The 115,343-nt window shown below is 67.5% G+C and carries 98 protein-coding genes, 2 tRNA genes and 1 rRNA gene (1 of these 101 running past the window's edge); 71 read left to right on the top strand and 30 right to left on the bottom strand.

The window, feature by feature from the left end; translation table 11 throughout:
• Positions 1 to 955, bottom strand: the 5' portion of a protein-coding gene (gene lat / locus ACFWPH_RS23770; protein WP_378754337.1) for an L-lysine 6-transaminase. It extends 398 nt beyond the left edge of the window; the window shows 955 of its 1,353 coding nt (coding positions 1-955); its start codon is at positions 953 to 955; its stop codon lies beyond the left edge, outside the window.
• Between the two features lie 86 nt (positions 956 to 1,041).
• The gene (locus ACFWPH_RS23765; RefSeq protein ID WP_378754336.1) at positions 1,042 to 1,494 is read right to left on the bottom strand and encodes an Lrp/AsnC family transcriptional regulator; all 453 of its coding nucleotides are present in this window, start codon (positions 1,492 to 1,494) and stop codon (positions 1,042 to 1,044) included.
• 113 nt (positions 1,495 to 1,607) lie between these two features.
• Between ACFWPH_RS23765 and ACFWPH_RS23760 the strand changes: the two genes are divergently transcribed.
• Entirely contained in the window at positions 1,608 to 3,143 is a 1,536-nt protein-coding gene (locus tag ACFWPH_RS23760; protein WP_378754335.1) for an aldehyde dehydrogenase family protein, read from the top strand.
• 369 nt (positions 3,144 to 3,512) lie between these two features.
• Here ACFWPH_RS23760 and ACFWPH_RS23755 read toward each other — a convergent pair whose 3' ends face one another.
• The 3 genes from ACFWPH_RS23755 to ACFWPH_RS23745 all read right to left on the bottom strand — a co-directional run bounded on the left by ACFWPH_RS23755 (position 3,513) and on the right by ACFWPH_RS23745 (position 8,007).
• The gene (locus tag ACFWPH_RS23755; RefSeq protein ID WP_378754334.1) at positions 3,513 to 4,457 is read right to left on the bottom strand and encodes a patatin family protein; all 945 of its coding nucleotides are present in this window, start codon (positions 4,455 to 4,457) and stop codon (positions 3,513 to 3,515) included.
• A 145-nt stretch (positions 4,458 to 4,602) separates the two neighbouring features.
• Positions 4,603 to 6,390 carry an acetyl/propionyl/methylcrotonyl-CoA carboxylase subunit alpha gene (locus ACFWPH_RS23750; protein ID WP_378754333.1) on the bottom strand — a complete coding sequence of 596 codons (1,788 nt, stop codon included), beginning with the start codon at positions 6,388 to 6,390 and terminating at the stop codon, positions 4,603 to 4,605.
• Between the two features lie 756 nt (positions 6,391 to 7,146).
• A complete protein-coding gene (locus ACFWPH_RS23745) occupies positions 7,147 to 8,007 on the bottom strand; it encodes a sulfurtransferase (protein ID WP_378754332.1) in 861 nt (286 codons plus the stop codon).
• Between the two features lie 168 nt (positions 8,008 to 8,175).
• Between ACFWPH_RS23745 and ACFWPH_RS23740 the strand changes: the two genes are divergently transcribed.
• Positions 8,176 to 9,144, top strand: coding sequence for a transcriptional regulator (locus ACFWPH_RS23740; protein WP_378754331.1), 969 nt, complete (start codon positions 8,176 to 8,178; stop codon positions 9,142 to 9,144).
• Here ACFWPH_RS23740 and ACFWPH_RS23735 read toward each other — a convergent pair.
• From ACFWPH_RS23735 to ACFWPH_RS23725, 3 genes are all read right to left on the bottom strand, one after another.
• Positions 9,070 to 9,708 carry a Maf family protein gene (locus tag ACFWPH_RS23735; protein WP_378754330.1) on the bottom strand — a complete coding sequence of 213 codons (639 nt, stop codon included), beginning with the start codon at positions 9,706 to 9,708 and terminating at the stop codon, positions 9,070 to 9,072. The genes ACFWPH_RS23740 and ACFWPH_RS23735 overlap by 75 nt on opposite strands.
• A gap of 25 nt (positions 9,709 to 9,733) precedes the next feature.
• Complete coding sequence (locus ACFWPH_RS23730; protein ID WP_378754329.1) at positions 9,734 to 10,063, bottom strand: acyl-CoA carboxylase subunit epsilon; 330 nt, start codon at positions 10,061 to 10,063, stop codon at positions 9,734 to 9,736.
• 112 nt (positions 10,064 to 10,175) lie between these two features.
• Entirely contained in the window at positions 10,176 to 11,816 is a 1,641-nt protein-coding gene (locus ACFWPH_RS23725) for an acyl-CoA carboxylase subunit beta (RefSeq protein ID WP_033244368.1), read from the bottom strand.
• 371 nt (positions 11,817 to 12,187) lie between these two features.
• On the opposite strand from ACFWPH_RS23725, the gene ACFWPH_RS23720 reads away from it, so the two are divergent.
• From ACFWPH_RS23720 to ACFWPH_RS23700, 5 genes are all read left to right on the top strand, one after another.
• Entirely contained in the window at positions 12,188 to 12,370 is a 183-nt protein-coding gene (locus ACFWPH_RS23720) for a hypothetical protein (protein WP_378754328.1), read from the top strand.
• 478 nt (positions 12,371 to 12,848) lie between these two features.
• Positions 12,849 to 13,646, top strand: a complete 798-nt coding sequence (locus ACFWPH_RS23715; protein ID WP_378754327.1) for a biotin--[acetyl-CoA-carboxylase] ligase — start codon at positions 12,849 to 12,851, stop codon at positions 13,644 to 13,646.
• Between the two features lie 66 nt (positions 13,647 to 13,712).
• On the top strand, positions 13,713 to 14,225 hold the full coding sequence (locus ACFWPH_RS23710; RefSeq protein ID WP_280417831.1) for a PH domain-containing protein: 513 nt from the start codon (positions 13,713 to 13,715) through the stop codon (positions 14,223 to 14,225).
• A 40-nt stretch (positions 14,226 to 14,265) separates the two neighbouring features.
• Positions 14,266 to 14,943 (top strand): response regulator transcription factor, encoded by a 678-nt coding sequence (locus tag ACFWPH_RS23705; RefSeq protein ID WP_068041400.1) that lies wholly within the window; start codon positions 14,266 to 14,268, stop codon positions 14,941 to 14,943.
• Between the two features lies 1 nt (position 14,944).
• Positions 14,945 to 16,255, top strand: coding sequence for a sensor histidine kinase (locus tag ACFWPH_RS23700; protein WP_378754326.1), 1,311 nt, complete (start codon positions 14,945 to 14,947; stop codon positions 16,253 to 16,255).
• Between the two features lie 70 nt (positions 16,256 to 16,325).
• Here the strand turns inward: ACFWPH_RS23700 and ACFWPH_RS23695 are convergent, their stop codons facing one another.
• Positions 16,326 to 16,877, bottom strand: coding sequence for a GtrA family protein (locus tag ACFWPH_RS23695; RefSeq protein ID WP_068041406.1), 552 nt, complete (start codon positions 16,875 to 16,877; stop codon positions 16,326 to 16,328).
• Between the two features lie 87 nt (positions 16,878 to 16,964).
• Between ACFWPH_RS23695 and ACFWPH_RS23690 the strand changes: the two genes are divergently transcribed.
• From ACFWPH_RS23690 to ACFWPH_RS23675, 4 genes are all read left to right on the top strand, one after another.
• Positions 16,965 to 18,137: a 5-(carboxyamino)imidazole ribonucleotide synthase gene (locus ACFWPH_RS23690; protein WP_378754491.1), complete on the top strand. Its 1,173-nt coding sequence runs from the start codon at positions 16,965 to 16,967 to the stop codon at positions 18,135 to 18,137.
• 46 nt (positions 18,138 to 18,183) lie between these two features.
• Positions 18,184 to 18,657: a 5-(carboxyamino)imidazole ribonucleotide mutase gene (purE, locus tag ACFWPH_RS23685; RefSeq protein ID WP_378754490.1), complete on the top strand. Its 474-nt coding sequence runs from the start codon at positions 18,184 to 18,186 to the stop codon at positions 18,655 to 18,657.
• A gap of 271 nt (positions 18,658 to 18,928) precedes the next feature.
• The gene (locus ACFWPH_RS23680) at positions 18,929 to 19,633 is read left to right on the top strand and encodes a TetR family transcriptional regulator (RefSeq protein WP_378754325.1); all 705 of its coding nucleotides are present in this window, start codon (positions 18,929 to 18,931) and stop codon (positions 19,631 to 19,633) included.
• A gap of 115 nt (positions 19,634 to 19,748) precedes the next feature.
• On the top strand, positions 19,749 to 20,909 hold the full coding sequence (locus ACFWPH_RS23675; RefSeq protein WP_378754324.1) for an acyl-CoA dehydrogenase: 1,161 nt from the start codon (positions 19,749 to 19,751) through the stop codon (positions 20,907 to 20,909).
• A 58-nt stretch (positions 20,910 to 20,967) separates the two neighbouring features.
• Here ACFWPH_RS23675 and ACFWPH_RS23670 read toward each other — a convergent pair whose 3' ends face one another.
• Together ACFWPH_RS23670 and ACFWPH_RS23665 are read right to left on the bottom strand one after the other, a co-directional pair.
• A complete protein-coding gene (locus ACFWPH_RS23670; RefSeq protein ID WP_378754323.1) occupies positions 20,968 to 21,285 on the bottom strand; it encodes a hypothetical protein in 318 nt (105 codons plus the stop codon).
• A gap of 103 nt (positions 21,286 to 21,388) precedes the next feature.
• Positions 21,389 to 21,853 (bottom strand): hypothetical protein, encoded by a 465-nt coding sequence (locus tag ACFWPH_RS23665; RefSeq protein ID WP_378754322.1) that lies wholly within the window; start codon positions 21,851 to 21,853, stop codon positions 21,389 to 21,391.
• A 369-nt stretch (positions 21,854 to 22,222) separates the two neighbouring features.
• On the opposite strand from ACFWPH_RS23665, the gene ACFWPH_RS23660 reads away from it, so the two are divergent.
• On the top strand, positions 22,223 to 23,041 hold the full coding sequence (locus ACFWPH_RS23660; RefSeq protein ID WP_378754321.1) for a sigma factor-like helix-turn-helix DNA-binding protein: 819 nt from the start codon (positions 22,223 to 22,225) through the stop codon (positions 23,039 to 23,041).
• Positions 23,042 to 23,550: 509 nt separating this feature from the next.
• A complete protein-coding gene (gene cutA, locus ACFWPH_RS23655; RefSeq protein ID WP_378754320.1) occupies positions 23,551 to 23,874 on the top strand; it encodes a divalent-cation tolerance protein CutA in 324 nt (107 codons plus the stop codon).
• 56 nt (positions 23,875 to 23,930) lie between these two features.
• On the opposite strand, the gene ACFWPH_RS23650 is transcribed toward cutA, so the two are convergent.
• From ACFWPH_RS23650 to ACFWPH_RS23640, 3 genes are all read right to left on the bottom strand, one after another.
• Positions 23,931 to 24,218 (bottom strand): GNAT family N-acetyltransferase, encoded by a 288-nt coding sequence (locus ACFWPH_RS23650; RefSeq protein WP_378754319.1) that lies wholly within the window; start codon positions 24,216 to 24,218, stop codon positions 23,931 to 23,933.
• 96 nt (positions 24,219 to 24,314) lie between these two features.
• Positions 24,315 to 25,673 carry an FAD-binding oxidoreductase gene (locus tag ACFWPH_RS23645; RefSeq protein WP_378754318.1) on the bottom strand — a complete coding sequence of 453 codons (1,359 nt, stop codon included), beginning with the start codon at positions 25,671 to 25,673 and terminating at the stop codon, positions 24,315 to 24,317.
• Positions 25,674 to 25,870: 197 nt separating this feature from the next.
• Positions 25,871 to 26,881 carry an NAD(P)/FAD-dependent oxidoreductase gene (locus ACFWPH_RS23640; RefSeq protein WP_378754489.1) on the bottom strand — a complete coding sequence of 337 codons (1,011 nt, stop codon included), beginning with the start codon at positions 26,879 to 26,881 and terminating at the stop codon, positions 25,871 to 25,873.
• A gap of 160 nt (positions 26,882 to 27,041) precedes the next feature.
• Between ACFWPH_RS23640 and ACFWPH_RS23635 the strand changes: the two genes are divergently transcribed.
• Positions 27,042 to 27,515 carry a GtrA family protein gene (locus ACFWPH_RS23635; protein WP_378754317.1) on the top strand — a complete coding sequence of 158 codons (474 nt, stop codon included), beginning with the start codon at positions 27,042 to 27,044 and terminating at the stop codon, positions 27,513 to 27,515.
• Positions 27,516 to 27,612: 97 nt separating this feature from the next.
• Here ACFWPH_RS23635 and ACFWPH_RS23630 read toward each other — a convergent pair whose 3' ends face one another.
• Genes ACFWPH_RS23630 through ACFWPH_RS23620 form a run of 3 tightly spaced genes read right to left on the bottom strand, consistent with a single transcriptional unit; the run spans position 27,613 to position 29,593 of the window.
• Positions 27,613 to 28,254, bottom strand: a complete 642-nt coding sequence (locus tag ACFWPH_RS23630; RefSeq protein ID WP_378754316.1) for a Type 1 glutamine amidotransferase-like domain-containing protein — start codon at positions 28,252 to 28,254, stop codon at positions 27,613 to 27,615.
• A gap of 1 nt (position 28,255) precedes the next feature.
• A complete protein-coding gene (locus tag ACFWPH_RS23625) occupies positions 28,256 to 29,092 on the bottom strand; it encodes a maleylpyruvate isomerase family mycothiol-dependent enzyme (protein ID WP_378754315.1) in 837 nt (278 codons plus the stop codon).
• 42 nt (positions 29,093 to 29,134) lie between these two features.
• The gene (locus ACFWPH_RS23620) at positions 29,135 to 29,593 is read right to left on the bottom strand and encodes an HIT family protein (RefSeq protein ID WP_378754314.1); all 459 of its coding nucleotides are present in this window, start codon (positions 29,591 to 29,593) and stop codon (positions 29,135 to 29,137) included.
• A 274-nt stretch (positions 29,594 to 29,867) separates the two neighbouring features.
• On the opposite strand from ACFWPH_RS23620, the gene ACFWPH_RS23615 reads away from it, so the two are divergent.
• The 7 genes from ACFWPH_RS23615 (at position 29,868) to ACFWPH_RS23585 (ending at position 36,428) form a co-directional block, all read left to right on the top strand.
• Positions 29,868 to 31,001, top strand: coding sequence for a Re/Si-specific NAD(P)(+) transhydrogenase subunit alpha (locus ACFWPH_RS23615; RefSeq protein WP_378754313.1), 1,134 nt, complete (start codon positions 29,868 to 29,870; stop codon positions 30,999 to 31,001).
• Positions 31,001 to 31,321, top strand: a complete 321-nt coding sequence (locus tag ACFWPH_RS23610) for an NAD(P) transhydrogenase subunit alpha (RefSeq protein ID WP_033244390.1) — start codon at positions 31,001 to 31,003, stop codon at positions 31,319 to 31,321. The genes ACFWPH_RS23615 and ACFWPH_RS23610 overlap by 1 nt, the downstream gene beginning before the upstream one ends.
• A gap of 3 nt (positions 31,322 to 31,324) precedes the next feature.
• Positions 31,325 to 32,743, top strand: coding sequence for an NAD(P)(+) transhydrogenase (Re/Si-specific) subunit beta (locus ACFWPH_RS23605; protein ID WP_378754312.1), 1,419 nt, complete (start codon positions 31,325 to 31,327; stop codon positions 32,741 to 32,743).
• An 81-nt stretch (positions 32,744 to 32,824) separates the two neighbouring features.
• On the top strand, positions 32,825 to 33,274 hold the full coding sequence (locus tag ACFWPH_RS23600; RefSeq protein WP_378754311.1) for a nitroreductase family deazaflavin-dependent oxidoreductase: 450 nt from the start codon (positions 32,825 to 32,827) through the stop codon (positions 33,272 to 33,274).
• 81 nt (positions 33,275 to 33,355) lie between these two features.
• Positions 33,356 to 34,495, top strand: a complete 1,140-nt coding sequence (locus ACFWPH_RS23595) for a DUF5925 domain-containing protein (protein WP_378754310.1) — start codon at positions 33,356 to 33,358, stop codon at positions 34,493 to 34,495.
• A 270-nt stretch (positions 34,496 to 34,765) separates the two neighbouring features.
• Positions 34,766 to 35,716, top strand: coding sequence for a cupin domain-containing protein (locus tag ACFWPH_RS23590; protein WP_378754309.1), 951 nt, complete (start codon positions 34,766 to 34,768; stop codon positions 35,714 to 35,716).
• 277 nt (positions 35,717 to 35,993) lie between these two features.
• Positions 35,994 to 36,428 carry an acyl-CoA thioesterase gene (locus tag ACFWPH_RS23585; RefSeq protein ID WP_378754308.1) on the top strand — a complete coding sequence of 145 codons (435 nt, stop codon included), beginning with the start codon at positions 35,994 to 35,996 and terminating at the stop codon, positions 36,426 to 36,428.
• 24 nt (positions 36,429 to 36,452) lie between these two features.
• Here ACFWPH_RS23585 and ACFWPH_RS23580 read toward each other — a convergent pair whose 3' ends face one another.
• Positions 36,453 to 36,893: a hypothetical protein gene (locus ACFWPH_RS23580; protein ID WP_378754307.1), complete on the bottom strand. Its 441-nt coding sequence runs from the start codon at positions 36,891 to 36,893 to the stop codon at positions 36,453 to 36,455.
• 207 nt (positions 36,894 to 37,100) lie between these two features.
• On the opposite strand from ACFWPH_RS23580, the gene ACFWPH_RS23575 reads away from it, so the two are divergent.
• The 3 genes from ACFWPH_RS23575 to ACFWPH_RS23565 are packed head-to-tail and all read left to right on the top strand — an operon-like array spanning position 37,101 to position 38,932.
• The gene (locus ACFWPH_RS23575; RefSeq protein ID WP_378754306.1) at positions 37,101 to 37,703 is read left to right on the top strand and encodes a YbaB/EbfC family nucleoid-associated protein; all 603 of its coding nucleotides are present in this window, start codon (positions 37,101 to 37,103) and stop codon (positions 37,701 to 37,703) included.
• A gap of 3 nt (positions 37,704 to 37,706) precedes the next feature.
• Positions 37,707 to 38,045, top strand: coding sequence for a type VII secretion target (locus tag ACFWPH_RS23570; protein WP_378754305.1), 339 nt, complete (start codon positions 37,707 to 37,709; stop codon positions 38,043 to 38,045).
• Positions 38,042 to 38,932 carry a hypothetical protein gene (locus tag ACFWPH_RS23565; RefSeq protein WP_378754304.1) on the top strand — a complete coding sequence of 297 codons (891 nt, stop codon included), beginning with the start codon at positions 38,042 to 38,044 and terminating at the stop codon, positions 38,930 to 38,932. Before ACFWPH_RS23570 ends, ACFWPH_RS23565 begins: the two co-directional genes overlap by 4 nt.
• A gap of 181 nt (positions 38,933 to 39,113) precedes the next feature.
• On the opposite strand, the gene ACFWPH_RS23560 is transcribed toward ACFWPH_RS23565, so the two are convergent.
• The 3 genes from ACFWPH_RS23560 to ACFWPH_RS23550 all read right to left on the bottom strand — a co-directional run bounded on the left by ACFWPH_RS23560 (position 39,114) and on the right by ACFWPH_RS23550 (position 41,031).
• Positions 39,114 to 39,596 (bottom strand): helicase associated domain-containing protein, encoded by a 483-nt coding sequence (locus tag ACFWPH_RS23560; RefSeq protein WP_378754303.1) that lies wholly within the window; start codon positions 39,594 to 39,596, stop codon positions 39,114 to 39,116.
• Between the two features lie 33 nt (positions 39,597 to 39,629).
• A complete protein-coding gene (locus ACFWPH_RS23555; protein WP_378754302.1) occupies positions 39,630 to 40,469 on the bottom strand; it encodes an SDR family oxidoreductase in 840 nt (279 codons plus the stop codon).
• Positions 40,470 to 40,536: 67 nt separating this feature from the next.
• Positions 40,537 to 41,031 carry an Lrp/AsnC family transcriptional regulator gene (locus tag ACFWPH_RS23550; RefSeq protein ID WP_378754301.1) on the bottom strand — a complete coding sequence of 165 codons (495 nt, stop codon included), beginning with the start codon at positions 41,029 to 41,031 and terminating at the stop codon, positions 40,537 to 40,539.
• A gap of 144 nt (positions 41,032 to 41,175) precedes the next feature.
• Between ACFWPH_RS23550 and pdhA the strand changes: the two genes are divergently transcribed.
• From pdhA to ACFWPH_RS23530, 4 genes are all read left to right on the top strand, one after another.
• Positions 41,176 to 42,303 (top strand): pyruvate dehydrogenase (acetyl-transferring) E1 component subunit alpha, encoded by a 1,128-nt coding sequence (gene pdhA / locus ACFWPH_RS23545; RefSeq protein WP_378754300.1) that lies wholly within the window; start codon positions 41,176 to 41,178, stop codon positions 42,301 to 42,303.
• Positions 42,300 to 43,274 (top strand): alpha-ketoacid dehydrogenase subunit beta, encoded by a 975-nt coding sequence (locus tag ACFWPH_RS23540; RefSeq protein ID WP_378754299.1) that lies wholly within the window; start codon positions 42,300 to 42,302, stop codon positions 43,272 to 43,274. Before pdhA ends, ACFWPH_RS23540 begins: the two co-directional genes overlap by 4 nt.
• A gap of 29 nt (positions 43,275 to 43,303) precedes the next feature.
• Positions 43,304 to 44,881 (top strand): dihydrolipoamide acetyltransferase family protein, encoded by a 1,578-nt coding sequence (locus tag ACFWPH_RS23535; RefSeq protein WP_378754298.1) that lies wholly within the window; start codon positions 43,304 to 43,306, stop codon positions 44,879 to 44,881.
• A 108-nt stretch (positions 44,882 to 44,989) separates the two neighbouring features.
• On the top strand, positions 44,990 to 45,805 hold the full coding sequence (locus tag ACFWPH_RS23530; RefSeq protein WP_378754297.1) for a sulfurtransferase: 816 nt from the start codon (positions 44,990 to 44,992) through the stop codon (positions 45,803 to 45,805).
• Between the two features lie 198 nt (positions 45,806 to 46,003).
• Here the strand turns inward: ACFWPH_RS23530 and ACFWPH_RS23525 are convergent, their stop codons facing one another.
• Together ACFWPH_RS23525 and ACFWPH_RS23520 are read right to left on the bottom strand one after the other, a co-directional pair.
• Positions 46,004 to 46,711, bottom strand: coding sequence for an HNH endonuclease family protein (locus tag ACFWPH_RS23525; RefSeq protein WP_378754488.1), 708 nt, complete (start codon positions 46,709 to 46,711; stop codon positions 46,004 to 46,006).
• A gap of 51 nt (positions 46,712 to 46,762) precedes the next feature.
• Positions 46,763 to 47,125: a hypothetical protein gene (locus ACFWPH_RS23520; protein ID WP_378754296.1), complete on the bottom strand. Its 363-nt coding sequence runs from the start codon at positions 47,123 to 47,125 to the stop codon at positions 46,763 to 46,765.
• 286 nt (positions 47,126 to 47,411) lie between these two features.
• Between ACFWPH_RS23520 and ACFWPH_RS23515 the strand changes: the two genes are divergently transcribed.
• Together ACFWPH_RS23515 and ACFWPH_RS23510 are read left to right on the top strand one after the other, a co-directional pair.
• On the top strand, positions 47,412 to 50,216 hold the full coding sequence (locus ACFWPH_RS23515; protein ID WP_378754295.1) for a DEAD/DEAH box helicase: 2,805 nt from the start codon (positions 47,412 to 47,414) through the stop codon (positions 50,214 to 50,216).
• The gene (locus tag ACFWPH_RS23510) at positions 50,216 to 50,980 is read left to right on the top strand and encodes an SWIM zinc finger family protein (RefSeq protein ID WP_378754294.1); all 765 of its coding nucleotides are present in this window, start codon (positions 50,216 to 50,218) and stop codon (positions 50,978 to 50,980) included. The genes ACFWPH_RS23515 and ACFWPH_RS23510 overlap by 1 nt, the downstream gene beginning before the upstream one ends.
• 208 nt (positions 50,981 to 51,188) lie before the next feature.
• Here the strand turns inward: ACFWPH_RS23510 and ACFWPH_RS23505 are convergent, their stop codons facing one another.
• Positions 51,189 to 52,247: an amidohydrolase family protein gene (locus ACFWPH_RS23505; protein ID WP_378754293.1), complete on the bottom strand. Its 1,059-nt coding sequence runs from the start codon at positions 52,245 to 52,247 to the stop codon at positions 51,189 to 51,191.
• A 410-nt stretch (positions 52,248 to 52,657) separates the two neighbouring features.
• Between ACFWPH_RS23505 and ACFWPH_RS23500 the strand changes: the two genes are divergently transcribed.
• The 15 genes from ACFWPH_RS23500 (at position 52,658) to ACFWPH_RS23430 (ending at position 82,849) form a co-directional block, all read left to right on the top strand.
• Positions 52,658 to 53,977, top strand: a complete 1,320-nt coding sequence (locus ACFWPH_RS23500) for a DUF2157 domain-containing protein (RefSeq protein WP_378754292.1) — start codon at positions 52,658 to 52,660, stop codon at positions 53,975 to 53,977.
• Between the two features lie 231 nt (positions 53,978 to 54,208).
• Entirely contained in the window at positions 54,209 to 55,708 is a 1,500-nt protein-coding gene (locus tag ACFWPH_RS23495; protein WP_378754291.1) for a CoA-acylating methylmalonate-semialdehyde dehydrogenase, read from the top strand.
• Between the two features lie 2 nt (positions 55,709 to 55,710).
• Complete coding sequence (locus ACFWPH_RS23490; protein WP_378754290.1) at positions 55,711 to 56,862, top strand: acyl-CoA dehydrogenase family protein; 1,152 nt, start codon at positions 55,711 to 55,713, stop codon at positions 56,860 to 56,862.
• 37 nt (positions 56,863 to 56,899) lie between these two features.
• Positions 56,900 to 57,988, top strand: coding sequence for an enoyl-CoA hydratase/isomerase family protein (locus ACFWPH_RS23485; protein WP_378754289.1), 1,089 nt, complete (start codon positions 56,900 to 56,902; stop codon positions 57,986 to 57,988).
• A complete protein-coding gene (mmsB, locus tag ACFWPH_RS23480; RefSeq protein WP_378754288.1) occupies positions 57,985 to 58,887 on the top strand; it encodes a 3-hydroxyisobutyrate dehydrogenase in 903 nt (300 codons plus the stop codon). Before ACFWPH_RS23485 ends, mmsB begins: the two co-directional genes overlap by 4 nt.
• Positions 58,888 to 59,111: 224 nt before the next feature.
• The gene (locus tag ACFWPH_RS23475; protein ID WP_378754287.1) at positions 59,112 to 71,183 is read left to right on the top strand and encodes a toxin glutamine deamidase domain-containing protein; all 12,072 of its coding nucleotides are present in this window, start codon (positions 59,112 to 59,114) and stop codon (positions 71,181 to 71,183) included.
• A 29-nt stretch (positions 71,184 to 71,212) separates the two neighbouring features.
• Positions 71,213 to 71,755 (top strand): hypothetical protein, encoded by a 543-nt coding sequence (locus ACFWPH_RS23470; protein ID WP_378754286.1) that lies wholly within the window; start codon positions 71,213 to 71,215, stop codon positions 71,753 to 71,755.
• 121 nt (positions 71,756 to 71,876) lie between these two features.
• Positions 71,877 to 72,716 (top strand): hypothetical protein, encoded by an 840-nt coding sequence (locus ACFWPH_RS23465; protein WP_378754285.1) that lies wholly within the window; start codon positions 71,877 to 71,879, stop codon positions 72,714 to 72,716.
• A 150-nt stretch (positions 72,717 to 72,866) separates the two neighbouring features.
• The gene (locus ACFWPH_RS23460) at positions 72,867 to 76,724 is read left to right on the top strand and encodes a hypothetical protein (RefSeq protein ID WP_378754284.1); all 3,858 of its coding nucleotides are present in this window, start codon (positions 72,867 to 72,869) and stop codon (positions 76,722 to 76,724) included.
• Positions 76,725 to 76,755: 31 nt separating this feature from the next.
• The gene (locus ACFWPH_RS23455) at positions 76,756 to 77,076 is read left to right on the top strand and encodes a hypothetical protein (RefSeq protein WP_378754283.1); all 321 of its coding nucleotides are present in this window, start codon (positions 76,756 to 76,758) and stop codon (positions 77,074 to 77,076) included.
• Positions 77,077 to 77,211: 135 nt separating this feature from the next.
• Positions 77,212 to 77,691, top strand: coding sequence for a YbaB/EbfC family nucleoid-associated protein (locus ACFWPH_RS23450; protein ID WP_378754282.1), 480 nt, complete (start codon positions 77,212 to 77,214; stop codon positions 77,689 to 77,691).
• A gap of 86 nt (positions 77,692 to 77,777) precedes the next feature.
• The gene (locus ACFWPH_RS23445) at positions 77,778 to 80,378 is read left to right on the top strand and encodes a hypothetical protein (RefSeq protein ID WP_378754281.1); all 2,601 of its coding nucleotides are present in this window, start codon (positions 77,778 to 77,780) and stop codon (positions 80,376 to 80,378) included.
• On the top strand, positions 80,375 to 81,181 hold the full coding sequence (locus tag ACFWPH_RS23440; protein ID WP_378754280.1) for an ESX secretion-associated protein EspG: 807 nt from the start codon (positions 80,375 to 80,377) through the stop codon (positions 81,179 to 81,181). Before ACFWPH_RS23445 ends, ACFWPH_RS23440 begins: the two co-directional genes overlap by 4 nt.
• Positions 81,178 to 81,969, top strand: a complete 792-nt coding sequence (locus ACFWPH_RS23435) for an ESX secretion-associated protein EspG (protein ID WP_378754279.1) — start codon at positions 81,178 to 81,180, stop codon at positions 81,967 to 81,969. The genes ACFWPH_RS23440 and ACFWPH_RS23435 overlap by 4 nt, the downstream gene beginning before the upstream one ends.
• A 103-nt stretch (positions 81,970 to 82,072) precedes the next feature.
• Positions 82,073 to 82,849 (top strand): enoyl-CoA hydratase, encoded by a 777-nt coding sequence (locus tag ACFWPH_RS23430; RefSeq protein ID WP_378754278.1) that lies wholly within the window; start codon positions 82,073 to 82,075, stop codon positions 82,847 to 82,849.
• Between the two features lie 21 nt (positions 82,850 to 82,870).
• On the opposite strand, the gene ACFWPH_RS23425 is transcribed toward ACFWPH_RS23430, so the two are convergent.
• Positions 82,871 to 83,917, bottom strand: a complete 1,047-nt coding sequence (locus ACFWPH_RS23425; RefSeq protein WP_378754277.1) for a hypothetical protein — start codon at positions 83,915 to 83,917, stop codon at positions 82,871 to 82,873.
• A gap of 164 nt (positions 83,918 to 84,081) precedes the next feature.
• Positions 84,082 to 84,624: a MarR family winged helix-turn-helix transcriptional regulator gene (locus ACFWPH_RS23420; protein ID WP_068041684.1), complete on the bottom strand. Its 543-nt coding sequence runs from the start codon at positions 84,622 to 84,624 to the stop codon at positions 84,082 to 84,084.
• A 336-nt stretch (positions 84,625 to 84,960) separates the two neighbouring features.
• On the opposite strand from ACFWPH_RS23420, the gene ACFWPH_RS23415 reads away from it, so the two are divergent.
• A tRNA-Cys gene (locus tag ACFWPH_RS23415) sits at positions 84,961 to 85,032 on the top strand.
• A 50-nt stretch (positions 85,033 to 85,082) separates the two neighbouring features.
• Here the strand turns inward: ACFWPH_RS23415 and ACFWPH_RS23410 are convergent.
• Complete coding sequence (locus tag ACFWPH_RS23410) at positions 85,083 to 86,492, bottom strand: metallophosphoesterase (RefSeq protein ID WP_378754276.1); 1,410 nt, start codon at positions 86,490 to 86,492, stop codon at positions 85,083 to 85,085.
• A gap of 224 nt (positions 86,493 to 86,716) precedes the next feature.
• Between ACFWPH_RS23410 and ACFWPH_RS23405 the strand changes: the two genes are divergently transcribed.
• Complete coding sequence (locus ACFWPH_RS23405; protein WP_378754275.1) at positions 86,717 to 87,178, top strand: nitroreductase family deazaflavin-dependent oxidoreductase; 462 nt, start codon at positions 86,717 to 86,719, stop codon at positions 87,176 to 87,178.
• A gap of 120 nt (positions 87,179 to 87,298) precedes the next feature.
• Here ACFWPH_RS23405 and ACFWPH_RS23400 read toward each other — a convergent pair.
• From ACFWPH_RS23400 to ACFWPH_RS23390, 3 genes are all read right to left on the bottom strand, one after another.
• Positions 87,299 to 87,371: transfer RNA gene (locus ACFWPH_RS23400), tRNA-Arg, on the bottom strand.
• Between the two features lie 93 nt (positions 87,372 to 87,464).
• Positions 87,465 to 88,172, bottom strand: coding sequence for a DUF305 domain-containing protein (locus tag ACFWPH_RS23395; protein WP_378754274.1), 708 nt, complete (start codon positions 88,170 to 88,172; stop codon positions 87,465 to 87,467).
• The gene (locus ACFWPH_RS23390; RefSeq protein ID WP_378754273.1) at positions 88,172 to 89,143 is read right to left on the bottom strand and encodes a DUF3105 domain-containing protein; all 972 of its coding nucleotides are present in this window, start codon (positions 89,141 to 89,143) and stop codon (positions 88,172 to 88,174) included. Before ACFWPH_RS23390 ends, ACFWPH_RS23395 begins: the two co-directional genes overlap by 1 nt.
• A 92-nt stretch (positions 89,144 to 89,235) precedes the next feature.
• On the opposite strand from ACFWPH_RS23390, the gene argS reads away from it, so the two are divergent.
• The 24 genes from argS to ACFWPH_RS23270 form a co-directional block, all read left to right on the top strand.
• A complete protein-coding gene (gene argS, locus ACFWPH_RS23385; protein WP_378754272.1) occupies positions 89,236 to 90,894 on the top strand; it encodes an arginine--tRNA ligase in 1,659 nt (552 codons plus the stop codon).
• Positions 90,895 to 90,952: 58 nt separating this feature from the next.
• Complete coding sequence (lysA, locus tag ACFWPH_RS23380) at positions 90,953 to 92,368, top strand: diaminopimelate decarboxylase (protein ID WP_378754271.1); 1,416 nt, start codon at positions 90,953 to 90,955, stop codon at positions 92,366 to 92,368.
• A gap of 23 nt (positions 92,369 to 92,391) precedes the next feature.
• On the top strand, positions 92,392 to 93,768 hold the full coding sequence (locus ACFWPH_RS23375; protein ID WP_378754487.1) for a homoserine dehydrogenase: 1,377 nt from the start codon (positions 92,392 to 92,394) through the stop codon (positions 93,766 to 93,768).
• Between the two features lie 59 nt (positions 93,769 to 93,827).
• Positions 93,828 to 94,889 carry a threonine synthase gene (gene thrC / locus ACFWPH_RS23370; RefSeq protein WP_378754486.1) on the top strand — a complete coding sequence of 354 codons (1,062 nt, stop codon included), beginning with the start codon at positions 93,828 to 93,830 and terminating at the stop codon, positions 94,887 to 94,889.
• A 2-nt stretch (positions 94,890 to 94,891) separates the two neighbouring features.
• Positions 94,892 to 95,869 carry a homoserine kinase gene (thrB, locus tag ACFWPH_RS23365; protein WP_378754270.1) on the top strand — a complete coding sequence of 326 codons (978 nt, stop codon included), beginning with the start codon at positions 94,892 to 94,894 and terminating at the stop codon, positions 95,867 to 95,869.
• Between the two features lie 406 nt (positions 95,870 to 96,275).
• Entirely contained in the window at positions 96,276 to 98,285 is a 2,010-nt protein-coding gene (rho, locus tag ACFWPH_RS23360) for a transcription termination factor Rho (protein ID WP_378754269.1), read from the top strand.
• A 351-nt stretch (positions 98,286 to 98,636) separates the two neighbouring features.
• Positions 98,637 to 98,870, top strand: a complete 234-nt coding sequence (gene rpmE / locus ACFWPH_RS23355; RefSeq protein WP_195055162.1) for a 50S ribosomal protein L31 — start codon at positions 98,637 to 98,639, stop codon at positions 98,868 to 98,870.
• 348 nt (positions 98,871 to 99,218) lie between these two features.
• Positions 99,219 to 100,298: a peptide chain release factor 1 gene (gene prfA / locus ACFWPH_RS23350; RefSeq protein WP_378754268.1), complete on the top strand. Its 1,080-nt coding sequence runs from the start codon at positions 99,219 to 99,221 to the stop codon at positions 100,296 to 100,298.
• A gap of 501 nt (positions 100,299 to 100,799) precedes the next feature.
• The gene (prmC, locus tag ACFWPH_RS23345; protein ID WP_378754267.1) at positions 100,800 to 101,684 is read left to right on the top strand and encodes a peptide chain release factor N(5)-glutamine methyltransferase; all 885 of its coding nucleotides are present in this window, start codon (positions 100,800 to 100,802) and stop codon (positions 101,682 to 101,684) included.
• Positions 101,685 to 102,083: 399 nt separating this feature from the next.
• On the top strand, positions 102,084 to 102,749 hold the full coding sequence (locus tag ACFWPH_RS23340) for an L-threonylcarbamoyladenylate synthase (protein ID WP_378754266.1): 666 nt from the start codon (positions 102,084 to 102,086) through the stop codon (positions 102,747 to 102,749).
• 52 nt (positions 102,750 to 102,801) lie between these two features.
• Entirely contained in the window at positions 102,802 to 103,968 is a 1,167-nt protein-coding gene (locus ACFWPH_RS23335; protein ID WP_378754265.1) for an MraY family glycosyltransferase, read from the top strand.
• Between the two features lie 10 nt (positions 103,969 to 103,978).
• Complete coding sequence (locus tag ACFWPH_RS23330; RefSeq protein ID WP_378754264.1) at positions 103,979 to 104,446, top strand: hypothetical protein; 468 nt, start codon at positions 103,979 to 103,981, stop codon at positions 104,444 to 104,446.
• A gap of 396 nt (positions 104,447 to 104,842) precedes the next feature.
• Positions 104,843 to 105,568 (top strand): F0F1 ATP synthase subunit A, encoded by a 726-nt coding sequence (gene atpB, locus ACFWPH_RS23325; protein ID WP_378754485.1) that lies wholly within the window; start codon positions 104,843 to 104,845, stop codon positions 105,566 to 105,568.
• A 77-nt stretch (positions 105,569 to 105,645) separates the two neighbouring features.
• Entirely contained in the window at positions 105,646 to 105,894 is a 249-nt protein-coding gene (locus ACFWPH_RS23320) for an ATP synthase F0 subunit C (RefSeq protein ID WP_068041553.1), read from the top strand.
• A gap of 5 nt (positions 105,895 to 105,899) precedes the next feature.
• Positions 105,900 to 106,460, top strand: a complete 561-nt coding sequence (locus tag ACFWPH_RS23315) for a F0F1 ATP synthase subunit B (RefSeq protein WP_378754263.1) — start codon at positions 105,900 to 105,902, stop codon at positions 106,458 to 106,460.
• Between the two features lie 19 nt (positions 106,461 to 106,479).
• Positions 106,480 to 107,289, top strand: a complete 810-nt coding sequence (locus ACFWPH_RS23310; protein ID WP_378754262.1) for a F0F1 ATP synthase subunit delta — start codon at positions 106,480 to 106,482, stop codon at positions 107,287 to 107,289.
• A gap of 84 nt (positions 107,290 to 107,373) precedes the next feature.
• Positions 107,374 to 109,011 (top strand): F0F1 ATP synthase subunit alpha, encoded by a 1,638-nt coding sequence (gene atpA / locus ACFWPH_RS23305; RefSeq protein WP_378754261.1) that lies wholly within the window; start codon positions 107,374 to 107,376, stop codon positions 109,009 to 109,011.
• A gap of 61 nt (positions 109,012 to 109,072) precedes the next feature.
• Positions 109,073 to 110,044: a F0F1 ATP synthase subunit gamma gene (locus tag ACFWPH_RS23300; protein ID WP_378754260.1), complete on the top strand. Its 972-nt coding sequence runs from the start codon at positions 109,073 to 109,075 to the stop codon at positions 110,042 to 110,044.
• Between the two features lie 22 nt (positions 110,045 to 110,066).
• Positions 110,067 to 111,515, top strand: a complete 1,449-nt coding sequence (gene atpD / locus ACFWPH_RS23295; protein ID WP_033247477.1) for a F0F1 ATP synthase subunit beta — start codon at positions 110,067 to 110,069, stop codon at positions 111,513 to 111,515.
• 6 nt (positions 111,516 to 111,521) lie between these two features.
• Positions 111,522 to 111,899 carry a F0F1 ATP synthase subunit epsilon gene (locus ACFWPH_RS23290; protein ID WP_378754259.1) on the top strand — a complete coding sequence of 126 codons (378 nt, stop codon included), beginning with the start codon at positions 111,522 to 111,524 and terminating at the stop codon, positions 111,897 to 111,899.
• A gap of 265 nt (positions 111,900 to 112,164) precedes the next feature.
• Positions 112,165 to 112,587: a DUF2550 domain-containing protein gene (locus ACFWPH_RS23285; protein ID WP_280414302.1), complete on the top strand. Its 423-nt coding sequence runs from the start codon at positions 112,165 to 112,167 to the stop codon at positions 112,585 to 112,587.
• Between the two features lie 92 nt (positions 112,588 to 112,679).
• Positions 112,680 to 113,342: a cob(I)yrinic acid a,c-diamide adenosyltransferase gene (locus ACFWPH_RS23280; protein WP_378754258.1), complete on the top strand. Its 663-nt coding sequence runs from the start codon at positions 112,680 to 112,682 to the stop codon at positions 113,340 to 113,342.
• Between the two features lie 154 nt (positions 113,343 to 113,496).
• Positions 113,497 to 114,756 (top strand): UDP-N-acetylglucosamine 1-carboxyvinyltransferase, encoded by a 1,260-nt coding sequence (gene murA / locus ACFWPH_RS23275; protein WP_280414300.1) that lies wholly within the window; start codon positions 113,497 to 113,499, stop codon positions 114,754 to 114,756.
• A gap of 510 nt (positions 114,757 to 115,266) precedes the next feature.
• Positions 115,267 to 115,343 (top strand): 16S ribosomal RNA (locus ACFWPH_RS23270); the annotation flags it as partial.

Genomic DNA, 115,343 nt, shown 5'->3' with positions numbered 1-115,343 from the left:
CGCTCACCTCGTCCACCCGGCCGCCCGCCATGATGCCGCATACCTGGGTTTTCTTCCCGAACGCGACCACGTCGGGCTGTAGTCCCAATTGCTGGTAGGCCCAGGCAGTTCCGGTCGCGCCCACTCCGGTTTGTACCTCGTCGAGGAGGAACAGCGCATCGTTGGCGTGGCACAACCGCTGCATGGCCTGCAGGAACTGCGGCCGCATATGCCGGTCGCCGCCTTCGCCCTGGATGGGTTCGGCCAGGAAACAGGCGATTCCGTTCGGGCGCTCGGCGAAGGCACGTGCGGCCTGTTCCAGCGCATGCTGTTCGGCGCGGTCGATATCGCCGGACCCACCGAGCCACGGGGTTTCGATCCGCGGCCAGTCGAAAACCGGGAAACGTTCGGTCTTCACCGGGTCTGTATTGGTGAGCGACAGCGTGTACCCGCTGCGGCCGTGGAACGCGCCGGTCAGGTGCAGAACGCCGGACTCGCGGCCGGGCAGTGCTGTGCGGCCGTGTAGTTCGTTGTGCCGGCTCTTCCAGTCGAACGCGGTTTTGAGCGCGTTCTCGACCGCCAGTGCTCCACCGTCGACGAAGAACAGATGCGGTAGCCGGGGGTCGCCGAGTACCCGGGCGAAGGTGTCCACGAACCGGGCCATCTCGACGGTGTAGATATCGGAGTTGCTCGGTTTGTTCACTGCGGCCGTGATCAGTTCGTTCCGGAAGGCGGCGTCCCCGGCGAGCGCCGGATGGTTCATTCCGAGCGCGCTGGAGGCGAAGAACCCGAACATATCGAGGTAGTCGGTGCCGTCGCGGGCGTCCACCAGGTGGCGGCCGTAGGAAGCGGGGAGGTCCAGTACCAGATCGAATCCGTCGGCGAGCATATGCGCCGACAGCGTCTCGTGGACGCGGGTCGCGGGGATGCGGTCGGTGTCACCGCCGGAGCCGGATCGTTCCAGTTCGATGGTCACAGTCCCGACGGTACGGGAGCCCGAATCGATATGCCGGGAAATTTTCCTGACGGATCCATAACAAGAAGGATTTGTTACGTTATCAACTACTTCTCGTAGAATGTCTGCAGGATGATGGTGCTTCGGGTGCGGACATTGGCCGTCGCCCGGATCTGCTGCAGCAACTGCTCCAGATGCCTGGGGGAGGCCACCCGGACCAAAAGTATGTAGCTCTCCTCGCCCGCCACCGAATGACAGGCCTCGATACCCGGCACATGCTGCAGCAGCGCGGGTGCGTCATCGGGCTGCGACGGATCGAGAGGAGTGATCGCGACGAATGCCGACAGCAACTGCCCCAGCGCCTCGGGATCCACATCGGCCGTGTAGCCCCGGATCACACCGCGCGCCTCGAGCCTGCGTACTCGCGACTGCACGGCGGATACCGAAAGGCTCGCCTTCTCGGCCAGATTGGACAGTGTCGCCCGGCCGTCGGCCATCAGTTCCCGGATCAGCAGGCGATCGATCTCATCCAGGGTCGGTTTTGCCGGTGTTTCCGCCATCAGCGAAGGCTAACGTAGCGGGCACACCGCCGGAACTGGAGTTGTGAACGTTCATTCTCCGGCCGTGCCATTCGCACAGCGTATTTCGTCCGGCCGAACCCGAGGAGTTCGCGATGACCGAGATCGACAGCGAGACCCGAACCGTCCGGCTTGCCCACCGGGTACCCGCCCTGCTGAATGCGCTGGGCATCGAACCGCCACCCACCGGTGAGATGGCGGTACACAGCCCGATCACCGGCGAGGTCCTCATCGAGCTGCGGCCCGCCGGCCCCGCCGAGATCGACACCGCGATCGAGGAGGCCGCCGCGACCTTCCGCGACTGGCGCACCGTTCCGGCGCCGCAGCGCGCGGCGGTGGTCCGGGAGCTGGCCGTTCTGCTGCGGCACCACCAGGACGAACTCGCCGAACTGGTCACCCTCGAGGTGGGGAAGATCCCCGCCGAGGCGCGGGGCGAGGTGCAGGAGATGATCGATATCTGCGAATTCGCGGTGGGGTTGTCCCGGCAGCTCTACGGCTACACGATGGCCTCGGAACGGCCCGGCCACCGGCTCATGGAGACCTGGCATCCGCTGGGCGTGGTCGGGGTGATCTCGGCGTTCAACTTCCCTGTCGCGGTCTGGTCGTGGAATACCGCGGTCGCCCTGGTCTGTGGCGACACCGTGGTGTGGAAACCTTCGGACCGGACACCGCTGACAGCATTGGCCTGTCATGCCCTGTTACGCCGGGCCGCCCGCGCCACGGGGGCCGACCCGCGAATCCATCAGCTCGTCCTCGGCACCGGCGCGGCCGGGGCGCAACTCGTCGACGACGAACGGGTAGCGCTGGTCAGTGCCACGGGTTCGGTCGCGATGGGCCGCCAGGTGGGGCCGCGGGTGGCGGCCCGCTTCGGCCGCTGCCTGCTGGAGCTGGGCGGAAACAACGCGGCCGTGGTCACCCCTTCGGCCGATCTGGACCTGGCGGTGCGCGGAATCGTTTTCGCGGCGGTCGGGACCGCGGGCCAGCGCTGTACGACCTTGCGCCGGCTGATCGTGCACACCGGTATCGCGGACGAACTCCTGAACCGCCTGGCCGGCGCCTATCGGCAACTGCGTATCGGAAACCCGCTGGAGGCCGGTGTCCAGGTAGGCCCGCTCAGCGGACCCGAAGCATGGGAGCGGATGCGCAACGCAATAGAGCTGGCCCGCCGCGACGGTGGCGAACTGGTCTGCGGTGGGCACGAGGTCACGGTCGACGGCGTCGGGCCCGCGGCCCGCTACGCCCATCCCGCGATCGTCCGGATGCCGGACCAGACCGAGATCGTGCGCGAGGAAACCTTCGCCCCGATCCTGTACGTGCTCACCTACGACGATTTCGACACCGCCCTGGCACTGCACAACGGCGTGCCGCAGGGACTGTCGTCGGCGATATTCACCACCGATCAGCGCGAAGCCGAACGCTTCCTGGCCGCGGACGGATCGGACTGCGGTATCGCCAACGTCAATATCGGCACCTCGGGCGCGGAAATCGGTGGTGCCTTCGGCGGCGAGAAGCACACCGGTGGCGGCCGCGAATCCGGTTCGGATGCGTGGAAGGCGTATATGCGCCGGGCCACCAACACGATCAACTACTCCAGTGACCTACCGCTCGCCCAGGGCATCCGCTTCGACTGACCGCGTACGTGGCGGACAGCGGACCGACAGCGGCCCGTGGGTCCGATCACGTCTGCCGGGCCGGCTGGGCACTCCCGGCCGCCGGTAGTCCGGGGACGATCACCGCGGTCGCACCGGTTCCCGGCGGGCGTAGACCGGGGCGTCCGGACGAGCGAAGGAATGGGCCTTGCAGGCCGGTCGGTGACAGCTCGGGACGGCGAGATCCGGCTGCGCGGCGCCGCCGCCGGGGAATCGCACGGTCGGCACGGCGGGCGGAGGTGCCAACACCGTGCCGGGGCATGATCGGTACACCGGGTGCGCCGGGTCGGGCAGTGGTTTCGAGGTACTCGGCGGCGACCGGGGGTCTGGCGGGTTCGGCGTCTACGAGGCTCAGCCGGATTCGGCGGCGACGAGGCTCAGCCGGGCGAAGAATTCGGTGACGGCGCGGTGGCCGATTGCCATACCGCGGGCCAGCATCCCCGGATCGGTTTCCATACTGCTGATATCCGGTGCACCCGCGGGCGGATGGACCTGCTGTGCCGCCGTGCCCATCCCGGAAATGACCTCGTCCTCCACTGCCTGCTGGCCGGGGCGTTCCTTCCACGCTCGGTAGGCGCCGGGGGCGTTCAGCCGCATGTAGGTACCGCCCACCAGGTTGTGCAGCCGTGGTGCGGGCGGGCGGCGTTCGTCGGCGCGGCGGGTCCGCAGAATGAGCGCGTGGGTCGCCCCGTTCTTCAGGGCGGTGCGTACCGGGACGGTCTCCGCCAGCCCGCCGTCGAAGTATCGGCGCCCACCCAATGCAACCGGTGGGCCGGCGAGCAGTGGCAGACCCGAGGAGGCACGCAGCGCCGTCTGCAAGGTCGTCTTGTCCACGATGTAGGGATGCAGATCCACCGGCAGACCGGTCCGGATATCGGTGGCGATGGGATGGAAGGTGGTCTCGTTCGCCAGGATCGCCGGGAAGTCCATCGGATGCAGGCCGTCGTAGACCTTGTGCACGAGATAGTTCAGATCGAAGGCGGGCCGGCCGCGCAGCATCCGGGCCGGATCGATCGCCCTGCGCATGATCGCAGCGTCGGTCCAGGCCTTCACCCCGCGACCCGCCCGCCCGCACAGCAGCCAGGCTGCGTTGATGGCACCCGCCGAGGTGCCGTAGACGGCATCGAATATCCGGGCGAGTCCGAGGTCCTCCAGGGCGTGCACCATCCCGCTGGAGTACACGCCGCGGCTGCCACCGCCCTCGACCACGAGCACCAGTCGATGGCCGTCGGATCGGCTCGAGGATGCGAAACGGTCGCGGATCACCTCCGCGACCGTCGGTACTGCTGCGCTCACCAGGTCACCATACGCCGGAGCGGGTGCGTGATCTCGACCACGCACCCGCTCCGCGACACTGTGCATTCAGTGTTGGCCCGGCTGTCGGCATACGGTCGCTCACCCGTTCGCGGTGAACCTGTGGGGGTACGCGACCGCGTCCGGACTACTTGATCTCGGCGAGCACCGTGCCCTGGGTGATCGCGGCGCCGGCCGCCACATTCAGTCCGGTGACCACACCGGCCTTGTGCGCGTTCACCGGGTTCTCCATCTTCATGGCCTCGAGTACCGCGATCAGATCCCCGGCCTCGACCGACTGGCCTTCCTCGACGGCGACCTTCACGACGGTGCCCTGCATCGGCGCGGTGACCGCGTCACCGGAAGCGGCACCGCCGCCCGCGCCGCCACGCTTACGCGGCTTCGGCTTCTTGCGCACCGCACCGCCGGCCGCGGGGGCGCCCGAACCGACCGAGAACTGACCCGGCAGCGAGACCTCGACGCGACGGCCACCGACCTCGACCACGACCTTCTGGCGCGGTTCGCCGTCCTCTTCGACGGGGGCGCCGCCGGTGAACGGCTCGACCGTGTTCTTCCACTCGGTCTCGATCCACTTGGTGTAGACGTCGAACGATTCGCCGTTACCGACGAACGCCGGGTCCTCCACGATCGCCCGGTGGAACGGGATCACCGTGGCCAGGCCCTCCACATGGAATTCGGCCAGCGCACGCCGCGCCCGCTCCAGCGCCTGGGTCCGGTTCTCACCGGTGACGATGAGCTTGGCCAGCATGGAATCGAACTGTCCGCCGATCACGCTGCCGGCCACCACACCGGAGTCCACGCGCACGCCCGGGCCGGTCGGCTCGGAGTACGCGGTCACCGGGCCGGGGGCGGGCAGGAAGCCGCGGCCGGCGTCCTCGCCGTTGATCCGGAACTCGAAGGAGTGCCCGCGCGGGGTCGGATCCTCGGTGAGCTCCAGTTTCTCGCCGTTGGCGATCCGGAACTGCTGACGGACCAGATCCAGGCCGGAGGTCTCCTCGGTGACCGGGTGCTCGACCTGCAGGCGAGTGTTGACCTCGAGGAACGACACGGTATCGCCCTGCACCAGGTATTCCACGGTGCCGGCGCCGTAGTAACCGGCCTCCTTGCAGATCCGCTTGGCGGAGGCGTGGATCGAGGCGCGCACCTCGTCGGTCAGGAACGGGGCCGGGGCCTCTTCGACCAGCTTCTGGAAGCGGCGCTGCAGCGAGCAGTCACGGGTACCGGCGACGATCACATTGCCGTGCTGATCGGCGATGACCTGCGCCTCGACATGGCGGGCCTTGTCCAGGTACTGCTCGACGAAGCATTCCCCGCGGCCGAACGCGGCGACCGCTTCACGGGTGGCCGACTCGAACAGTTCGGGGATCTCCTCGATGGTGTGCGCGACCTTCATACCGCGACCGCCACCACCGAACGCCGCCTTGATCGCGACCGGAACGCCGTACTTCTTCGCGAACTCCACGACCTCGTCGGCGTTCTTCACCGGGTCCTTGGTGCCGGCCGCCATCGGCGCCTGCGCGCGCTCGGCGATATGCCGGGCGGTGACCTTGTCGCCGAGGTCGCGGATGGACTGCGGGGAAGGCCCGATCCAGATCAGCCCGGCGTCGAGGACGGCCTGGGCGAAGTCGGCGTTCTCGGAAAGGAAGCCGTAACCGGGGTGGATGGCATCCGCGCCGGACTTGGCCGCGGCATCGAGGATCTTGTCGAAGACCAGATACGACTCGGCCGAGGTCTGCCCGCCCAGGGCGAACGCTTCGTCGGCGAGCTTGACGAAAGGCGCGTCGGCATCGGGTTCTGCGTAAACCGCGACACTGCCGAGACCGGCGTCCTTGGCTGCCCGGATAACGCGGACGGCAATCTCGCCTCGGTTAGCTACGAGTACCTTCGTGATCCGCGCGCTGGCATGGCTGGGCACTGAGCCTCCTGTTGCAATCTCTGTGGTCGCTGTGCGGGATGGCCGCGCCTCGGCTCCGCTCCCGCGGATCGGGGTCCGCCGGTCCGTAAAAGGGTCGGATCGCTTCGTGGGCTCCGCTTCCGTGGGTTCGGATCCGCTACGCGGGCTCCGCGCCCGGTCGACATGTATGTCTCCGGGCGAGTGTAGGCAGTCTGCCAACAATGCGGGAACTCGGATAGCCCTACTGAGTAGTAGGGGGGTAGATCACAGTATCTTTGGCGCGCCTTCGGCGCGCGGGTTTTGGCCCCCCTTGGTCCCTGCTGTCAGCACTCGACACTCGCGGCTGCGCCGCATCGTGTCGAGTGCTGACAGCAGGGACGGGCCAAAACCTTCCAGGGCCTCGTAAGACTCGGCGGCGCCGCTGGTTGCGTTGCGGTTGTTCGTGGGCCGAAACCGTTCAGGGCCTCGTAAGACTCGGTGGCGCCGCTGGTTGCGTTGCGGTTGTTCGTGGGCCGAAACCGTTCAGGGCCTCGTAAGACTCGGTGGCGTCGGTGGTTGCGTTGGGGGTGTTCGTGGGTCGGAACGTTTCGGGGTCTCGCTGGACTCGGTGGCGTCGGTGGTTGCGCCGGGGGTGTTCGTGGGTCGAAACCTAGGGGTCTCGCTGAACTCGGCTGTGCCTTCGGTTGCGCTGGTTCTGTTCGTGGGGCGAATCCGTCGAAGCCGGCCGGGCCGTCGAGGACCCGAGACCGGCCGCTGTCGGCTCGGCGTGGGATGGGGCTACGCACTGCCGGTGGCGATGGGCATCCGGACCGAGTTGCCCCATTCGGACCAGGAGCCGTCGTAGTTGCGGACCGGGTCGCAGCCGAGCAGGTACTTGAGCACGAACCAGGTGTGGCTGGAGCGTTCGCCGACTCCGCTGTAGACGGTGAGGGGGTCGGCGGTGGTGAGGTGGCCGTAGACCGCGTCGAGTTCGGCGCGGGACCGGAAGCGGCCGTCGGGGCCCAGGGTGCTGGTCCAGGGGATGTTGACGGCGGTCGGGATATGTCCGCCGCGCAGGGGGCCACCGGGGGCGGAATCGCCGGAGAAACCGGCGTATTCCTGTGGTGAGCGGACGTCGACCAGGGCGGTGCCCAGCTGTTCGAGGACGTCCTCGCGGAACGCGCGCACGGTGGTGTCGTCGCGGTGGACCCGGGGATAGTGGCTGCGAGCGGGCTCGGGGGTTTCGAAGACGGTATCGCGGCTCTCGGCGATCCAGGCGTCGCGGCCGCCGTCGAGCAGCCGGACATCGGAGTGGCCGAACATGGTGAAAACCCACAGCGCATGCGCGGCGTGGGAGTTACCGTCGTTGCCGTACAGCACGATGGTGTCGTCGTGTTCGATGCCCTGGGAGCACATGAGTTCGGTGAATCGCTCACCGTCGATATAGTCACGGGTCACGGGGTCGTCGAGATCGCTGCGCCAGTCGAGCTTGCCTGCGCCCGGAACATGGCCGATGCCGTACAGGAGGACGTCGGCATTACATTCGATGATCTTGAGACCGGGGGTGCCGAGGTTTGCCGACAACCATTGCGTGGTTACCAAACGGTGTGGGCAAGCGTACGAGCCGAAGGCGGGATATGGGTCCGGGGCGACGGGCACGTTCAAGGATCCTTCACAGGAGGCGGGCAGTGCTGACGACAGGTTCGAGCCGCACTGTGGATAGTAAGTGTGACTTGACGTGAACTTGTTGCAGAGCACAAAGTCGGTGCAATGGGCGAATTAGTCGCATACGGCTCCGATAAAGTCTCCCCGAAGGAGGGGTGAGCTATGTCTGATTCTTGGCCGCGGCGGCGCCTGCTTGCGATTCTCCGCAGCGCGACAGAACCCCTCGACGCCCAGCAACTGGCGCAGATCACCGGTCAGCATGTCACCACGGTGCGTTTCCACCTGGACATTCTCACCCGTGAGTCGCTGGTCCGGCAGTTCCAGCAGCCGCCACGCGGGCGGGGCCGCCCGCGCATCGGTTACCGTGCGGTCCAGCGCAGTATCGGTTATCAGGACCTGGCCCAAGCGCTCGCCGATCAGCTCGGCCCCGATCCCGACCGGCAGGCAGCGGCCGGGATGGCCGCGGGCCGGGCCTGGGGCGGCAAACTCGACCTGTCCGACGAACCGATCGAATCGGTGCAGGACGCGAAGGACCGGACCGTTTCGCTCATGTCGGAATTGGGTTTCGCCCCGGAACGCGACAGCGCGGGACGCGACGCCGAGGACACCGCGGTGGTCCGGCTGACGGCCTGCCCGCTGCGCGATCTGGCGCGTACCCACACCGATGTGGTGTGCGGGGTGCATCGCGGCCTGCTCGCGGAGCTGCTGGAGAGATCCGGCGCATCGGGCACGGTGGAAGCCGAACTCGTCCCGTTCGTGGCCGACGAGATCTGCGAAGTGCGATTGCGGCGGGTCGAGCCGTCGGAGCCTGCCGGCGGCTCGGAACAGAACCCGGTTTCCGCGCCGTCGCGTGGAACGGCCGAACCCGGCCGGATCGACGCGGCCGCCGGTCAAGCGGCGCGAGTGTCGAGAATGGCGGGACAGGCGGTACGGCCGGCGAGTCAGCTGCCACCGGCTTCGGCGGCACCGGGCACCGGCGTCCTACCGGCCTCGTCCGGTCCGCTCACACCCGCCGCGCGACAGCAGGGCGGGCGGGTCTTTCGTACCGCCGCGGGTTCAGGGCCGCCCGTCGGCCCACAACCGGTCGATACCGACGCCCACTTCCTGCAGCAGTCGGCGCAACAGTGGTAGCCCGATACCGACCACACTGGACGGATCGCCCTCGATCCGGTCGACGAACCAGCCGCCCAGGCCGTCCAGTGTGAAAGCGCCCGCCACCTGCAGTGGTTCGCCGGTGGCGATATAGGCGTCCAGTTCGGCCGGGTCCGGCTTTCCGAAGTGCACGGTGGTAGCGCTGCAGTCGAGGGCCTCCGCGGTCACCGCGCCGGAAACCAGCCGGAGTACGCAGTGCCCGGTCAGCAGGTCGGCGTTGTTTCCGGCCATGGCCTGCCAGCGGGCCTGGGCCACCTCTGCCGTATGCGGTTTGCCCTGGAGTTCGCCGTCGATCAGCAGCATCGAATCGCAACCGACGACGACGAGATCCGCGGACCCGTCCACGGCGAGGGTGGCGGCCACCGCGCGGGCCTTGGCCCGGGCCAATTCCACGACGATCTCGCGGGGCCCGGTACCGGCGGGCAGCGCGGCCGCTACGGCATCCTCGTCCACATCCGATACCCGGACGATCGGTTCGATACCGGCGGCACGTAGTACCGACCGGCGGGCCGGGGACGCGGAAGCGAGAACCAGGCGGGTCACGTCCGGCATTCTCCTGTGTTCGATATCAGAAACGCAGGTTCGACAGCTGCGGGTAGGAGTACGGCGAGAACGGCGAGCTACCGCGGTGCAGCAGGGTCGGCCGGCCCCACAGATCCTGTGGCCCGTTGTCGGCGGGCGTCGCGGCCGCGCCGGCGGCCGCAGTGAACACACAGACCAGTGCGGCGATATCGGCGTCGCTGGGTGCACCCTTTTCGATGACCAGGAACGGCTGCCGGCCGTCGGCCTCGGCAGCGGGGCTCGCATCGGCAACGCTTGCGGTATCGGCCGCCAGATCCTCGGTGGCGAGGTCCAGTTCGGCTGCGGCCAATACTTCTTCTTCTGCCACAATCGTCACAGTGCCAGATCCTCTCTCTTGCCTCGATCGGGCGCGCGTAGTTCGGCCCGATCACCTTCCACCGATCTTGTTTCCGTCGATCAGTGTGCGGCTTATTGAGCGTATCGCTGGATCACAGCGGGATGTTGCCGTGTTTCTTCGGCGGGAGGGTCACCATCTTGCGCTCGAGCAGCCGCAGGGCGGACACGATCTGGCCGCGCGTATGCGACGGCGGGATCACGGCGTCCACGTAACCGCGTTCGGCGGCGACGTAGGGATTGACCAACGTGTCCTCGTACTCGTTCTGCAGCTCCAGACGCAGTTTCTCCACGTCAGCACCCTCTTTGGCGGCCTCGGCGAGCCGTTTGCGGTACACGAATCCGACCGCGCCGGAGGCACCCATCACCGCGATCTGGGCGGTGGGCCAGGCCAGGTTCACATCGGCACCCATATGCTTGGAGCCCATGACGTCGTAGGCGCCGCCGTAGGCCTTGCGGGTGATGATCGTGATTTTGCCCACAGTGGCCTCGCCGTAGGCGTAGAGCAGCTTGGCGCCGCGCCGGATGATGCCGTTGTACTCCTGGTCGGTGCCGGGCAGGAAACCGGGCACGTCCACCAGGGTGATGATCGGGACGTTGAAGGCGTCGCAGGTGCGTACGAAGCGGGCGGCCTTCTCCGAGGCGTCGATATCGAGGCAGCCGGCGAACTGCGTGGGCTGGTTGGCGACGATGCCGACGCTGCGGCCGTCGACCCGGCCGAAGCCCACGATGATGTTCATGGCCCGCTCGGCCTGGATCTCCAGGAATTCGTCGTCGTCGAGCAGTCGGCGGATGACCTCGTGCATGTCATAGGGCTGGTTCGGCGAATCCGGGATCAGGGTGTCGAGTTCGAGATCCTCTTCGGTGAGCGAATCCTCGATCGCGCCGGTGATCGGGTCCGACGCCGGGAAGCGCGGGGCTTCGGCGCGGTTGTTGCTGGGCAGGTAGGACAGCAGATCCTTGACGTAGTCGAGGGCGTCCTGTTCGCCGGAGGCCACATAGTGCGCCGTTCCCGACTTGGCCATATGGGTGTGGGCGCCGCCCAGTTCCTCCATGGTGACCTCTTCACCGGTGACGGTCTTGATGACGTCGGGTCCGGTGATGAACATCTGGCTGGTCTGATCGACCATGACGACGAAATCGGTGAGCGCCGGGGAGTACACGTGCCCACCCGCGGCGGCACCCAGGATCAGCGAGATCTGCGGGATCACGCCCGAGGCCTGGATATTGCGGTGGAAGATCTCGCCGTAGAGGCCGAGCGAGACGACGCCCTCCTGGATGCGGGCACCGGCGCCGTCGTTGATACCGATCAGCGGGCGGCCGGTCTTGATCGCCAGGTCCATAACCTTGACGATCTTCTCGCCGTACACCTCGCCGAGGCTGCCGCCGAACACCGTGGAGTCCTGGCTGAACAGGCATACCTCGCGGCCGTCGATGGTGCCGTAACCGGTCACCACGCCGTCGCCGAGCGGGCGCTGCTTGTCGAGACCGAAATTGACGCTGCGGTGCCGGGCCAGGGCATCGAGTTCGACGAAGGAACCCTCGTCGACCAGGGCGAGAATACGTTCGCGGGCGGTCAACTTGCCCTTGGCGTGGACCTTGTCGACTGCGGCCTCACCCATCGGATGCTGGGCTTCTTCCAGCCGATTCCGCAGGTCAGCCAGTTTGCCGGCGGTGGTGTGGATATCGGGCGCACCTGCCGAATCCGGCGTGGGCTGCTGCTGGACACTCGTCATGGATCGGAGTGTAACCAGAGCCGTACCGCGCTGTTAACCCAGATCTCGCTACTCGCGAGTAGAGCGCGGTGATGAAAACCCCAGGTGGGTCGGTCGCCGCTGGTCGTTATGTGTACCGCAAATCGCCGCGAACAGTGGTGACGACACACGAGGGACTTCCCTGTGATCACCACGCCCCGGCCTGCCGCTCACGACACCCGCGAATAGGTGCGACGACCAAGCTCAGCGGGAACGGCTCGGCGTCGACCCCGGTGATCTCCCGGCGCCGTCGCAGGCCCGCGGAGGGGAGATTAAATCGCTTTCCCGGCACCTACCCGAGGCAATACCCTTGTAACAGGCCGATTTTCGACCTCGAGGGGAGGTGGACCGTTATGTGGCACTGGACAACTCGCACCGGGCAGTACCCCGAAGCCGTGGCGTTCACGCGGCGGGTGACCGAGCCGGAACCGACGTTCACCGAACAGGTTCCCGAACCCGAATCCGAACCAGAAGAAGCCGAACCAGAAGCGATTCGGCACCCGGCACCTGCCGAGGGCTTCGACCTCGCCGGATAACCCCCCGCTCCGTTCACACCATCCATGGGTGGGGCCCGCCCGGTTCTGGAGCGACGGAGCGGGGGAGCGAAGCGGAGGAGCGGAGAAGTGAAGAACCGGGCCCGCCAGGGCCCCACCCTCGAGACGCGGAGCGTCTCCAAAATTACAGAGCGGCTCCAAAATTACAGCCCGCCCCCTTCACCGATGGTTCACCCCGACAGCAGGGCGACGAGTTCCCGGCTTCGCCCACGGCACATGTCCGAATCACCTCCGCCCCCATTGCCCGATGGGTCACCCCGACAGCAGGGTGACCAGGTCCCCGGCTTCGCCCCCGGCACGTCTCCAAATCACACCCCGTCCCTCATGGAGCGCCCGCCCGAAAGCAGGTCAACAGGGCTCCCACCCCGTATCGCCATGACACACCTTGTGCTGTGAAGGACGAACCGGCCCTCGAGCCCGCGCGCGCCGGTGCACAAGCAGACCCAGTACCCTGCCCCTGGTGGACAGGCCTCCGTTGGATATCGAACGTTTGCGGCGCGCGCTCACCGAAACCCCGGAACTGAAGTTCTTCAGCGGGATAGACGTGGTCGAATCGACCGGCTCCACCAACGCGGATCTACTCGCGCGGGCCGAGGATCCGGAAGTCGATCGGGTGGTGCTGGTGGCAGAGGCCCAGGAGCAGGGCCGTGGCCGGCTGGCCCGGCCCTGGACCAGCCCGCCGCGCGCGCAGATCTCGCTGTCGCTGCTCGTCCGGACCGACGGGCTCGATCCCGAATTGCTCGGCTGGCTTCCGCTGCTCACCGGCACCGCGGTGGTCGACGCGCTGCGATCGACGACCGGTGTGCCGGCGGCGCTGAAATGGCCCAACGATGTCCTGATCGAGGGGCGCAAAATCGCGGGCATCCTCACCGAGGCCGCTGCCGGCGGTCCGCGACCGGCCGTGGTGATGGGGGTCGGTCTCAATGTGAGCCTCGGTGCCGACGAACTGCCGGTCCCGCACGCGACTTCGCTCACTCTCTGTGATGTGCCCGATCCGGACCGCACGGCGCTGGTTCTGGCGCTGCTGACGGAATTCGCGAATCGCTACACCGCCTGGCGCGACGCGGACTGGGATACCGCCGATCTCGCCGCCGCCTACAGGGAACGCTGTGCGACGCTCGGTACCCCGGTGCGTGCGGAACTCCCGGGTGGCGGGCTGCTCACCGGAATTGCCCGCGATATCGATTCTTCGGGCCGTTTGCTGATCGGCGAGGAAGCGGTCTCCGCCGGGGATATCACTCATCTGCGCCCGAGTTGAACGTGCGGTGCCCCGAAAACCCGCGTCGCCCGAAGCGACCCGGGATTTCGGCGGTAATGTGCGGTCATGGGATATCCGGAGGATGCGCTGGCGCCCGACGAGGAGCTGATCCTGCACACCCACCCCCATTGGAAGATGCTGTTGTGGCCCGTCACCACGCTCATCGTCGCGACCGCGCTGGCCGGCTTCCTGGGTGGTCTGGTGTCGCGTACCACCGAGGCGACGACGCGTTCGGTGTTGCTGCTGCTGATCCTGGCGATCTGGCTGGCGGTGCTGGCCTGGCGGAGTGTGGGGCCGATCCTGGACTGGCGATCGACGCATTTCATCGTCACCGACCGCCGAGTGCTGGTGCGCGAAGGGGTGCTCACGCACAGCGGTCTCGATATCCCGATGAGCCGTATTTCCAGTGTCCAGTTCCGGCACGGCCTGGTGGACCGGATGTTCCGGACCGGCGAGTTGATCATCGGTTCGTCTTCGGAGGAACCGCTGGCATATTCCGATATACCGAATGTGGAGCAGGTGCACGCGCTGCTGTACCACCAGGTTTTCGAGGCCGCCCCGCGGCACGGTGGCTACTGAGAACGCGGTCTCGGGATCGCCGGACCGTAACCTTGTGCGCATGACCGCCGTATTGCTGGGCGAAGACGACGAGGCGATTGCCGCGCCATTGTCGCGGGCGCTGGGCCGCGAAGGATATTCGGTGACCGTGGAGAGTTTCGGTCCCGCGGTGCTGGACCGGGCGCTGGAAGGGCACCATGACCTGCTGATTCTCGATCTCGGACTACCGGGGATGGACGGTCTGGAGGTGTGCCGGCAGGTCCGTGCCCGCGGCGCCGAAATGGCGGTGCTGATGCTCACCGCCCGCACCGACGAGGTCGATTTCGTGGTCGGTCTCGACGCCGGCGCCGACGATTACGTCGGTAAACCGTTCCGTCTGGCCGAACTGCTCGCCCGGGTGCGGGCTCTGTTACGGCGCAGCGGGATCGGCGACGACACGGTGGAGGTCGGCGGGATCCGGCTGGAACCGGCGGCTCGGCGGGTGCTGGTCAACGGGGTGGAAGTCGGGCTGGCGAACAAGGAGTACGAGCTGCTCAAGGTGCTGATCGACCGGGCCGGTCAGGTGGTGTCGCGCGAAACCATCCTGCGCGAGGTGTGGGGGGACGCCGAGCTCCGGGGTTCCAAAACCCTGGATATGCATATGTCCTGGCTGCGGCGCAAGATCGGGGACGAGGGCCCGATGGCGGAACGGCGGATCGTCACCGTGCGCGGTGTCGGTTTCCGGTTGAACACCGACTGACGTGCGGCGCCGGATCCTGCGGTCGATGCTGACCGTGCTGATGCTGACCACGGTGGTGCTCGGGATTCCGCTCACCTATACCGCCTGGCTGTGGGTCGAGGACATCACCCGCAACGATCTGCGCGGCCGGCTGGAACAGATCTCCACCGAGGTCATCGGGCAGGAACGCGGGACCGGTGTGGTGCGCGGCGGTTTGGACCTGCGCACCGTGCAGCCGCTCGTTCCGGAGGGCGGCCGCCTGACGATCGTGTATCCGTCGCCGGAGGACAACGCCGCGAAGGTGGAGATCGGTGCGGTCGCCGTCGACGACCCGCTGGTGGAATCGCTGTCGATGGCCACCGAGGGGTCGCTGCGACTCGAAGTTCCCGCCACGCCGATGAAGGCCCGGCAGCGGCAGGCCGTGGCCGGGGTGGGGCTGGCCGTGGCGCTGTCCCTCGGCGCGGCGATCACTGTTGCCATCGTCACCGCGCGGCGCGTCGCCGACCCGATCCGCGATGTGGCCGCCCGGGCCGCCCGGCTCACCATGGGCGATTTCCGTGCCGACCCGCGCCGGCACGGTATCGAGGAGTTGGACCGGGTCTCCGATGTGCTGGATTCGGCCACCGTGGAGATCGCCGGGCGGTTGCAGCGCGAGCATGCGCTGGTGGCCGATGTCTCGCATCAACTGCGCAGCCGGCTCACCGCGGTGCGGTTGCGGCTCGACGAACTGTCCGCGCATTCCGATCCGGCGGTGGTGCACGAGGCCGAGGAGGCCATGGCGCAGGTCGACCGGCTGACCGAGGCCATCGACGATCTGGTCCGGGCCTCCCGCCACGAGGATGCCACCGACCGCGACCCGGTCCCGGTGATGGACGAACTACGCGGCATCGTCGCCGAGTGGACCCATCCGTTCCGGGAGGCCGGGCGCACACTGTCGCTGACCGGCGACGAATCGCTGCGCGCCCCGATCACCGGTTCGCGGTTGCGGGAGGCGGTGACGGTATTGGTCGACAATGCGCTGATGCACGGCGGCGGGACCTGCATCGTCTCGGTGCGCACGGTCCGGCCGGGCCGGGATCGCGATCCGCTGGTATGTGTGCAGGTGGCCGACGAGGGGGACGGGGTCAGCGACGAATTGGCGCCGCATATCTTCGATCGCGGCTTCTCCGGCGCCGGGTCCACGGGCGTGGGGCTGGCGCTGGCGCGGGCGTTGATCGAGGCCGACGGGGGACGGCTGGAGTTGCAGCGACGCCGCCCCGCGCTGTTCGCGGTGTTCCTCGGTAAACCGCTGGCGGCGCGAATAGACGGCCGGCGGGTCGGTGAACCCCGCTGAGGGCGTTCGCGGGTACCGGTACACCACCGCGCTGACCGTGGGCCGGCGATCTCGTACAGCCGGCCTCAGGTCAGCGGCCGAGCGGCCGCCGGTGGTGTTCCTCTTCCACGTATTCCTCGAGATCTTCCAGCATCTGATCGACCTCGTCCGGGAAGACCCAGCGCCGCATCGCCCAGAACCGGAACGCCATCTGCAACAGGTTGCCGATGATGTAGGCGCTGACGAAATCGGCGATGTTCTCCACCATGAAGCTGACCGTGGGCTGGTGCAGCTGGAAGGCGTAGCGGGAGATATAGAGCGGGAGCATGCTGAGCACGACGCCCACGCCGCTGACCGCGAAGAACAGCAGTGCCTCGTGATGGCGTTCCCGCCCGCCGCGGTTCTTGAACGACCATTCGCGGTTGAGGATGTAGGAGGCGATCACCGCGATAACACCGGCGATGATCTTGGCCGTAACCGGCTTCTCCTCCAGAACCGTCCACTTCAGGGCGTAGAAGATCCCGCTGTCGATGACGAACGTGGTGGCGCCGACGATCGCGAATTTGATCAGCTCACGATTCCGGAACGCAATATCCTGCAGGGGCTGCGGAAGGACGCGGACCACGTCGTCGACGATTGACACAAGGCCAGAGCATACCGCTAGCCACTGTTCGCGCAGGACGTGACAGTATTTACCGACGTGAACGCTCGTAGATTCGATCCCGCGGCGATGCCGACCGTCACCATGGTGGGTGGCGGTCAGCTGGCGCGGATGACGCATCAGGCGGCCATCGCACTGGGGCAGCGGCTCCGGGTCCTCGCTGAGCGGCCCGACGATCCGGCCGCCCAGGTCAGCCCCGATGTCGTCCTGGGCAGCCATACCGATCTGGACGCCCTGCGCCGCGCCGCCACCGGTTCGCACGCCCTGACCTTCGACCACGAACACGTGCCCACCGAACATCTCGAGGCACTGGTCGCCGAGGGGGTCGCCGTGCTGCCGCCGCCGCAGGCGCTGCGCTACGCCCAGGACAAGCTGGCCATGCGCACCGAACTGTCCGCGCGGGGCCTGCCGGTCCCGCCGTTCACCGTGGTCGAATCCGAGGCCGACGCCGTCCGCTTCGGTGACGAACACGGCTGGCCCATCGTGCTCAAGGCGATCCGCGGCGGGTACGACGGGCGGGGCGTATGGATGCCTGCCGGCGCAGCGGAGGCGGCGAAGATCGCCGCCGAGCAGCTCGGTGCCGGAGTGGCATTGATGGCCGAGGTCCGGGTCGCGTTGAAACGGGAACTGTCGGCGATGGTGGCCCGCTCGCCCTACGGTCAGGCGGCGACCTGGCCCGTGGTGGAAACCGTGCAGCGGCACGGCCAATGTGCCGTGGTGATCGCGCCGGCCCCGGACCTTTCCGAGGAACTGGCCGCCGAGGCCGAAGAACTCGCGTTGCGGCTGGCCCGCGATCTGGGGGTGGTCGGGGCGATGGCGGTCGAACTGTTCGAGACCGAATCCGGTGAAATTCTGATCAACGAACTGGCCATGCGCCCGCACAACTCCGGGCACTGGGGCATGGACGGCGCCCGCACCGGACAGTTCGAACAGCATCTGCGCGCTGTACTGGACTATCCGCTCGGTGACACCAGCCCGCTGGCTCCGGTGACTGTGATGGCGAATATTCTCGGTGCGCCCGAGGCGCCGGACATGTCGATGGATGAGCGGTTGCACCATCTGTTCGCCCGGATGCCCGACGCGAAGGTGCATCTGTACGGCAAGGGCGAACGCCCGGACCGCAAGATCGGGCATGTGAACGTGCTGGGCGACGAGGTGGCCGCGGTGCGGGAACGAGCCGAGCGCGCGGCGCACTGGATGTCGCACGCGATATGGACCGACGGATGGGATCCGCATGAGTGACGTGGTGGCAGGCAGTATTCCGGGTTCTCCCGCGGTCGGGCTGATCATGGGCAGCGATTCGGACTGGCCCACCATGGAGGCCGCCGCCGAGGCGCTGGCGGAGTTCGGAATCCGGTTCGAGGTCGGCGTGGTCTCCGCGCACCGCACCCCGCAGCGCATGCTCGACTACGCGCGCGACGCCGTGGGCCGGGGCTTGAAGGTCCTCATCGCGGGTGCCGGCGGTGCCGCTCATCTGCCCGGCATGGTGGCGTCGGCGACTCCGCTGCCGGTAATCGGCGTGCCGGTCCCGCTGAAGTACCTCGACGGTATGGACTCGCTGCTGTCGATCGTCCAGATGCCGGCCGGGGTTCCGGTGGCCACCGTGTCGATCGGCGGTGCTCGGAACGCGGGCCTGCTCGCCGCGCGCATTCTCGGCGCCGCAGACCCCGCGCTGCGGGAACGGATGGAACAGTTCCAGGCCGGCCTCGAGACCATGGTGCTGGAAAAAGACGAAGCGCTGCGCAAGCGTTTGCTGGGCTGACGCCGAGAGCCGGGCCGCAACCCGCGCGGCTGCTTCCGCGGGGCCCTATCGGCCGGTTTCCCTTCCGATTCCCGGCCCGACTCGCAATGTCCGGTGCCGGCAGCGACGACGTCTTCGCCGACGGCCCGTCGCGGGGAAGTGTTCGGCCGTGGTGTCGGGCGGCGAGCACGAGCGGTACGGGGCATGACATGCAGCCCCGCGCCGGGCACGCTCGATGGTCGCAGACCGACAACTCCGCGGTCCTCTCGGCGGCGCTCGATACGGTTGGCGTATGGAAAACGAGGAAACCGTGCGCCGGTCCGGCGGTGGCGAGTTGGTACGTTTCCGGCTCGGCGTGGTCGACGAGGCGTTACGCCTGTTCGCGGACCAGGGTTACGAGGCGACCTCGGTCGACGAGATCGCCGAGGCGGCCGGTATCTCGCGGCGTACCTTCTTCCGCCAGTTCCGGTCCAAGGAGGACGTGATCTTCGCCGATCACGAAGCTCAGCTGGTCGCGGCGCATGAGTTCCTGCAGCAGGCCCAGGGCGATCCGTGGGAGGCGGTGTGTGAGGCGGTGGTGCAGGTTTTCGAGCGGTTCACCCGCTGGCGCGATATCGCCGAACGCCGCTACCACGTGGTGCGCCGGGTACCGGCGCTGCGTGACCGCGAGATCGTGACGGTGTTCCGCTACGAGCGGTTGTTCACCGACTATCTGCGGGAGCGGCTGCCCGATTCCCCGGATCTGGCGCGGGTGCAGTTCACGGCCGCGGTGACCGCGACCCACAACTATCTGCTGCGCCGGATGGTCCGCGGGGAGTCGGCCGCCGGACCCGCGGATCTGCGGGCCGAGCTGAGGACGATTCCGCGGGGTGACCGGCGCGGGTCCGGCGAGGAGGAACTGGTACTCGCGGTGTTCCGGCGCGATCTGCCGGCCCGGCATGTGGCCGAACTGTTGCATCAGCGGCTCGGTGGTTTGGCGGAAACGGCAAGCGATTGACACTGAGTGCCATGGCTTGCCCGGCAAGTAGTGTTTTGCAGGCGGTATAGTGGCGGAAGATATGACACCGAGTGCCGACGAGTGGCACCGCACCGGCAAACAGGAGTGAACCCCAATGGCGGGAAACCCGGATTTCGATCTGTTCAAGCTGGCGGATTTCCACGACGAGCTGCGGTCTGCCATCCGCGGCCTCTGCGAGAAGGAGATCGCCCCGTACGCCAAGGACGTCGACGAGCATGCGCGCTTCCCGGAAGAGGCGCTGACGGCACTCAATGCCGCGGGTTTCAACGCCGTCCACGTCCCGGAGGCCTACGGCGGCCAGGGTGCCGATTCCGTGGCGACCTGCATCGTCATCGAGGAAGTCGCCCGGGTCTGTGGTTCGTCGTCGCTGATCCCGGCCGTGAACAAACTCGGCACCATGGGCATGATCCTCAACGGTTCCGAGGAGCTCAAGCAGAAGGTGCTGCCCGATATCGTCAACGGCGAGATGGCCTCCTACGCCCTGTCCGAGCGGGAAGCCGGTTCGGATGCCGCCGGTATGCGCACTCGCGCCCGGCAGGAAGGTGACGATTGGATCCTCAACGGGTCCAAATGCTGGATCACGAACGGCGGCAAGTCGTCCTGGTACACCGTGATGGCCGTGACCGACCCGGACAAGGGCGCCAACGGTATCTCGGCGTTCCTGGTCCACAAGGACGACGAAGGTTTCGTGGTCGGCCCGCTCGAGCACAAACTCGGTATCAAGGGTTCTCCCACCGCCGAACTGTACTTCGAGAACTGCCGGATTCCCGGCGACCGCATCGTCGGTGAACCGGGCACCGGTTTCAAAACCGCCCTGCAGACCCTCGACCACACCCGCCCCACCATCGGCGCGCAGGCCGTCGGCCTGGCACAGGGCGCCCTGGACGCCGCCCTGGCCTACACCAAGGACCGCAAGCAGTTCGGCACCGCGATCGCCGACTTCCAGAACACCCAGTTCATGCTCGCCGATATGGCCATGAAGATCGAGGCCGCGCGGTTGATGGTCTACACCTCCGCCGCCCGCGCCGAACGCGGCGAGAAGAACCTGGGCTTCATCTCGGCGGCCGCCAAATGCTTCGCCTCGGATGTAGCGATGGAGGTCACCACCAACGCGGTGCAGCTGTTCGGCGGCGCCGGCTACACCACCGATTTCCCGGTGGAGCGGATGATGCGCGACGCCAAGATCACCCAGATCTACGAGGGCACCAACCAGATCCAGCGGGTCGTCATGTCCCGCGCCCTGCTCAAGGGGTAGATCGCCGGATCATGTGCCGGCCGGCGGCCCGGGGAATCTGTTCCGGGCCGCCGGTTGTTCAGACGCAGGCGCGGTTGAGTTGGTCCGTCGCGGGCGTCAGGTCGGTGACACTGTCGTCGACGAGGGCGCGGGCATAGCCGGCGATCGCGTCCTTTTCTGCGCCGACGGCCAGTTCGGCCACGCCCAGCAACCTGTCGGACAATGCTTGCGAAGTGGCGGCGTCCATAGTGCCGCCGCTCGTATCGACGGCGATATTGATCAACTCGATGGCTTTGGCGCAGCCGGGGGACATCGCATGGGCGGGCGCGGCGGGCAGGGCCTGCAAGGCGGCCGCCGCCGTTGCGGTCAGCAGGGCAGTGGAGAAGAGCTTGAACACGATGTCCTCGAGTATCTTTCGTCTTGGAGGCCTACGACTCACTTGCGGGCCTCTCGTTCGTGAACCGTACTCGCTCACACCGTCCGTACGGGGACTCGATGGTTCAGCGGGAGTGCGGATCGGAAACGAACAACGGTGGCGCGATGCCCACGGGGGCGATCCGGGTGCCCGACCACGGGCAGGGGGTGTGGTTGTCGCGTGGATGATCGCAGATGTGGTGATCGTGGACGGCGACCCGCGGTCCGGGGCACAGGCCTGGACAGGAGAGGGAAACCACCGGGCCGGTGAGGTTCTTGCGGGTGAACAGGCGTAGGTGGCGGAGTTTGATCCACGGGCCGCGGCCGCAGGAGCAGCGGGGGCTGTCGGTGACCAGCGTGGCGACCCATGGGCATTCGCCGGGAACGTTTCTCCAGTGGTCGGCTATCCGCCCGTTTTCGATGGTGAGGCCGTGCAGGCAGTGCCGCGTTTCCGGGCAGCGGAAGCGGCCGGAAGTGGCTGTCGTGCAGAGCATTCCGCGGTTGATCCAGGGCTCGTTCTCGCAGTGGCAGACCGGTTCCGGCGGGTTCATCGGTTGTCCTGCGCGGCGTCGCCGGACGAGGTGCGTTACGGATGGCAGGGTAGCGCGCGTAACCCGGCGGCTACGCGGATCAGGATTGCCGGGTCGGTGCATTCACCGAGGCGCCACAGCCGCAGCGTCGCTGCGATGGCGCGGTTGGCCGGGGCTCTCATGGGCAAGCGGGGACGATCATGGTTCATCGGGTGACCTCGTATGTTCGTCGGGCCCGCATACCGCGAATCGGTGTACGGGCGATCATGCCGTGATTTATGCTTCCTAAACCGGTGGATCAGGGTGGACCGCAGAACATTTAGGGGGGATAAACCGAGATGGTACGTCGACCCGCTGATGTGGTCAAGTCGGTATCTCTAGACTCAGGGCGTGGGTGGCACAGGCGAGTTCGAGCAAGTCCGTTCCGAGCCGGATCCGATACAGCGCGGGCGGCGGGCGACCGAACTGATCACGCTCTACCAGCAGCGAGCCGCCGAACTGGCGCGCCTGCGCAAAGAGGCCATCGAAGAGGCCCACCGAAAAGGACTGAACTACACCGAGATAGCTGAACTGCTCGGTATCACCAAAGGCCGGATCAGCCAGATCAAGTCGGGTGCGCCACCGGCCGAGCGTGCCTTCTTCGGTGTCGGGCCGGTGACGGTCGGGATCCCCCGGCGTGACGCCGGGGCGGACGAAACTGCCGTCGACGCGAGCGACCGAGCGGCCCGCCAAATCGTCGAAAAGATCCTGGCGCGACTGTCTCTCGCCTCGTCACGATTCGAGATCGACCCCGACACCGAGGACGTTCCGGCCGGGGACACGGTGGTGATCTGCGACCCCGGCTCCGCTCCGGTGGCGCAAGAACTACTCGCCGCCGACGAGGCGTTGAGCCTCGAAAAGACCGACGGCGAATGGTGTCTCGTCGACAAGGCCACCGGGCTCCGGTACACCGCCCCGGCGGAGGGCGAGTCGGGACCCGATATCGGTTTCCTCGGCCGCCGCGAGGAGGACGGTCGCGTTATCGTCCAGATCGCGGGCGTGACGAGCGGCGGATCGCACGGGGTCGCGCATTGGCTGGACAGCAATGTGTCCGGGCTCTACGAACCGGCAGCGCGATCGGTCAGCGCGATTGTCGAAAGTGATGTCGATACCGATCTTGCGGTCACCGACAGCCGGGCGGTCGCGGGGCCGTACACAACCCGAGGTTGACCAGTGTCAGCCGGGGCAGTTCGGACGACTGGCTTCGGGCTACCCCATCGTGTCGCGAGAATCTGGGGGTGGCATCACGGGAGGATGCACGGCGAGCCGTGTATTCTGGGGGAGTCACGTCAGTGATGCTGGCGGTGGGACGCCGCTGCTACGGCGCCCCACCTGGTGGGTTATTATCAGGCCCGCCACCAGCGGACCAGTACGAGCGCCCCGGCGATCACGGTAGCTATACCGAAGCAGATACCGTAGTCGACCGGGGCCTCACACTTTTTCCGGCGATGTTTCGCCATCCCCACCACCTCCTTCCTGGGCGCGGAGTGAGGACCTGGTCCTCCGCCCCTCGGAATGAGGTGGGCTCACAGTACATCAACGCCCCGGCGAGCTGTAACTCGCTGGTGCCGGGCCGTTTTCGCCGATGACGAGCTCGGGTCGGTAGCGTCGGCGGCACGCCGTCCGTTCAGAGTGGGCTCACCGCGCGGGACCCGCTGCGCTGGTGGATCATGGACGCCGTGAGCGATAGCGATCTTGTGGACGTCACCATCAGCGGACCCGACGAAGAATGGCTGGCGGAGTTCACCCGGCGGTTGGTAACCGACCGGTTGGCGGCGTGCGGCAACATCCACCCCGAGGTCAGGTCCATCTATCGGTGGGAGGGCGAGGTGGAGGATGCGTCCGAAGCCGTGGTGGTGCTGCACACCCGGGCATCGCATGTCGAGGCGATCATCGAGCGCGCCAATTCCGAGCACCCGGATGAGGTGCCGCAGGTTGTCGCGGTGCCGGTTACCGGGGTGAACCCTGCGTATGGGGAGTGGATTCTGGCCGAGACCAGCTGATCAGCTGTCGTCGCGCAGCCGGCTGTGGCGGAGCGGATCTGTCGGCCGGTGCCGCCTCAGCGGTGGACGAGATCGGCGTACTCCGGATGTTTGCCGATGTATTCGTCCACGTACCAGCAGGTGGCGGTGACCGAACAGCCTGCCGCCCGGCTCTCGTCGAGCGCGTACTTCACCACCTGCGCGGCCACCCCGTGCCCCCGGAACTCCGGGAAGGTGATCGTGTGATGGAAGTTGCGGACCCTCGGGCTCTCGGTTTCCGCGTAGTCGGCATAGCCGGCCAGGGAGCCGTCGAGATAGATCTCGAAACGGGTATCGGCCGCATTGTGTCGGAGTTCGGTGCTCACGTTTGTTGGAACGGCAGCCCGTATCGGGTTTGTTCCACACAGTGGCGATCCGGCCGCGTGCGCCGGCCTTGTGGCCGTGCGATCCGCGAGCATTTCTCAGAGGACAGCGCCCGGGTTGAGGATGCCGTGCGGGTCGAGCGCGTCCTTGATCCGGCGGGTCAGCGCCATCACATCGGGGCCGAGCTGATCGGGTAGCCAGTCCTTCTTCAACCGCCCGACTCCGTGCTCACCGGTGATGGTGCCGCCGAGGGTGATGGCCAGGTCCATGATCTCACCGAAGGCGCGATGCGCGCGTTCGGTTTCGTCGGGGTCGGCGGGGTCGTGGACGATCAGCGGGTGGGTATTGCCGTCGCCGGCGTGCGCGATCACCGAGACCATGACGTCGTTGCGCCGGGCGATCTCGGCGACACCGGTGACCAGGTCGCCGAGCCGGGGTAGCGGCACCCCGACATCCTCGAGCAGCAGCCGGCCGATCCGCTCGACCGCCGGGATCGCGAAGCGGCGGGCCGCGGTGAAAGCCTCGCCCTCCTCGGCGTCGGCGGTTTCGAAAACCTCGGTCGCGCCCGCGGCCCGGCAGGCCTCCAGCATCACCCGAGCCTCCTGGGCGGCGTGTTCGCCGGGGGCGTCGGACCGGGCGACCAGCAGCGCCGCGGCATTGCGGTCCAATCCCATCCGCATTTCGTCCTCCACCGCGTTGATCGCGACGGAATCCATGAATTCCAGCATGGCGGGCCGCAGGGCGCCGGTGATGGCGAGGATGGCCTCGGTGGCGGCGGTGAGTGTTGCGAACGAGGCGACCACGGTGCATTGCGCGGGTTGGGCGGGCAGCAGGCGCAGAGTGAGTTCGGTGATCACGCCGAGCGTGCCCTCGCTGCCGACGAACATCTTGGTCAGCGACAGTCCGGCCGAATCCTTCAACCGCGGCCCGCCCAGCCGAACCACGGTGCCGTCGGCCAGCGCGACTTCCATGCCGAGGATGTAGTCGGTGGTCACGCCGTATTTCACACAGCACAGTCCGCCCGCGTTGGTGGCGGCGTTACCGCCGATGGAACAGATCTCGAACGAAGAAGGGTCCGGCGGGTACCACAGGCCGTGCTCCGCCGCCGCCCGCTTCACCTCGGCGTTGAGGAGCCCGGGCTGGACCACAGCGGTCCGGGTGACCGGGTCGATCCGGATATCGCGCATCCGCTCGGTGCTCAGCACGATCCCGCCGTCGAGCGCGGTCGCCCCGCCGGAAAGTCCCGAACCGGCACCGCGCGGAACCACCGCAACCCGGTGCTCATCTGCCCAACGCAGGGTTTCGCGCACATCGGCGGTCCCGGTCGCCCGGACCACGGCGGCCGGTGTTCCGGCGCCGGGGTCCAGGGCCCGGTCCTGCCGATACCCGGCGACGATATCGGGGTCGGTGATCACGGCACCGGCGGGCAGCCGGTCGGTCAATGCGCGCAGGTCCACGCTGCCAACGGTAGCGCCCGAGCCCGGATCGCAGGGCCCACAGCCGTACCTTCGGGTCTTCGCCGCCGGGATCCAGGAAGGCGGCCGCCATCGGGGTCCACGCCGTTCGGGTAGCGCGGGGACGCCTGCGGCCGGTTCACGGGCTCAGGTGAAGGGAGCCGTGATTCACGGGGCCGGATTCAGCGGCCGGAACCTCCTTATGCGAGCCGGGCGTCAGCGGGCTCGTCGATCGCGGCACCGCGGGCGGCAACTGCCCTGCGGATCTCCTCTTCGACGAGGTCCGCATTTATCTGCGCTCCGGCCATCGCGCCCGCTGCGGCGGCCGCGCCGACCTGTGCGGAGATATCGGTGACATTGCCTGCCGCCCAAACTCCGGGTACTTCGGTGCGGCCGGTCGGGTCGGCCGGAACGTAGCGGCCGGCGCCGGTCGGGTGGTCGATCGCGGGCAAACCCAGATCGTCCAGGAAACCCGCCCTCGCGACCATCCGCGTTCCGACGGCGACCACATCCCGGGCGACGACCGTTCCATCGGCGAGCCGCAGTCCGGTGATCCCGTCGCTGCCCGCCTCGACGGCGGTGACCTTCCCGGTCACCACGCGGATACCGCGTGCCGCCAGCCGTTCGGCGTCTTCGGCGGTGGGCTCGGGACCGTCGTGGGTGAAGAAAACGATATCGTCGCTGAGCTGGCGGAACAGTTGCACCTGGTGCATCGCCATCGGGCCGGTGGCCAGCAGGCCGATCGCGCGGTCGCGGACCTCCCAGCCGTGGCAGTAGGGGCAGTGCACCACATCGCGACCCCAGCGTTCGCGCAGGCCGGCGATATCCGGGAGCTCGTCGGTGAGTCCCGTGGTGACCAGCAGTCGCCGGGCCCGGACGCTGCGCCCGTCGGCCAGGTCGATCGCGAATCCGTCGTCCGTTCGGGTGGCCCCGGTGATTTCTCCGGGCACCACGTGCCCGCCGTAGCTGCGTACTTCTGCCCGGCCGCGCGCCAGCAGTTCCGCGGGCGGCATCCCGTCGCGGGCCAGCAGTCCGTGCACTCCGTCGGCGGGGGCATTTCGGGGTTCGCCCGCATCGATCACCGCTACCGTGCGCCGGGAGCGCGCCAGCATCAGTGCTCCGTTCAGTCCGGCCGCGCCGCCGCCGGCCACCACCACGTCGTAGTCGTTGTCCAGCGAATCGTTCGCCAGTTGTTCGGTCACCTCGACCACCTCCTCCGCACCGACTATCCAGAACAGGGGCGATACCGGCAAGCGAATTTGCCGAAACGACAAACTGTCATGGTCGGGGCGGAGGGCACCCGAACGATCGTGAGCTCGTGGTTTGCCGAGTGCTCACCTCTCCGTCACCTGCCCCTGCGACGCTGGCCGCGTGCAGGAGGCGGCGACGAAAACGGAGACGTGGGCGAGCCGGTTCGCCCGGTGGTGTGCGGCGGTGGTCGCGCGGCTGCCCTGGGGTCTGGACCGGATCGTCGCGCCGACCTTCCTCGGCTTCGCGTTGATCAACAGCTTCACCTTCGGCGTCGATCTGCTGATCCTGACCGGTATGCGCAGCGGGCTCGGTCTCCCGGGCTGGTTGTCGGTGACGGTCGGCTATATCTGCGCTTTCGCACTGGCCTTCTACCTCAATCGCATCCTGAATTTCCGGTCCCACGCACCGGCCGGGCGGCAAGCGCTGGTCTACACCGTCGTGGTGGTGATCAACTACCTGGCGTTCATCCTGGGGGTGGGTGCGGGTCTCGCGGCGCTGGGTGTGCAGTACCACCTCTCGCGACTGCTGGCGGGTGCGTGCGAAGCCGTGTACATGTACTCGGCCATGCGCTGGGTCGTATTCCGCCGCGGCTGAATCGGCATGTGCACACCCATCCCATACCGATCTGTGGTGTTCAGGGTTCTGCTGCTGCGGAGCCACGTTACGCGTGCCGACGAAAGGTCCGATCGAATCAGCTTGTGTAGGACTGTATTTCGGTACCGTTCCGCACGACGACATCGGCATCGGTGAGCGCCCAGTGCGGGGTGCCGTCGGCGCGCAGGCGGGCGGCGAGGGCACGGCCCGTGCCGTCGGGGTCGGTGGGGGAGTCGAGGTGCGGGACGATCGGCCGGTCGATCAATCCGAGCCCCTCCCACACCGGGTCGATACCGCAGGTCGGCGCCACTTCCCCCGGGTCGTCGGAGGTTTCCAGCCCGCGCAGGTGCGGTCCCGGCAGGCAGGCGCCCGCGCTGTAACCCGCGTACAGGAACGCATCCGCCGCGAGTAATTCCGGGATCACGGTGTCCGCGCCGCTGCGCGCGAATTGGGCGCGGAGTACGAAGGTGTTACCGCCGCGCACCCACAGCACCGGGAACCGGGACAGAGTTCGGCGCAATTCGTCCGGGCGGCCGATGTATTCGCGCAGGTCCACCTCCTGTGGGGTGAAGCCCAGGTTCCGTAGCGGCACCAGTTCGCTGGTCACCGCCGCCGTGCGTGCAGCGGGCCAGGAATCGCAGGCGTTGGCGATCACGGCGATCGGCCCCGGGGTGCCGGCGAGTTCGGCGAACCGGTCGTAGTGTTCGCCGAACCGGTAACTGGCCAGGAAGAGTCGCATTTCAGATGGTGAATGCCAGGTTCCGGGCCAGTTGTCGGCCCAGTTCGGCGTCGCCGTGGAAAGTGATGCGGCCCAGCGCGGTTTCGGGGTCGACGCGCCCGCCGCCGAGCCGCACCAGCAGACCCGAATCCAGTTCCAATGTCACCGTGGCCTCCCGATCGGGAGCGGTCACGTAGGCGGCCCGGTCACCGACCTCGATATGCAGTGTCCGCGTGAGAGGTCCGGTCAACCGGAGGGCGATCAGTGAACCGACCGGTGCGCCACCGCGTTTCGCGAGTACCCGCGGCAGCGACTGCGCGAACTCCGTGAACGCCACCTCGCCACGCGCACCGCCCTCCTCGACGCGTTCGCCCAGCGCGTCGGCGATATCGAGTTCGTGCATCCAGCAGTCGAACAACCGGACCCGCATGAACCGCGCATAGGGCACCTCGCCGACCGGAGACTGCGAGGGTGCCAGCCATGCCTGATCATCCATGGCGGACAACGCTTTCCGGCGCCGGTCGGCCACCTCGTGGTACATCCGCAGCAGTTCCGCACCGGACAGCGGCCGTAACCGCTGCAACCAGATCTCGTTCAACGCCCCGATATCGTTGCGGACGTGCGGCAATGTCTTGACGTCGATATCGGGTGCCTGCGCGGCACGGGCCGGCGGCTTATCGCCGAGCAGTAGCGATTCGGTGCCGATGATATGGCCGATCACATCGAAAACCGTCCAGCCGGGCAGGGGTGAAGGTATCCGCCACCGGTCCTCGTCGAGGCCGCCGACCAGGTCGGCCAAGGCGTCGAACTGGTCGGACAGCAGCCGGACGAGTTCGGGGCGGTCGGGGAGATCGGACATGGGCGGTGCCTTCCGTGGGGCTGGGCGTTCGGCAGTTCCGGATCAGCCGGGATCGGTATCGGTTTCGGTGGCCGCGGTATCGAGGGCGGCCAAACCGGCGCGGAGCGCGGCCGCGACCCGCTCCGGTTCGTGCGAGCGGCGCAGTACCAGACCGGACGCGAACCGGAACTTGTCACCGTGTTTGCGGGGGAGGACATGCAAGTGCACGTGGCCGACGGTCTGGAATGCCGCCTTGCCGTCGTTGATCAGTAGGTTCGCGCCGTCGGCGGCGAATGCCGGACCCTGTACCGCGCGCGCGATCCGGTGCCCGACCCGGAACAGTTCGGCGCCGGTTTCCGCGGCGAGTTCGGACAGGTCGGTGGCGTGGCTCTTGGGGATCACCAGGGTGTGCCCGCGGGTGATCGGCCGGATATCGAGGAACGCGCAGACGGTGTCGTCCTCGTAGACCCGGTGGGCCGGCGCGGCACCCGCCACGATCCGGCAGAAAACGCATTCGCTCACAGGGCGACTCTACGGCGTACGGCCCGGCCGGGCCCGGTGGCCGGGTGGAATTAGCAAACTTTTCAGACCTGCCGGAACGGTTCCCTCGTTGACCGTTCTGAACAGCATTTACCGATGCGAAGGTAGTGGGCCCCGCAGTACGGATGTGACGGGCATCTCAGCTAATCTCACTTCCGTCGATGTACGGTGGCGAGGATTTCGGGCGGGGTGTTCACGAACACCCCGCCCGGCGCCGTAATCGGCGGCCGGAACAGTAGGAGAGGGAAACAGACAAGTGGAGACAACGCAGACCGTGAGCGATTCGTCGCCACGCGGGGCGCGTGTCGGTGTCGTTCGCGAAACCGCCGCGGGCGAGCGGCGGGTCGCCCTGGTGCCGAAGATCATTCCGGCCCTGGTGAAACAGGGCGTGGAGATCGTGGTCGAAGCCGGAGCCGGACAGGGCGCGCTCATTCCCGATACCGCCTACACCGAGGCCGGGGCCACCATCGGCGATGCCTGGTCGGCCGATGTGGTCGTGAAGGTCGCGCCGCCCACCGATGCCGAGGTCGCGAAACTGGCCGCGAACCAGACTCTCATCGGATTCCTGGCGCCGCGCAATGCCGACAACCAGATCGACGCGCTGAAGAACAAGCAGGTGCAGGCGTTCGCCGTCGAAGCGATCCCGCGCATCTCGCGTGCCCAGGTGATGGACGCGCTGTCCTCGCAGGCGAATGTCGCCGGATACAAGGCGGTCCTGCTGGCGGCCTCGGAATCGACCCGTTTCTTCCCCATGCTGACCACCGCGGCGGGAACCGTGAAACCCGCGACCGTGCTGGTGCTCGGCGTCGGTGTGGCGGGGTTGCAGGCGCTGGCCACGGCCAAGCGGCTCGGCGGGCGGACCACCGGTTACGATGTGCGGCCCGAGGTCGCCGATCAGGTCCGGTCGGTCGGTGCGCAGTGGCTCGATCTCGGTATCGACGCCGCCGGTGAGGGCGGCTATGCCCGGGAACTCACCGACGAGGAGAAGGACAAGCAGCAGCAGGCCCTCGAAGACGCGATCAAGGGTTTCGATGTGGTCATCACGACTGCGCTCGTCCCGGGCCGGCCCGCGCCGCGCCTGGTGACCGCCGCCGCTGTCGAGGGTATGAAGCCCGGCAGCGTGATCGTGGATCTGGCCGGCGAAACCGGCGGCAACTGCGAACTCACCGAACCCGGCGAAACCGTGGTCAAGCACGAGGTGACGATCTGTTCGCCGCTGAACCTGCCCGCGACCATGCCCGAGCACGCCAGCGAGCTGTATTCGAAGAATATTTCGGCGCTGCTGGATCTGATGCTCACCGACGGCGAACTGAAACCGGACTTCTCCGATCAGGTGCTGGCCGATTCCTGCGTCACCCGTGACGCCGAACCGACAACGAAAGCCGAATGATGTACAGCGAGCTACTGGCGAATATCGCCATTCTGGTGCTCTCCGGATTCGTGGGTTTCGCGGTGATCTCCAAGGTCCCCAATACCCTGCACACCCCGCTGATGTCGGGCACCAACGCCATCCACGGCATCGTCGTGCTGGGTGCGCTGGTCACCCTGGGCCGGATGGAGGACCCCTCGATCGGGGTGCAGATCATCCTGTTCGTGGCCCTGGTGTTCGGAACCCTGAACGTGATCGGCGGTTTCGTGGTGACCGACCGGATGCTGGGCATGTTCAAAGGTAAGAAGCCCGGCGCGGGTGCCGAGAAGGCAGGTCAGTGATCCATGGACAATCTGGTCGATATCCTCTACATCCTGTCCTTCGCCCTCTTCATCTACGGCTTGATGGGGCTGACCGGCCCGAAGACCGCGGTCCGGGGTAACTGGATCGCCGCGGGCGGTATGGCGCTCGCGGTGATCGCGACGCTCATCGCGGTACGCGATACGAGCAACTGGATACTCATCGTCGCGGGCCTGGTGGTCGGTGTGGCACTGGGTGTGCCGCCCGCCCTGCGCACCAAGATGACCGCCATGCCGCAGTTGGTGGCGGCGTTCAACGGTGTCGGCGGCGGTACGGTCGCGCTGATCGCGTGGGCCGAATTCATCGACACCACCGGGTTCTCCACCTTCCATCACGGCGAGGAACCGACGGTGCACATCATCGTCGGCTCGCTGTTCGCCGCGATCATCGGTTCCATTTCGTTCTGGGGTTCGCTCATCGCGTTCGGCAAACTGCAGGAGATCCTGCCCGGTAAACCGATCGGCCTGGGCAAACTGCAGCAGCCGGTGAACCTGCTGCTGCTGGTGGCCGCGGTCGCCGCGGCGGTGGTGATCGGTCTCGGTGCGTCCGATGGCGGTGTCACGCAGTGGTGGATGGTCGGTCTGCTGCTGGCCGCGGGTGTGCTGGGCCTCATGGTCGTGCTGCCCATCGGCGGCGCCGATATGCCGGTGGTCATCTCGCTGCTGAATGCCCTCACCGGGCTGTCGGCCGCGGCGGCCGGTCTCGCGCTGAACAACACCGCCATGATCGTGGCCGGCATGATCGTCGGCGCGTCCGGCACCATCCTCACCAATCTGATGGCCAAGGCCATGAACCGTTCCATCCCGGCCATCGTCGCCGGTGGATTCGGTGGCGGCGGCGCGGTCGCGGCCGCCGGTGATGGTGAGCAGAAGCAGGCCAAGGCGACCTCCGCCGCCGACGCCGCGATCCAGATGGCCTACGCCAACCAGGTGATCGTGGTCCCCGGCTACGGTATGGCCGTCGCCCAGGCACAGCACGCGGTGAAGGAGATGGCGGGACTGCTCGAAGCCAAGGGCGTAGAGGTCAAATATGCCATCCACCCGGTGGCCGGCCGGATGCCCGGGCATATGAACGTCCTGCTCGCCGAGGCCGAGGTGTCCTACGACGCCATGAAGGAAATGGACGATATCAACGGCGAATTCGGCCGCACCGATGTCGCCCTGGTGATCGGCGCCAACGATGTCACCAACCCCGCCGCGCGCGAGGATTCGGCCAGCCCGATCTACGGTATGCCGGTCCTCAATGTCGATCAGGCGAAATCGGTGATCGTGCTGAAACGTTCGATGAACAGCGGGTTCGCCGGTATCGACAATCCGCTCTTCTACGCCGACCACACCGCCATGCTCTTCGGTGACGCGAAGAAATCGGTGGGTGCGGTCACCGAGGAACTCAAAGCGCTGTAAGCGCGCGAATTCCAGCGGCCCCGGGCGCGTTCGGTCTCACCACCGAGCGTGTGCCGGGGCCATTGCTGTTAGCGTCGACGAATGGCGGATCTCGGTGTAAAACTGTTGCGTACTCGCTGGTTCGTACGGGCCCCGATCTGGGCGTTCCGTGCCCGGCTCGGCTTTCTCTTCGGGGGCCGGCTGCTCCTGCTGGAACACATCGGCCGCACCTCGGGGAAAGCGCGGTACGTCGCGCTCGAAACAGTGGACCGTCCCGGCACCGACACGGTGATCATCGCCTCCGGCTTCGGTGAGACTTCGCAGTGGTACCGGAACCTGCTGGCCGGCCCGCACTGCCGGGTGAGCATCGGCACCCGCTACCGGGTGACCGCGGTGGCCCGGCCGCTGGAGCCCCAGGAGACGGCCGTGGTACTGGCCGACTACCGGATCCGGCATCCGAAGGCCTACCGGAAATTGAGCGGCATCATCGAGCAGGCCACCGGCAGGGGGATCGATACGGTACCGATGGTCGAGTTGGCCCTCGGCTCCTGAATCCGTGAGCGTCGACGATGTGCCGTCGACAAGGGAAAATGTGTGGACGGTGTGGTAAGCGCGGGCGGATCATGGTCGGCGATGCCCGAACGCAACGAACCACTTCGCCTGATCGAATTCGATCCCACCACCGCCGACCCCGCCGAAGCCCTGCCCTGGTCGGCCGTCCTCGACTCGTACTCCACGCCCCGAGATCTGCTGGACATGCTGACCCTGAGCCTGTTCGGCCGGGGCGTGCAGCCGTACTACCGCAAGAAGCAGCTGGATCGGGTGCGACCTGACGCCCTGCTGCGTCCGACGGGTTCGCAGATCTCACGGTCGGTAGTCGAGGCCGACGCGCAGTCGACCCTGGTGCTCGGCGAGGGCTGGACCCTGCGCGCCGACCGGTGGGCCGATAAATCGGCGACGCTGGAAGTGGTCGCGGTGAGCGACGAGCTGGCCGAACGCATCATCACCGAATCGGCCCGCGACGCGGAACAGCCCGCCCCCACCGACCTGACCGCGGTGAAAATGGGCTTCTGGCATCAGGGCGACCGCGGAGCGACCCGGCGCGCCCTCGCCGTCACCACCCCCGAGTGGCCCGAGATCCGGGGTAACTACAGCGGGCCCGTCGCGGGTGCGCTGGATCGGTTGATGGCGATGCAACCGGCCGATATCCGCGGTCGGTTGCTGCTCCTGCACGGCCCGCCCGGCACCGGCAAGACCACGGCCCTGCGCTCACTCGCACGGGCTTGGTCATCCTGGTGCCAGGCCGACTGTGTACTCGACCCGGAGATGCTGTTCGCCAAACCCGGCTACCTGATGCGGGCCGCGATGGGCGCCGAAGGCGAGGACGACGAATCCGACCGCTGGCGGCTGCTGATCCTGGAGGACTGCGACGAGCTGATCCACGCCGAAGCCAAATCCTCTTCGGGGCAGGGGCTTTCCAGGTTGCTCAATCTCACCGACGGGATGCTCGGCCAGGGTCGTGACGTGCTGGTCGCCATCAGCACCAACGAGGACCTGTCCCGGCTGCACCCTGCTGTGACCCGCCCGGGGAGATGCCTGGCGCAGGTGGAAATCGGCAAGCTGACCGCCACCGAGGCGCGGACCTGGCTGGGCGACACCCCCGCCGATATTCCGGCTGCCGGAGCCACGCTCGCCGAACTCGTCGCACTCCGGGACCGGGCCGAAAGTATCGCGGTGCGCACAGAATATGCCGAGGGCGGAATGTACCTGTAGTGAGCTCCGGTATCGAATTCCCTTGTTGCGTTGCGGCATATCAGGCCGGTGTGGTGGAAGAGTCCGCTGATGGTGGTGGGGTTTCGCGCAGTGCGGGGTCCGACGCTCGTCGACGGGCCGGTTCCTCGTGGGCGGCCGTGACGGGTGCGCTCATCCTGCCGACGCGGGCTACCGCTACCTCCAGGGGTCGATGAGGTTCTGGCGCAACTGTCCGGGGCCCCAGGTGAGAGGTCGTAGCCCTGGGGTGCCCGGCCGATTAGGGTTGGCGAGGTGGATGCATTGGCGGCGCTGCTGGAAGGCCCGCGGGCCCGGGGCGCGTTCGTGCTGCGGTCGATGCTCAGCCCGCCGTGGTCGCTGCGGATCCAGGACGAATCGCCGCTGACCCTCGTCGCCGTGGTCCGGGGGTGGGCGTGGGCGCTCACCGCCGACGGCGAGCAGCGCCGGGTCGAGGCCGGGGACGTCGCGGTGTTCCGGGGGCCGCATCCCTATACCGTCGCCGACGATCCCGCGACCGACCCGCAGATCCTGATCAACCCGGGGCAGGTCACCACGACTCTGGACGGTGAAGTGCTCTGCGAGACGATGAGTCTCGGGGTACGGCAATGGGGTAACGATCCGGACGGGGAAACGGTGTTCGTCACCGGATCCTACGAATACGTGGGCGCGGTGAGCCGCCGCCTGCTGCGTGCACTACCGCCCATGCTGGTGCTGCCGCGCGGCCGCTCCGACGATCGGCTGCTCGACCTGCTGACCGACGAAACCGTCAAGGACCTACCCGCCCAAGGCGTAGTGCTGGACCGCCTACTGGACCTGCTGCTCATCTCGACCCTGCGCACCTGGTTCTCCGGCACCGAAGCCCCACCGTGGTACCACGCCTACAGCGACCCACTGGTGGGGAAGGCCCTGCGGCTACTCCAGCACAACCCCGCCCACCCGTGGACCGTGGCCGCCCTCGCCCAGGAAGTCGGGGCATCGCGGGCCGCGCTGGCCCGCCGGTTCACCGAACTGGTCGGCGAACCACCCATGGCATTCCTCACCGAATGGCGTCTCGACCTGGCCGCCGACCTGCTGCAGGGCACCGAGGACACGGTCGAGGCCATCGCCCGCCGCGTCGGGTACGGCAGCGCATTCGCCTTGAGCACAGCGTTCAAACGGCACTTCGGCATCAGCCCGCGGGAACACCGGGCCGGCGGCACGACCGCGGTCTCCTCGGCCAGTTGATTCGTATCCGGTGTAGCGGCCGGGGCCGCGGTCCGGCTGCGGCGCCGGCGTCGCGCCCGGCCGGGTCTCGGTTGGACCGAGGACCGCGCCGAGCGGCCGCAGTTCCTCGGCCGGAGCGTTCACAGAACCGGCTGCCCTTCACCGGAAGGCTCAACCAGGCGACAGCTACGTCATCGGAGGCGTTGGACTGTGGCCGTCGCCCCGGGGAGCCGATGTCCTCGACCGCAGCGTCGTCTCGGCGGCGCTGCCCGCCGACCCACCCGGTATCGTCGCCCGGGTGACGACGCAGTATCCGGTGCTCTGGCCGGTGCCCACCCGATGGGCCGATAACGACCACTACGGGCACGTGAACAACGTGACCTACTACGCGTACTTCGATACCGCGGTCAATGCGTGGCTGATCGACGCGACCGGCACCGATATCCGCGACCTCCCCGCGATCGGGATCGTCGCGGAGACGTCCTGCCGGTTCCACGCCTCACTCAGCTTCCCGGACAAACTGCAGGTCGGCCTGCGAATCGCCCGCCTCGGCCGCTCCAGCATCACCTACGACCTGGCGATCTTCCGCGAAGCCGGACAGGACCTGGAACTCGCTGCCACCGGCACTTTCGTCCATGTCTACGTGGACGAGCACACGCGCAAACCGGTCGAGATCCCCGAGGTCATCCGCACCGCTGCCCAGACACTGGTCACCGAGGGCCCGGGATCCTAGCGCGCGCCGTACGGTTTCGCGGGCTCAGGTGCGGCGGACATCGCAGCGACGTACGGCGACGATATTGGGCACACCGTCCCGACCCTGCCCGTGTCCGGACAGCAGATCACGCCAACCGGGCCATGCGCCGTCGCTACCGCGGATCTCCACCAGTCCGAAGATCAACTCGCCGATGCTCGAATGCACCGTTTTCGGCAGCAGAATCCGGTTACCTACGATGACGACAACGGGTATCAGCATCGCCGTCGAGCCGACGGCCGGTGAGAATCCCAACTTCGCCACTAGTATGAGCAGTACCGCGAGAGCTGCGAAGAAAGAGCCGAACTGCAGGACGAAGTCGACCAACGCGGCAAACGTACTGCGTAGATCCCGGGGCGACGGGTACCGCGTATCCCCGTCCGTCCCATGGTGTCTCGGCAGGAAATCCGGCGTACTGGTCAACCCGAAGGCATCCCCCAAACTCATCCATCGATGATGGCACAATTCGTCGCAATCGAGCACTTTTGCGACCACGGTAGGACCGTGGCCGGACCTCTCGCCGATCCGGATGCCACGAATGTGAACCGAAGTCAACAGAATTGACCGGTACTGCCGCCATGGATACGATTCGTATCCGCCTTTCTTCGAGGAAGGATCGGGCGACCGGGGACGTTATCTAAGGGGGAGACACCGATGGATGCCGAGATGGGCCTGGACCAGGCAATAGCCGGGTTTGCGCAGATGGCCGCGGACGCGGAACGTAGAAGTGAGCGGTTCGCCGAGTTGCAGGAGCGGATGACTGCTCTTACATCGACCGAGTCGGGAGCCGGGGGTCGGGTCAGCGTCACCGTGGACAGCAGCGGGATTCCAACATCTATCGACCTCGCACCGGGTGTGCGGGATATGGATTCGCGCGCGCTGTCGGCCGAGATCTTGTCGTGTATGCGGCGGGCCCAAGGAAAACTCCGGCCGAGTGTTGCCGGGCTGGTTCACGATATCGTCGGCGAGGATCCGGCCGGAGCCGCGCTCGTAGACGGATTCGATCGGCGCTTCCCGGAGCCCGAGGAGACTGCGGTGCCTGTGCAGGGCTTCGGTCCACCACAGATCGACCGCTTTCCGCCGCCGGCCGCCACCCCGGTTCCCCCTCAGCATCCTGCTGCTCCGCCGGTGTGGGGTTCGGCGACCCCGCCCGCGGAGCGGCCGCAGCCACGCAAATACGATCGCGATCGGGTGGTTACTCCGGACGAGCCCGACGAAGAGGACGAGTACTACCGCCGGAAATCGTGGCTGGTGTAACTGATGACCACCAACCCTGACGCTCTCTCGGTCGATCCCGATGAGGTCCGAAATCATGCACAGAAGGTCGAGGCGCTCATTGGCGGCTTGGACAAATGCCTCGAAGCGGCAAACTATCTCGAGTCGGCAGACGATGGCTTTGGTGCCTATCCGCGGCCGATAGTGGCTTGGCTTTTCGATGACAACCATCGATCGACCGTCGAGGTGATCCGCGCAGTTGCCGAGCGCGCCACGCAGGTGCCGGAGAAGCTGAAGTCGACGGCAGCATCCTTCGAAGATGCCGACGGATCACTGGCGACGACGCTCCAGGGGTTGCAGGCGACGATCGGGGAATCCGGATGAGTAGCTTCGATGACGCCGCCCCGCCCGAGAATACGCTGATCAACCAGAACTCCCACTACAGCAACACCTACTTCCAAGAGGATGTGTCCTGGCTGTCCAATGTGGGGCTCGAAGGGGACCAGAAGACGGGTGGTTTGGGCGTCCTGAAAGGGACTTTCGCGGGCGATGCGTGGGATATCTACGGAAACCTGCGTGCCGGCGACAATGTGGAGGCGATCTTCGGCGCGGTAGGGCTCTCCGTAAGCGTCGCCGACGCGATCAAGGATCCGTTCGCGTTTGCCGGAACCCAGGTCGCAAAATGGATGCTGGAGCATATCGAGCCACTCAAACAGGCCTACGAGGAGCTGTCCGGCAACCCGACGATCGTCGAAGGTTATTCGAAGTCGTGGCAGAGTATTTCGGATGAACTGTCCACTGTGAAGAACACGTGGCTGAGCACAATCGAGAAGGATATCGGCACCTGGTCCGGTAGTGCCGGCGATGCTTACCGCAAGCATGCCGAAGATATTCTCACCGCGATCGACACGGCCGCGGCCGCAGCGGCGTCGCTCGGCAAACTGATGGAGCTCGTAGGGAAGTGCATCGCCATCGTCCGAGATCTCGTACGCGATATCATCGCCTCGCTGCTCGGCGCGGCGATCGGATACACGATCGAACTTGCGGTCACCGCAGGCGCCGCGGCGGGGCATGTCATCGCCGCGTTCCTGGCGAAGTTCGCAAAGAGCAGCTTGGATACGATGACCTACCTGAAGAAGCTCAAAGACATAATCTGGACCTTCGATACGTATCGCGAGCCACTTGCCAAGGCCCTCGCTGCTGTGACGCCCGCGATCACTTCCTGGCTGAGCTCCGAGCCCCAGGGGAACACACAGGCTGCCACAGCGTAGTCAGCGCCGCCGCCGTCCGGCGCGGCGATTCGCTCGGCAGGTAGTCGACAGCCTGCGCCGGCAGGGCATTCCGTTCGATGAGCAGGCGATCGAGTACCACTACCCCGAGTGATCACATCGGCGGCAGCGGGCGTGAATTCGGTGGATGCAGGCCGAGTGTCACCGACCGGAGGGGGGTCGATCAGTCGAGTTCGACTCCGATCGACCGCAACTGCTGTGCTCGTTCGGCCGCATAGGCCTGCAGTGCGGTGATGCCGACATCCCAGCGCCGTCGTCCGGCCTGCGGGGTCCGTTTTCGCAGTGCATCACGCCGGGGCACGGCAACACCCAGCCGCCGGAGCTGCCTGCGCCGTTCGGTGGGCAATTTGCCCTGGCGGGCGGCGGTTTTGCAGCGGTGCAGCCAATTGCCGAGCTTCGCGCCGAACGGGGTCACGTAATCGGGCGGAACCTCCGGGGTTCCGTAGACGGTGCGGTACATCTCGAGCTCACTGATCCACCCGTTCCACGCCTGCTGCGGATTGCGGCCCACGTTCGGCGCGCGCCGGTCGAGGTCCATGCCCAGCCGGACCAGGTCGGCGACCTGTCCCGCGGCCAGCTCGCCCTTCCGGTACTTCGCGCGGCAGCCGGTCAACCAGCTGCCCAGCTTCCGACCCTCGGGTGTCACGTAGGCGACCGGTGGACGCCAGGGCGGCATGAATCAGTCGCCGGGGTTTTCCAGAGCGGCTTGGAAGCGGCGCATACCGCGGATCCAGCGGTCGTAGTCCGACCCCTTGTTGCGGTACATCTGCAGGACTTCCGGGTGCGGGAGGATCAGGAATTCCCCGGCCGCGACCCCGGCGAGGACCGTGTCGGCGACCTCTTCGGCGCTGAGTACGGCGCCCGCGGATTTCACGGCGGTGATCGCCAACCGGCCCGCTTCGGCGTTGTTCTCCGGGATCATCCCTTCCCGGAGCAGTGCCGTGTCCACGCCCATCGGGCAGATGCAGCTGACGCCGATTCCCTTGTCGCCGTAGGTGATCGACAGCCATTCGGCGAAGCCTACGGCGGCGTGCTTGGAGACCGAGTACGGTGCCGAGCCCAGTTGAGTGAGTAGGCCGGCGGCGGAGGCGGTGGAGATGAAGTAGCCGCTGCCGCGTTCCAGCCAGCCGGGGACGAGGAGGCGGGCGGCGCGGATATGGGCGAGGGTGTTGACCTCGAGGGCGGCCGACCATTGCGCGTCGGTGCTGTCCAGGCCTGCGCCGCCGCCGATACCGGCGTTGGCGAAGTAGAAGTCGACGGGGCCGAAGGAGGTTTCCGCGGCCGCGATCAGCTGCGCGATCACCTCGGGGTCGGCGGCGTCGCCGCCGGCGGAGATCGCGGCGTCGCCGATCTCGTCGGCGACCTTCGCCGCGGTGGTGGGATCGAGATCGGCGACGACGACCTTCGCGCCGTGGCCGGCGAGCCCGCGGGCCAGTGCCGCGCCGATACCGGAGCCGCCGCCGGTGACGATGGCGGTCCGGCCGGAGAAGGTGTCGGTTGCTGTGCCTGAGAGCTCCATATCGGCACCTTATCCCTTACTGCGACACAAGCCTAGGTATGTCGCTTAATAAGAGGTTCGTGGCGGTTCAGTCCGGCTCGGCCAGGCGCCGCAGCAGGGGTGCGGTGCGGGGGCCCACCAGCTCCTGCATCACGAGTGTCATATTGGTGCGGACCACGCCGGGGATCTTCAGGATCTGGCCGGCGATCCGATAGAGATCGTCGGCATCGCGGGCGACCACGCGGACCGTGAGATCGGTCGGGCCGGTCATACCGCAGGCCTCGGTCACCTCCGGTACCTCGGCCAGTTCGTCGACCACGGAGTCGAGGCGATGCTGGTCCACGACCACCGCGACGAATGCGGACAGCCGGTACCCCAGCGCGCGCGGCTGCACCCGGAGTTCGAAACTGCGCAGGACGCCGGCGGCTTCCCACCGCGCGAGCCGGGCCTGCACGGTATTGCGGGAGAGTCCGAGCCGCGCGGCCAGTTCGACGCCGGTGGCGCGGGGGCTGGCGGTCAGTTCGAGCAGTAGTCGTGCGTCGGTGGCGTCCAATACCGGGTCGGTGCTTTCCTGGCTGGTCATAAAGCGCAGTATGACAGCAAATGACCTCGCGAAACCGTGCGGAATGCTCAGTTGCCGGATCGAGACTTGCGCAGTTCGCCTAAGCGTGGATGCTGTGTGTTGTAGGCCACATCAGCGCGTGACCCGCGTGAGGAGGCGAGGCCGATGCCCGGCGCAACCGAGTATCCGGTGCAACTGATCCAGCCCGACGGCGCTCGGGTGCACAACCCCGAATATCAGGCCCTGATCGCCGATATCGGACCGGATGAACTGTGGCAGCTCTACGAAGATCTGGTGGTGAGCCGGCGGATCGATACCGAGGCCGTCGCCCTGGCCCGGCAGGGGCAGCTCGGTCTGTGGGCGCCGGGGGAGGGGCAGGAAGCCGCTCAGGTCGGTTCGGCACACGCGCTGCAGCCCGACGACTACGTCTTCAGCAGTTACCGCGAAGCGGCGGTCGCGTACTGCCGTGGTGTGGACCCGGGAGCTATCACCCCGATGTGGCGCGGGGTCGCGCATTCGTCGTGGGATCCGGCGGAGATCAATATGACCAACCCGGCGATCGTGGTGGGCGCGCAGGGCCTGCACGCCACGGGTTACGCGTATGCCGCCCACCTGGAAGGCGCGGAGATCGCCACCATCGCCTACTTCGGTGACGGCGCCACCAGCCAGGGCGATATCGCCGAGGCCCTGACCTTCGCCTCCACCTGGAGCGCCCCGGTCGTGTTCTTCTGCCAGAACAACCACTGGGCGATCAGCGAACCCGTGCATCTGCAGAGCGCGACCCCGATCGCGCAGCGAGCGGTGGGTCATGGGATCCCGGCGACCCGGGTGGACGGGAACGATGTGCTGGCCGTCCTGGCCGTCACCCGCCGGGCCGCCGCCCGCGCCCGCACCGGCGGTGGACCCTCCTTCATCGAGGCCATCACCTACCGCATGGGCCCGCACACCACCGCGGACGACCCGACCCGCTACCGCACCTCCGCGGAAACCGGGGACTGGGCCCGCCGCGATCCGATCCTGCGGATGCGGCGGCTGCTCGAACGCGAGGGCCTGTTCGATCCGGCCGGGCAGCGGCGGGTGGAGGAACGCGCGGACGAGGTGGCGCACCGGATCCGGTCGGCCACGCTCGCCATGCCCGATCCCGAACCGCTGGAACTGTTCGACCACGTCTATGCGACACCGCATCAGCTCGTCGCGGCCCAGCGCCGCGAATACGCCGAGTACCTGGCCGACGACCCGGCCGACGGCGAGAACGTCGCGCCCACCCTGCGCGAGGAAGGAGTCCGCTCATGATCACCACATTGGCCGCGGCGCTCAACGCCGGGTTGCGCACCGCCCTGGAGGACGACCCCAAGGTGGTGCTGATGGGTGAGGACATCGGACGGCTGGGTGGTGTGTTCCGGGTGACCGATACGCTGCAGAAGGATTTCGGCGACCGCCGCGTCATCGATACGCCGCTGGCCGAATCCGGCATCGTGGGCACGGCGTTCGGCATGGCACTGCGCGGTTATCGGCCGGTTTGCGAGATCCAGTTCGACGGTTTCGTCTACCCGGCCTTCGATCAGATCGTCTCGCAGGTGGCCAAAATCCATTACCGGACACGGGGCAAGGTGAGCGCTCCGCTCACGATCCGGATCCCTTTCGGTGGCGGGATCGGTTCCGTCGAACACCATTCCGAATCGCCGGAGGCCTACTTCGCGCATACCGCGGGCCTGCGCGTGGTTTCGCCGAGCAACCCGGCCGACGCTTATACGATGATCCGCCAGGCGATCGCGCTGGACGATCCGGTGATCTTCTTCGAACCCAAACGCCGCTACTGGGACAAGGCCGAACTCGACCCCGCCGCAACGGATTCGCTGCCACTGGAGCGGGCCCGGGTCTGCGTACCGGGTTCGGACGCCACCCTCGTCGCGTACGGGGGTACGGTCGCCACCGCGGTAACCGCGGCGAAAATCGCTACGGAAGAGGGGCTCTCGCTCGAGGTGATCGATCTGCGCAGCCTGGCGCCGCTGGATATCGACACCATCGCCGAATCGGTGGACCGGACCGGCCGGCTGATCGTGGTGCACGAAGCGCCCGTCACCGGCGGAATCGGCGCGGAGATCGCGGCCCGGATCACCGAACGCTGTTTCTATCGACTCGAAGCACCGGTCCGGCGGGTCGGCGGATTCGATATTCCCTACCCTCCGGCTAAGCTCGAAAAGCATCACCTGCCCGATCCGGACCGCATCCTGGCGGCGGTCGACAGCACACTTGCCGCCTGAGTGCCCCGCCACCCTGACGCCAGCCGGAGGTGCCCACCGTGGACGATGCCGCTACCGCCGAATCCGGCGAGATCCTGGAATTCCGGCTGCCGGACCTCGGCGAGGGGCTCACCGACGCCGAACTGCAGAACTGGACCGTCGCGGTGGGCGACGAGGTCGAGTTGAACCAGACCATCGCCGAGGTGGAAACCGCGAAGGCGGTGGTCGCGCTGCCCTCGCCGTTCGCGGGCACTGTGGTGGAACTGCTCGCCGAACCGGGGTCGACGATCGAGGTCGGGGCGCCGCTGCTGCGGATCCGTAGCAGTACGCCCGCGCCGGAAGGCAACGGTCGCACGTCGGTGCTCGTGGGGTATGGGCCGGAGACGGAGAATCAGCCGTCGCGCCGGCGCCGCATGCGTACCGCGGCGGCATCCGCTCCACCTGCGGAAACGACGGCCGCCGGGGTCGACTACGAGGGGGGTGTCATCGGCGCGGATACGGGTGTAGCGGACGAGGCGGCCACAGCGCCTGTGCACGGGGCCGGTGCCGCCGAGGAAACGTCGGCACCGGTGGGGAGGGCCGGCGCGGAGCATTCTGGCGGCACCCGCGCCGAGGCGGGTGTTCGTTCGCCGGCCGGGACGGCAGGGGGCGCTCGGCCCGATGCGGCGGCTGGGGGCCGCGGCGGTGCGCCACACGGCGGGGACACCCTCGGCTCGGGAGTCGGCGGCGGGCGGGTCTCCGCCACCCCCGGCGCGCGAAAGCTGGCGCGGGAGCTGGGAATCGACCTCTGGTACGTGGCCGGTTCCGGGCCGGAAGGCGCGGTCACCGTCGCCGATGTTCGCGGTGCGGTGCCGGTATCGGAACCCGCGCCGCGTGACCACACCGCCGAGGAGGTCGCGCGTATCGAGCAGCGGGCCGACGGGTCGGCCCGGGAGGAGCGCACGCCGATCTCCGGAATCCGGAAACGGACCGCGGCCGCCATGGTCGCCAGCGCCCGCACGATTCCGCAGGCGTCCACCTCCAGCACGGTCGATATCACGGCGTCGCTGGAACTGCTGGATCATCTGCGTGCCACCAAGACATTCGAGGGGCTGACCCCCACGCCGCTCGCCTTGGTCGCGAAATCGGTTCTTGCCGCGCTGGCCGAATACCCGGGGATCAACACCTACTGGGACGAGGCGAATTCGGAGATCGTCACCAGGTATTTCGTCAACCTGGGTATCGCGGTGGCCACCGAGCGGGGACTGCTTGTGCCCAACATCAAAGACGCGCAGACACTCAGCCTGCGGGAACTGTGCCGGGAGATCGGCTGGCTGGCGCAGACCGCCCGCGATGGCCGGGCCGGGCTGTCCGACCTGAGGGGCGGGACGTTCACGATCTCCAACGTCGGCGTTTTCGGGGTCGAATCGGGGACACCGCTGGTCAACCCGGGTGAGGCGGCGATTCTGTGTGTCGGTGCGGTGAACTCGCGGCCGTGGGTTTTCCGCGGTGAGCTGGCCGTACGGTCGGTGGTCACGCTGACGCTGAGTTTCGACCACCGCATGATCGACGGCGAACTCGCGGCGCGGTTCCTGGCCACGGTCGCCGGCGCGCTGGAGGATCCGCTGACTCTGCTCGCCCGCATCTGAGCAGGCCCGCCGGTAGGTGAATTCTGCGGTGGGCGCATGGACGTGGCAGACCAGGCGCGCGTACGGTGAAAAAACTGTTCCAGACAGACTCTTGGACGAGGAGCTGCGTTGAACGCGGTACTGATCTCGGCTGAAGAACTCCGGGAATCAACGGAAGAAAACCTGCGCCTGCTGGACGTCCGCTGGCAGCTGGGTGACCCGGAGGGGCCTCAGCAGTACCAGAACGGCCATATCCCGGGCGCGGTGTTCGTCGACCTCGACACCGAGCTCGCCGCATTACCCACCCCGGCCCAGGGCCGGCATCCGCTGCCGGACCCCGAGCAGCTCCAGAAATGCGCCCGCAGCTGGGGCCTGTGTGCGGGGGACCCGGTCGTGGTCTACGACGCGCTCGGCGGTATGTCGGCCGCGCGGGCGTGGTGGCTGCTGCGCTGGGCCGGGATCACCGATGTGCGCATCCTCGACGGCGGGCTGCCCGCATGGCTGCGCGGCGGCGGTGACCTGGCGACCGGGGTGGAACCGGACCCCGAACTCGGCGATATCGAACTCGACCCCGGTCGGCTGCCGGTGATCGATGCCGATGCCGCCGCCCGCTGGGAAGGTGTGCTGATCGATGCCCGGGCCGCCGAACGGTATCGCGGCGAACAAGAACCCGTTGATCCCCGGGCGGGACATATTCCCGGTGCAATCAGCGCGCCGACCAGCGAGAACCTCGATGAGGACGGCTGTTTCCTGCCGGCGGAACTGCTGCGCCGCCGATACAACGACCTCGGCGGCGAACCGGTCGCGGTGTACTGCGGTTCGGGGATCACGGCCGCCCATGCGATCGCGGCACTCGCGGTGGTGGGTGTGGAGGCGGCCCTGTATCCGGGGTCGTGGTCGCAGTGGGCGCACGATTCGAAACGGCCCGTGGCGACGGGTGCCTGATCGGGCGCTGGTCCAGCGCGGTGTGGATGCGCTCGGCCGCCGGTAGCCGGCTCGCCGATATGGCCGGACCCCGGGCTTGACGCACGGCAGGTTCGAGGCGCCGATCCCCGCCGCCCGCGGTAGCCGGCGCTTGGTCGGCTCGCGGTCCGTAGGGCTCCGGGGAGTCCGCGGCGCGACGGTGCCTCGGCGCCGCGCATATCAGTCGCACCGCGCCGTGATATCGCGCAATACCGCATGGTCCGCGCCGGTGACCGGGAGCTGGTACCGCACGGCGACCGTGAGGTACCGGCCCGCGTAGTAGCAGTGCCCCGGACGCGACGGTGGTAACCACTCGGCGGGTGTGCTGTCGCTTTTGTCGGTATTGGTCGCGCGGTCGGTGGCCTGCAGGTTGTACTCGATATCGTTCGCGAAGCGGATGCGCTGCGCGGGTGCCCAGGTGGCGGCTCCCATATCCCAGGCGGCGGCCAGCGGATAGATATGGTCCACGGGCAGCTGCTGGGCGTTTTCCTTGCTGAACACCATCCGGTTGCCGGTATACGGATCGGCCAGGATGCCGGACTGGACGACGCAGCCCCCGGTACCCGGCCGGTAGGCGATTTCCACCAGCTGACGGGCCAGCACATTGTTGCGGGTATCGCAGCCGTCGTGACCGCCCGGGCCGTCGTGATCATCGGACCAGGCCGGTCCGAAAACGCAACCCTGCCCGGACCCGCAATCACGCTCGTAGCCGCCGGTGTGCGGGCGTTCGGGAACCACCCGGACCGCGGCGAGGAGCTGTTCGAGTTGAGCGCGCCCGGGGCTACCGGGTGCGGGCCGCAGGCCCGGCGGGACTGCGCAGGCGGCGAGCAGGCCGACCAAGCAGGCGGTGAGCAGTGCGGAAACCGTGTGAATCTTCCCCCGTGTCATCACGGTTACCGGTATACCCGAGGGCGCCGACAGGTTCCGGCGCCCGGTGGATCACAGCCAGGCGCGGGCCAGCAGCTCGTCGTTGTCGACCCCGCTGCTACGCGGTGGGAAACGCGTGGCGACCAGGGATTCGATATGCACCCCGTCGTGGCCGATCACCCAGGAACCGCCGCTGTCCAGACATTCGGCGATCTTGGCGAAGGCCGTGAGCAGGAACGCGATGGCATCCTCGGGCCGGTCGGTGTGGGCGAGCCGCTGCGATTCGCCGGGCCGGGACAGATCCAGCCAGACACCGCACTGGCCGTCCAGACGCATACCGACGATCTTGCCGGCATCCACGAAGGTGAACTTCCGCCGCTCCCAGGGTGTGGTCGGCGTGTAGCTCTGCTCGAGAACCTGGAGCAGAATTGTCATACTGCTGCCCTCCGCTGTTCGATGACGCCGCTGTGTGCTGTGGGGACCGCTGTTCCGGGGCCGGTGTGCGCCGCCTGCCGTATGACGCTGCCGGACAGCGCGCCCGGTGCGGGCTCCGCCCGGCGGGCGTGGATGGCGGATAACAGCGGTGACCAGCGGATATTTCCCAGTATGTGCCGATATCGGGGATAAATCCAGAAATGGCCCGGCGCGCCGGAGCGGGGTCCGGACGGGAGCCGGCGGGGACGGTTCACGGCGTGTCGGACCGGGCTGATTTGATGGGGCCATGCTGCACGGACTGTGGTCGCCCGGAGCCGGGCTACTGCTGTGGCGTGCCCCGGGTGAGGAGGGCGAGCCGGTCGGGGGCCTGCTCGGCTCGGTACTGGCGGAGTCGCGGTTCCGGCACCGCGCCGAAGTGCTCCTGGTGGACGAGGCCGGTGCCCGGCGGGAAACCGTCCGGGCCCACGCGCTCGTGCCCGCCGCCGCGGCTGCCGCCTTACGGCAGCGGTTGCCGGCCGCGGCCGTGGCCGGTGATCTGCGGTTCCTCGCGCACCTCGCACTCGGATTGGAAAGGTGGATACGCGCGGGCGCGGTGGTGCCGGAATTGCGGCGCGAGGACGGCCAGTGGTGGGCGCGCTGGCGGCCGGTCGGCGGATCCGGTCAGCGCGCCTGGCTCGCCGAACTCGCGGCGCTGGCACCGCCGGCACTGCGCGTCGCGGGTGAGCCGGCCGATGTGCTCGACGATATGGTCACCGAGCTCACCGATCCGATGGTGCGCGAACTGCTCGCCGCGGATACCCATCCACATCCGCTGGCCCACGCGTTGTCGGCGGACGCTCCGGTGGAGTCGGGCAGCTACCAGGTGGCCGAAGTGCTGCGGCAGTGGCGGGAGACGCAGTCGTCCGGCGAACCGGAGCTGGTGTTGCGGCTGCGCGAACCGGACGGCGAATTCGCCGAAATGCCCGGGGATTCCGCGTTGTGGCGGCTGGAGGTCTGCCTGCGCGCCGACGGCGCGGCACCGCGGCCGATTCCGGTGCCGGGAATCGCGGACGAAGTACGTACCGGCCTGGAATGGCTGGGGAAAGCGCAGCGCGCCTATCCGCGGCTCCGCGATGTCCCGGCCGATTCACACAGCCTCGACCTGCTGCTGCCGACGGAAGTGGTGGCCGATCTGGTCGCGCACGGCGCACAGGCGCTGTCGGCCGCGGGGATCCCGCTGCTGCTGCCCCGAGCCTGGAATATCACCGAACCGACCCTGCGGCTGCGGGTGAGCGGCGCCGCGGTGCCCGCCGCCCAGAGCACGGTCGGCCTGGACGGGCTGGTGTCCTACCGCTGGGAGCTGGCACTCGGCGATACCGTGCTGTCCGAGCCCGAGATGCGGCAGCTGATCACGGTGCAATCGGATCTGGTGCGGTTACGCGGGGAATGGGTGCAGGCCGATCACGGTGCCCTCGCCGCCGCCGCGAAATTCGTCGCGCTGCACACCGGCGACAACGAGATCACCCTCGCCGATCTGATCGGTGAGATCGCCGCGGAACAGGCCGGGCGGGTACCGCTCACCGAGGTCACCGCCGAGGGCTGGCCGGCGGCTCTTTTCGACTCCGGCCGCGCGGAGGAACCGGTGGCCGCGCCGGCCCGGCTGAAAGCGCAGCTCCGCCCGTACCAGGAACGGGGGCTGGCGTGGCTGGCCACGATGAACCGGCTGAACTGCGGGGCGATCCTCGCCGACGATATGGGTCTCGGGAAAACGATCCAGGTCCTCGCGCTGCTGCTGCACGAACGCGAAGGGGCCACCGCCCCGCGGCCGACGGTGCTGGTGTGCCCGATGTCGGTGGTGGGCAACTGGCAGCGGGAAGCCGCGCGTTTCGCCCCGGACCTGCGGGTTCTGGTGCACCACGGACCCGGCCGGGCCCAGGGCGACGATCTGGATACGGCCGTGGCCGGGGCCGATCTGGTGATCACCACCTACGCGTTGCTCGCCCGCGATATCGCCCATCTGTCCCGGCAGCAGTGGGAGCGTGTGGTCCTCGACGAGGCCCAGCACATCAAGAACGCCGCCACCCGGCAGGCGCGGGCGGCGCGGGCGTTACCGGCCCGGCATCGGCTCGCGCTCACCGGCACCCCGGTGGAGAACCGGCTGGAGGAACTGCGCTCCCTCTTCGATTTCGCGGTACCGAAGTTGCTGGGCAGCCCGCAGACCTTCCGTGCCCGTTTCGCCGTACCGATCGAACGGGAGAACGATCAGGGCGCCGTCACCCGGCTGCGCGCCGTCACCTCGCCGTTCCTGTTGCGCCGGGTGAAAACCGACCCGGCCGTGATCGATGATCTTCCCGAGAAATTCGAGATGACCGTGCGGGCCAATCTCACCGTCGAACAGGCAGCCCTGTATCAGGCCGTTGTCGAGGATATGCTCGAAAAACTGCGCGATGCCAAGGGAATGGCCCGCAAGGGGGCCGTACTCGGTGCGCTCACCAAGTTAAAGCAGGTGTGCAACCATCCCGCCCATTTCCTCGGGGATTCCTCCGCCGTGCTGCGCCGCGGCGCACATCGCTCCGGGAAACTGGCACTGGTCGAGGATGTGCTCGACGCCGTGCTCGCGGAAGGAGAGAAGGCGCTGCTGTTCACCCAGTTCCGCGAATTCGGTGAACTCATCGTCCCCTACCTCACCGAACGTTTCGGCAGTCCGATCCCGTTCCTGCACGGCGGGGTCGCAAAGAAACGCCGCGACGGCATGGTGGAGGCATTCCAGCGGCCCGACGGGCCGCCGCTGATGCTCCTCTCGCTCAAGGCCGGCGGTACAGGACTGAACTTGACCGCCGCGAATCATGTGGTGCATCTGGACCGCTGGTGGAATCCCGCCGTGGAGAACCAGGCCACCGACCGCGCCTTCCGGATCGGGCAGCAGCGCACGGTGCAGGTGCGGAAACTGGTCTGCGTCGACACGATCGAGGAGCGGATCGACGAAATGATCACCGGGAAACGCGAACTCGCCGATCTCGCGATCGGAGTGGGGGAGAACTGGATCACCGAACTCGGCGACGACGATCTGGCCCGCTTGTTCAGCCTGGGCGCCGAGGCGGTGGGAGAGTAGTGGCCGATTTCGCCGAATACGGGAAACGCCGGCCGGTAACCGGCGGAGCATCGACCCGCAACCGCCGCGGCGGATTCGCCCGCAACTTCTGGGGCAAGGCGCTGCTCGAGGTGATGGAACGGCTCGCCGACCCCGGCCGGCTCGCGCGCGGTCGCACCTATGCGCGGGCGGGGCAGGTGGTGAGTTACCGCATCGAGCCGGGGCTCGTCACCGCCGAGGTGCAGGGCAGCCAGCCGCGCCCGTTCACCACCACCTGCGAGATCCGCCGGTTGCGGCCGGAAGAAGTGGAACTGGTGGTGGAGGTGATCCGGTCCGCGCCGGGGATGCTGGCGCGGATCGTATCCGGCGACCTGCCCCGCGAACTCGCCCCGCATCTGGTGCCGGAAACCGCCGCCGATATCGACTTCGGTTGCAGCTGCCCGGACCCGGGCTGGCCGTGCAAACATGCGATCGCGGTCGTCTGCTTGCTGGCCGAACGGCTGGACGACCATCCCCGTGATCTGCTCGCCGTACGCGGGCTGAGTATCGAACGACTCATCGGCGGAGTCGAAACGGCCACCGAGCAGATGGACGAAACCACCGACCCCTACGGCAACGCCCTCGAACTACCCGAGCTGCCCGCCCCGCGCGGTGGCCCCGCACTCGACGAGCTGGATCCGGCGCTGCTGCGGCGCGCGCTGCGAATGCTCTGCGCCGACGAAACCACCGCGGCCGCGGGGAACCGCGCCTTGGTCACGATGTACTCGTCCATGACCGAGGGATAGTGTGCGCCGATATCCGATGGTCATCGCGGCTGAGCCCCGCCGGTCACGATGCTCGTGCACAACGATCCGGTGCAGACGAGGCGGGCAACGGTGTACCGCGGTGCCTTCGCGGCCGTATGCCGGAATCCGAGGCCGGTGAGCGACCGCGACGGTTGGCGCCGAAGTGATGAACCGAGCACCCTGCAAGTGATCCGGCCGTTGCCGCGGCTCAATCCAGCCGGTAGACCCGCTGTGCATTCGTGCGGAAAACCTTCTCCAGCGGTGCGGAATCCCCGAGGTGTTCGGCCAGGACGGTCGCGACGGCTTCCGCGCTGTTGGTGATCGAGGTGATCGGGCGGTCGACCGGGAAGTTGGACCCCCAGATGAGGCGGTCGGCGCCGAAGGTGTCGGCGGCGTGCCGCAGCAGCGGGCCGATGCGGCCGGTGAGTTCGGCGACCGGCGTCGGGGTGCCCGCGCGCGGTACCGGATGCCCGAGAATCGGCATCATCAAGCCGCTGACCTTCCCCACCACATTCGGGGATTCGGCCAGATCGGCGATATCGGTGCGCCAGCGTTCGAGTATTCCGGTGCGCGCTCCGGTATCGCGGCCGGTGTGTTTACCGACCGGGCCGAAGATCCCGGCGGGCGTGCCCAGGTGGTTCAGGATGATCGTGGCTTCCGGATAGCGCTGGGCGAGCGCGGTCACCTCCGGGATCTGATGCGAGTACACCCAGGCCTCGAAGACCAGATCGCGTTCGGCGAGGGCGGCGAAACCCTCGAGGAATGCCGGGCTGCGCAAGATGTTCGGTCCCTCGGCGAAACTACGGATTCCGGTATCCGGGTGGTGGGCGACCCTACTACGGATACCGCGCACCAGCGGCGAGGCCGACAGGTGGGCCTCGAGAAGTTCGGCGAAACCCGGATCGGCCGGGGAACCGCCCCCACTGACCGCCGCGAGTGCGGGGGTGTCCACACCGAACGGCAAGGCGGTGACCCAGCGGGTTTCCTCGGCCTTCGGCCCTGCCCACTCGACCTCGATATGCACCACCGATTCGACCGGTACCGCACCGGCGTCGGTGCGGTAGTCGGCGGGCAGATACGGACCCAGATACGCCGACGGCTCGCCGATGAACTCCCGGTCCCGCCGCGGCGCCAGCCGCACGGCGAGCCCCAGGGGCAGTGGGAGGGCGCGCAGCAGTTTGGCCGTACGACTGAACTCGCGCGGATTGCCGAACGGGTCCCACTGATGGATATGCGCGTCGATGATCCGGATATCGCCGATGTCCACAGCGCTGCCTTCCTGCGATGATCGTCGGTTCGCGGGCCCGAGCGTAGCGCGTGACCAGCGCCGGTGGGCGGGTTTGATCTCGCGCCGCGAAAGTCGGGGGCCGGGGCGGCATACTGGGTGCTGTGGCCGAACAGGATTCGGCGCCGGAAGCGTCGCCGCAGCGTTCCCGGGGTGAGTCGAGCCCTGCTGTCCCGGAGGTGCCGAGCGCGGGTGATCCGGGTGCACCGGGCAACCGTGGCAGCGGCGAGTCTTGCACTACCGGGCAGTCGGATGCGGAATTCGGGGCCGGAACCCACGCCACCACATCGTCGGCCGGAGCCGATCACAGTTCTTCAGCCCCGGAACCCACCGCAGGCAGGTCTGGGCCTGGCCCCGGCGCCGGTGAGCGACCGGCGGTCTCCGCCGCCGAGGTGGGAACGCGCGGAGAGCCGGGCCGGATCGAAACCCGCGGCGGTGAGTCACCGGCCGGTCCCGGCGACAACAAGGCTCTCGCCGGGACCGGTGGAGAGGAACTCGCTATCGGTGGTGGCAGCATGTCGCCCGGGGGCGGTGGGGTCTCCTCTGGTTTCGGTGGGCTCCGGCGCCTGGTGGGCGTGCGACGCAAGAATCCGGCGACCGTCACCGGTGGCGGCACCGATTCCGGTCGTGGGCGATCGAAATCCGGAGCGGACAGCGGAATGACACCCGAAGCCAGCGGCGGCGATGACCGAACCGCACAGAACCGCGTTGCGGCGTCTACAGGGCACGTATCTGCGCAGGTCCCGCAGTCCCTTGTCGATCTGGTGCGCCGGGGTGTTCTCGACGAAACCCAGTTGGGAGCGGTGGTGACGGCGCTGGCCGAGCCGGAGCCCCGGCCCACACCGGCGCGGTTGCTCGCCGAGATCGCGGCCTATGCGGGTGCCGGGTTGTTGCTGAGTGGTTTGGTGCTGGTCCTCGCCGAGTCCTGGGACGATATGGCGAAGCTCGGCCGGTTCGTTTTGTTCGTTTTGGTTGCGGTGGGTTTGACGGTGGCCGGTGTGGCGACCGCGGGCGGGTGGTCGGTGCTCTTCCGGCCGGCGTGGCGCCGGCCTGCCTCCACCGGTCATACCGCGCGTACGCGGCTCGCGGCGGTGTTGTTCGCGCTGGCGGCGGTGAGTATCGCGGCCGCGGCCGGGGCGATCCTGGACGACGGGAACGACACCACCGATCTCACCTGGGTGTATGCCGCCGTGGCCGGGCTGGTCGCCGCTGTCGCCGGGTATGCCGCGTTGCCCTCGTTGCTCGGGTTGCTGCTGTGCGCCGGATTCAGCGCCGCCTCGGTATCGGGCTTGCTGGACGAGGTACTGGGGCTCGACGACCTGACCGGTCCGGGACTGCTCGTGCTCGGTTTCGGCTGGCTCGGCATGACCCGGTTGGGTGCCGTTCTCGAGCGGTGGGCCGGTTATGTGGCCGGGGTGGTGCTGGCGGTGGCCGGGGCCCAGACCGTCGATATGTCCGATCGGATGTGGCCGGCATATGTACTCACGGCGATGGTCGCGGTGGTGTGTTTCGCTCTCTACGCCACCGATCGTTCCTGGGTGCTGAGTCTCGGCGGTGCGGCCGCGCTGACATTGGCGGCTGTGGAGGCGGTCGTGGACTGGACGGGGGAGTCGGCGGGGGCTTCCGGGGCGATTCTGGTTGTCGGTGCGGTGGTGCTGGGGATCGGTAGTTATCTGCTGACCAGGTCGGCGAAGAAGTCCGTCGAGAGATAGTTCCGCCGGGTGCGGGCTGCGGATAGGCTTGCGCAACCACACCGATGTAGGGCGGAGCGGGGTGTGTTCGCGCAGTTGGTGGATATCTTGCGGGGAAGTCTGGTTTGTCGCGGGGGCCGGGTGTATCGTTTTGCTTGGACGTCCAACTATTGGACGCCCGCAAGAATGATCTTCGTGTGACGGACGGCCGCAGCGCCGCGCCCGCCACCCCCGACACGAGGCAGGAATCGCATGGTTCGAGAACTCACACATTTCATCGGCGGGCAGCAGGTCCCCGGCACGTCCGGCCGGTTCGGCGATGTCTACGACCCCAACCTCGGCGAGGTGCAGGCCCGGGTACCGCTGGCGAGCAAATCCGAGGTCGAGCAGGTCATCGCGAATGCCGAAGCGGCGCAGCCCGCGTGGGCCGCGATGAACCCGCAGCGCCGGGCGCGGATCCTGATGAAGTTCCTGACCCTGGTCAACGACGAGATGGATTCCCTGGCCGCGCTGCTGTCCAGCGAACACGGTAAGACCATCCCGGATGCCAAGGGTGATATCCAGCGCGGGCTCGAGGTCATCGAATTCGCGGTCGGTATCCCGCACCTGCTCAAGGGCGAATACACCGAGAGCGCCGGCACCGGGATCGATGTGTACTCGATGCGGCAGCCGCTGGGTGTGGTCGCCGGGATCACCCCGTTCAACTTCCCCGCGATGATTCCGCTGTGGAAGGCCGGCCCCGCCCTGGCCTGCGGTAACGCCTTCGTGCTCAAGCCTTCCGAACGCGACCCCTCGGTCCCGCTGCGGCTCGCCGAACTGTTCCTCGAGGCCGGTCTGCCCGAGGGCGTGTTCAACGTGGTCAACGGCGACAAGGAAGCCGTCGACACCATCCTGCACGACCCGCGGATCAAGGCCGTCGGATTCGTCGGCTCCACCCCGATCGCGCAGTACATCTACGAAACCGCCACCGCCAACGGTAAACGCGCCCAGTGCTTCGGCGGCGCCAAGAACCACGCCATCGTCATGCCGGACGCCGACCTCGACGATGTCGCCGACCAGTTGATCGGCGCCGGCTACGGTTCGGCCGGTGAGCGTTGCATGGCGATCTCGGTGGCCGTACCCGTCGGGGAGGAGACCGCGAACCGGCTGGTCGAGAAGCTCACCGACCGGGTGCACAAGCTCAATATCGGGAAATCCGACGATCCGGGCGCGGACTACGGGCCGCTGGTGGGTCTCGACGGTGTGGACCGGGTGAAGAAGTACGTCCAGCAGGGTATCGACGAGGGCGCCGAACTGGTCGTGGACGGGCGCGGGCTCACCGTGGAGGGCGCGGAGAACGGCTATTTCGTCGGCGCGACCCTGTTCGACCGGGTCACCAAGGATATGTCCATCTACACCGACGAGATCTTCGGCCCGGTGCTCGGCGTGGTGCGCGCGGAAGACTACGAGGAAGCTCTCGCGCTGGCCAACGACCACGAATACGGTAACGGCGTAGCGATTTTCACCCGCGACGGTGACGCCGCCCGTAACTTCGCGGCCCGGGTCCAGGTGGGCATGGTCGGCATCAACGTCCCGATTCCCGTGCCGATCGCGTACTACACCTTCGGCGGCTGGAAGCGCTCCGGGTTCGGTGATCTGAACCAGCACGGCCCCGATTCCATCCGCTTCTACACCAAGACCAAGACGGTGACGCAGCGCTGGCCTGCCGGGCTCAAGGAGAGCAACAGCTTCGTCATCCCGACGATGGAATGACCATGTTCACTCTCGACGCCGACGAGCGGGCCATCCGCGATACCGCCCGGGAGTTCGCCGACGAATACCTGGCCCCGCACGCCGTGGAATGGGACCAGGAAAAACATTTCCCGGTGGACGTCCTGCGGAAATCGGGCGCGGTCGGGCTGGGGGGAATCTATGTGAGCGAGGAGTTCGGCGGGTCCGGGCTGCGCCGGCTGGACGCGGTGCGGATCTTCGAACAACTCGCCACCGGCTGCCCGGCCGTGGCCGCCTATATCTCCATCCACAACATGGCGGCCTGGATGATCGACGCCTACGGTGACGACGAACAGCGCCGCCGCTGGTTGCCCGGGCTCACCGCGATGGATCTGCTGGCCAGCTATGCGCTCACCGAACCGGGGGTGGGTTCCGATGCCGCGGCCATCACCACCCGCGCGGTGCGCGACGGCGACGACTACATCGTCAACGGCGCCAAACAGTTCATCTCGGGCGCGGGCAGCAACGACGTGTACGTGATGATGGTCCGCACCCAGGACACCGGTGCGCGCGGAATCTCCACCCTGGTGATCCCGGCCGACACCCCCGGCCTGGAGGTCGGCCCGAACGAGAAGAAGATGGGCTGGAACGCCCAGCCCACCCGGCAGGTGATCCTCACCGACGCCCGCGTCCCGGTGGCCAACCGGCTCGGCGCCGAGGGCGACGGTTTCCGGATCGCCATGAACGGGCTCAACGGCGGCCGGCTGAATATCGCGGCATGCTCGCTGGGCGGGGCGCAGATCGCGCTCGATAAATCCGTGCCCTACCTGGCCCAGCGCACCGCGTTCGGCGCACCGTTGCTGAACAACCAGGCCCTGCAGTTCGAACTGGCCGATATGCGGACCAAATTGGAAGCCGCCCGGACGCTGCTGTGGCGGGCCGCGGCGGCCCTGGACGCCGACGCGCCGGACAAGGTCGAACTGTGTGCCATGGCCAAACGGTTCGCCACCGACTCCGGCTTCGAGGTCGCCAACGCCGCCCTGCAATTGCACGGCGGTTACGGTTACCTGGCCGAATACGGTCTGGAGAAGATCGTCCGGGACCTGCGGGTGCATCAGATCCTGGAAGGCACCAACGAGATCATGCGCCTGGTCGTGGCCCGGTCGATGACGGCGTCCGCGGTGGGGGCGTCGTGATCGCATCGGAGTGGCAGGCGTGCGCGGAAGGAACTGTATGAGCGACGAACCCGAAGTCCTGGTCGAACAGCGTGACGGCCTGGGACTCCTCACCCTGAACCGGCCCAAGGCCATCAACGCGCTGAACCACGCCATGACGCGCACCATCACCGAGCAGTTGCGGGCCTGGGCCACCGACGATTCGGTACGCACCGTCGCCATCACCGGCGCCGGTGAACGCGGGCTGTGCGCGGGTGGCGATATCGTCGCCATCCATCACGACGCCAAGGAACAGCAGGCGGCCGGGCACGTGGGGTCGGCGGCGGATTCGGCCACCGGGAAGTTCTGGCGCGACGAATACATTCTCAACGCGCTGATCGGCCGCTTCCCGAAACCGTATGTCGCGGTGATGGACGGGATCGTGATGGGCGGTGGGGTCGGGCTGTCCGCGCACGGCAGCCACCGGATCGTCACCGAGAAGTCGACCATCGGGATGCCCGAGGTCGGGATCGGGTTCATCCCTGATGTGGGCGGCACGTATCTGCTGTCGCGGGCGCCGGGCGAACTGGGCACCCATATCGCGCTCACCACGGCGCGGATGAAGGCCGGCGATGCGATCGCCACCGGATTCGCGGACTATTACGTTCCCGCCGAGCAGATTCCGGCCCTGCTCACCACCCTGCAGACCGAATCCGCCGATATCGCGATCGCCAAATACGCGGCCGAGGCACCGGAATCGACGCTGCTCGGACAGCGGGACTGGATCGACGCCTGCTACGGCGCGGAGACGGTCGCCGAAATCGTCGCCCATCTGCAGGAGCACGCCGATACCGAGGCGAATGCGGCCGCCACCGCGATACTCGGCAAATCGCCGGTCGCGCTACAGGTCACCCTGCGCTCGCTGCGGTCGGCCCGCACGGCCACGAGCCTGGAGGCGGTGCTGAACGAGGAGTACCGCGTATCGATCGCCTCGCTGGCCTCGCACGATCTGGTCGAGGGTATTCGCGCGCAGGTGGTCGACAAGGACCGCAACCCGCAATGGTCGCCCGCGGCCCTGACCGATGTCACCACCGCCCAGGTCGACGCGTACTTCGCCGAACTGGGCGAACGGGAACTGGGTTTGACGATTCCGGAGGAAAAGCAATGAGCAAGACGATCGGTTTCCTCGGCCTCGGCCATATGGGCGGGCCCATGGCGGCGAACCTGGTCAAGGCCGGATATGAGGTGCACGCCTATGACCCGTCGGCCGCGGCGCAGGAGCAGGCCCGCAAAGACGGTGTGGCGCTGGTGGATACCGGGGTCGCGGCCGCCACCGCCCGCGATATCGTCATCACGATGCTCACCAACGGCAAGCTGGTGCGTGACGTGTATGCCGAACTGCTGCCGGTGGCGCAGCCGAACACCTTGTTCGTGGACTGCTCGACCATCGATGTCGGTGATGCCAAAGCGGCCGCGGAGGCAGCGACTGCTGCCGGGCACCGGGCACTGGACGCACCGGTATCCGGCGGTGTGTCGGGTGCGGCCGCCGGCACGCTCACCTTCATGGCCGGTGGGGCGGAAGCCGATTTCGCCGAGGCACTGCCGGTGCTCGAGGTGATGGGCGCCAAGGTAGTGCACTGCGGGGGCGCCGGGGTCGGGCAAGCGGCCAAGATCTGTAACAACATGCTGCTCGGAATCTCGATGATCGGCCTGTCCGAGGCGCTGGTGCTGGGGGAGAAGCTGGGACTGAGTCACCAGTCGTTCTTCGATGTGGTGTCCACGGCGTCCGGGCAGAGCTGGGCGCTCACCACCTACTGCCCGGTCCCCGGTCCGGTGCCGACCAGCCCGGCGAACAACGACTACCAGCCCGGGTTCGCCACCGCCCTGATGAACAAGGACCTGGGCCTGGCCGCGGAAGCCCTGCGGGCCAACGGGGTCCACGGTCGCATCGGGGAACTGGCGGCCGAGATCTACCGCGAGTTCAACGAAACCTCCGGGGGCCGGGACTTCTCGGCCATCATCACCGAGGTCCGCGAACGCAGCGGCGGTTCGCAGACCGGCAGCTGAAGCCGGGTTGATCGGGGTCCGGTCGCGCGATGTTGTCGGGCACATCACGCGACCGGGCCTGATCGGTATTGCCGGTGGGCGGTCCGCGGCAGCGGGGTGGTGAGAAGCCCCGAATTATCCTGTGCGCCATCGTTTGTTCATCGCACTCCGGTGTAATCGGGTGATCGGATTCCCGATGAGGAGGTGGCGGTGAGAAGCCCGGCAGTAGCCGCCGCCATACCACCGTGAGTCTGTATCTGCCGCCGGAGATGCGCTGGCTCGGCTGGATTGCGGGCGCGGAATGGCCGGACGGCGACGAGGACAAGGCCTGGGCGGTCTCCGATGTGTGGAAAGAAGCGGCCGAAGAACTACTCGCGCTGATCGCCGCTGTCGACGAGGCCAAAGCAGCGACGATGGCTGCCTATTCGGACGGCGACGCGCGCGCCGAAATGGGCGCTCGGTACGACCGGATGCGCAGCGGAGAATCCTCGATCGATGCGCTCGCGAAGTACATGCAGCAGACCTCGGACTCCACCTTCGATATGGGTACCGAGCTGCAGGCCGAAAAGATCACCATCATCGTCACGCTCTGCTGGCTGGCCGTCGAAATCGCGCTGGCCTGGCTTTTCCCGCCGACAGCCCCCGCCGCCGAAGCCGCGGCGGTCGGTACGAGCCGGGCGATACTGCAGGCGGTGCGGACAGCGACCCAGAAGGCCATCCAGCAGTTGGCCGCCAAGCTGGGTGCACCCACCGTGCAGCGAAGTTTCTGGCGGAGTTTGCTGGCCGGGAAACCGGCCCTGCCCACCGCCAAAGGATGGGGTGTGGTCGGTAGTGAGGTGATCCAGGGCGCCGCTGAGGAAGCGCTGATCACCGGGGCCGTCCAGGCGGGTCAGGTCGCCGACGACAAGCGCCGGGACATGAATTGGTCGGAAGTCGGCTACAGCGCGGCGGCCGGCGGTTTCGCGGAACCGATCGGTGGGGCCGTGGCGAAAGGGCTCAACAAAGGCTTCGCCGGCGGTTTCGGGTTCAACAGGAATCTCGGCGACCAACTCGATAATTGGTGGGGGCGGGCGGGGCAGAACACGGTGGTCGGGGCCATGTCGGACGGACTCGCCGGTATCGCCGGCAGCCTGTTCGTCGCCGGGATATCCGGGCAGAGCGTATCGGACACGCTCACCGGAGTAGGCGTCGCCGGCAGTTTCATCCAGGGTGGGATGGTCGGCTTGGCCGACCCCTCGACCTTCGGCCGAGCGGGGTTCGCCGGCTCGGCCGCCGGCGATTGGGGCGCCGGCGGGGGAAACGGGTTCGGGCGCAGCGGCGGGGAGGAGGAATTCGGCAACGGTTCCGGTGACGGATCCCGATCGGTTGACCAGTTCGGGCGGCAGCCCTCGCCGGGGTCCACGCAGCCGCAAAGCTTCGTCGGCGGGCAGCAGATGCCGGCGGATGGGCAGCAAGTCCTGAATCGGCCGCCGGGCTCCGGCTTCGCGGGCGGCAGCCCGGGTTCGACAGCGCCCGGGCCGTCCTCCGCGCCCGAGGCTTCGAGTTCGGTGCTTTCAGCTGTCGGCGGACATTCACCGACGGGCCCGTCCGGTAGCAGTGGCGTGCCGTCGCACGCGCCGGTGGGGCCGGCGGGCAGTGGTCCCGCTGTTGTTGAAGGTGCCGGGGGATCGAACGGCGCGGGCGGTGCAGACGGCGAATCGCCGTTCGCGGGACCGGGGACACAGGCCGGGGACTCGGAGAACGGGCACGAAGCCGCGGACACGATAACGGGGCAGGAGCAGCAGACGCACCGAGACCGGCCGGGCGAAACGGGTAATTCCGGGGACGGTGAACATCCGGGGACGAGCGGACAGCAGGCGGACGAGCCGGGCTCGGGCCCCGGTGCCACCTCGACCGGTCCGCCGGCCGGCGGAGAAACGGGTGATCAATTCCGCGGCACCCCGGATCCCGGCGCGCAGTCGTTCCAGGCGAGTGGACCGCCGGCCCCCGGGGCGTCCGGTCCGGCTCCTGCTTCCGGCCCGGTTCAGCCCCCCGTCTCGGCCCAGACGGCCGGCATGACACCGGTGTCCGGGCTCGCCTCGAATCCCGGAGCTGCCCAATCCGCCGGACCGGGACAGACGACCGCGGGGGTACAAGCCGGTCGCCCGGAATCGCCTACCGGGGAATCAAGTGCCGCTGACCGTCCGGGAACCACGGCCGGTCTGCCGGATACGGCCGCCGCGTCGCCGGAAGCCCAGCAGAATCGTCAGGTACCGGTACCGGAGACCGCGTCGCCGGGTTCGACCGCCGAAACCAGCCGACCGGAGCCGCCGGACACCGGATTGTCCGAGGTGACCGGCGATGCCGACTGGGCGGACCTGATCGGTGGTGATCTCCCGGGCGATCTGGAATCACGATGGACACCACAGGCCTTCGAGGCCATGATTTCGATCCACCCGGCCGGGACCACCGCAACGCCGACCGGTTTCGGGGGCGGGAGCCGCGGCACGGTACCCGCGGGCCCCGCGCCTGCGACCCCCACTCAACTCGGGCAGCAGCCGATGGCGAACCCGAGTTCCCCTGCACAGCTGACGAACTCGCCGGCTGCTCCCGCGCAGCACTCGAATCCGCTGAATACCTCGAATCACGGTTCGGGCGGAGCGCAGCCTGGAGCGACGGTGCCGAAGCAGCCACAAGCCGGGGCGAATCATCCGCGGCTCGGATCGGATCACCTGGAGGCCGGGTCCGGTCAGCCGCCGGCCGGGCCCCATCGGCCGGAGCCTCGACCGGTTCAGGTGCCGGCCGGGCCGGATCGGAGCGGGGCGCAGTCCTCGTCCGCGGAGGGCGATCCGGGCCGGCCCAAACGAGCGCACTTCGAGACCGAACCGAGCCCGGAACCGCCACCCAAGCGGACGCGCGCCGCGGAATCGGCATCGGGTAGTCCACAGCCGGGCGAACAGGAAACCGGTTCGGAAGATGCGGAGCCGACACCGGTACTCGTACCGGCCGACAGCGGATCACAGCGGCAGTCGCCCGCACAGCAGAGTCCGCGGGCTTCCCCCTCGCCACGCGATTCCGAAGCGGAGGAGTCCAAAGGGGAGGAATCGGACTGGGAAGGCTGGACGGATCCGGAATCGGAAGCGGAGACCGCACCGGAGCCGCCGCTGTTCGGCCGGCCGGAACCGCCGATGGTGCTGGGCAATCCCCGGCAGTCCCGTGCGTACGGACCGGGTCTGCTGGCACCTCTGGAAGATCCGCAGCTACAGCAGGGCCTCGAGGACGCGTTGCGCGGTGCGGACGGGACCTTTGTGCGCTACGCCGATCCGCGTACCCATCCGGCCGGCGGGACCCCTTACGGCCGGATGATCAACCCCGGAATATCCGGAAATGCCTCTCGCGGCAACAACTGTGCCGAGGCCGCGTTGGCCGGGCTGGCCGGTTTCTACGGTGTGCCCATGGTCGCCGCACCCCGGTTCCCGGATGTGGTGAACGGTGTCGTCGACCGCCGTGCCGGTGAGCAGGGAAGTCCGCAGCGGGTTTTCCAGATGTTGCGTACCGGTCAGGAGAGCTACGAGGACGGCCGGCCCGTCCCGGAGCAGTACATCGCGATGGACAACTGGATACGGCACCTCGGCCCGGGTTCGGCCGCGTACGTGACCAGTATGTGGAAGAAGATCGATCCGGCCACCGGCGACCCCTATCCGGACGACGGTTCGGTGATCTTCGAAGCGCACACCACGTTGATCGTTTATCCGGAAGGTGCCGAGGGACCGGTGTGGTGGGACCCGCAGTCGGGTGAGATGACCCTCGGACCGTCACCGGAGATGGTCGACCGCAGCGCTGGGGTGGCCTTCATCCCCATTCCAGGCGATCGGGTCATCGCCGCGGAGCCGGACCCCGGCACCGCGTTGCCCGCTCCGGTTCCGTACCGACCGCCGACCGGGCCGGTGGTTGCGCCGACCGCCCAGTCCGCCGCGGTGCCGCCCTTGCAGCTACCGGATCCGGCGGCGAACCGCATATTCGGCCCGGGAAATTCGAACCCGGACCTGCATCCCGGGCTGCAGCAGGCGCTCGAAAGCGCGCTGGGGGACGGCTCCGGCGGTTTCGTCGAGGGTGCTCATCCGGGTACTCATCCCTCGACCGCGGTCCCGTACGGGTTGCTGGTCAATGGCGGTGGCCCGCATGTCCCGGGACGTCGGAGCAACTATTTCGATGCCGCGCTTTCGGGGCTCTCGTCGTTCCTCGGGAAACCGCGGGTCGCCGCAGCGCGGCTTCCCGACAGTGCGCTGGGTCCCGGCAGCAGGGCAGCGGACACCGACAGCGCCCGGCGGGCGGTGCGATGGGCCGGCGGGAACCTGCACCGGTTCCCGGCCGAGCAGTCGGTGACGCAGCAATTCGCGAATCTGCACAACTGGATGCAGCATCTCGGACCCGGTTCGGCCGCATTGGTTCTCAGCGCGGTGCCGGAGCGGGATCCGGCGACCGGGACGATTCTGCGGGATCTGCGGAACGAACCGGTGATCCGGATCCATCCCACAGTCGTCGTATACCCTCCGGCCGCATCCGGTCCGGTGTGGTGGAACGCGGTGACCGGCGAGACCTGGGACCACCCACCCGCCGACCTGATCGCGATAACCGGCAGACTCCGTTTCATCCCGATTCCGCCCGGTAGCACGATCGTGGAACCGGCTGCGCCGTCCCCGGCCGGAACGTCGGCTCAGCCGTCACCGCGGAATCCGACCGGAACGCATGGTGACCTTCAAGGCGTTCCGGACCCCACCGGCCCGCCATCGCACCCGGGAGAACCAACCCGCCGGATCCTCGAGCCAACCGGGGGGCCCACCCTGGGGGACGCACCTCCGCAGGCGGCACCATCGGCGATCGAGTACACCCCGATGCCGGAGGTCGTCGAGGCTCCGGAGACCGTTACCCCACCGATTCCGGCCCGGCCGCCGGCAGTCGAAGCCATTCCTCCCGCAACCGAGTCGTTCGTGCCGGCGCGGGAACTCGTGGAGTTGCCGGCGGCCGAGACAGTGCCGTTCGAACAGCGGCAGCCGTCGCGGGATCCGGGTCCGGATGTTGCCGAGGCGCCGGGGTCGGCCCCCACCAGGGAGGTTCATGCGGAGCTACCGGCGTCCGAACCGGTTCCGGGCCAAAGGTCCGTGACACAGGCGGAAACACCTGCCGCGGCGACGGCGACGGTGCGGACACCCGAACTCGACGAGGGGTTCATAGGGGCGGACGGGTATCGGCAGTTCTCGTCCGACGAGGCCGGCGACCGGTACGGCGAGAACCACCTGGGTGCCGAATTCCGCCGTCTCCCGGCCGAGCAGCAGACCGCGGTCCGCAAGTACGTCGCCGAATCCTTCACGGTCAACAATGTGTTGCGCGACGGCGCTCCGGACCGGGAGCCGTTCTTCACCCGCGTGCGTGATTCCGCGGCGGCACTCGCCACGCTCTACGAGCTCGCCGGGGGCGCGCTACCGGCCCGTGCCGATCTGGAACGGATCGGTCAGAATCCGGAGCTCACACCGCGACAGCGGACCGTGATCGACACTGCGCTCGCCGAGCCGGACCTCGATTCCCATGTGGAGCAGCTGACCGCCGATCAGGACACGCTGTCCCGGTTGACCGCTTATCTCGGTACCGCGCCTTCGCAGTCCGCGTTCGACCACCGGATCACCGATCTGAACACCGCGCTCGAGCGGCCGATCCCGGGTGGTCCCGTTCGGGCGGTTCGTGGAGTCAACGACCTGTCGTTCATGGTCACCGCCGACGGCACGCCGTTGGGCGGGCGGGATCCGCGACTGCTGGCAGGCACCACGCAGCAGGAACCGGCGTACCTGTCCACCTCCCTCGGCGTGGTTCCGGCCTTTCCGGGCACCGTCCGGATCGAACTGGATCTGCCGGAAGGTACGCACGGCCTGTGGCTGGGACGCAACGGTCGTTACGGCTACGAGCGGGAACTGCTGCTCCCCCGGGGAACCCGATACCGGATCTCCGAGGTTGTCGCGAACCCGGCCGGTGACTACGGCAATATCCGCCCGGAATTCCTGATCCGCGCGACGGTACTACCGCCGGAATCGGCGCCCGGCACCTCATCCCGGGGCCAGGACGGGGATTCGCACCGTTCGCCGGTGGCCGGCAACCGGCCTGCGGATGCGGAGTCGGGCGGATTGATCCCGGTGCAGCCGCAGGCTGTGGAGTCGAATGGGTTGATTCCGGTGGGGTCGCCGAGCCGGGCAGACGGGGAGCCGAGTGGGTTGATCCCCGCGGTCTCCCGAGCTCCGGTGGATGGAGCGTCGGGTGGGCCCGTTCCGGCCGGCCCCGCGGCAACCGAGGAAGGTTCGGCCGGGCTGATCCCGGTGGAATCGTCGCGGCACGAGCTCTTGCGCCCGCCTGTCGAGGAGCCGGGGCACGAGTTGGCCGGTGCGGATGTGCGGCACGAGTTGGCCGGTGCGGACCTACGGCACGAGTTGCCCGGGGACGGATTGCCGCATGAACTGCCGGCAGGGGAACAGCGGCAGGAACTTCCAGGAGCAGGGACGGTTTCCGATGAACCGCGCGGGGATGAGGACCGCGGCGGTGGTGAGCGGCCACTGACACCTGCCGAGCTCGGACCGCGCAGCGTCGAGCCGGCCGATATCCCGGTCGGTGCTCCGCTCGACGATTCCCCGGCCGCGAAGAGGCCGCGACTGGAGGAGCCGGACCCGGCCGAGCGGTCTCCGGGTTCGCAGCAGGATGTCGCCCCGCGACCGCGATCGGACCGCCCCTGGCCACCGATGGTGCTCTCGAACGGCACCGATGCCCGCGCCTACGGACTGGGTTGGCTGTCCCCGCTGGAGGATCCGGGGGCGCAGACACGGCTCGAGAACGCAATGCGCGATGCCGAGGGCAATTTCGTCCGGTATGCCGACCCGCGCAGTTTCCCGGCAAACGGGACCCCCTACGGCGAGCTGATCAACCCCGGAGGTACTTCGGCAACCGGACGGAACAAGAATTGCCTGGAATGTTCGGTGACGGGTCTGATGACCTTCCTTGGCCGGCCACAGGTAGCGCTACCCCGCTTCACCAGGATCGTCGACGGCGTGGCCGATTCCGGCGGATCCGACGGCCTGGACCAGACCCGGCTCTACGAGATGCTCGGCAACCAGCCCAACGATTTCGACGACGGTAGCCGCACGATCACCCAACAGTTCCTCGCGATCCACGAGTACATCAAGAATCTCGGGCCGGGGTCGGCGGCGTACGTCACGTTCCACTGGCAGCCGATGGATCCCAGGACGGGTCGCGGGATGCACCGGAACGGCCGGCCGGTGCTGAGCGGGCATGCGACCTTGGTTGTCTACCCGGTGGGAGCGAAAGGCCCGCTGTGGTGGGACCCGCAGGGGAATATTGTCACGGAAAAACCCTCGCTCCGGTTGGTCCACAGCACACGGTGGGTCGGGTTCGTCCCGGTCCCGCCGGGCCGCTCGGTGCAGGAAAGTTTCGCCTCCGCGGGGCCGGTGCGGCCGCAACCGACCGCCCCGGTTCCGGTTCCGGAGGTGGTGATCGCGCCGGAGCACGAGCGGCCGGACCCACCGCAGCGGCTGCCCGACCCCGCCGTGGGCCGCCGGATCGGTCCGGGCGAATTGCGTGAGGTCGAACATCCCGGATTCCAGAAGGCGCTCGAGGACGCCCTTCGCGGCGACGACGGCAGCTTTGTAGTGGGTGCGGACCCACGCACCTATCCGCGACCGGAGCGTCCGTACGGGAAACTGGTCAATCCAGGCGGCGGCGTCCTCAAAGGCCGCGGCACCAATGCATTCGACGCCGCCCTCTCGGGACTCGCGACATTCCTCGGCAAACCGGAGGTCGCCGCGCCTCGGCAGACCGACCCGGCGGACCCCGGTAACGACCGTGTGGACGAGCGGAACGGCCGGGACCGGGCGGTGCAGTGGCTGGGCAGCGAACCCACAGGATTCGACCCGTCGCTCCCGATGGACGAGCAGTACGCGGCGCTGCACAAATGGGTGGGATTCCGCGGCCCCGGCTCGGCGGCCTTGGTGCTCAGTGCGAAACCCGAGGTGGATCGGCAGACCGGTGCGCCGGTGCGGACCCCGGACGGGAAGAGCGCGGTGGGGTCGCCGGAGCCTTCGCTGGTCGTATACCCACGCAACGGTTCAGGCCCCGTGTGGTGGAATCCGCTCACCGGTAAGACTTCGCCGACACCACCGCGATCTCTCGTCGGCGACACCACCGCGCTGTCCTTTGTCGCCATACCGCCGGGGCGGACGATCGGCCCCGAGCCGGAGGGGGCCACGACGGGACAGCGGACCGAAAACGTGGGCCGGACCGAGCCGCCGGCCCCGAGCGCCGGCAGCGACCTCATCGCCCAGGGCCGGCTCGCGGCACCGGACGCCGATCGGGAATCCGTGGAACCGCCTACGGATATGCCGTCAGCACAGTACGTCTCCCGGGCGGACCCGGCGGGCGCACCCGTACCGCTACGCCGCAGGTTCCAGGCCCGGCCGGGTCGGTCGGCTGCAGCAGACGCCCCGGCGGCCCGGCCGACGGTGCCGAGGGCTACCGCGGACACTTTCCTTACCGACAACCCAGCAGGAGTGATCGATGGATCTGCCGCTACAGACAGAGGACCAGGTGCGCGCGTACCTGCGGGCGGCGCTCCCGGGCGGCGACCGGTATCTGGTCGGCCGGATGCCGGTGGGCGCCTGGCTGCTCCAACCGGTGCCGACGCCGGAGGAGGAGGCGACCGGCGCGGCCATCGGAATGTCGTGCCTGGTGGTGAACGCGGACACGGGAGTGATCCTGCAGTATCCGAGCTGGCCGGGCTCGATGGTGATGGACGACTACACCGAAGCGGTGACGAACGACCGGAATCCGTCGGCCCGGCAGATCTATCCTCGGCAGACCCGGGTCGAACTACTGCGGATCGCGGAGAATCCGGATCACATCGAATACCGGGTCGGCGTCCGTTCGGAGCTGAAACCACCCGAGCAGTTCTCGATGGTGATCGACAAGTCGACCCGGCTACCGCGGCCGACGACCAGCGACGCGATGGTGGGCGCGGCCTGGGCGGGGTGGCGGCAGGAACAGGACGGGGCGTGGCCGGAGATGGGGACCACGGAGTACTGAACCCGGCCGAGCCCCGGCCGGCGACCGCACCGCAGTTCACTCCGGAGCAGTCGGCCCTGATCCCGCAGCCTGCGCACGAGCGCAACCCCGCGCGCTGGGGTCCATTGGAAAAGGCCGATTATCAGGCAGGCCTGGAAGCCGCCGTCTATGACGGCGCGGGTGGCTTCGTGCAATTCGCCCATCCCGCAACGACCGTGGTGCCCGGCGGTGCACCGCTGATCGAACTGATCAACGGACCCGGGGCCTCGGCGCGTGGCCGTGACGACAACTGCGAGGACTGCGTCCTGTCGTTACTGGCGACGTTCCTCGGTAAACCGCAGGTCGCTGCGCCCGCCATCGGACCGCACGAACGCGATATGGGAAACCGTGGCCAGGCCCGCGCCGAGCGGTTACTGGGTTCGCAGATGGTGCGCTACGACGACGGTACTCGGACGATCGAGGAGCAATACCGGCTCGCGCACGACCGGATCGCTGCCCTCGGGCCCGGCGCGATGGCATACGTCGTCGCCGTATGGCACGAGCGCGACAATAATGGGCACAAGGTCTACGACAGGGGTGGCGAACCCCGGGTCGCCGGATCCCACTCGTTCGGGGTGGTGTTTCCCGCCGGTGCGGACGGGCCGGTGTGGTGTGACCCGCAGGTCGGCGGGATCTCGGATGCGCCGATGGCCCGATATATCCGCGATACGGCCATGGTCGGGTTCGTCATCTCCACCCCGCAACGGGTACTCGCGGCGGCCCGGACGCGAGCGGATCTGGAGTCGGCGCTCAGCGACGGCAACGGCGGTTTCGTGCCGTACACGGACCCACGGTCGTACCGGAAGCTCGTGACGGACAACAGCTTCGGAACCGATGCCCGCATCAGTATGTACCGCGCCGGTATCGCGGGCGCCGCCTCCTTCCTCGGCAGCCCGCGCTTCGCCGCGCCGGCCTGGAACGATATCGAAGCCGACGGCGGGCCGCGCGCACTGCACAAGCTCCACGAAGAAGGACGCACCGAAGTAGAGCATTTCTTCCAGAAGAGTATGCGTACGCTCGACAACGGCCGTCGCACGATAACGCGCCAACTGGACCTCATCCATGAGCGGATCGCCGATCTGGGGCCGGAATCGGTCGCTCTGGTCGAGGTTTCGCATCGCCGGGTCGCCGAGGTGGTCGCGGACGAATGTCTGCTGCTGATCTATCCGGGCGGGCCGTCGGCGGCGCCGGTGTGGTGGGACCCGGTGAAAGGCGCGACTTACCGGCACGAGACGGTGACGATGCTCCTGGACCAGCCCGCGACGGACAGTATCTTGTACGTCACGGCCACGGCGGGCGATCTGATCGCCGGGAATCTTTCGGCACTGCTGGTAGCGCCTGCGCACCAAGGGTTCTCCGGAAGTACGGTCACGGATATGTGGGCCGCCGGCGCATCGCCTCGAGCGGCCGATACCGCGGAAATACCGGAGGCTTCCGCTGGGCCCCGACCGGCCCCGGCCCTGCTGCCACCTGCACAGTTGAGCGCGATATCGGAATCCGCGCTCGAACGTATGCCCGGTCGGTGGGGGGTACTGGAAAACTATCAGCACCAGTTGGATCTCGAGACCGCGATCAGCGACGACGACGATGATTTCGTGGCATTCAGGCATCCGGGCGACGAGTCGGTACCCGGCGGATATCCGTACATCGAGCTGATCAACGGTCCGGGGATGGCGGCGCCCGGCCGAAACGAGAACTGTGAGGATTGCGTCGCCGCGCTGCTCTCCACCTTCCTGGGAAAGCCGCAGGTCGCTCTCCCTGCCGTCGGTCCGCCGGGGCGAGACCGGGGCAGCCACGGGATCGTGAAGGCCGAGCGGTTCCTGGGTTCGCAGGTGGTGTTCTTCGGGTGGGAAGGACAGTCGATCGCGGAACAGTACCGCTCGGCGCACCACCGAATCGCCGCGCTCGGTCCGGGCACGATGGCCGACGTTTCCATCCAATGGCAGGACACCGACGATCAAGGGCGCAAACGGTACAACGCCGACGGCACCCCCGTGCGCGGGGACCAGCATGCGATAGCGGTGGTGTTCCCGGCAGACGCGTCCGGCCCGGTCTGGTGCGACCCGCAGAACGGCAGGACCTACGACTTCCCGACGCCGACGATGATCGACTGCACTCTCGCCGTCGCCTTCGTCATCTCCACACCGCAGCGGGTCGTGCAGGCCGCCGAGCATCGGGCGAAGCTGACGGCCGCGCTCGACGACGGCGCCGGCGGGGTCGCAATATTCCGGCATCCGGGTGGGTACAAACAGCTGATTGCGTACAACCGGTTCGATCCCGCGCAGTGCCAGCACAGCATCTACCGGGTGGGTCTCGCGGCCGCGGCGACCTTCCTCGGCAGGCCGCGGTTCGCGGCGCCCAGCTGGAACGACGTCAATACCGGTGGCCGGCCCAGTGTTCCGCAAGTGCTCGACAGCGGCGGCCGTCGAGATGTGGAGGAATTCTTCCGGGGACCGCTGCAGACCTTGCAGCCGGCGGACGCGCCGATGGCCGAGCAGCTCGGCTTCCTCCACGAGCTGATCCAGCAGCCCCGGTTCGGCACGGGGTCGGTGGTATTCGTCGAATTGACGCACCGCTACCAGTTACCCGGTGCCGGCGGCTACGAGGTCGCAGATCAGTGCCTGCTGCTGGTGTATCCGGAATCCGGGGCGCAGCCTTCCGAACCGGTGTGGTGGGACCCGCTGACCGGGACGGTCTACAACCACGAGGCCCTTACCCAGACCGTCGCTACCGATGCCGTCGCCATGATGTTCGCCGCCGCCACGGCCGACACTCTGATCAACGGCAATTTCACGCCCACGCCCAGCAGTTCCACCGCAAGCAGCCCGTACGGACCACCGGATTCCCCGTCGCAGGCTCGGACCGGCGGCGGCGTCGACCATCCGAGGCCGGTGCTGCCGGAAGCGCATATCGCCGAGACGGTCGATGGGGCGGAGAAGCCGGTGGATACGCGGCCGCCGGGCTACCGAGGCCACGGCCGCATACAGCGGCGCCGCCCAATCGAATGGGTACTGCCGACCGGTTTCCGGGCCCCCGGCGCCCCGGAGTCTTGGCTTCCGGCCGGCTCCGTCCCGGCGGGAACGGGCGACGAGCAGGGTAGTTCCGCAGACGGGCCCGGAGCCGCCGCCGCACTGCCGGAGGTGGATATCCCGTTCACGCTGGGCACGGACCCGCCCCCGGAATGAGCGGGTCACGCACGAATGAAAGGACTGGTATGTCACCCCAGTTGGACACCCCGGAAGAAGTACGCCGCTATCTCGCCGAGATCTTCGGTACGGAGCGTGAATACTCGATCCTTCCCACCGAATTCGCGTGGGTGTTCCGCCCCGTCCGCACCGCGGCGGAGGGCGGCGATATCGGATACCGCGCGGGTAACTACGTGGTCGACCGGGCGACCGGCGTGATCACCACGGCCGGCAGCCTGGCGCCGGCAATCATCGCGGAAGACTACGACGCCGGGATCCGCACGGGCAGGCCCCGCGCGGGTTATCAGATCTATCCACCGACCTGGGATATTCGTGCCGAACTCGTCGAGGACGGGCCCGACCGGGTGCGATACCGGGTTCGTGGACACTCGTTACGGGCACCACAGGCGGGACCGCCGATCGACCATATGCTCATCATCGATCGGCAAACGCTCGACTACCGGACCGATGTGGGGGAGATCCATCCGGTGGTGACCAACCTGGTGATCTGGGCCTTCGAGCAGCACCGGCGCGACGGAAGCTGGCCCTCCACAGCAGAATTGCGAGCATAGGGCCGCAGTGGCATACGGCCGGCGAACATCCCGCGGTAGGGAATGGTGGTGCGTTCTGGCAGGTGGCGAACGCTCGATACCATTTGAGCCCTGCCCTTCACCCCTTTCGAAAGTCCAGGCGATGGATGCTCTTTACTTCCTCAAACACAGTCCATTCGGCGACATCGAACTGAAGTATTCGCTGCGGAGCGTCGAACGCTACATGCCGTGGGTGCGGCGGGTGGTGGTGTTCGGCGATCGGCCGGAATGGCTGGCGGGCCCGGAGAGCGGAATCTTCCATGTTCCCCACGAGGCGATCGCTTGGATCGGCCCCTACAGAACGCCCGTCACGAATTGGTTCCTGATGTTCTATCTCACGGCCCTGCTGCCGGAACTGGACGAGGAATACATCTTCTTCAGCGACGACTTCGTTCTGCTCCGCGATCTCACGCCCGACGACGCCGAGCGGAACCGCTATCTGCAGGACCTGGCGACCCTCGACAGCCGCGGCAAGGGCCTGTGGAAGGACAGCCTGTGGCGGACGCACGACCTGCTCAAACGCCTCGGCTACGGCACGCTCAACTATGAAACGCATGCGCCGACCTGGTTCCGGAAGCAGTGGGTGCTGGACGCCTATCGCGATCTGCGGGATTTCGTCACCGAGGACCGCTGGCAGGGCCCGATGGGCATCACCGCCATTCTGAGCCACGTCCAGAAGCACCACCCGCGACCGCTGGTGCATCTCAAAACGGAGGGCAGCCGGGTGGGCTTTCACGGCAAACCCCCGGCATACGAGGAGATCGTCTCCCTGGCTTGCGCGGCAAACGCGAGGTTCCTCAACTTCGACGACTCGGCATTCGGCCCCGATCTGCAACGCTTCCTCGCCGAGCGATTTCCACACCCCAGCCGCTACGAACGGCACGAAACTCCCGCGACCCCCACCAGCGCCCTCATCGACACCAGCAGCGTGCCGGTTTCTTGATACCGGCTCGGGGGTCTCCCACGGGCGGCTTCTCCGGGAGATGGGTCCGAATTCGCCTGCGCGCCACAGAGAATTCAACGGAGCACGCCAGAATCGAACCGGTCTACCCGACCCTGGTCCGCGATCCCGAGCCGTCGGAGCTGCGCTGCTATGAGTTTGTACCTCCCTCCCGAGCTTCGCTGGCTCGGCTGGATAGCGGGTGCGCAGTGGCCGGACGGCGACGAAGACAAAGCCTGGGAAGTCGCCGCAGCTTGGCAGGATGCGAGCAAAGAACTCCTCGACCTGCTCGTAAAGATCGACGACGCCAAGCATGCCACCATGGAGGCCTACGAAGAGGGAGACGCCCGCACCGAAATGGGCGCCCGCTACGACATGCTGCGCAGCGGTGACCAATCGCTGGAGCAACTGGCCACCTCGATGGAAGCCCAATACGGTTCGACCTTCGATATGGGCACCGAGTTACAGGCCACCAAACTCACCATCATCGTCACCCTCTGCTGGCTTGCCATCGAAATCGCCTGGGCCTGGCTGTTTCCACCGACCGCCCCCGCGGTGGAGGCGGCCGCGATCGCCTCCACCCGGTCGTACCTCAAGATCATTCAGGACTTTGTGCAGAAGACCATCCAGAACATCGCCCGGCGGGCGGGAGCGCCGACCACACAGCGCCATTTCTGGAAAGAGCTGGCGAAAGGCAATCCCGGCTGGCCCACTGCGAAGGGCTGGGGTGTGTACGGTGCCCGGGCCGCGGAAGGCGCGGTCGTCCCGATGGCGATCAACGGCAGTATCCAAGCCGGACAGATCGCCGACGGTAAACGACGCTCGTTCAACGGGCAGGAGTTCGGCTTGTCCGCTCTCGGTGGCGCCGCCGGAGCCATCCCGGCCCGGGAGTTCGGCCGGTACCTGGGCGAAGGTATCGAGAAGGTGGCGGGAAAATACCTGAACAATGTTGCCGGCCGGACGGCGAACGGAATGTTCATCGGCGCCATGTCCGACGGATTCGGGGCGGTATTCGGCAACCTGGCCACCGCCCTGGCCGCCGGCGGCGATTTCTCGGCGTTCACCAACGGCCCGGGTTGGGTCGGGAACTTCGCCCAGGGCGCGCTGGTGGGTGGGGCCCGCGGTGCCTCGGCTTTCAACAGCTATGTGCCGCAAACGACCGACGGCTTCACCAATAGGTCGGCCTTCCGGAAAGACTCCTGGCTGCGCGGAAATGCGTGGTTCCTGTCGAAGTACGAGGGGCCGGGGTTGTTCGCCGGCAATGCCGGTACCGGAGACGGCCGGGACGGTGGACACGAGGTGAGCCGGGGAGGGAGCCCGGAAGTGAGCCGTGAAGGGAGCCCGGAAAGTAGCCGGGCGGGGAGCCCGGAGGTGAGCCGTGAAGGGAGCCCGGAAAGTAGCCGGGCGGGGAGCCCGGAGGTGAGCCGGGCAGGGAGCTCAGAGGGGAGCCGCGAAGGAAGCGAGGGGGATGGACGCGGAGTCATTGCGGCTTCGGGAATTACTCCGGGTGGTGGTGGTGAGTTCGGTGGGGGCGGTTTTGGGCCGGGTGGTGGTGGTGAGTTCGGTGGGGGCGGTTTTGCGCCGGGTGGTGGTGGTGAGTTCGGTGGGGGTGGTTTTGCGCCGGGTGGTGGTGGTGAGTTCGGTGGGGGTGGCTTTGGGCCGGGTGGCAGTGCCGGGTTCGGTGGTCACGGTGCAGAAGGCGCTTTCGGCGAGACCGGTGGTGCAGGACGTTCGCATTCGGCACCGGAGTTCTCGCCACCCATGCCGCACAGCCACTGGTTCGCGACGACAGGGGAGGCGTCGGCTTGGGGGGCCGAAGGGGGCACGTCGTTCGGCGGCCCACGAGACCCCGGGCCGGTCGGCTTCGAGACCAGGGGGAGCCACGACTGGGGGTCCGATACGTCCGCAGAGTTGTACGATGCCACTCCGCTCGCCGGGTCGCCGGCTCCGGGAGTGGACGGGATGCGTTCGGTGTCCCCGTTGGCTGATGGCGACAGTGTTTTCGACCGCCCGCTGGACGGTAGCGTATCGCCGTTGAGCGGTCCTGGCACACCGGCGCCGCGGGGTGATTCCGGGATGCCCAGCGGGCCCCCAGCACCGTCGCGGGGCGATTCGTCGTCGACCGGCGGGCCGCAGTTTTCGTCGCGAGGGGATACGGCGCCGCCGCTACAGCACCCGATACCGGTGCGCCCGCTACCGCCGCCGTCGAGGTTGCTGGAAGGGTTTGCGTTGCCGCCGTCGCGTGCGGGGTCGCCGGATTTCCCGACGACAGGGCCACCGGATCCGTCGCGTGCGGGGTCGCCGCCGTCGGCTGCGGGGGTGCCGCCCTCGCGTGCCGGGTCGTCGGATCCGACGGTGACAGGGTCACTGCCGCCGCATGCGGATGAGGGCGCGCCCTTGCCGCCGGACCGGGCGGCGGTGCGTTCGGTGTCCCCGTTGCCGGATGGCGACAGTATCTTCGACCGCCCGCTGGACAGGAACGTATCGCCGTTGAGTAGTCCCGGCACGCCGGCGCCCCGGGGTGATTCGTCGTCGACCGGTGGGCCGCCGTTGTCGTCACGAGGGGATACGGCGCCGCCACCGGGTACGCCACCGCCGCCGCCGGGAACCCCGCCGCCGGATCCGTCGCGTGTGGGGTTGCCGCCTTCGTCTGCGGGTTCGCCGGATCCGTCGCGTGTGGGGTTGCCGCCGTCGCGTGCGGGGTCCCCGGATCTCTCGAGGGCAGGGTCGCCGTCGCTGCGTGCGGATGAGGATGCGCCGTTGCCGCCGGATCCGTCGGTGGTGCGTGGTGAGGACGCGCCGCCGCCTCCGCCACACTCACCGCCGCCGCCTCCGCCGCACTCACCGCCGCCGCCTCCGCCGCACTCACCGCCGCCGGCTCCGCCACACTCACCGCCGCCGCCTCCGCCGCACTCACCTCCGGGTACGCCGCCACCTCCGGGTACGCCACCGCCTCCGGGTACGCCACCGCCTCCGGGTACGCCACCGCCTCCGGGTACGCCACCGCCTCCGGGTACGCCACCCCCACCGGGCACACCACCCCCACCGGGCACACCACCGCCGCCGGGGCCGGACCCGGACCGTCCGCCTTCGGGGCGATTGCTTCGACCGGATCGGGCGGAGCAGATCGCGCATCAGAGGTGGTTGCGTGAGCAGGTGGCACGGCTACAGCAGCACGAAGGAGAGTTGCGAGAGCAGCGTGAGCGCCAGCGGCAGTTGGATGAATTGCGGTCGGTCCATGAGCAGGAGAACCAGCAAACGCCGGAGCAGCGGCGGCAACGGCAGACTGCGATGGATAATCTGCAGCAGCAGATCGATCACACGCTCCAGCAACAGTGGAACAGGGTGCCCGCCGGGCTGGGAGACGGCGACCGGACCCGGCCGCCGGAGATGTGGCAGGTCCTGGGACTAGAACGAAATTCGGTGGAGCACTATCAGGCTGCCCGGGCTTGGTTCGACGAGAACCGGGACCCGCATTTCATCGGCGAGGGCAAGGATGTGCGCGGTAAACCGCGACCGCAGCGCTGGCCGATGAAGGTGCCCTACCCGATCCCCGAGTTCCGGGCACCGGATTCCGCGGGTGACGGCTGGCTGCCCGAGAACGCGGTACCGGCGGGAACCGATCCGGGCGAGCAACCGCCCGACGATCCGCCGGAACCGCCGGTGATACATCCCGAGGCGAGGGTCGACCCCGGGGCGACGATCGAGCCGGGCGCACAGGTGGATGCCGGTGCGGTCGTCGGCGATGGTGTGCGGATCGGCCGAGGCGCCGTCGTCCAGTCGGGTGTATCGGTGGAGAGCGACGCCGTCATCGGCGCCGGCACTGTCCTGGAGCGGGGTGTGGTGGTTCATCCGGGCGCCCAGGTCGGCAAGGACGTGGTGGTAGGTGAGGGCGCGGTGATTCCGTCCGGCGCGGTGGTGCCGGACGGCACGGTGGTGGCGCCCGGAGAAATGTTCGGCGGCGCGGGCCCGGGGAGCTCCTCGGTCGATGTGCCGTTCACCCTGAAATGAACCGGCGTGAGCCGGCGGTGAGGAGGAGATCATGGCGGATCGTGTAGAGGTGGATCGGCGGGCGTTGGGACATGCGGCGGATCTGACCCAGGAGGTGTCGGATTCGGTGCTGGGCGTCGGGAAACGACTCCGTGACCGGCTGGGCGGGATCGAGAACGACTCGACGAAGCAGCCGTGGGGTAACGATTCGATGGGCGAGAAGTTCATCAACGGTAAGAACAACGATGGGTACGGCACCTCGAAACCGAACCTGTTGGATGGTGTCGACGGGATCGGCGGCACGTTCGGTGCGTTCGCCACCGGGCAGCGCGATGCCGTCGATCAGCTGAACGAGATGGACAGCCAGTTCTGATCATCTCGAAGCCTTGGCATCGCGCCGAATTCGCATGCACGCCATCGGGAATTCAATGTTGTGCGCTGTAATCCGCAAGGGTGCGCTTCGGTGTGGAGCGCCGCCTCCCGGACCGGAAGGGACTGAGGTAGCGCTGTGGTGAACGAACGTCTGCAAGAGGATATGGCGACGATGCTGTCCGGCCTGAGCCATCAGATGCGCGGTATCGCCGAAGTTCAGAAGAAACGTTCGTTGCTCACCGCGACAGTTCTCGCCGAGGACAAGCGGATCGAGGTGACGGTGAATGCCGACGGTGTCCTCATCGACACCAAGTTCGCCGACGATGTTCTCGACCTGACCATGGACGAGATCGCCGCGGCCGTCACCAAGGCAGTTCAGGACGCGGCGGCCCAGGTGCAGCACAAGGCCCGGGAGCTGATGGACCCGCTGCTGACGCACCGGAACTCGATGCCGAAGTTGTCCGAGATGATCGAAGGCGCACCGGATCTGGGCGGTCTGATTCCGCAGCCGCCGCCGACGCCCACGATGTCGCCGGACTCGCCGGACTGGCCGGGCAACAAGCCGGACGAACCGGACGACGCGGGCCCGCACTCGGTGGTCGCGGACCGGGATTGACAACCACGCGCGGCGGCGAGCCCGGGCTGCCGCGCGGTCCGATGGCGCGGGCGAGGCTGTACTTCCGATAGACAAAGGTGACTCTTATGCCTCTCGATCCGGGACTCATCACAGGGCTGACGGGCCAGGTGACCGGCGGCAAACTGGAGTTCGTGCCGGCCGACGCGCTGAAAAGTGCCCAGGCCGCCGCCGATCTGCACGATGATCTGCTGGGTATGGCGGATGCCGTTGCGCAGGTCGGCCTGAACGATCTCTCGCCGTTCGGCACGCTCAATTCCGGTCGGGAACTCGCCGAGGTCTTCAGTAAGAAAGCCACCCGGCTCAGCACCGTCCTCAACGAACATGCCAAGATCGTGCGCGAACTGGGCGATTTGTTCATCGCCGCCGGCAAAGCCTACGACAATGCCGAAACGGATTCCGCGGATGCCTTCAAAGGCCTCGGTGAGGTGAAGTTCCCGGGTAACCCGCAGTCGTACAAGCCGAGCACCGACGGCACCGACCTCGGTGAGGCCACGGCCGATAATCAGGGTTTCGAGAGCGTATCCACCACCGAATTCCCCTCGACGATCAAGGATTTCCCGGATAAGGATCCGGGATCCGTGGTGACCGTGGAGGCCAAGGACTCGGTGACGCTCCAGGAGATGTACGACCTGGGCCAGGCCATCCAGGCGCAACCGGTGATGGACAATGCGGCCACCTGGATGTCTTTCGGTACCGACCTCGATACCAAGCTGTCCACATTCGTGGACGGTATCGCGGCCTTGAACCGGTCATGGACGGGCTCGGGTGCCGAGGGCGCGGCCAATGCCGTCACGGCCTACCAGGAGAATATGGATCCGTTGTTCACCTCGATCGTCCAGGTGAGCAAACTGCTCGATTACACGGCGCGTTGGTTGCACGAGACCAAGAAAGTCATGCCTGCGGATACGGATACGGAATACGGCTGCGACAACCTCACCAACAACTTCCGCGACGCCCTCGAGAAGACGTATCTCACGGGTATGAAAAACACGGCGGAGAGTATGCCGCTGCTGGACGGTCCGGTCACCAAGGATGCAGGCAGCGGCAAGGGCGATGGTTCCGGTAGTGGTGGCGGTTCCGGTAGTGGCGATGGCTCTGGTAGTGGTGGCGGTTCCGGGAGTGGCGATGGTTCCGGTAGTGGTGGCGGTTCCGGTAGTGGTGGCGGTTCCGGGAGTGGCGATGGTTCCGGTAGTGGCGATGGCTCTGGTAGTGGCGCCAGTTCCGGTAGTGGTTCCGGTTCCGGTTCCGGTAGTGACTACCAAGATGGGTACGACGACGGCTATGAGAAGGGCTACGAAGACGCGCAGAACGAGCAGGGCGAAAGCGGCTCGGGCTACGGCGGCGGAGCGGGGTCCGGTAGCGGGTCGGGCGGTAGCTCCGGTTCCGGCGGTCCGACCGGTGGTGGTGTGGGTTCCGGTCCCGGTGGGTCCGGTTCGCGTGCTGGGCTGGGTTCGGGTGGGTCGGGTTCGAGCCCGTCGTCGATCCCCAATCTGTCTTCGGGTCAGTCGAGCCCGGCCGGGTCCTCCGGGAAATCCGGTGGAGGCGGTTCGCAGGGCGGCGGGGGAACCGGGTCGCAGATTCCCTCGATACCCGACATTCCCTCGGCCGAGGAATTCATGGGCGGTTCTTCGGGATCAGGTCTCGGCGGAAACAGCAGCAGCCTCGGTCCCGGCCGGAGTGGTTACGGGTCGTCCGGTGGCGGCGGCCTGGGTGGCTCCGGTTCCTCCGGGGGCGGTAGTGAGCACGGATCCTCCGGCGGTGGGCTCGGCGCGTCGGGAGGCGGCAAGATGCCGAAGAACCCCACGGCCGCCGATATTCTCAGCAAACTCACCGGCATCCCGGAGTCCCAGCTGCCGGAATCGCTGAAGAATCGCAAGATCACGGCGTCGGACGGTTCGGGCGACCCCAGTCTGGCCGATGCCCTGTCCGAACTCACCGGTATACCGCTGGACGAAATGCCGGAAGAGTTGAAGAACACGCCGCTGTCGTCGCTGTACGACGAGAATTCGCCGTACGGTTCGGCGGAAACGCTGTTCGGCGAGGATTCTTCGGCCGGTGACCTGCTCGAATCGGTGACCGGTGAGGGCGGTGCGGGCGGCGGCGACTCCGGTGCTTCGAGCACCGGCGCCGGCGGATCCAGCGCCGCCGGCCAGGACCCGCTGGGTATCCTGTCCAATCTGCTCACCCAGGGCATCCAGGCATTCACCCAGCTCGGTAACGGGCTTCCCGGGATGGAAGAGCTGGCTCGAATGCTCGATCCGGCCCAGCTGCAACAGCATCTACAAGGCATGCTGGATCCGGCGCGCGAGCAACTGGATCAGCTGGCCGGCGCGCTCGGCGGTGGCGGGGCCGGTGGGGGTGCGGGCGTGCCGGCGGGTGCTGTTGCGCCGCCGCTCTCGCCCTACCCGGAACCGCAGAGCTCGCAATTGTTCCCCCGGGCGGCACTGGCGGGCCCCGGGATGGAGACCGCCGGCGGCTACCAGTCACCGACGGGATCATCCCATCCGATGGGCGGTGCACCGATGGGTGGAGCGCCCGGCGCGGGTGCCGGCAGCGCGGGCGGTCAGAACAACGAGTACAAACCGGCGAAGTATCTCCAGGGCCGGGAGAACCTGGATGAGGCCTGGGATGTCCCGGATCGGGTGAAACCGGTGATCGAACCGTGAACCGCAGCTGGGAGCTCACCGACCTGGAATTCAAGGTGCTGTGTGAGAAGCACGGCCAGCCGCGCCTGCCGCGTCCCTTCACGTTCACCAGCCGGATCCGGTGGGAGAACGACTACGACATGGCGAAGTCGGATATTCGGGGGCGATTGCTGCGGCTGGCCGATGCGGATCTGGACGAACTCGGCAAAGCGCTGGACAAACCGGATGTCTACGTCGCAGCGCAAGCCTGGACCGACGGCGATTTCGACAACCCGGCCGACCGGACCCGCATGCTGGCAGTACGCCGCGGCGCCCGTGGCTACCTGATCTCGCAGCGGCCGGGGGAGACGATGGCACACAGTGGGGGTTTCGACGTCACCGCGTGCCATCCGGATTCGCTGGGGGACGCGGTGCTCGCCGGCCTGCCTTTCGCGAGATCCGGTCGGTTGCCGGATATCCCGGTCCCACAGAGCTCGTCGGAGTCCGGCGGTGAAAATGGTTTCGCGCCGAACATTTCGATGGTGTCGGACAACGACGAACCCGAGGACGACGACACCTATCGAGCCAAGGCTTTCTTCGAAACCCCGGCCACCCGTAGCGGGTATATCCGGGTGTATCAGGGGCGCTCGAAATTCGGTCCGCGCGGCCGGATCGATATGGGGGTGTTGTGGCGTGATCTGCCGGCCGACGGCCGCTATGTGATCCCGCTGGATCACCCGGCGCCGGTGGTGGCGGGATCGGGTACCGACGAGATGGTGAGGTGGGTCGGCGAGCAGGTCGCGTTCGTGATGTCGCGGTTGGAATGGAACCGGGAGGACGAGTGACGGCCGCGCCGGGCCGAACGCGCGATATTTTCGCCGAGGCACCGGAGGCCGCGCGCCGATGGCGGTTCACCGATATCGAGTTCAAGGTCCTCTGCGATGAGTTCCGCCGCGGCAAGCTACCCAAACCGTTCACATTTACCAGCCGGATCCGGTCAGCGGACGCCTATGCTGCCGCCCGGGAGGATGCGCGCCGGACACTGGATGCTCGCGCGGATCACGCGTTCGAGGAGATGGCCGGTGCGATCTCCCGGCCGGACGTGATCGTGGTGGCCCGCGGCTGGGACGAACGCGACCCGCGAGCGCCGGAATCGTGCACCTACGTGCACGCGGTCCGCCAGGGCTCGCGGGGCTACGTCCTGCGGCAGCGCATCGGGGAAACAACCCAGCACAGTAGAGGTTTCGACGTAATCGAATGCCCCGTCGCGGAATTGGCACCGGCGGTGACGGGGTTGCTACCGGCCGCGGGCGCGGGTTCGCGACCCGAGTTCACGGTGGAGTCCGGTTCGGAGCCGGGCATCGATACCGCGGTGGCGGACAGCAGGGCGTTCTTCGGAACTCCCGCGACCGGCACCGGATACCTGCGGGTGCTGCAGAGCCGGCTGCATTTCCGGCTACCGGGTATCACCCAGACCTCCGCGCTGTGGCGTGACCTGCCGGGCGACGGGCGGTACCTGATCCGCTCGGCCGGGGAGCGGCAGACGGTCACCGGAATGGACCACCGCCAGTTGACCGGCTGGATCGACGGCTGGATCGGCGACATCGTGCACCGGCTGGCGAGCGGCGAATGACCGGCGCCGGTGATCTGCCGGGCCGGGACTGCCGCCGCGACCCATCGGACCCGAACGGTATCGTCACCGATATTCGTAACCGTTTCGACGAAGAGGATGTGCTGTGACCGACTTCGAGACGATTCTGCTGGAGCGTAAGGACAAGGTCGGCCTCATCACGCTGAACCGGCCCAAGGCGCTGAACGCACTGAACGCGCAGGTCCTCGACGATGTGGTCGCGGCCCTCGACGAACTCGAACGCGATGACGAGATCGGTGCGGTGGTGATCACCGGATCGGACCGCGCCTTCGCCGCCGGTGCCGATATCAAGGAGATGCAGCCCAAGTCCTATATGGACATGTTCATGGACGACTACTTCGCGCGGTGGGAGCGGCTGGCCCAGTTCCGCAAGCCGACCATCGCCGCCGTGGGCGGGTACGCCCTGGGGGGCGGGTGTGAACTGGCCATGATCTGCGATCTGCTGATCGCCGCCGATACCGCCAAGTTCGGGCAGCCGGAGATCAAGCTGGGCGTTATCCCGGGTATCGGTGGTTCGCAGCGGCTCACCCGCGCGATCGGTAAGGCCAAGGCCATGGACCTGGTGCTCACCGGCCGCAATATGGATGTCGAGGAAGCCGAACGCGCCGGGCTGGTATCGCGCATCGTGCCCGCCGCGGAACTGCTCGATACCGCGCTCGAGGTCGCCGGCACCATCGCGTCGATGTCGCTTCCGGTCGCCATGATCGCCAAGGAAGCCGTGAACCGGTCTTTCGAAACCACCCTGAGCGAGGGACTCCGGTTCGAGCGGCGGGTGTTCCACTCGCTGTTCGCCACCGCGGACCAGAAGGAAGGGATGGCGGCGTTCGTGGACAAGCGGACCGCCGAATTCACCAACCGCTGATCCGGTCGCGGCCCGAGCTCGTCAGGGCTCGGGCGGGGCGTCGAGAACGTCGGTCGGTACGTAGGTGCTGCCGGCCGGTTGCGCCGTACCGTTCTGTGCGGTGAGCAGACCGGCCACGGTGGCGCCCAGGCCGATGGTGACGGCCGCCGCCGCATACACCTTGCGCCGGCCGGTCACCGGGGGGCTCAGCGGCACCACCTGACCTCCCGCCCGGATATGCGCGGTACGGGTTGCGGCGGCCGGCCGCTGGGCCGCGAACAGCAGCGCCCCGCGCGCCGAGACATACTCCGGTTCCCGGTCGCAGACCAGCGGGAGGTCGAGCAGTTCGGCCAGCCGGGTGCGGAGCCCCGGATTGCGGGCGCAGCCGCCGAGCAGGGCGACGGTTTCGGCCGGAGTCTCGGATCGTTCGCTGACCCGCCGGATCAGGCCGGCGGCCTCCGCCACGGGTTCGGCGCAGAGGTCGGTGAGATCGCTGCGGGTGATCACCGCGCGTTCGGCGGTGCCGGGATCGGCCGCGGTGACCACCCGGGCGCTGCTCAGCGCTTCCCGGTATCGGCCGGCGGCGGCTTCGTCGGTGAACACGCCCGCCCGGTCGAGCCATTCGCACAAGAGTTGGTCGTAGGTGTCGCCGCCGAGGCCGGGGCACTGGGCGGCGGCGATCACCGAATCGGTGCGGCAGTCCACCTGCGTCAGGGTGAGCCCGGACGCTCCCAGGTCGAACAGCATCACCGAACCCGATACCGGTAGTTGTTCGGTGAACCGCAGGTACCGGAGCTGGGCCAGCGGCTCGTCCACCAGGGTGACCCGGCCGGTGCCCAGGGCCTCACCGACCAGTTCGACCTGTGTGTGGTCCCGGCAGGTCACGGCGGTGCCGGTGATGTACTCGTCACGATCGCGGGCCGCGGTATGCATCCGCCGGACCGCGGTGAGCACCGGGTCGATCACGGGTGCACCGGCCGGGCGGGGGATATGACAGCGGTCGATCGGCGGGAGGTGCGGTTGATCGGAATGGGTGAGAACGGCGCGCGCTCCCGAGGAGCCCACCGATACCCCGAGCACCAGCACCATAAACATATGGTGCGCTGTGCGGCCGGGGATGCCAAGCCGAATCACCGAGAAATTTGCTGATCGGGTGCCTGGCCGTTATTCGTTTGCTACCGATCGGGCGTACAGGGCCGACCGGTATGTTCACTGCCCATTGTTTGCCGGCCCCGCGCGCACCCCGCCGGAGCTCAGGGTTCGTTCCAGCGGGCCGGTTCCTCGCCGGTGTCGAAGTCGCCCGCGGTATGCCGGAACTCGGCCAGCAACTGCAGCAGCGTCCGCAACCGGTCCGGCGGAAGTTCCGGGCGGGCGAACACCCGCTCGTTGAGGTATTCGGTGGCCTCGGCGACCAGCGAACGCCCCGCGTCGGTGATCTCGATCAGGGTCGCGCGCCGGTCGTTCGGATGCGGTACCCGGTTCACCAGTCCCGCGGCCTCGAGCCGGTCCACCGAATTGGTGACGCTGGTCGGATGGACCTGCAACCGCGCACTGGCCACCGCCATCGGCAGCGCGCCGGTGGTGCTGAAGTTCAGCAACTGCAGCAGCTCGTAGCGCGAGAAGGTGAGCCCGGTCGGCCGCAGCGCCTCGTCCACCCGGGCCATCACGATCTGCTGGGCGCGGACCAGTGAGGTCACGGCCGCCATCCCGTCGGCGACCGCACCCCAGCCGTGGCCGACCCATTGACGATGGGCCTCTTGTATCGGGTCCAGAGGTAGCGGCCGGGGACGAGACATGTGTTCGATCATCGCACGGCGCGCCGGGAGCCGATTCCACCGCGCGGCCCGGCGCGGACGGTTCGCGGGGACCTCGCCACCGCCTGCACGCATCGCTCGGCACGGCCCGCAACGTTCGTTCAGCACGGCCGGCAATGTTCGTTCGGTACGGTCCGCACGCTTGGCTCGACACGGCCCGCAACGTTCGTTCGGCACAGCCCGCATGGTTCGCTCGGCAGGTCGCTGTCCGGCCGGTTCCGCGATCGCCGATCCTCGCCGCGCGCGCCGATTGCGATCCGCGTGATCCGAATCCTGGTTCGCGTGGCGGGGCACCAGCGATGATGATCACCTGGTCACGCGGGCGTGGCTGAGTGGTTGAGGCAACGGTCTGCAAAGCCGTTCACGCGGGTTCGATTCCCGCCGCTCGCTCGAGTCGGCCGGGGCCGGGATTCGTTCCCGGCTCCGGCCGCGGTTCGGCGTCAGCGCAACCCCGAGAAATCGCGCAGTACAACGTGATTGCGGTCGGCAAAGGTGCCCAGGGCGTAATCGGGGAGTAGTCCGAAGTACTCGCCGCGGGTCAGGGTGCTCCAGCGGCGGGCATCCGGGGTGCGGGTTTTGTAGAAGTTCACTGTGTACCCGCCCTCGTAGATCCGCAGCAGGCTGTAACCGCCGGGATACTCCTTGACCGCTGCGACCTCCAGGAATTCGACAGCACAGGCGGTATCGGGCCGGGTTCGGCGGGTGCGGTGCGTATGTCCGCTGTGCTGCAGGAAAACGCCGGGCGCTCTTTCGTACAGTTGCTGGAGCCGCAGGGCGTGCGCACGGTCCAGGATGAATCCGGGGCCGCCGGTATTGGTCAGGCCTGCCTCGGCGGTGACCGGGTGGTGACCGAAAACAATTGTGGGACGGTCTGGTTCGTTGCGCAGCAATTCGCTCATCCGGTCGAACTGCGGGGGATCGAGCACTCCGCCGGATCCGTCGAGCGCGCTGGTGTCGAGACCGAGCAGCCGCAAACCGCCCAGTTCGTATTCGACCAGCTGTTGCCGCGGCCCGAAAACATCGCTCCAGCAATCATGGTGCCCGGCGGTACCGGGAACGGCCGGACAGCCGGCGTATTCGCCGCCCGTATGCGGGCGGTCGTGGTTGCCGCGCACGGCGAGGTAGTCGGTACCTGCGCTGCCCCAGTGGTCGAGCCGGTCGCGTACCGCGCGGAGGTCCTCCGGCGCGGCCTCGGCGCTCAGATCGCCGGCCAGCAGCAGGGTAGCGGCGCCACGATCGGCGCGACGCAGATCGTCGAGCAGGGCATCCAGCATCACCTGCGGATACGGTGGCAGGCCGGGCTCCTGCCGGAAACCGGGCGGGAGATCACCCACCACCAAACCGCTGACTGTTTCGCCGTAGTGGATATCGTTGGCCAGAGCCAGGGTTCGCAGCAACCGGCCGGGCGGGGGGACGAGGGTGGTGAAGGTTCCGCTGGTTTCCGGACTACCAGGTAGGCCTGTGGCCGCCGAAACCGCCGGTGTCGCCCGCACTCCGGCGCCGCGGGCTTCGAAACGGTACGTGCGCCCCGGTTCGAGACCGTCGACCTGCGCGTAGTGGAACGGGGTCGTGCCGTCGGAACCCCAGACCTGCCGGGGTGGTCGCGAACTGTCGACGGGAGCCAGCCACACCTCGCCGTCGGTGGGTACCGGAACCGGCCGGCCCGCCGCGTCGGGTGCCCGGGTGGTCCAGGTGAGCACCGCGGAGGTATCGGTCACGGTGACGACTTCCAGATCGGTGGCGAGAACCGGGCCCGGCTGTGCGATGGCCCGCCCGGCCACGGGAAGCAGTGCGGCGAGACCGAGTGCGCCCAGTACGGTGCGACGCGACGGGCCGCAGCAGTTCGTCAAAGTGTGCTCCGATCCCCACGCATGCCGGGCCCCCTCGATACCACCGGAAGACTATGACAAACACCCGGCCGGTGCCGGGCGCCGGCTCGCGTGCGCGCCGGGTCGCGACCCGGTCAGGAATCGAGAAGCGCTGGTCATCGCGGCGCGACTAGCGTCGTTCACAACAGGCCGGTCCCAGCGGATCGGTGGCACCGGACAAAAGTGACCGAGAGGGAGGTTGGTGTATGTCGCAGGAGCAGAAACAGGGCGGACACAAGAAAGGGTCGCCCAGCGCGCTCTCCTTGTGGTTCCAGCGGAAGATGAACGCGCGAACCACCGCCAAGGTCCGCCGCAAGGGCGGCAAATACCTGGGTATGGATCTGCTGATACTGCATACGACCGGCCGCCGGAGCGGGGAACCACGGGAAACACCGATCACCTGGTTCCCCGATGACGACGGATGGCTGCTGGTGGCCTCGGGCGGTGGTAAACGGGATCCCGACTGGTACGCGAACCTGATGGCCAATCCCGAGCAGGCGGCGGCCGAATTGCACGGCAGCCCGGCCGTGCCCGTGACACCACATCGTCTCGCCGGTGACGATCGTGCTCAGGCGTGGCAGCGCATCACCGCACAGCAGCCGCGCTACGCGAAGTATCAGCAGAAATCCGATCGCGAGTACCCGGTCGTCCGGTTGGCCAAGCGGTGATCCGGGGCCTGCCGGTGGTTGCTTGCTGCCATACGCGAGGTTGTGTCATCGACGCCGGCCGGCGATAGGAACGAGAAAAGCTCCTGACCGGAATCGCCTGGTCAGGAGCTTTCTCGTGTGTGCCCTCGGCAGGAATCGAACCTGCGGCCTTCTGCTCCGGAGGCAGACGCTCTATCCCCTGAGCTACGAGGGCGGGGATCCACCCGAAGGTCCGGAAGTCCGGTCGATCGGGCGGACCACAGCGTAACGCATCAGCCGCGGTAGGGCCAAAACGTATGGTGGCGGCTCATCCGAACGGTAGCGGTTGGGCGCCGCGGTCGGCGAGCATTTTGGTCATCAACCTGGATTCGCCCTCCTGGGCGGGCAGCATCTGACCGGCGAGTGTTTTGATCTCCGTGGTCTCGGCGTGTTCGGCGCCGTATTCGAGCATCGGGACCCCGCCCTGGTGGTGCCGCAGCATCAGTTGCAGGAACAGTGTGTCCAGCTGCGCGCCCCGGGCGGCGCGCAGTTGCCGGAGTTCGTCGGACGTGGCCATGCCCGGCATCGCGGCCGTCCCCGCACCGCCGTGGTCGTGACCGTGACCGCCGTGCTCTTCCTGCGGCATCCACGTCATAGGTTCGCCGGTGGTGCTCGCCGGTGCATCCCACATCTGCAGCCAGCCCTGCATCCGTCCGATCTGACCCTGCTGGGTGGTGAGAATGTCGAAGGCCAGCCGCCGGACGTCGGGGTCGGTGGAACCGTTCAGCGCGATACCGGACATCTCCACGGCCTGCGCGTGATGCGCCGACATATCCTGCGCGAACCCGATATCCACCGGGCCGGCCGGACTGGCGTCGCCGGTGGTATCCGGCGCCAGCAGGACACCGGCGCCGAACCCGGCTACGAGCAGGGCGATGGCACCGATGATCAGCAGCGGGACACGTTGCGCGCGCACCTGTGTGCGCCAGCCGCGTGCCGGCTGCGCTTCCTCCGCGGCGGTCTCGGTGTCCGGCATTACTGCCCGGCCCCGGGCTCCGGCTGTGCACCGATCGGCGCCTGCTGCTGTTGCGGCAGTGTGCCCGGCATCCCCGGGATGGCCGGAATACCGCCGGGCAGTCCACCGGGCAGTCCGCCCGGTGCGCCGCCCATCTCGCTCTGGTCGGGCTGGATACCGCCGCCGTCCATCGGCACCGCGTCGGGACCCGGCTCGCTCGGGTCGTAGGCCGGCGGGTTCTCGGTACCGAAGGTCGGGTTGGAACAGCTGGCGCCGACCTCCGGGTAGGCGTAGTTGTTCAGGCGCAGTGCCGTGACGAACTGGCCGATCCGCTCGTCCTCGGCGTCCGGCACGGTGAGCTGGTGCCCCCACGACTGCAGCGAAATGGGCGCTTCCTGATCGGGGTATGGGGACATGAGCATGTACTGCTCGCCGTCCACCCAGGCCTTCAGCGTGTCGACCCCGTCCTCGTCGACCTTCTCGGGGTTGTAGGTGATCCACACCGCGCCGTGTTCCAGCGAGTGGACGGCGTTCTCCTCACGGATCGCAGTGTCGTAGACGGTGCCCATACAGTCGGCCCAGGACGCGTCGTGCGGGCCGCCGAACGCCGGCGTCTTGTCGTAGGCGACGCGCTGGGTGGCGTCGACATGCAGACCCGCCGGGTATTCCTGTGTCGCCACGCCCTGGATCTGCGTGGAGGGGTCCTGGTTCTGTTCGGTCGGCGCGAACTGCTGGCCCAGCGATTCGCGCAGCTGCCGGACGTGCTCCTGCCGTTCGCGTAGCGCGGCCTGCTCCTGATATTTCGGGAGCAGGCTCGCCGCCAGCGCCCCGACGAGCGCGATGAGCACCACCACAGCGCCCACCGTGAGCCACGGGATACGCTGCATGAGCGGTGGTTTGTTCCCTTTTTTACCGCCGCCCGCCCGGGCGGGAGCGACTTTGCCCGCTGCCTTGACGGCTTTCGCCGATTTGGCGCTGGTCCTGTTCGGCATACCGGTCCTAGCTCTTTCCCACGTGATGAACAGTGCATTGCTGCGGTGCCCACTCGCGGCGCGCACCCACTCGGACCATAGGATAGAGACTCGTGACTCCAGCCGACCTTGCAGATCTCCTTCACGCGACGGCCGCGAAGGTACTCGCCGAACGCGGACTGGACCCCGCGGTCCTGCCCGACAAGGTCGATGTGGAGCGTCCGCGGAATCCCGAACACGGTGACTACAGCACCAATGTAGCGATGCGGGTCGCCAAGAAGGCGGGTGCGAATCCGCGTGAGCTGGCGGGCTGGCTGGCCGAAGCGCTCGGCGATACATCGGCTGTGGCGAGCGCGGAAGTGGCCGGTCCGGGCTTCCTGAACATCCGGCTGGCGGCGTCGGCGCAGGGCGTGATCCTGCAGCAGGTGCTGACCGCCGGTGTGAATTACGGCACCGCGGACGCGCTGGCCGGTACCAAGATCAATCTGGAGTTCGTCTCCGCGAACCCGACCGGTCCCGTGCATCTGGGGGGTACGCGCTGGGCGGCCGTCGGCGACGCATTGGGCCGTATTCTCGCCGCGCAGGGCGCCGAGGTCACCCGCGAGTACTACTTCAACGATCACGGCGCGCAGATCACCCGGTTCGCCGAATCGCTGGTGGCGGCCGCCACCGGTGCGCCCACGCCGGAGAACGGATACGCGGGCGCCTATATCGCCGAAATCGCCGACCAGGTCGTTTCCGCGCATCCCGGAGTGCTCGACCTCGACCCCGAGCGGCGTATCGAACTGTTCCGCGCCGAGGGCGTGGAACTCATGTTCGCCCATATCAAGAAAACGCTGCACGAATTCGGCACCGATTTCGATGTGTATTTCAACGAGAGTTCGCTGTTCGCCTCGGGTGCGGTGGAACGCGCGGTGGAAACGCTGAAGAACTCCGGCGACCTGTACCCGAAGGACGGCGCCTGGTGGATCAAGAGCTCCGAATACGGTGACGATCAGGACCGGGTGGTCATCAAGAGCGACGGCCATGCCGCCTATATCGCCGGCGATATCGCGTACCTGCAGAACAAGCGGTCGCGTGGCTTCGACCTGTGCATTTATATGCTCGGCGCCGACCATCACGGGTATATCGGCCGGTTGAAGGCCGCCGCCGCGGCGTTCGGCGACGACCCCGACAGTGTCGAGGTGCTCATCGGGCAGATGGTGAATCTGCTGCGCGACGGTGTCGCGGTGCGGATGAGTAAACGCGCCGGCACCGTGGTCACCCTGGATGATCTGGTGGAGGCCATCGGCGTGGACGCCGCCCGCTATTCGCTGGTGCGCAGTTCGGTGAACTCGGGTATCGATATCGACCTGGACCTGTGGACGAAACAGGAAAGCGTCAATCCGGTCTACTACGTGCAGTACGCGCACGCCCGCGCGGCGTCGATCGCACGCAACGCCGCCGAGTTCGAATACGACAAGGTGGCACCGGATTTCGCGCTGCTGGACTCCGATCTCGAAGGTGCGCTCATCCGGACCCTCGGTGAGTTCCCCCGGGTGGTGGCGAGCGCGGCCACCCTGCGCGAACCGCATCGCATCGCCCGCTACCTGGAGGAATTGGCCGGCGCCTACCATCCGTTCCAGTCCAACAAGGCCCTGCGGGTGCTGCCGATGGGCGACGAACCCGTGAGCCCGGTCAACGCCGCCCGGCTGGTCCTGGCCAATGCCACCCGGCAGGTGCTCGCCAACGGGCTGGCCCTGCTCGGCGTCACCGCACCGGAGCGGATGTGACCGCCACCCACCATCGCAACGACCGACTGTTCCGGCAGTGGGTGAGGAAGGGAGACCGATGAGTGTCCATCCGGCCGGGCCTCGGCACGCCGATATCCCGCATGCGCCGAATCTGCCGCAGCGCCCGGCGGGTCCGCGGGAGATGATCGATCTGCCCGAGAACGTGTGGCCGCGCGGCGCCACCCGCGACGCCGACGATGTGGTGCGCCTCGGGGGTATACCGGTCACCGAACTCGCCGCGAAGTTCGGCACCCCGCTGTTCGTGGTGGACGAGGACGATTTCCGGTCCCGCTGCCGCGATATGGTGCGCGCGTTCGGGTCCGATTCGCGAGTTCACTACGCCTCCAAGGCTTTTCTGTGCGGCGAGGTGGCGCGGTGGGTCCGCGACGAGGGCCTGTCGCTGGACGTGGCCTCCGGTGGTGAACTGGCGGTCGCGCTGCACGCCGGGTTCCCCGCCGAACGTATCGCGGTGCACGGCAACAACAAATCCGTCGGCGAACTCGAGGCCGCCGTCGCGGCGGGGGCCGGGCATGTGGTGGTCGATTCGCTGTTCGAGATCGACCGGCTGGAAGCCGTCGCCGGCGCGGCGGGGGTGGTGCAGGATGTGCTGGTCCGCGTGACCGTCGGGGTCGAGGCGCATACCCACGAATACATTTCCACCGCCCACGAGGACCAGAAATTCGGTTTCTCCATCGCCGGCGGTGACGCCATGGAGGCATTGGCCCGGGTCTTCGAAGCCGACAACCTGCGCCTGGTCGGCCTGCACAGCCATATCGGCTCGCAGATCTTCGAAATCGACGGTTTCGAAATCGCGGCGCACCGGATGCTCGGGCTGCTGCGGGAGGCCGTCGACACCTTCGGTGTCGAACGCACCGCGCAGATATCCCTGCTCGACCTCGGCGGCGGGCTCGGCATTTCGTATCTGCCCTCGGACACCCCGCCACCGCTGGACGCTTTCGCCGAGAAACTGCGGGTTCTGGTCGCGCGGGAAGCCGAACTGGCCGGGTTGCCCGTTCCGCGGATCGCGGTCGAACCGGGCCGCGCGATCGCTGGACCGGGCACGGTGACCCTGTACGAGATCGGCACCATCAAGGACGTATCCCTCGACGGTGGCCTGCGCCGCCGCTATGTGAGCGTCGACGGCGGGATGAGCGACAATATCCGCCCCGCGTTGTACCAGGCCGATTACCACTGCCAGCTCGTCTCGCGGGGTTCGCAGGCCGAGCCGGTGGTCGCCCGCGTCGTCGGAAAGCATTGCGAGAGCGGCGATATCATCATCCGCGACACCTGGCTGCCCGCCGACGCCGGGCCCGGCGACCTCGTCGCCGTGGCCGGGACGGGAGCCTACTGCTATTCCATGTCGAGCCGGTACAACATGCTGACCAGACCCGCTGTCGTCGCTGTCGCAGACGGTACGGCACGGCTGATCCTGCGCCGGGAAACGATCGACGATCTGCTCGGTCTGGAGGTCTGATGGACGCGACGAAAGGGGCGAATATGCCCGAGGTGAGCGTGCCCGCGGTGAACGATGTCGTACCGGGCCAGTGGGGCCCGGATCGGCCCATCGGGGTCGCGGTACTGGGTATGGGCAATGTGGGCAGCGAGGTCGTGCGGATTCTGCGCGAGCATGCCGACGATCTGCAGGCGCGGGTCGGCGCACCCGTGACCCTGCGCGGGGTCGCGGTCCGCAACCTCGACCGGGACCGTGGCCTGCCCGCCGAACTGCTGACCACTGACGCCGAAGAGTTGGTCGCCCGGTCCGATGTGGACGTAGTGGTCGAGGTCATCGGCGGTATCGACCCGGCGCGCGCGCTCATCCTGGCTGCGCTCAATGCCGGTAAGTCCGTGGTCACCGCCAATAAGGCGCTGCTGGCCGATTACACCGGGGAGCTGGCCGCCGCGGCCGAGCGCAGCCGCGCCGATCTCTACTTCGAGGCCGCGGTCGCCGGGGCGATCCCGGTGGTGCGGCCGCTGATCCAGTCGCTGTCCGGCGACCGGGTCAACCGGGTGGTCGGCATCGTCAACGGCACCACCAATTTCATCCTGTCCGCGATGGACGAAACCGGCGCGGATTACGGCGAGACCCTCGCCGAAGCCACCCGCCTCGGTTACGCCGAAGCAGATCCGACCGCCGATGTCGAGGGCTACGACGCCGCCGCCAAGGCGGCCATCCTCGCCTCCCTCGCCTTCCACACCCGGGTCACGGCCGCCGATGTGTTCCGGCAGGGCATCTCGACGATCACCTCCGAGGACCTGGAAACCGCCTCCGCGGTGAACTGCGCCGTGAAACTGCTCGCGATCTGCGAGCGGGTACCGGCCGGACCCGGAGAGCCGAGCCCGGCCGAGGGCGGTAAGGAACGCGTTTCGGTGCGGGTCTATCCGGCGCTGATCCCGCGCAAACATCCGCTGGCCACGGTCAGCGGGGCGTTCAACGCGGTGGTCGTGGAGGCCGAGAACGCCGGCCGGCTGATGTTCTACGGCCAGGGCGCCGGCGGTGCACCTACCGCCTCGGCGGTCCTGGGTGATCTGGTGATGGCCGCGCGCAACAAATTCTTCGGCGGCCGCGCTCCCGGAGAATCGGTCTACGCGGCGCTGCCGATCGCGCCGATGGGCGATACACCCACCCGGTACCACGTGAATCTGAAGGTCGAGGACCGTCCCGGTGTGCTGGCCCGGGTGGCGGGTAAATTCGCCGAGCACGGGGTCAGTATTTCCACCGTCCGGCAGGAAGGGCACGATGACCGGGCACGGCTCGTCGTCGTCACCCACCTGGCGACGGAGTCGGCGCTGGCCGAAACCGTGGCCGCCCTCGCGGATATGGAATCCGTCACATCTGTCACCAGCGTTCTGAGATTGGAAGGCACCGAAGAATGACAACAGCATCGCGGCGCGGGGCGGTGGGCGGGCCTTCCGGCGTGGCCCCGCAATCCGGCGTGCACTCCCGCTGGCCCGGGCTGATCGCCGCCTACCGGGATCGGCTCGCGGGTGCGGCCGACTGGGAGCCGGTCACCCTGTTCGAGGGTGGCACCCCGCTGGTGCCCGCCCCGTACCTGTCCGAACTCACCGGGTGCGAGGTTTATCTCAAGGTCGAGGGTGCCAACCCGACCGGTTCGTTCAAGGACCGGGGTATGACCATGGCGATGACCGACGCCAAATACCGGGGTCAGCAGGCGGTGCTGTGCGCCTCCACCGGCAATACCTCGGCCTCGGCCGCCGCCTACGCGACCCGCGCCGGGATGACCTGCGCGGTGCTCATCCCGCAGGGCAAGATCGCCATGGGGAAACTCGCCCAGGCCGTGATGCTCGGCGCCAAGGTGATCCAGGTCGAGGGCAATTTCGACGACTGCCTGGAGCTGGCCCGTAAGGTCACCTCCGATTTCCCGGCGATCGGCCTGGTCAACTCGGTGAACCCGGCGCGGATCGAAGGCCAGAAAACGGCCTCGTTCGAGATCTGCGATGTGCTCGGCACCGCCCCCGATGTGCACGCGCTGCCGGTGGGTAACGCCGGCAATATCACCGCCTACTGGCGTGGCTATCGCGAATACCACGCCGACGGCGTGACGGGTTCACTGCCGCGCATGCTGGGCGTGCAGGCCGCCGGGGCGGCCCCGCTGGTCAACGGTGCCCCGGTGAAGGAACCGGAAACCATCGCGACCGCCATCCGGATCGGCGCGCCCGCCTCGTGGAACGGTGCGGTCGCGGCCAAGGAGGAGTCCGGTGGCGCGTTCCGCGCGGCCACCGACGACGAGATCCTGGAGGCATACCGGCTGGTTGCGGCCAAGGAAGGCGTATTCGTCGAACCGGCCTCCGCGGCAAGTGTCGCCGGAGTGCTGGCCGCCCGCAGCGACGGCTGGCTCGAGCCCGGGCTGAAGGTGGTCTGCACGGTCACCGGTAACGGTCTCAAGGATCCCGATACCGCTCTGCTCGGTATGCCCGAGGTCCAGGCCATCGCGGTCGACCCGGTGGCCGTCGCCGCCCGACTCGAACTGGCCTGATCTTGGATACGCGCGAGAGCCGGCTCACCGCTCCCACCCTGCCGGCCGGGCTCACCGTCACGGTCCGGGTCCCCGCATCCAGCGCGAATCTCGGCCCCGGTTTCGATTCGCTGGGGATGGCGCTGGGCATCTACGACGAGATCGAGGTGCGCAGCACCGATTCCGGACTGGATATCCGGGTCGAGGGCGAGGGCGCCGACGAGGTGCCCTGGGGGCCACAGCATCTGGTGGTCCGCGCCATCGAACGCGGACTGGAATCGGCCGGGGTCTGGACCGACGGCCTGGAGGTGCTGTGCCGGAACGCGATCCCGCACTCCCGCGGGCTGGGTTCCTCGGCGGCGGCCGTGGTCGGCGGTATTGCCGCGGGCTGTGCGCTGGCTGCCGAATTCGACCCGGCCCTGGCCGTCGACGCCGACCGGATGGTGCAGCTCGCCGCCGAATTCGAGGGACATCCCGACAATGCGGCGGCCAGCGTGCTCGGCGGTATCGTCGTCTCCTGGACCGAAACCGGCCCGGGCCCCGAGGCCATCGGTGATATCGCTGCGCCACAGCGGATCTACCGCGCCGTCCGCCTCGACGGGCACGCCGGCCTGCGACCGGTCGTTCTGGTCCCCGACGAGCGCTCTTCCACGGCGCAAACCCGGGGCCTGCTGCCCGAGCTGATCCCGCATCGCGACGCCGCGTTCAATGTGAGCCGGGCCGCGCTGGCGGTGGTCGCGCTGACCCAGCGCCCCGATCTGCTGCTCCCGGCCACCGCGGACCGGCTGCACCAAACTCAGCGCGCACCCGCCCTGCCGCTGACGACCGCCTGGATCGACCGCTTGCGGGCCGCCGGAATCGCGGCTACCGTTTCGGGCGCCGGCCCCACGGTGCTCGCACTCGGGACCAGCGCTTTCCCCGACGAACTGCGTGCGCGTGCCGCGGCGGACGGGCTGCGGGTACTCGAGCCCGGCCTCGCGGAAGGCGTCCGGATCGCCTGACGGGCGCGTCCGCCTTGCCGAGGTTCGTAGTTGCCCGCTATCCTGGGCAAGTCCGTACATCGCGCGCATCAGACGCCGGTGCTTCATCAGGGCAATCGCTCCAGCAGGCTCCAGGCTCGAGCCTCCATGCCATGGGGGTGCCGCGCAGCCTCTGAACTGGAATGATCTCTTCCACCATTTTCCTCGGTGGCGAAGCACCCGGTCCCGGAGGGGCAGGCGATACGGCTACAAATCCGAGTCCGGCAGCGAGATCGGGCTACGGAACGAAACCCTCGACACAGCACACGGCCATCGAGGGAAGGAAAGGATCTCCGTGACAGATACGGACCTGCTCGCGACACCCGGGGTGGAATCCGACTCCGTACCCTCGGGCAACCGCGAAAGTGACTCCGGACAGATTTCGAAGATGAGCGAAAACACCGACATCGGATCGGGGCTGACTGGAATGTTGTTGCCGCAGTTGCGCGCACTGGCAGGGGAACTCGGAATTCGGGGCACCTCCGGTATGCGCAAGGGTGATCTCATCGCTGCTATCAAGGAAAATCAGGCCGGCAGACCCGCCGCCGCGGAGCGCAACTCCCGCGCGAAGGCTGCCAAGGAACGTAAGTCCGCGGAGCCCGCCGCGGCCGCGGCCACCACGGCTGCTGCTGCGCCCGCCGCCGCTCCGGCCGAGGCGCCCGCGCCCGCTCGGACCGCGAACGATCGTGCCTCCACCGGCGCCGATAAGGCGTCCGGCGATATCAAGGGCGCCGAGAAGCAGGCCGCCACCAACGGTGCGGCGAATGCCAACGGCACCGCGGAGGCCGGGAAGGCCGACACGTCGAAGGCCGGCACCGGCGACGCCAAGGGGGATACCAAGGCCGACGCCAAGCCCGAGACCAGATCCGCCGACACCGAGGACACCGGCCGGGATTCCGGCCAGCGTGGCCGCGGCCGGCAGCGGCGCGGTCGCGATCAGCAGGGCAAGAGCTCCGGCGATTCCGGCGAGGCGCGCACCGACGAGGCCAAGTCCGACGGCGGCAAGTCCGAGTCCAAACAGGACACCAAGGACTCCGACCAGGGCGAACGCCGGCGTGACCGGAACCAGGGCGGTCAGCAGAACCAGGGCGATCAGCGTGGCTCCGGTGGTAACCGGGGCGGTGACGGTAACCGCGGTGGCGACGACGAAGAAGGCGGCCGCGGTCGCCGGGGTCGCCGGTTCCGCGAGCGTCGCCGTGGCCGCGACCGCGAGGGCGGCGGCGAGGCCCGCGAGCCCGAGATCCGGGAAGACGACGTTCTGCAGCCGGTCGCGGGCATCCTCGATGTCCTGGACAACTACGCGTTCGTGCGTACCTCCGGCTACCTGGCCGGGCCGAACGACGTCTACGTCTCGATGAACCTGGTCCGCAAGAACGGCCTGCGCCGCGGTGACGCGATCACCGGTGCGGTGCGGGCCCCGCGTGAGGGTGAACAGTCCAATCAGCGGCAGAAGTTCGATCCGCTGGTGCGCCTGGACACGGTCAACGGCGCCGAGGTGGATTCGGCGAAACGGCGGCCCGATTTCAACAAGCTCACCCCGCTGTACCCCAATCAGCGGCTGCGCCTGGAAACGACGCCGAACAAGCTGACCACCCGGGTCATCGACCTGATCATGCCCATCGGTAAGGGGCAGCGTGCCCTGATCGTGTCGCCGCCGAAGGCCGGTAAGACCACGATCATGCAGGACATCGCCAATGCGATCGCGATCAACAACCCCGAGTGCTACCTCATGGTTGTGCTGGTCGACGAACGTCCCGAAGAGGTCACCGATATGCAGCGTTCGGTGAAGGGTGAGGTCATCGCCTCCACCTTCGACCGGCCGCCGTCCGATCACACCTCGGTCGCCGAACTGGCCATCGAACGGGCCAAGCGCCTGGTCGAAATGGGTAAGGACGTGGTGGTCCTGCTCGACTCGATCACCCGCCTGGGCCGTGCGTACAACAACTCCTCGCCGGCCTCCGGACGCATCCTGTCCGGTGGTGTCGATTCCACCGCGCTGTACCCGCCCAAGCGGTTCCTCGGCGCGGCGCGCAATATCGAGAACGGCGGCTCGCTGACGATCATCGCCACCGCCATGGTGGAAACCGGTTCGACCGGTGACACGGTGATCTTCGAGGAGTTCAAGGGCACCGGCAACGCCGAGCTCAAGCTCGACCGCAAGATCGCCGAGCGGCGCGTGTTCCCCGCGGTGGACGTCAACCCGTCCGGTACCCGTAAGGACGAACTGCTGCTCAACGTCGACGAGGCCGCGGTCCTGCACAAGCTGCGCCGTGTCCTGTCGGGCCTGGATTCGCACCAGGCCATCGATCTGCTGATCGACCGGTTGAAGAAGAGCAAGAACAACCTGGAATTCCTGATGCAGGTCTCCAAGACTGCCCCGGGAGCCCTGGACGAATGAGTGTCGCGAATGGTCGGCCAATTACTGCGCCGGCCATTCGCGAGCGGTCTTGCGGGACTCGGAACCTGGCCAAACGTGGTGCCGAGTTCAGCGAGGCCCTTGGAGGCTTCGGCCCGTCCCTGTTTTCCGTGCTCGATGCGATGCGGCGCAGCCGCGAGTGTCGAGTGCGGAAAACAGGGACCAAGGGGGCCGAAGCCCGCGCCGCCGGAGGCGGTGCAAATAGCACACAGCGGTTCTGGCATAATCGACCGCCGTGCGTCTGCGAATCGCGCAGACTCCCGCCTTAGTCGGTTCCGGTTCACGTTCGGTAAATATGCGAGCGACCCGGCGACCAATATCGAGAGGACATCCATGAAGGCAGGAATCCACCCGGCCTACGTCGACACCACTGTCGTCTGTGGCTGTGGTAACACGTTCCAGACCCGCTCCACCAAGGAATCCGGGCATATCACCGTCGAGGTCTGCTCGCAGTGCCACCCGTTCTACACCGGCAAGCAGAAGATTCTGGACACCGGTGGTCGTGTGGCCCGCTTCGAGGCCCGCTACGGCAAGCGCGCCAAGAAGGCCGACGCCGACGCCAAGTAGCTTTCCCCTCAGCGCCCGGTCCTGCTCACCGCAGGCCGGGCGTTGTGTTTTGGCGCCTGCGAAGGGTGTCGGCAGCGGGCCCGTTCGAGCAGGAGTGGGCCGACGCTGTTCGCTAAGGTTGCTGTGTTTTGGCGCGCTGGCGCGCGCGGGGTTCGGCCCCTTTGGTCCATGCTTTCCGCCCGCGATACTCGCGGCTGCGCCGCATTGTCTCGCGGACGGAAAGCATGGACGGGCCGAACCCTTCAAGGGCCTCGTAAGACTCGGCGCCGCGCTGGCTGCGTCAGGTTCGGAGGGCGGGGGACAGGGTGATGGACACCTCATCGGAATAGTTGCTTGGTAGGAGACCGCATGGCCGAGAAGACCGCACCGTCGGCAATCGATGATGTGCTGGCCGAATACACGGGGCTGGAATCCCAGCTGGCGGATCCCGCGCTGCACAACGATCCGGGGGCGGCCCGGCGGGTGGGGAAGCGGTTCGCTGAGCTCGCGCCGGTGATGACTACCTACAAGAAACTCGCGGCGACCCGAGACGATCTGGAGGCGGCACGGGAACTGGCCGCCGACGATCCGGCGTTCGCGGCGGAGGTGCCCGGGCTGGAGGAACAGCTCGCCGAGCTGGAGACCCAGCTCGCTGATCTGCTGGCGCCGCGCGATACGCACGACGGTGACGATGTGGTGCTGGAGGTGAAATCCGGTGAGGGCGGCGAGGAATCGGCGCTGTTCGCCGCCGACCTCGCCCGCATGTACATCCGCTACGCCGAACGCCGCGGCTGGAAGGTGGAGGTGCTCGACGCGGCATTCTCCGACCTGGGCGGCTACAAGGAAGCGACGCTGTCGATCAAGAGTCGCGATGCCGCGCGCGACGGGGTGTGGTCGCGGTTCAAGTTCGAGGGCGGGGTGCACCGGGTCCAGCGGGTACCGGTGACCGAATCGCAGGGCCGGGTGCATACGTCTGCGGCCGGCGTCCTCATCTACCCCGAACCCGACGAGGTGGAAGAGGTGCAGATCGACGAGAACGATCTGCGTATCGATGTCTACCGCTCGTCCGGTAAAGGCGGCCAGGGCGTGAACACCACCGATTCGGCGGTCCGGATCACCCATCTACCCACCGGGATCGTCGTCACCTGCCAGAACGAACGCTCCCAGCTGCAGAACAAGGCCCGCGCGATGCAGGTTCTGGCCGCCCGGCTGCAGGCCCTGGCCGAAGAGCAGGCCGAGCAGGAAGCGGCCGAGGGCCGGGCGAGCCAGATCCGCACCGTCGACCGTTCGGAACGGATCCGCACCTACAACTTCCCCGAGAACCGCATCGCCGACCACCGCATCGGCTACAAGGCGCACAACCTCGACGCCGTGCTCAACGGCGATATGGACGCCCTCCTGGACGCCCTCGGCACCGCCGATCGCAACGCCCGGATGGCCGCCGAATAACCCACCCGAGCCCCGCGGCGGTGCTGCACTTTCGAGCCCGGGCCCTCGACCGTCGCGTCGGTCCGCTCGGCACCTGCCACCGGCGCGCTGAGTGTCGCAGCACAGCGCCCGCACACCGGCTCGCCGGGTCGACTTCGAGTCGCCACCGAATGCGCTCGTCGTTTCGTCCGGAAACCCTGCCGAACAAGACGATGCCGCCCGGACTGCCCCGAACTGATCGGCTGCCGGGTTCCGCCGGCCTCGCCTACGTACGGTCGACCCCCCGGGTAACGATGTCGGCGAAGCCCGAGGAGTTCGGTCACATCCGAACCGAGTTCGTTTTCACGTCCGAACCGAACGTAACCCACGGCGGTGCCGAGTTCAGCGAGGCCCTGAAAGGTTTCGGCCCGCGTGGTCGTTCAGCCTGCGATGCGATGCGGCGCAGCCGCGAGTGTCGCAGGCTGAACGACCACGCCTGGGGGGCCGAAACCCCGCGCGCCGGAGGCGCGCAAAATAAACACAGTGACCCGTGTGCAGTTGCGCCCCGTGCTCGTCGAGGCGATCGAAACCCTCCGGACGGCCGGGGTGGCGAGCCCGCGCGCCGATGCCGAACATCTCGCCGCGTATGTGCTGGGGGTGGAACGCGGCCGGCTGCTGCTCGCACCGCTGATCGATCCCGAACAGCTCGACGCCTACCACGCACTGGTCGCCCGCCGGGCCGAGCGAGTACCGCTGCAGCATCTGACGGGGCAATCGTCCATGGGTGAGATCGATCTCCAGGTGGGGCCCGGGGTGTTCGTACCCCGCCCGGAAACAGAGTTGCTGTTCGCCTGGGCGCTGGCCCGGCTGGAGGCGGTCCGGCACGACCACACTCCGATCGTGGTGGATCTGTGCACGGGCTCGGGCGCCCTGGCGCTGGCGATCGCACACGCCCGCCCGGACGCCGAGGTCCATGCCGTGGAGCTGGACCCCGACGCTTTGCGCTGGGCCCGTCGCAACGCCGACCTGCACAGCGCGGCCGGTGATACGCCGATCACCCTGCACCATGCCGATGTCACCGACCCCGGTTTGCTCACGCAGCTGAACGGCCGGGTCGATATCGTCGTCGCCAACCCGCCCTACATCCCGGAAGGTGCGCAGTTGTCACCCGAGGTGGCCGAACACGACCCGCACCGCGCCCTGTTCGGGGGCCCCGACGGGCTGGATGTGATCCGGCCGATGGTGCCGCTCATCGGCCGGCTGCTGCGTCCGGGTGGCGGTGTGGCGATCGAGCACGACGACAGCAACGGCAGTGAACTGGCCCGCCTGCTGGCGGCCGACGGCCGGTTCGCAGAAATCGCCGAACATCCCGACCTCGCCGGAAAACCACGTTTCGTAGCCGCTATCTCGTCGGCGAGCCCTACATGAGCAGTCGGGTATCGGCTCGACAGAGCGGGCCGATCTCGTTCTCGGTGTCCGGCCGAACTCGCTACCGCCGCTGATCGGGGCGGAGTACGGCAGCGCGCTGGGCTTTGGGCCGGGCTCGGGACCCGCAAGCGGTATCCGCCGAAACCTCGGGTGGCTCGGCTCGAGGCGGTGCCATCGCCGGGGTGCTCGGGGGAGCGAGGCCCGGCGCTCACAAGTGCCCAGTGGGATTCGGGCCCGATACCGCCGCGGCGATCCGTCGACCCGGCAGGCGGATACCGGCGACGCGATTCGTCCGGCCGGAGTACGGCGGTGCGCGACCGGGTTGGTGGACACCTGGCGGGGTGGCATCGAGGGGGCCGAAACCGGCGCCGCCGGGGGTGGCGCAATACGATTGTTGCCGTGAGTACCGTCTACGACTGCGCCGACCCCGATTCGCGTGCCGCCGGCCTGGCCGCGGCCACCAGTGCTCTGAGATCGGGGCGGCTGGTCGTGGTGCCTACCGATACGGTGTACGGTCTCGCGGCCGACGCCTTCGATTCAGCGGCCGTGGCATCGCTGCTGGCGGCCAAGGGCCGGGGGCGCGATATGCCGGTACCGGTGCTGGTGGGGTCGTGGAACACCATCGACGGCCTGGTTTTCTCGGTGCGGCCGCAGGCGCGCGATCTGATCCGGGCCTTCTGGCCGGGTGGTTTGAGCATCGTGGTGCAGCAGGCGCCGTCGCTGGCGTGGGACCTGGGGGACGCGCGCGGCACCGTGATGCTGCGGATGCCGTTGCATCCGGTGGCCTTGGAGCTGCTGCAGGAAGTCGGGCCGCTGGCGGTGTCCAGTGCCAATATCTCCGGCCGCCCCGCGGCCGATAACGTCACCCAGGCGCGGGACCAGCTCGGCTCCCTGGTGGGCGTCTATCTCGACGGCGGTCCGGCGCAGCACGCCACCGCCTCGACCATCGTGGACCTGACCGGCGACCAGCCACGCATCCTGCGTGCGGGCGCGGTGTCCACCGAGGCTGTCGCCGAGGTGCTCGGAACCACACCCGAGGCGTTGATCGGGTCCGTCGCGCAGTGAGTGCTTCGGGCTGTGCGGAGGCAGTACCCGCGGTGACGGGGTGGTCGGTGCGATGACCGGATCCGGTGCGGTTGTCCCGCTGCGCGAACTCCTGCTGGTTCTGTTGATCTCGGCGGTGGTCACCTTCCTGGCCACCGGCGGGATCCGGACACTGGCCATCGGGTTCGGCGCGGTGGCCATTCCGCGTGACCGCGATGTGCATGTGAAACCGATTCCCCGGATGGGTGGGGTCGGAATGTACATCGGGGTGGTGGCGGCCGTGTTGTTCGCCCACCAGCTGCCCGCGCTGCGCCGCGGTTTCGACTACCGGCCCGATATCGCGGCGGTGCTGGTGGCAGCGACGATCATCGTGGCGGTCGGGATCGTCGACGACCGGTGGGGTCTCGACGCGCTCACCAAATTCGCTGGTCAGGTCACCGCCGCGGGGGTGATGGCGGTGATGGGCCTGGGTTGGTACCTGATCTACGACCCGTTCAGTAATTCCACCGTCGTGCTCGACGGCTTGCAGGGCGGGCTGGTGACGGTTGCGGTGGCGGTGACGTTGATCAACGCCATGAACTTCGTGGACGGCCTGGACGGCCTGGCTGCCGGGCTGGGCTTGATCGCCTCGGTGGCGGTGTTCGCGTTCGCGATCGGCCTGCTCACCGAGCAGGGCGGCTCCGTGGACAGTTATCCACCCGCGCTGCTGGCGGCCGCGATGGCAGGCGCCTGCCTGGGGTTCCTGCCGCACAATTTCTCCCCGGCCCGGATCTTCATGGGCGATTCCGGATCGATGCTGATCGGTCTGGTGCTGGCCGCCGTGTCCACCAGCGCGTCCGGCCGGATTCCGCTGCAGGGGTACGGGCCGCGGGATATCGTCGGCCTGCTCTCGCCGCTGCTGCTGGTGGGGGCGGTGATGTTCATTCCGGTCCTGGATCTGCTGCTGGCGATCGTGCGCCGGGTACGGGCGGGCGTCAGCTTCTCGACGCCGGACAAAATGCATCTGCATCACCGGCTGTTGCAGATCGGACATTCGCAGCGCCGGGTGGTGCTGGTCATCTACCTGTGGGTCGGCATACTAGCTTTCGGTGCGGTGGGCACCTCGGTGATGGATCGGCGCGTGGTGGTGGTGCTGATGGCCGCGGGGTTCCTGTTTGCGCTGGTCGTGACCGCTGTCCCGGGGTTGTGGCGGCGCCAGGCGCGGCGGGATGCGGCGGGGTCGGCTACGGGGTCCGGGTAGAGTGCGGACTGTGTCCACCAGCTCTGCCAGTTCCGGTAGCTCCTATCACCCCGATGCCCCGTTGCGGGCTGCTCTGCGGTACGGACTGATCGGGTGGGTTGCTCTGACAGTCATCGCGGTGGTGATCGCGACGCTCGCTTCCGGCGCCGAGGGGGCGTGGGGTGCGCTGCTCGGCGCCGCGATCGGTGGCAGTTTCATTCTGACCACGGCCGCTGTGGTGCTGTTCGGGGCCAAGTTGCCACCCAATACGGCGGGCATGGTGATGCTTGCCAGTTGGGTCGGAAAACTGCTGGTCGCACTGATCGTTATCGCGATTCTCAAGCAATTCGAGTTCTATGATCGCCTCGCTTTGTTTCTCACCGTCGTGGGCGCGTTGATCATCGTCCTGGGTGCTGAGACTTACGGCGTATTACGGCAGAAGGTTCCCTACGTCGACGTGCCCGATCAGGCTGCTGACGAAGATTCCGAAACGGCCTGACCGGCGTCAACGACAACCTGTCGTAGATAACATCGCCCCCGCTACACGTTGTCGTAGATCTCTTGGTAAAGTCTTGGTAAGCAAGCGACTCAGTAAGGGGTGCCGACCAGGTACTGCGAGCTGCCGCTATGCTACTGCCGTGCCGGGCTTGTACAGAGCTCGGTTCTGCATGTCGACGATGTCGCCGACACACGTACAGACGCCAGCGCGGTCCTCCCGCTACAGCTGCTGACGAACTTCGAGCCGACCTCAGTCGACCACATTGATCGTCAATGTCCGATCGAACCGCGGGAGCGAAAACATCCCGCGGCCCGAACACGGGAGAGAACGCTGAGCGTCACCACCTTGGCCGCGGAGTTTCACGCGCCGTCGCTAACCGACTTCTTCCCTCCGGCGGTGCTGTTCGAGGGAACTCCCTTCGAACTCGATCGGCTGATGCTGGTCCGGCTTCTGATGACCGCCGTGCTGGTCGCCTTCCTGTTCCTGGCTTTCCGTAGCCCGCGTCTGGTGCCGAAGAAACTGCAGAGCATCGGCGAGATGGGGATGGTCTTCGTCAAGGAACAGATCTGCGACGACATCCTCGGCAAGGAAACCGGTCGCAGGTTCTTCCCGCTCATCGCGACGGTCTTCTTCACGGTTCTGTTTCTGAACTTCTCGGGTGTGATTCCCGGTTTGAACATCTCGTCGAACGCGCGTATCGGCATGCCGCTGGTACTGGCAGTGATCGCGTATATCGCGTTCAACTATGTGGGCATCAAGAAGTACGGCTTCTTCACCTATATGCGCAGCAGCATCGTCGTTCCGAATGTTCCGCCGGCCATGCACGTCCTGCTCATTCCGATCGAGTTCATCTCGACCTTCATCCTGCGCCCGTTCACGCTGACCGTCCGACTCATGGCGAATATGCTCGCCGGTCACATCATGCTGGTGCTGTTCTTCAGCGCGACCCAGTTCTTCCTCTTCGACGCGGACAACTGGATGAAGATCTTCTCGCCCTTCTCGCTGCTGGGCGGACTCGCCTTCACCCTCTTCGAACTGCTGGTCATTGTTTTGCAGGCCTATGTGTTCGCGTTGCTGACCGCCGTGTACATCAGCCTTGCCCAGCACGCCGACGATCACTGACCGACCGGAACTATCGATAAGAACCTGCTGCACCGCGCCGACCGGCGGGTGAGCAACAGAAAGGGAATGGAAGACTCATGAGCCTCTCGTACTTGGCCCAGGAAGCTGCCACCAACGAATCCACGCTGAAGGGCCTCGGCGCTGTCGGCTACGGCCTGGCCGCCATCGGCCCGGGTATCGGCGTCGGTATCGTCGTCGGTAAGGCGATCGAGGGTACTGCCCGCCAGCCCGAGCTCGCCGGACAACTCCGGACCACCATGTTCCTCGGCATCGCGTTCACCGAAGCCCTGGCGCTGATCGGCCTCGTCGCCGGCTTCATCTTCTGATTCCGATGAACGAGTTCATTCTGCTCGCAGCGGAAGAGGGAGAGGATGTGAATCCTCTCATCCCCGCGACGTACGACATCGTCTGGTCGGCGGTCTGCGTGGCGATTATCGCCTTCGTGGTCTACAAGTACGCCGTTCCGCGCCTGATGAAGGTGCTGGACGAGCGCGCCGACAAGATCGAGGGTGGCATCGAACGGGCGGAGGCGGCACAGACCGAAGCCCAGGAGACGCTGCAGCAGTACCAGAAGCAGCTGGCCGACGCCCGCCTGGAAGCCGCGAAGATCCGCGAAGACGCCCGCACCCAGGGGCAACAGATCCTCGCCCAGATGAAGACCGACGCCCAGGCCGAGAGCGACCGTATCGTCGCGGCCGGGCACACCCAGCTGGAAGCCCAGCGCCAGCAGATCCTGACCGAGCTGCGCGCCGAGGTCGGCCGCACCGCGGTGGACCTGGCCGAGAAGATCATCGGGCAGTCGGTATCGGACGAGGCCAAACAGGCCGCGACGATCGATCGATTCCTCGATGAGATCGACCGGTCGGATGCCGGTATCGGGGTCGGAAGGTAACGACGGAGGCGTGAGAACCATGTACGCAGCAAGCCGTGAGGCCAGCTCCCGGTCCAAGGAGGCTCTTCGGGCCGCGCTGACCGGAAGTAACGGTGTCGCGGCCACGACGGGGTCCGAACTGTTCGCCGTTGTCGACGTACTGGACGACCAGCGTCCGCTGCGTGTGGCGCTCGCGGACGTGTCGGTGCCCGGCTCGGCCCGCGCCGAACTGAGCGAGCGGGTATTCGGGAACAAGGTCAGTGCCGCCACGCAGGCGGTGCTGACCACCGCGGTGGCCCAGGATTGGTCCCGTGCCCGCGACCTGGTCGACACTTTGTTCCTGCTCGGACAGCAGGCGCTGCTGAAAGCGGCGTCCGAACAGGATCGGCTGACCGCTGTCGAGGACGAGCTGTTCCGGCTCGGCCGGATCATCGACGACAACCCGGAGCTCGAGCAGGCATTGTCCGATCGTGCTGCCTCGCCGGCGGCCAAACGGGATCTGCTGGGGCGGCTGCTGTCCGGCAAGACCGAGCCCATCACCCAGACGCTGGCCGAGCAGGTGGTGGCCAGGCAGAGTTCCGGTATCGGTCCGGCCTTCGACGAGCTGTCCGATCTGGCCGCGTCCCGGCGGCAGCAGATCGTCGCCCATGTGCGGTCGGCGAGCGAGCTCACCGATCCCCAGCGGGAGCGGCTGGCCGCTGCGCTGGGCCGCATCTACGGCAAGGCCGTCACCGTGCATATCGAAGTCGAACCCGAGCTGCTGAGCGGGCTTGTCGTGCGCATCGGTGACGATGTGATCGACGGTAGTGCGGTCGGCCGACTGGAACGGCTGCGCCGCTCGCTGACCTAGCGGTACGCCACCGGGTAACCCCCGGCGCCCCGGCCGCACCACACCCCCCGACATTCCAGACCAGAGACCGAGAGCAGGAAGAACATGGCGGAGCTGACGATCTCCTCCGACGAGATCCGTAGCGCGATCGAAAGCTACACCCAGAGCTACACCCCGGAAACCTCCATCGAGGAAGTCGGTGTTGTCACCGATACCAGTGACGGCATCGCGCATATCAGCGGCCTGCCTTCGGCCATGGCCAACGAGCTGCTCGAATTCCCGGGTGGCGTGCTCGGTGTGGCGCTGAACCTCGAGGACCGCGAAATCGGTGCCGTCATTCTCGGCGAGTTCGCCGAGATCGAAGAGGGCCAGCAGGTGCGCCGCACCGGCGATGTGCTCTCGGTTCCGGTCGGCGACAACTTCCTCGGCCGCGTGGTGAACCCGCTCGGCCAGCCGATCGACGGTCTGGGCGAGATCGAGTCCAACGACCGGCGCGTGCTGGAACTGCAGGCCGCCACCGTGCTGGAGCGGCAGCCGGTCGAGGAGCCGATGGCCACCGGTGTCACCGCCATCGACGCCCTGACCGCCATCGGCCGGGGCCAGCGTCAGCTGGTCATCGGCGACCGTAAGACCGGTAAGACCGCGGTCTGCATCGATACGATCCTGAACCAGAAGGCCAACTGGGAGTCGGGCGATCCGGCCAAGCAGGTGCGCTGCATCTACGTGGCGATCGGTCAGAAGGGCTCCACCATCGCGGGCGTCAAATCCGCCCTCGAACAGCACGGCGCGCTGGAGTACACCACCATCGTGGCGGCCCCGGCCTCCGATTCCGCCGGCTTCAAGTGGCTGGCTCCCTACACCGGTTCGGCCATCGGCCAGCACTGGATGTACGAGGGCAAGCACGTCCTGATCGTGTTCGACGATCTGACCAAGCAGGCCGAGGCCTACCGCGCCATCTCGCTGCTGCTGCGCCGCCCGCCGGGCCGCGAGGCGTACCCGGGTGACGTCTTCTACCTGCATTCGCGTCTGCTGGAGCGTTGCGCCAAGCTCTCCGACGAGATGGGCGGCGGTTCGATGACCGGTCTGCCGATCATCGAGACCAAGGCCAACGACATCTCGGCGTTCATCCCGACCAACGTCATCTCCATCACCGACGGTCAGGTCTTCCTGGAGTCCGACCTGTTCAACAAGGGCGTCCGCCCGGCGATCAACGTCGGTACGTCGGTCTCCCGTGTCGGTGGCGCCGCGCAGACCAAGGGTATGAAGAAGGTCGCCGGTTCGCTGCGTCTGGAAATGGCCCAGTACCGCGAGCTGGAGGCGTTCTCCGCCTTCGCCTCCGATCTGGACGCCGCGTCGCTGGCCCAGCTCGAGCGCGGTGCCCGCTGGGTCGAGCTGCTCAAGCAGGACCAGTACTCGCCGGTCGCGGTCGAGGATCAGATCGTCTCGATCTACCTGGTCGACGCCGGCTACTACGACTCGGTACCGGTGGCCGATATCCGCCGGTTCAATGTCGAACTGCTCGAGGATCTGCACGCCAATGCGGCCGATGCCTTCGCGAGCATCGCCGGTGGCAAGGTGTTGCAGGACGAGGCCGCCGAGCAGATCAAGACGGCCACCGACAAGTTCAAGCAGGGCTTCCTGGCGTCCGACGGCAGCCGCGTGGTGAACGAGGCCGAAGCCGGCGAACTGGCCCACGAAGAGGTCGAGTCGCTGTCGGTCACCCGTAAGCACGTCGAGAAGTAGACCGGGCGAACCATGCGCTGTTTTCCTGTAACGCCGCGAACGAAGGGAGTGTGAACCGCCGATGGCTACCTTGCGCGAGCTGCGCTCCCGTATTCGTGGAATCAACTCGATCAAGAAGATCACCAAGGCCCAGGAACTGATCGCGACCTCGCGTATCACCAAGGCCCAGGCCCGGGTGGCGGCCGCCAAGCCGTACTCCGAGGAGATCACCAAAGTGGTGGCGGAGCTGGCGAGCGCGTCGAAGAACCTGGCGCACCCGCTGCTCACCGAGCGCCCCGATCCCCAGCGTGCCGCGGTGCTGGTGATCACCAGCGACAGCGGCCAGTGCGGTGGTTACAACTCCAATGTGCTCAAGCGGGCCGAGGAGCTGATGACCACCCTGCGCGAAGAGGGCAAGGAACCGGTGCTCTACGTCATGGGCAACAAGGGCCTGACGTATTACACCTTCCGCGACCGCCGGCCCGTTGCCGCGTGGACCGGGTTCTCCCAGCAGCCGGGCTACCCGGATGCCTCGGCGGCCTGCAACCACCTGGTCGACAGCTTCATGGCCGGGTCCGGGGGCGAGGTTCCGGCACCGGACGGTACCGGTTCGATCGCGGGCGTGGATGAACTCCATATCGTCTACACCCGGTTCGTGAGCATGCTGTCGCAGACGCCGGAGGTGCGCCGGATGGCGCCGATCCAGATCTCCTTCGTCGACGAGAACTTCGACCTGGGCGAGGACATGTTGTCCGATTCGCCCACGGCCGAGGTGAGCGCGCAGTACGAATTCGAGCCCGACGCCGATGTGCTGCTGGCGGCGTTGCTGCCCAAGTACATCAATACGCGGATCTACGCGTCGTTGCTCGACGCAGCGGCATCCGAGCACGCCGCTCGGCGCACCGCAATGAAGGCGGCCACCGACAACGCCAACGAATTGGCGAGTTCCCTGTCCCGGCAGGCCAACTCGTTGCGGCAGGCCAACATCACGCAGGAAATCAGCGAAATCGTCGGCGGCGTGAATGCCCTGGCGGCCAGCTCGGAACGCGACTGAGACGCAGGAAGAGAACCTAGAAATGACCGCAGCTGTTACTCGAGAAGACTCGAGCCGGACCAGCGCCGCCAGTGGCCGCGTGGTCCGCGTCATCGGCCCCGTCGTGGACGTCGAGTTCCCGCGGGGTTCCATCCCTGAACTGTTCAACGCCCTCGCCGCCGAGATCACCCTGAAGTCGGTGGCCAAGACGTTGACCCTCGAGGTCGCCCAGCACCTCGGTGACAACATCGTGCGCACCATCTCGATGCAGCCCACCGACGGCCTGGTCCGCGGCGCCGAGGTCCGTGACTCCGGTAAGCCGATCTCGGTGCCGGTCGGCGATGTCGTCAAGGGGCACGTGTTCAACGCCCTCGGCGACTGCCTCGACAGCCCCGGCCTCGGCCGCGACGGCGAGCAGTGGGGTATCCACCGCAAGCCGCCGAGCTTCGACCAGCTCGAGGGCAAGACCGAAATCCTCGAGACCGGCGTCAAGGTACTCGACCTGCTGACCCCGTACGTGAAGGGCGGCAAGATCGGTCTGTTCGGTGGTGCCGGTGTCGGCAAGACCGTTCTGATCCAGGAGATGATCACCCGTATCGCCCGGGAGTTCTCCGGTACCTCGGTGTTCGCCGGCGTCGGTGAACGCACCCGTGAGGGCACCGACCTGCACCTGGAAATGGAAGAGATGGGCGTCCTGCAGGACACCGCCCTCGTCTTCGGGCAGATGGACGAGCCGCCGGGCACCCGTATGCGCGTCGCCCTGTCGGCGCTGACCATGGCGGAGTACTTCCGCGATGTGAAGCACCAGGACGTGCTGCTGTTCGTCGACAACATCTTCCGGTTCACCCAGGCCGGTTCCGAGGTGTCGACCCTGCTGGGTCGTATGCCTTCCGCTGTCGGTTACCAGCCCACCCTGGCCGACGAGATGGGTGAACTGCAGGAGCGGATCACCTCGACCCGTGGCCGTTCGATCACCTCGCTGCAGGCGATCTACGTCCCCGCCGACGACTACACCGACCCGGCGCCGGCGACCACCTTCGCCCACCTGGATGCGACCACCGAGCTCTCCCGCCCGATTTCGCAGAAGGGTATCTACCCCGCCGTCGACCCGTTGACCTCGACCTCTCGTATCCTCGAGGCCTCGATCGTCGGCGACCGGCACTTCGCGGTGGCCAACGAGGTGAAGCGGATCCTGCAGAAGTACAAGGAACTGCAGGACATCATCGCCATCCTCGGTATGGACGAGCTCTCCGAGGAGGACAAGGTCCTCGTCGGCCGCGCCCGCCGGTTGGAGAAGTTCCTCGGCCAGAACTTCATCGTGGCCGAGAAGTTCACCGGTCAGCCCGGTTCGGTCGTGCCGCTGGAGCAGACCATCGACGACTTCGACCGGGTCTGCAAGGGCGAATTCGACCACTTCCCGGAGCAGGCGTTCAACAGCTGCGGTGGTCTCGACGATGTCGAGGCGGCCGCGAAGAAGATCGCCGGAAAGTAGTCCTTCATGGCGGATATGTCAGTTGATCTCGTCGCGGTCGAGCGGCGGCTCTGGTCGGGCCGGGCGAACTTCGTCAGCGCCCAGACCACCGAGGGCCAGATCGGCATCATGCCCGGTCACGAACCCCTGCTGGGGCAGTTGATCGAGGGCGGCACGGTGACCATCGTCGATACCGAGGGCAATCGGGTCGTGGCCGCGGTACACGGTGGTTTCTTCTCGGTCACCGCGGATACCGTGCGTGTACTGGCCGAGACCGCCGAGTTCTCCACGGAGGTCGATATCGACGCGGCACGTAAGGTGCTGTCCGACGGTTCGGCCGCTCCGGAGGACCAGCTGGCCGCGCAGGCCCGGGTCCGCGCTGTCGAACAGGCCGCGGCTTCCTGATCTCCGATCCGGAGACCAACAGAATATTTTCGGCTCCGGCCGGTGACGGGCAACCGTCACCGGCCGGAGCCGATTCTCGTCTCGCCCGCCGATATCGCGTGGGCACCGTCACCGTGCCCCACCTGGATCGATGACATCGCATTTCCGAGACATCCGCGTGCCGTTTGTAAACTGGGTCGTGGTTGAATGGCGTCGGGCGCATCGGCCGAGCCGAGCCGGCGATCGCCTCGGATGAACGAAGGGATGTGCGGCATTGCAGACCGGGATGGTGATTGCGATCATTCTGGTTGTCGTGCTGGTCGCATTGGCCCTCCTGTCCACATACCGCCTGGTGATGCTGCGTCGTGGGGGGACCGCGGCCATCCTGCGGGTGCTTCCGGCGCGGGGCGGGGAACGCTGGCGGCACGGTGTCATCCGGTACGACGAGGATCATCTCGTCTTCTACAAACTCACCAGCCTCAAGCCCGGTGCGGATTCGGTGATCCGGCGTCGCGGTATCGAGATCGGCGATCGGCGCGGCCCGCGGGGTGACGAGTACGACATCATGACCGATGCGATCTCGGTGATCGGTGTCGCGGACCGCAACGGCGACTACGAACTGGCGCTGGATCGCGCCGCGCTGACCGCGTTTCTGTCGTGGGTCGAGTCACGTCCCTCCGAACGCGCTCGCCGGCTTCGCGGCCACTGACCACCCGATGTGGTGACGCCCGTGTGCCGCGGCACATAGACGCAGCATCGGTAACCCGGTCCGGGACGCGGCGAGCGTTTATGGTGGGTCCTGTGAGCGTGCATCTGACGCGGATCTACACCCGAACCGGCGACGACGGGACCACCGGTCTCAGCGACTTCTCCAGAGTCGCCAAGACCGATTCCCGCTTGGTCGCCTACGCCGATTGCGACGAGGCCAATGCCGCACTCGGTGTGGCGATCGCGCTCGGTGCGCCCGGCGCGGAGCTGGTCGCGGTGTTGCGCGGTATCCAGAACGATCTGTTCGACGCCGGCGCCGATCTGTCGACACCGCTGGTGCCGGACCCGCAGTATCCGCCGTTGCGCATCACCGAGGCGTATATCGAACGCCTGGAGTCCTGGTGTGACGAGTTCAATGCCGAACTGGCACCGCTGCATTCGTTCATCCTGCCCGGCGGTACCCCGCTGGCCGCGTTGCTGCATACGGCCCGCACGGTCGTTCGCCGGGCCGAACGTTCGGCGTGGGCGGCGGTGCAGGCGCATCCGGACGATACGAGCGTTCTGCCGGCGAAGTACCTCAACCGGCTGTCGGACCTGCTGTTCATCCTCAGCCGGTATACGAATCCGGAGGGTGATGTGCTCTGGCGGCCCGGCGGCGGCCGCGCGGATGCCGAACCGGCCGAGTCCGCCGGGCGTAACGAGCCGGGCGCGGATTCCGGTACCTCGTCGGGGCCCGACAGCCCGTCGGGACACTGAGGCGGACCGGTTCCGTCAGCGGTGGGCGTGCCGGATGGCCGTCGCGTCGAGCCCGGCGTACGGCCCCGGCGCAATCGTGCGACCGGCACACCAGCGCGCACGTCTGCGCTCTATCCTTGCACCCACTGGTGCGCCGAATACTCGGAGAGGCGGCATGGAACGGTTTTTGGTAACTGGCGGCAACCGGCTGGTCGGTGAGGTCTCGGTCGGAGGCGCCAAGAACAGCGTCCTGAAACTCATGGCCGCGGCTCTGCTCACCGAAGGCACCACCACCATCACGAACTGCCCGGACATTCTGGACGTTCCCTTGATGGCGGAGGTCCTGCGCGGTTTGGGCTGCGAAGTCACGATCACCGGCGATGTCGTCGCCATCGATACTCCCGCCGAGCCCAAGTATCACGCCGATTTTCCGGCGGTGACCCAGTTCCGTGCGTCGGTCTGTGTCCTGGGCCCGCTCATGGCGCGGTGTAAACGTGCGGTGGTCGCGCTACCCGGCGGTGACGCGATCGGATCGCGCCCCCTCGATATGCACCAGGCAGGCCTGCGTCTGCTCGGGGCGACCAGCGAGATCGAGCACGGATGCGTGGTGGCCCGCGCCGACGAACTGCAGGGCGCGCGTATCCGGCTCGACTTCCCGTCGGTCGGGGCGACCGAGAACATCCTCATGGCCGCGGTGCTCGCGCAGGGGGAGACGGTGATCGACAACGCCGCCCGCGAGCCCGACATCGTGGACCTGTGCACGATGCTCACCCAGATGGGTGCGCATATCCGGGGAGCCGGCACCTCGGTCCTGACGATTCAGGGCGTGAAGCGGCTCTCGCCGACGACGCACCGGGTGATCGGCGACCGGATCGTCGCCGCAACCTGGGGTATCGCCGCGGCGATGACCATGGGTGACGTCCGCGTCACCGGGGTCAATCCGCAGCATCTTGCGCTGGTCCTGGACAAACTGCGTTCGGCCGGCGCGCGAATCTCGTTCGAACAGGACGGTTTCCGCGTCGTCCAGGCCGACCGTCCCCGCGCGGTGAACTTCTCGACCCTGCCTTTCCCCGGCTTCCCCACGGACCTGCAACCGATGGCCATCGGTCTGGCGGCGATCGCCGACGGCACGTCGATGATCACGGAGAACGTGTTCGAGGCCCGGTTCCGGTTCGTCGAGGAGATGATCCGCCTGGGCGCCGATGCCCGTACCGATGGTCATCATGCGGTGGTCCGTGGCATTCCGCGGTTGTCGAGTGCACCGGTGTGGTCGTCGGATATCCGTGCCGGCGCCGGATTGGTTCTGGCCGGGCTGGTCGCCGACGGGGTTACCGAAGTCCACGACGTATTCCACATCGACCGCGGATATCCGGCCTTTGTGGAAAAGCTGCAGGCGCTCGGCGCAGCTGTGGAACGCGTGGGTTCGGCGGGATGAGGGTTTCGAAGCCGAAACGGTGCGCGTGGGTATTACAGGAATGTCGCGATTTACCTACCGTGACCAGGCGATTTGACATCTATTTCGACGCCGCGTAACTTTATCCAAGTCAGAGCGACACGGACACCGACCCGGGGCCCGGAGCGAGGCGGAAACGCCGAGCCGGAGGGACCAGGGAAACGAGGTAGGACGAGGAGCGCCTGGCGATCACACTGGTTCAGCCGGAACCCCCGATTTGCAATCGGGAAAACGGATGAGCTAAGCTTAAGAAGTTGCCTCACAGAAGCACCGGCCAGCCCGGATGTCGAAGTGTGTGCGTGTGTTCTTTGAGAACTCAATAGTGTGTTGATGAATGTCAGTGCCAAATATTTGATTTGGTTTCGGTTCTTCATACCCCGTGTGGAGGGCCGAACATTTAAGTCAGCTAAATTCCGGCTGGCGATTGTTTTGCTAGGTTTTCGGACTCTAGTTTGTACTTTTGATTGCGCCTTTGGGTGTGATTGTGAGTCTTCAACGGAGAGTTTGATCCTGGCTCAGGACGAACGCTGGCGGCGTGCTTAACACATGCAAGTCGAGCGGTAAGGCCC

The organism is Nocardia sp. NPDC058499, assembly GCF_042719915.1.
Taxonomy (GTDB): domain Bacteria; phylum Actinomycetota; class Actinomycetes; order Mycobacteriales; family Mycobacteriaceae; genus Nocardia.
This window is presented reverse-complemented; position numbering and strand designations above follow the sequence as displayed.

Bases quoted from the DNA above. Each gene is read 5' to 3' on its own strand.
- ACFWPH_RS23765 (WP_378754336.1), bottom strand. From the start codon at position 1,494: ATGGCGGAAACACCGGCAAAACCGACCCTGGATGAGATCGATCGCCTG.
- ACFWPH_RS23760 (WP_378754335.1), top strand. From the start codon at position 1,608: ATGACCGAGATCGACAGCGAGACCCGAACCGTCCGGCTTGCCCACCGG.
- ACFWPH_RS23740 (WP_378754331.1), top strand. From the start codon at position 8,176: ATGTCTGATTCTTGGCCGCGGCGGCGCCTGCTTGCGATTCTCCGCAGC.
- ACFWPH_RS23725 (WP_033244368.1), bottom strand. From the start codon at position 11,816: ATGACGAGTGTCCAGCAGCAGCCCACGCCGGATTCGGCAGGTGCGCCC.
- ACFWPH_RS23720 (WP_378754328.1), top strand. From the start codon at position 12,188: ATGTGGCACTGGACAACTCGCACCGGGCAGTACCCCGAAGCCGTGGCG.
- ACFWPH_RS23710 (WP_280417831.1), top strand. From the start codon at position 13,713: ATGGGATATCCGGAGGATGCGCTGGCGCCCGACGAGGAGCTGATCCTG.
- ACFWPH_RS23705 (WP_068041400.1), top strand. From the start codon at position 14,266: ATGACCGCCGTATTGCTGGGCGAAGACGACGAGGCGATTGCCGCGCCA.
- ACFWPH_RS23690 (WP_378754491.1), top strand. From the start codon at position 16,965: ATGCCGACCGTCACCATGGTGGGTGGCGGTCAGCTGGCGCGGATGACG.
- purE (WP_378754490.1), top strand. From the start codon at position 18,184: ATGGGCAGCGATTCGGACTGGCCCACCATGGAGGCCGCCGCCGAGGCG.
- ACFWPH_RS23680 (WP_378754325.1), top strand. From the start codon at position 18,929: ATGGAAAACGAGGAAACCGTGCGCCGGTCCGGCGGTGGCGAGTTGGTA.
- ACFWPH_RS23675 (WP_378754324.1), top strand. From the start codon at position 19,749: ATGGCGGGAAACCCGGATTTCGATCTGTTCAAGCTGGCGGATTTCCAC.
- ACFWPH_RS23665 (WP_378754322.1), bottom strand. From the start codon at position 21,853: ATGAACCCGCCGGAACCGGTCTGCCACTGCGAGAACGAGCCCTGGATC.
- ACFWPH_RS23630 (WP_378754316.1), bottom strand. From the start codon at position 28,254: ATGCGACTCTTCCTGGCCAGTTACCGGTTCGGCGAACACTACGACCGG.
- ACFWPH_RS23625 (WP_378754315.1), bottom strand. From the start codon at position 29,092: ATGTCCGATCTCCCCGACCGCCCCGAACTCGTCCGGCTGCTGTCCGAC.
- ACFWPH_RS23610 (WP_033244390.1), top strand. From the start codon at position 31,001: ATGTACAGCGAGCTACTGGCGAATATCGCCATTCTGGTGCTCTCCGGA.
- ACFWPH_RS23605 (WP_378754312.1), top strand. From the start codon at position 31,325: ATGGACAATCTGGTCGATATCCTCTACATCCTGTCCTTCGCCCTCTTC.
- ACFWPH_RS23600 (WP_378754311.1), top strand. From the start codon at position 32,825: ATGGCGGATCTCGGTGTAAAACTGTTGCGTACTCGCTGGTTCGTACGG.
- ACFWPH_RS23595 (WP_378754310.1), top strand. From the start codon at position 33,356: ATGCCCGAACGCAACGAACCACTTCGCCTGATCGAATTCGATCCCACC.
- ACFWPH_RS23580 (WP_378754307.1), bottom strand. From the start codon at position 36,893: ATGAGTTTGGGGGATGCCTTCGGGTTGACCAGTACGCCGGATTTCCTG.
- ACFWPH_RS23575 (WP_378754306.1), top strand. From the start codon at position 37,101: ATGGATGCCGAGATGGGCCTGGACCAGGCAATAGCCGGGTTTGCGCAG.
- ACFWPH_RS23570 (WP_378754305.1), top strand. From the start codon at position 37,707: ATGACCACCAACCCTGACGCTCTCTCGGTCGATCCCGATGAGGTCCGA.
- ACFWPH_RS23565 (WP_378754304.1), top strand. From the start codon at position 38,042: ATGAGTAGCTTCGATGACGCCGCCCCGCCCGAGAATACGCTGATCAAC.
- ACFWPH_RS23555 (WP_378754302.1), bottom strand. From the start codon at position 40,469: ATGGAGCTCTCAGGCACAGCAACCGACACCTTCTCCGGCCGGACCGCC.
- ACFWPH_RS23550 (WP_378754301.1), bottom strand. From the start codon at position 41,031: ATGACCAGCCAGGAAAGCACCGACCCGGTATTGGACGCCACCGACGCA.
- pdhA (WP_378754300.1), top strand. From the start codon at position 41,176: ATGCCCGGCGCAACCGAGTATCCGGTGCAACTGATCCAGCCCGACGGC.
- ACFWPH_RS23540 (WP_378754299.1), top strand. From the start codon at position 42,300: ATGATCACCACATTGGCCGCGGCGCTCAACGCCGGGTTGCGCACCGCC.
- ACFWPH_RS23525 (WP_378754488.1), bottom strand. From the start codon at position 46,711: ATGACACGGGGGAAGATTCACACGGTTTCCGCACTGCTCACCGCCTGC.
- ACFWPH_RS23520 (WP_378754296.1), bottom strand. From the start codon at position 47,125: ATGACAATTCTGCTCCAGGTTCTCGAGCAGAGCTACACGCCGACCACA.
- ACFWPH_RS23515 (WP_378754295.1), top strand. From the start codon at position 47,412: ATGCTGCACGGACTGTGGTCGCCCGGAGCCGGGCTACTGCTGTGGCGT.
- ACFWPH_RS23495 (WP_378754291.1), top strand. From the start codon at position 54,209: ATGGTTCGAGAACTCACACATTTCATCGGCGGGCAGCAGGTCCCCGGC.
- ACFWPH_RS23490 (WP_378754290.1), top strand. From the start codon at position 55,711: ATGTTCACTCTCGACGCCGACGAGCGGGCCATCCGCGATACCGCCCGG.
- ACFWPH_RS23485 (WP_378754289.1), top strand. From the start codon at position 56,900: ATGAGCGACGAACCCGAAGTCCTGGTCGAACAGCGTGACGGCCTGGGA.
- mmsB (WP_378754288.1), top strand. From the start codon at position 57,985: ATGAGCAAGACGATCGGTTTCCTCGGCCTCGGCCATATGGGCGGGCCC.
- ACFWPH_RS23470 (WP_378754286.1), top strand. From the start codon at position 71,213: ATGTCACCCCAGTTGGACACCCCGGAAGAAGTACGCCGCTATCTCGCC.
- ACFWPH_RS23465 (WP_378754285.1), top strand. From the start codon at position 71,877: ATGGATGCTCTTTACTTCCTCAAACACAGTCCATTCGGCGACATCGAA.
- ACFWPH_RS23460 (WP_378754284.1), top strand. From the start codon at position 72,867: ATGAGTTTGTACCTCCCTCCCGAGCTTCGCTGGCTCGGCTGGATAGCG.
- ACFWPH_RS23455 (WP_378754283.1), top strand. From the start codon at position 76,756: ATGGCGGATCGTGTAGAGGTGGATCGGCGGGCGTTGGGACATGCGGCG.
- ACFWPH_RS23445 (WP_378754281.1), top strand. From the start codon at position 77,778: ATGCCTCTCGATCCGGGACTCATCACAGGGCTGACGGGCCAGGTGACC.
- ACFWPH_RS23425 (WP_378754277.1), bottom strand. From the start codon at position 83,917: ATGGTGCTGGTGCTCGGGGTATCGGTGGGCTCCTCGGGAGCGCGCGCC.
- ACFWPH_RS23420 (WP_068041684.1), bottom strand. From the start codon at position 84,624: ATGTCTCGTCCCCGGCCGCTACCTCTGGACCCGATACAAGAGGCCCAT.
- ACFWPH_RS23405 (WP_378754275.1), top strand. From the start codon at position 86,717: ATGTCGCAGGAGCAGAAACAGGGCGGACACAAGAAAGGGTCGCCCAGC.
- ACFWPH_RS23395 (WP_378754274.1), bottom strand. From the start codon at position 88,172: ATGCCGGACACCGAGACCGCCGCGGAGGAAGCGCAGCCGGCACGCGGC.
- ACFWPH_RS23390 (WP_378754273.1), bottom strand. From the start codon at position 89,143: ATGCCGAACAGGACCAGCGCCAAATCGGCGAAAGCCGTCAAGGCAGCG.
- lysA (WP_378754271.1), top strand. From the start codon at position 90,953: ATGAGTGTCCATCCGGCCGGGCCTCGGCACGCCGATATCCCGCATGCG.
- ACFWPH_RS23375 (WP_378754487.1), top strand. From the start codon at position 92,392: ATGCCCGAGGTGAGCGTGCCCGCGGTGAACGATGTCGTACCGGGCCAG.
- rho (WP_378754269.1), top strand. From the start codon at position 96,276: ATGAGCGAAAACACCGACATCGGATCGGGGCTGACTGGAATGTTGTTG.
- rpmE (WP_195055162.1), top strand. From the start codon at position 98,637: ATGAAGGCAGGAATCCACCCGGCCTACGTCGACACCACTGTCGTCTGT.
- prfA (WP_378754268.1), top strand. From the start codon at position 99,219: ATGGCCGAGAAGACCGCACCGTCGGCAATCGATGATGTGCTGGCCGAA.
- ACFWPH_RS23335 (WP_378754265.1), top strand. From the start codon at position 102,802: ATGACCGGATCCGGTGCGGTTGTCCCGCTGCGCGAACTCCTGCTGGTT.
- ACFWPH_RS23320 (WP_068041553.1), top strand. From the start codon at position 105,646: ATGAGCCTCTCGTACTTGGCCCAGGAAGCTGCCACCAACGAATCCACG.
- ACFWPH_RS23315 (WP_378754263.1), top strand. From the start codon at position 105,900: ATGAACGAGTTCATTCTGCTCGCAGCGGAAGAGGGAGAGGATGTGAAT.
- ACFWPH_RS23310 (WP_378754262.1), top strand. From the start codon at position 106,480: ATGTACGCAGCAAGCCGTGAGGCCAGCTCCCGGTCCAAGGAGGCTCTT.
- atpA (WP_378754261.1), top strand. From the start codon at position 107,374: ATGGCGGAGCTGACGATCTCCTCCGACGAGATCCGTAGCGCGATCGAA.
- ACFWPH_RS23300 (WP_378754260.1), top strand. From the start codon at position 109,073: ATGGCTACCTTGCGCGAGCTGCGCTCCCGTATTCGTGGAATCAACTCG.
- atpD (WP_033247477.1), top strand. From the start codon at position 110,067: ATGACCGCAGCTGTTACTCGAGAAGACTCGAGCCGGACCAGCGCCGCC.
- ACFWPH_RS23290 (WP_378754259.1), top strand. From the start codon at position 111,522: ATGGCGGATATGTCAGTTGATCTCGTCGCGGTCGAGCGGCGGCTCTGG.
- ACFWPH_RS23285 (WP_280414302.1), top strand. From the start codon at position 112,165: ATGGTGATTGCGATCATTCTGGTTGTCGTGCTGGTCGCATTGGCCCTC.
- murA (WP_280414300.1), top strand. From the start codon at position 113,497: ATGGAACGGTTTTTGGTAACTGGCGGCAACCGGCTGGTCGGTGAGGTC.